Source organism: Bacillus sp. PPSBB_11 (assembly GCF_038023285.1).
GTDB classification, from domain to species: Bacteria; Bacillota; Bacilli; order Bacillales; family Bacillaceae; genus Bacillus; species Bacillus altitudinis.
Genome location: NZ_CP150633.1, coordinates 3,411,833 through 3,527,175, shown reverse-complemented (window position 1 = coordinate 3,527,175; position 115,343 = coordinate 3,411,833). Strand labels below are relative to the sequence as shown.

Annotated in this window: 126 protein-coding genes, 1 other RNA gene and 2 riboswitches (2 of these 129 running past the window's edge); of the genes, 111 read left to right on the top strand and 16 right to left on the bottom strand. The window is 40.7% G+C overall.

Annotated elements, in window-relative coordinates:
- Together V7L95_RS17285 and V7L95_RS17280 are read left to right on the top strand one after the other, a co-directional pair.
- Window positions 1-929, top strand: partial view of a hypothetical protein gene (locus V7L95_RS17285; protein ID WP_017367519.1) — the 3' portion only. The gene continues 178 nt to the left of window position 1, outside the view; 929 of the gene's 1,107 nt are visible here — the last part of the coding sequence; its start codon lies off the left edge, out of view; it ends in the stop codon at window positions 927-929.
- 297 nt (window positions 930-1,226) lie between these two features.
- Window positions 1,227-1,874 (top strand): M23 family metallopeptidase, encoded by a 648-nt coding sequence (locus tag V7L95_RS17280; protein WP_144626510.1) that lies wholly within the window; start codon window positions 1,227-1,229, stop codon window positions 1,872-1,874.
- Window positions 1,875-1,907: 33 nt separating this feature from the next.
- Here V7L95_RS17280 and serA read toward each other — a convergent pair whose 3' ends face one another.
- Window positions 1,908-3,482, bottom strand: coding sequence for a phosphoglycerate dehydrogenase (gene serA, locus V7L95_RS17275; protein WP_052321033.1), 1,575 nt, complete (start codon window positions 3,480-3,482; stop codon window positions 1,908-1,910).
- 287 nt (window positions 3,483-3,769) lie between these two features.
- Window positions 3,770-3,902, top strand: a riboswitch (FMN riboswitch).
- Window positions 3,903-4,051: 149 nt separating this feature from the next.
- Here serA and V7L95_RS17270 point away from each other — a divergent pair.
- Window positions 4,052-4,633: an ECF transporter S component gene (locus tag V7L95_RS17270; protein WP_008344490.1), complete on the top strand. Its 582-nt coding sequence runs from the start codon at window positions 4,052-4,054 to the stop codon at window positions 4,631-4,633.
- Between the two features lie 34 nt (window positions 4,634-4,667).
- Here V7L95_RS17270 and V7L95_RS17265 read toward each other — a convergent pair whose 3' ends face one another.
- Window positions 4,668-4,916, bottom strand: coding sequence for a ferredoxin (locus tag V7L95_RS17265; RefSeq protein ID WP_008344492.1), 249 nt, complete (start codon window positions 4,914-4,916; stop codon window positions 4,668-4,670).
- A gap of 268 nt (window positions 4,917-5,184) precedes the next feature.
- Between V7L95_RS17265 and V7L95_RS17260 the strand changes: the two genes are divergently transcribed.
- The 17 genes from V7L95_RS17260 to fni all read left to right on the top strand — a co-directional run bounded on the left by V7L95_RS17260 (window position 5,185) and on the right by fni (window position 21,224).
- Window positions 5,185-6,240: a helix-turn-helix domain-containing protein gene (locus tag V7L95_RS17260; protein ID WP_017359772.1), complete on the top strand. Its 1,056-nt coding sequence runs from the start codon at window positions 5,185-5,187 to the stop codon at window positions 6,238-6,240.
- Window positions 6,233-7,741 (top strand): ATP-dependent DNA helicase RecQ, encoded by a 1,509-nt coding sequence (locus V7L95_RS17255; RefSeq protein WP_008344495.1) that lies wholly within the window; start codon window positions 6,233-6,235, stop codon window positions 7,739-7,741. Before V7L95_RS17260 ends, V7L95_RS17255 begins: the two co-directional genes overlap by 8 nt.
- Entirely contained in the window at window positions 7,738-8,379 is a 642-nt protein-coding gene (locus tag V7L95_RS17250) for a CPBP family intramembrane glutamic endopeptidase (protein WP_008344498.1), read from the top strand. Before V7L95_RS17255 ends, V7L95_RS17250 begins: the two co-directional genes overlap by 4 nt.
- The gene (locus tag V7L95_RS17245; RefSeq protein WP_019744027.1) at window positions 8,324-9,088 is read left to right on the top strand and encodes a LysM peptidoglycan-binding domain-containing protein; all 765 of its coding nucleotides are present in this window, start codon (window positions 8,324-8,326) and stop codon (window positions 9,086-9,088) included. Before V7L95_RS17250 ends, V7L95_RS17245 begins: the two co-directional genes overlap by 56 nt.
- A gap of 64 nt (window positions 9,089-9,152) precedes the next feature.
- The gene (locus V7L95_RS17240) at window positions 9,153-9,605 is read left to right on the top strand and encodes a DUF2663 family protein (RefSeq protein ID WP_007500988.1); all 453 of its coding nucleotides are present in this window, start codon (window positions 9,153-9,155) and stop codon (window positions 9,603-9,605) included.
- A gap of 87 nt (window positions 9,606-9,692) precedes the next feature.
- A complete protein-coding gene (locus tag V7L95_RS17235; RefSeq protein ID WP_017367513.1) occupies window positions 9,693-10,481 on the top strand; it encodes a metallophosphoesterase in 789 nt (262 codons plus the stop codon).
- A gap of 164 nt (window positions 10,482-10,645) precedes the next feature.
- Window positions 10,646-11,224, top strand: coding sequence for a genetic competence negative regulator (locus V7L95_RS17230; protein WP_007500984.1), 579 nt, complete (start codon window positions 10,646-10,648; stop codon window positions 11,222-11,224).
- 196 nt (window positions 11,225-11,420) lie between these two features.
- Window positions 11,421-12,695, top strand: a complete 1,275-nt coding sequence (locus V7L95_RS17225) for a Glu/Leu/Phe/Val dehydrogenase (RefSeq protein WP_007500982.1) — start codon at window positions 11,421-11,423, stop codon at window positions 12,693-12,695.
- 124 nt (window positions 12,696-12,819) lie between these two features.
- Window positions 12,820-13,791 (top strand): YpdA family putative bacillithiol disulfide reductase, encoded by a 972-nt coding sequence (locus tag V7L95_RS17220; protein ID WP_035702895.1) that lies wholly within the window; start codon window positions 12,820-12,822, stop codon window positions 13,789-13,791.
- A 155-nt stretch (window positions 13,792-13,946) separates the two neighbouring features.
- Window positions 13,947-14,603: a glutamic-type intramembrane protease PrsW gene (gene prsW / locus V7L95_RS17215; RefSeq protein WP_008344507.1), complete on the top strand. Its 657-nt coding sequence runs from the start codon at window positions 13,947-13,949 to the stop codon at window positions 14,601-14,603.
- A gap of 132 nt (window positions 14,604-14,735) precedes the next feature.
- Complete coding sequence (gene sleB / locus V7L95_RS17210; RefSeq protein ID WP_045034327.1) at window positions 14,736-15,656, top strand: spore cortex-lytic enzyme; 921 nt, start codon at window positions 14,736-14,738, stop codon at window positions 15,654-15,656.
- A 16-nt stretch (window positions 15,657-15,672) separates the two neighbouring features.
- Window positions 15,673-17,022, top strand: a complete 1,350-nt coding sequence (gene ypeB / locus V7L95_RS17205; protein ID WP_135226728.1) for a germination protein YpeB — start codon at window positions 15,673-15,675, stop codon at window positions 17,020-17,022.
- Window positions 17,023-17,124: 102 nt separating this feature from the next.
- On the top strand, window positions 17,125-17,772 hold the full coding sequence (locus V7L95_RS17200; protein ID WP_007500975.1) for a flagellar brake domain-containing protein: 648 nt from the start codon (window positions 17,125-17,127) through the stop codon (window positions 17,770-17,772).
- A gap of 63 nt (window positions 17,773-17,835) precedes the next feature.
- The gene (locus V7L95_RS17195) at window positions 17,836-18,018 is read left to right on the top strand and encodes a YpfB family protein (protein WP_008344514.1); all 183 of its coding nucleotides are present in this window, start codon (window positions 17,836-17,838) and stop codon (window positions 18,016-18,018) included.
- Between the two features lie 71 nt (window positions 18,019-18,089).
- Window positions 18,090-18,767, top strand: a complete 678-nt coding sequence (gene cmk, locus V7L95_RS17190) for a (d)CMP kinase (RefSeq protein ID WP_017359766.1) — start codon at window positions 18,090-18,092, stop codon at window positions 18,765-18,767.
- A gap of 223 nt (window positions 18,768-18,990) precedes the next feature.
- Entirely contained in the window at window positions 18,991-20,142 is a 1,152-nt protein-coding gene (rpsA, locus tag V7L95_RS17185; RefSeq protein ID WP_008344519.1) for a 30S ribosomal protein S1, read from the top strand.
- Window positions 20,143-20,156: 14 nt separating this feature from the next.
- Entirely contained in the window at window positions 20,157-21,224 is a 1,068-nt protein-coding gene (gene fni / locus V7L95_RS17180; protein ID WP_046527082.1) for a type 2 isopentenyl-diphosphate Delta-isomerase, read from the top strand.
- A gap of 174 nt (window positions 21,225-21,398) precedes the next feature.
- Here fni and V7L95_RS17175 read toward each other — a convergent pair whose 3' ends face one another.
- Window positions 21,399-21,530 carry a YpzI family protein gene (locus V7L95_RS17175; protein ID WP_008344525.1) on the bottom strand — a complete coding sequence of 44 codons (132 nt, stop codon included), beginning with the start codon at window positions 21,528-21,530 and terminating at the stop codon, window positions 21,399-21,401.
- 178 nt (window positions 21,531-21,708) lie between these two features.
- On the opposite strand from V7L95_RS17175, the gene V7L95_RS17170 reads away from it, so the two are divergent.
- From V7L95_RS17170 to ypjB, 36 genes are all read left to right on the top strand, one after another.
- Window positions 21,709-22,251: a hypothetical protein gene (locus V7L95_RS17170; RefSeq protein WP_041091663.1), complete on the top strand. Its 543-nt coding sequence runs from the start codon at window positions 21,709-21,711 to the stop codon at window positions 22,249-22,251.
- Window positions 22,248-23,132 (top strand): YIEGIA family protein, encoded by an 885-nt coding sequence (locus tag V7L95_RS17165; protein WP_007500964.1) that lies wholly within the window; start codon window positions 22,248-22,250, stop codon window positions 23,130-23,132. The genes V7L95_RS17170 and V7L95_RS17165 overlap by 4 nt, the downstream gene beginning before the upstream one ends.
- Window positions 23,133-23,138: 6 nt before the next feature.
- Window positions 23,139-23,333, top strand: a complete 195-nt coding sequence (locus tag V7L95_RS17160) for a hypothetical protein (protein WP_008344527.1) — start codon at window positions 23,139-23,141, stop codon at window positions 23,331-23,333.
- A 159-nt stretch (window positions 23,334-23,492) separates the two neighbouring features.
- Window positions 23,493-24,803 (top strand): ribosome biogenesis GTPase Der, encoded by a 1,311-nt coding sequence (gene der, locus V7L95_RS17155; protein ID WP_008344528.1) that lies wholly within the window; start codon window positions 23,493-23,495, stop codon window positions 24,801-24,803.
- 14 nt (window positions 24,804-24,817) lie between these two features.
- Window positions 24,818-25,855 carry an NAD(P)H-dependent glycerol-3-phosphate dehydrogenase gene (locus tag V7L95_RS17150; protein WP_035702907.1) on the top strand — a complete coding sequence of 346 codons (1,038 nt, stop codon included), beginning with the start codon at window positions 24,818-24,820 and terminating at the stop codon, window positions 25,853-25,855.
- A 267-nt stretch (window positions 25,856-26,122) separates the two neighbouring features.
- Window positions 26,123-26,326, top strand: coding sequence for a DUF2768 domain-containing protein (locus tag V7L95_RS17145; RefSeq protein ID WP_008344530.1), 204 nt, complete (start codon window positions 26,123-26,125; stop codon window positions 26,324-26,326).
- Window positions 26,327-26,344: 18 nt separating this feature from the next.
- On the top strand, window positions 26,345-27,070 hold the full coding sequence (locus V7L95_RS17140; RefSeq protein ID WP_007500961.1) for a hypothetical protein: 726 nt from the start codon (window positions 26,345-26,347) through the stop codon (window positions 27,068-27,070).
- A 205-nt stretch (window positions 27,071-27,275) separates the two neighbouring features.
- Window positions 27,276-28,754: a stage IV sporulation protein A gene (gene spoIVA, locus V7L95_RS17135; RefSeq protein WP_008344534.1), complete on the top strand. Its 1,479-nt coding sequence runs from the start codon at window positions 27,276-27,278 to the stop codon at window positions 28,752-28,754.
- A 374-nt stretch (window positions 28,755-29,128) separates the two neighbouring features.
- Entirely contained in the window at window positions 29,129-29,407 is a 279-nt protein-coding gene (hbs, locus tag V7L95_RS17130) for a non-specific DNA-binding protein Hbs (protein ID WP_003215863.1), read from the top strand.
- Window positions 29,408-29,597: 190 nt separating this feature from the next.
- Window positions 29,598-30,167, top strand: a complete 570-nt coding sequence (folE, locus tag V7L95_RS17125; RefSeq protein WP_003215789.1) for a GTP cyclohydrolase I FolE — start codon at window positions 29,598-29,600, stop codon at window positions 30,165-30,167.
- Window positions 30,168-30,190: 23 nt separating this feature from the next.
- On the top strand, window positions 30,191-30,421 hold the full coding sequence (gene mtrB / locus V7L95_RS17120) for a trp RNA-binding attenuation protein MtrB (protein WP_008344541.1): 231 nt from the start codon (window positions 30,191-30,193) through the stop codon (window positions 30,419-30,421).
- A 115-nt stretch (window positions 30,422-30,536) separates the two neighbouring features.
- Window positions 30,537-31,304 carry a heptaprenyl diphosphate synthase component 1 gene (locus V7L95_RS17115; RefSeq protein WP_007500958.1) on the top strand — a complete coding sequence of 256 codons (768 nt, stop codon included), beginning with the start codon at window positions 30,537-30,539 and terminating at the stop codon, window positions 31,302-31,304.
- 3 nt (window positions 31,305-31,307) lie between these two features.
- On the top strand, window positions 31,308-32,012 hold the full coding sequence (locus V7L95_RS17110) for a demethylmenaquinone methyltransferase (RefSeq protein WP_007500957.1): 705 nt from the start codon (window positions 31,308-31,310) through the stop codon (window positions 32,010-32,012).
- Between the two features lie 24 nt (window positions 32,013-32,036).
- Complete coding sequence (gene hepT / locus V7L95_RS17105) at window positions 32,037-32,999, top strand: heptaprenyl diphosphate synthase component II (RefSeq protein ID WP_007500951.1); 963 nt, start codon at window positions 32,037-32,039, stop codon at window positions 32,997-32,999.
- Window positions 33,000-33,128: 129 nt separating this feature from the next.
- The gene (gene ndk / locus V7L95_RS17100; RefSeq protein WP_003216015.1) at window positions 33,129-33,575 is read left to right on the top strand and encodes a nucleoside-diphosphate kinase; all 447 of its coding nucleotides are present in this window, start codon (window positions 33,129-33,131) and stop codon (window positions 33,573-33,575) included.
- A 144-nt stretch (window positions 33,576-33,719) separates the two neighbouring features.
- Complete coding sequence (locus tag V7L95_RS17095; RefSeq protein ID WP_008344547.1) at window positions 33,720-34,496, top strand: protein-glutamate O-methyltransferase CheR; 777 nt, start codon at window positions 33,720-33,722, stop codon at window positions 34,494-34,496.
- A gap of 76 nt (window positions 34,497-34,572) precedes the next feature.
- A complete protein-coding gene (aroC, locus tag V7L95_RS17090) occupies window positions 34,573-35,745 on the top strand; it encodes a chorismate synthase (protein WP_035391655.1) in 1,173 nt (390 codons plus the stop codon).
- Window positions 35,745-36,836, top strand: a complete 1,092-nt coding sequence (gene aroB / locus V7L95_RS17085) for a 3-dehydroquinate synthase (RefSeq protein WP_017359757.1) — start codon at window positions 35,745-35,747, stop codon at window positions 36,834-36,836. The genes aroC and aroB overlap by 1 nt, the downstream gene beginning before the upstream one ends.
- Window positions 36,833-37,216 (top strand): chorismate mutase, encoded by a 384-nt coding sequence (gene aroH / locus V7L95_RS17080; RefSeq protein ID WP_008344549.1) that lies wholly within the window; start codon window positions 36,833-36,835, stop codon window positions 37,214-37,216. Before aroB ends, aroH begins: the two co-directional genes overlap by 4 nt.
- A 232-nt stretch (window positions 37,217-37,448) precedes the next feature.
- Entirely contained in the window at window positions 37,449-38,996 is a 1,548-nt protein-coding gene (gene trpE, locus V7L95_RS17075) for an anthranilate synthase component I (protein WP_017359756.1), read from the top strand.
- Window positions 38,968-39,990 (top strand): anthranilate phosphoribosyltransferase, encoded by a 1,023-nt coding sequence (gene trpD / locus V7L95_RS17070; protein ID WP_048003158.1) that lies wholly within the window; start codon window positions 38,968-38,970, stop codon window positions 39,988-39,990. Before trpE ends, trpD begins: the two co-directional genes overlap by 29 nt.
- Complete coding sequence (trpC, locus tag V7L95_RS17065) at window positions 39,983-40,735, top strand: indole-3-glycerol phosphate synthase TrpC (RefSeq protein WP_048003157.1); 753 nt, start codon at window positions 39,983-39,985, stop codon at window positions 40,733-40,735. The genes trpD and trpC overlap by 8 nt, the downstream gene beginning before the upstream one ends.
- Window positions 40,732-41,400, top strand: a complete 669-nt coding sequence (locus tag V7L95_RS17060; RefSeq protein WP_017359753.1) for a phosphoribosylanthranilate isomerase — start codon at window positions 40,732-40,734, stop codon at window positions 41,398-41,400. Before trpC ends, V7L95_RS17060 begins: the two co-directional genes overlap by 4 nt.
- Entirely contained in the window at window positions 41,381-42,580 is a 1,200-nt protein-coding gene (gene trpB / locus V7L95_RS17055; RefSeq protein WP_007500937.1) for a tryptophan synthase subunit beta, read from the top strand. The genes V7L95_RS17060 and trpB overlap by 20 nt, the downstream gene beginning before the upstream one ends.
- On the top strand, window positions 42,577-43,380 hold the full coding sequence (trpA, locus tag V7L95_RS17050) for a tryptophan synthase subunit alpha (RefSeq protein WP_017359752.1): 804 nt from the start codon (window positions 42,577-42,579) through the stop codon (window positions 43,378-43,380). Before trpB ends, trpA begins: the two co-directional genes overlap by 4 nt.
- Window positions 43,381-43,391: 11 nt before the next feature.
- Entirely contained in the window at window positions 43,392-44,489 is a 1,098-nt protein-coding gene (gene hisC, locus V7L95_RS17045; protein WP_017359751.1) for a histidinol-phosphate transaminase, read from the top strand.
- 115 nt (window positions 44,490-44,604) lie between these two features.
- Complete coding sequence (locus V7L95_RS17040; RefSeq protein ID WP_017359750.1) at window positions 44,605-45,720, top strand: prephenate dehydrogenase; 1,116 nt, start codon at window positions 44,605-44,607, stop codon at window positions 45,718-45,720.
- 10 nt (window positions 45,721-45,730) lie between these two features.
- Complete coding sequence (aroA, locus tag V7L95_RS17035; RefSeq protein WP_017359749.1) at window positions 45,731-47,017, top strand: 3-phosphoshikimate 1-carboxyvinyltransferase; 1,287 nt, start codon at window positions 45,731-45,733, stop codon at window positions 47,015-47,017.
- 289 nt (window positions 47,018-47,306) lie between these two features.
- Window positions 47,307-48,578 (top strand): tetratricopeptide repeat protein, encoded by a 1,272-nt coding sequence (locus V7L95_RS17030; RefSeq protein WP_035391664.1) that lies wholly within the window; start codon window positions 47,307-47,309, stop codon window positions 48,576-48,578.
- 75 nt (window positions 48,579-48,653) lie between these two features.
- Window positions 48,654-49,193 (top strand): ReoY family proteolytic degradation factor, encoded by a 540-nt coding sequence (locus V7L95_RS17025; RefSeq protein ID WP_008344562.1) that lies wholly within the window; start codon window positions 48,654-48,656, stop codon window positions 49,191-49,193.
- A gap of 61 nt (window positions 49,194-49,254) precedes the next feature.
- Window positions 49,255-49,701 carry a YpiF family protein gene (locus V7L95_RS17020; protein ID WP_007500913.1) on the top strand — a complete coding sequence of 149 codons (447 nt, stop codon included), beginning with the start codon at window positions 49,255-49,257 and terminating at the stop codon, window positions 49,699-49,701.
- 144 nt (window positions 49,702-49,845) lie between these two features.
- Window positions 49,846-50,352, top strand: coding sequence for a ubiquinol-cytochrome c reductase iron-sulfur subunit (locus tag V7L95_RS17015; protein WP_007500911.1), 507 nt, complete (start codon window positions 49,846-49,848; stop codon window positions 50,350-50,352).
- A 2-nt stretch (window positions 50,353-50,354) separates the two neighbouring features.
- Window positions 50,355-51,029 (top strand): menaquinol-cytochrome c reductase cytochrome b subunit, encoded by a 675-nt coding sequence (gene qcrB, locus V7L95_RS17010; RefSeq protein ID WP_003215804.1) that lies wholly within the window; start codon window positions 50,355-50,357, stop codon window positions 51,027-51,029.
- 41 nt (window positions 51,030-51,070) lie between these two features.
- Entirely contained in the window at window positions 51,071-51,838 is a 768-nt protein-coding gene (locus V7L95_RS17005) for a menaquinol-cytochrome c reductase cytochrome b/c subunit (RefSeq protein ID WP_008344567.1), read from the top strand.
- Between the two features lie 102 nt (window positions 51,839-51,940).
- The gene (locus V7L95_RS17000; protein WP_335372670.1) at window positions 51,941-52,534 is read left to right on the top strand and encodes a DUF1405 domain-containing protein; all 594 of its coding nucleotides are present in this window, start codon (window positions 51,941-51,943) and stop codon (window positions 52,532-52,534) included.
- A 65-nt stretch (window positions 52,535-52,599) separates the two neighbouring features.
- Window positions 52,600-53,406: a sporulation protein YpjB gene (gene ypjB, locus V7L95_RS16995; RefSeq protein WP_008344572.1), complete on the top strand. Its 807-nt coding sequence runs from the start codon at window positions 52,600-52,602 to the stop codon at window positions 53,404-53,406.
- A 30-nt stretch (window positions 53,407-53,436) separates the two neighbouring features.
- Here ypjB and V7L95_RS16990 read toward each other — a convergent pair whose 3' ends face one another.
- Window positions 53,437-54,309, bottom strand: coding sequence for a YitT family protein (locus V7L95_RS16990; RefSeq protein ID WP_003215598.1), 873 nt, complete (start codon window positions 54,307-54,309; stop codon window positions 53,437-53,439).
- Window positions 54,310-54,446: 137 nt separating this feature from the next.
- Here V7L95_RS16990 and V7L95_RS16985 point away from each other — a divergent pair, with 137 nt between their 5' ends.
- From V7L95_RS16985 to V7L95_RS16905, 17 genes are all read left to right on the top strand, one after another.
- Window positions 54,447-54,782, top strand: a complete 336-nt coding sequence (locus tag V7L95_RS16985; protein WP_008344575.1) for a nucleotide pyrophosphohydrolase — start codon at window positions 54,447-54,449, stop codon at window positions 54,780-54,782.
- Window positions 54,783-54,787: 5 nt separating this feature from the next.
- Window positions 54,788-55,591: a 4-hydroxy-tetrahydrodipicolinate reductase gene (gene dapB, locus V7L95_RS16980; RefSeq protein WP_017359745.1), complete on the top strand. Its 804-nt coding sequence runs from the start codon at window positions 54,788-54,790 to the stop codon at window positions 55,589-55,591.
- 17 nt (window positions 55,592-55,608) lie between these two features.
- Window positions 55,609-56,028: a methylglyoxal synthase gene (gene mgsA, locus V7L95_RS16975; protein ID WP_035702930.1), complete on the top strand. Its 420-nt coding sequence runs from the start codon at window positions 55,609-55,611 to the stop codon at window positions 56,026-56,028.
- Window positions 56,015-56,719 carry a bacillithiol biosynthesis deacetylase BshB1 gene (gene bshB1, locus V7L95_RS16970; protein WP_024718519.1) on the top strand — a complete coding sequence of 235 codons (705 nt, stop codon included), beginning with the start codon at window positions 56,015-56,017 and terminating at the stop codon, window positions 56,717-56,719. Before mgsA ends, bshB1 begins: the two co-directional genes overlap by 14 nt.
- 2 nt (window positions 56,720-56,721) lie before the next feature.
- Window positions 56,722-57,867 (top strand): N-acetyl-alpha-D-glucosaminyl L-malate synthase BshA, encoded by a 1,146-nt coding sequence (gene bshA, locus V7L95_RS16965; RefSeq protein ID WP_046527071.1) that lies wholly within the window; start codon window positions 56,722-56,724, stop codon window positions 57,865-57,867.
- The gene (locus V7L95_RS16960; RefSeq protein WP_017367495.1) at window positions 57,860-59,062 is read left to right on the top strand and encodes a CCA tRNA nucleotidyltransferase; all 1,203 of its coding nucleotides are present in this window, start codon (window positions 57,860-57,862) and stop codon (window positions 59,060-59,062) included. Before bshA ends, V7L95_RS16960 begins: the two co-directional genes overlap by 8 nt.
- Complete coding sequence (locus V7L95_RS16955; RefSeq protein ID WP_340967492.1) at window positions 59,035-60,018, top strand: biotin--[acetyl-CoA-carboxylase] ligase; 984 nt, start codon at window positions 59,035-59,037, stop codon at window positions 60,016-60,018. Before V7L95_RS16960 ends, V7L95_RS16955 begins: the two co-directional genes overlap by 28 nt.
- Window positions 60,019-60,217: 199 nt before the next feature.
- On the top strand, window positions 60,218-61,057 hold the full coding sequence (gene panB / locus V7L95_RS16950) for a 3-methyl-2-oxobutanoate hydroxymethyltransferase (protein ID WP_017367493.1): 840 nt from the start codon (window positions 60,218-60,220) through the stop codon (window positions 61,055-61,057).
- Entirely contained in the window at window positions 61,054-61,920 is an 867-nt protein-coding gene (gene panC / locus V7L95_RS16945) for a pantoate--beta-alanine ligase (protein ID WP_056704660.1), read from the top strand. The genes panB and panC overlap by 4 nt, the downstream gene beginning before the upstream one ends.
- Window positions 61,913-62,296, top strand: coding sequence for an aspartate 1-decarboxylase (gene panD / locus V7L95_RS16940; protein ID WP_113747231.1), 384 nt, complete (start codon window positions 61,913-61,915; stop codon window positions 62,294-62,296). The genes panC and panD overlap by 8 nt, the downstream gene beginning before the upstream one ends.
- Before the next feature lie 115 nt (window positions 62,297-62,411).
- The gene (dinG, locus tag V7L95_RS16935) at window positions 62,412-65,204 is read left to right on the top strand and encodes an ATP-dependent DNA helicase DinG (RefSeq protein ID WP_129548355.1); all 2,793 of its coding nucleotides are present in this window, start codon (window positions 62,412-62,414) and stop codon (window positions 65,202-65,204) included.
- A 132-nt stretch (window positions 65,205-65,336) separates the two neighbouring features.
- The gene (locus tag V7L95_RS16930; RefSeq protein WP_008344594.1) at window positions 65,337-65,507 is read left to right on the top strand and encodes a YpmA family protein; all 171 of its coding nucleotides are present in this window, start codon (window positions 65,337-65,339) and stop codon (window positions 65,505-65,507) included.
- A 12-nt stretch (window positions 65,508-65,519) separates the two neighbouring features.
- Window positions 65,520-66,005, top strand: coding sequence for a cell wall elongation/penicillin-binding protein regulator TseB (tseB, locus tag V7L95_RS16925; protein ID WP_035702939.1), 486 nt, complete (start codon window positions 65,520-65,522; stop codon window positions 66,003-66,005).
- 116 nt (window positions 66,006-66,121) lie between these two features.
- Window positions 66,122-67,414, top strand: coding sequence for an asparagine--tRNA ligase (asnS, locus tag V7L95_RS16920; protein WP_026050104.1), 1,293 nt, complete (start codon window positions 66,122-66,124; stop codon window positions 67,412-67,414).
- A 97-nt stretch (window positions 67,415-67,511) separates the two neighbouring features.
- Window positions 67,512-68,216, top strand: coding sequence for a DnaD domain-containing protein (locus V7L95_RS16915; RefSeq protein WP_017367489.1), 705 nt, complete (start codon window positions 67,512-67,514; stop codon window positions 68,214-68,216).
- 17 nt (window positions 68,217-68,233) lie between these two features.
- Window positions 68,234-68,896: an endonuclease III gene (nth, locus tag V7L95_RS16910; protein ID WP_008344602.1), complete on the top strand. Its 663-nt coding sequence runs from the start codon at window positions 68,234-68,236 to the stop codon at window positions 68,894-68,896.
- Window positions 68,893-69,402, top strand: a complete 510-nt coding sequence (locus V7L95_RS16905; RefSeq protein ID WP_017367488.1) for a YpoC family protein — start codon at window positions 68,893-68,895, stop codon at window positions 69,400-69,402. Before nth ends, V7L95_RS16905 begins: the two co-directional genes overlap by 4 nt.
- Window positions 69,403-69,437: 35 nt before the next feature.
- On the opposite strand, the gene V7L95_RS16900 is transcribed toward V7L95_RS16905, so the two are convergent.
- Both V7L95_RS16900 and recU read right to left on the bottom strand, forming a co-directional pair.
- On the bottom strand, window positions 69,438-72,128 hold the full coding sequence (locus V7L95_RS16900; protein ID WP_340967479.1) for a PBP1A family penicillin-binding protein: 2,691 nt from the start codon (window positions 72,126-72,128) through the stop codon (window positions 69,438-69,440).
- 19 nt (window positions 72,129-72,147) lie between these two features.
- Window positions 72,148-72,783, bottom strand: a complete 636-nt coding sequence (recU, locus tag V7L95_RS16895; RefSeq protein WP_017359733.1) for a Holliday junction resolvase RecU — start codon at window positions 72,781-72,783, stop codon at window positions 72,148-72,150.
- 46 nt (window positions 72,784-72,829) lie between these two features.
- Between recU and V7L95_RS16890 the strand changes: the two genes are divergently transcribed.
- Window positions 72,830-73,786, top strand: coding sequence for a DUF2515 domain-containing protein (locus tag V7L95_RS16890; RefSeq protein WP_136944852.1), 957 nt, complete (start codon window positions 72,830-72,832; stop codon window positions 73,784-73,786).
- Window positions 73,787-73,809: 23 nt separating this feature from the next.
- Here the strand turns inward: V7L95_RS16890 and sspM are convergent, their stop codons facing one another.
- On the bottom strand, window positions 73,810-73,914 hold the full coding sequence (sspM, locus tag V7L95_RS16885; RefSeq protein ID WP_017359731.1) for an acid-soluble spore protein SspM: 105 nt from the start codon (window positions 73,912-73,914) through the stop codon (window positions 73,810-73,812).
- Window positions 73,915-74,110: 196 nt separating this feature from the next.
- Here sspM and V7L95_RS16880 point away from each other — a divergent pair, with 196 nt between their 5' ends.
- The 3 genes from V7L95_RS16880 (at window position 74,111) to V7L95_RS16870 (ending at window position 75,335) form a co-directional block, all read left to right on the top strand.
- Window positions 74,111-74,344: a DUF5446 family protein gene (locus V7L95_RS16880; protein ID WP_224558417.1), complete on the top strand. Its 234-nt coding sequence runs from the start codon at window positions 74,111-74,113 to the stop codon at window positions 74,342-74,344.
- Window positions 74,345-74,402: 58 nt separating this feature from the next.
- Window positions 74,403-74,774, top strand: a complete 372-nt coding sequence (locus V7L95_RS16875) for a YppE family protein (RefSeq protein ID WP_017359730.1) — start codon at window positions 74,403-74,405, stop codon at window positions 74,772-74,774.
- 108 nt (window positions 74,775-74,882) lie between these two features.
- A complete protein-coding gene (locus tag V7L95_RS16870; RefSeq protein ID WP_017359729.1) occupies window positions 74,883-75,335 on the top strand; it encodes a YppG family protein in 453 nt (150 codons plus the stop codon).
- A 21-nt stretch (window positions 75,336-75,356) separates the two neighbouring features.
- Here V7L95_RS16870 and V7L95_RS16865 read toward each other — a convergent pair whose 3' ends face one another.
- Entirely contained in the window at window positions 75,357-75,776 is a 420-nt protein-coding gene (locus V7L95_RS16865) for an Hsp20/alpha crystallin family protein (RefSeq protein WP_340967473.1), read from the bottom strand.
- 168 nt (window positions 75,777-75,944) lie between these two features.
- On the opposite strand from V7L95_RS16865, the gene V7L95_RS16860 reads away from it, so the two are divergent.
- A complete protein-coding gene (locus V7L95_RS16860; RefSeq protein ID WP_265786119.1) occupies window positions 75,945-76,451 on the top strand; it encodes a PTS glucose transporter subunit IIA in 507 nt (168 codons plus the stop codon).
- Between the two features lie 51 nt (window positions 76,452-76,502).
- On the opposite strand, the gene V7L95_RS16855 is transcribed toward V7L95_RS16860, so the two are convergent.
- Window positions 76,503-77,621: an NADH-dependent flavin oxidoreductase gene (locus tag V7L95_RS16855; RefSeq protein ID WP_234823400.1), complete on the bottom strand. Its 1,119-nt coding sequence runs from the start codon at window positions 77,619-77,621 to the stop codon at window positions 76,503-76,505.
- A gap of 160 nt (window positions 77,622-77,781) precedes the next feature.
- Between V7L95_RS16855 and V7L95_RS16850 the strand changes: the two genes are divergently transcribed.
- The 12 genes from V7L95_RS16850 to pbuX all read left to right on the top strand — a co-directional run bounded on the left by V7L95_RS16850 (window position 77,782) and on the right by pbuX (window position 90,732).
- On the top strand, window positions 77,782-80,028 hold the full coding sequence (locus tag V7L95_RS16850; protein WP_108611129.1) for a DEAD/DEAH box helicase: 2,247 nt from the start codon (window positions 77,782-77,784) through the stop codon (window positions 80,026-80,028).
- 23 nt (window positions 80,029-80,051) lie between these two features.
- Complete coding sequence (locus tag V7L95_RS16845; protein ID WP_340969071.1) at window positions 80,052-81,299, top strand: ribonuclease H-like domain-containing protein; 1,248 nt, start codon at window positions 80,052-80,054, stop codon at window positions 81,297-81,299.
- Window positions 81,300-81,613: 314 nt separating this feature from the next.
- Window positions 81,614-81,850, top strand: a complete 237-nt coding sequence (gene cotD, locus V7L95_RS16840) for a spore coat protein CotD (protein ID WP_072368252.1) — start codon at window positions 81,614-81,616, stop codon at window positions 81,848-81,850.
- A 49-nt stretch (window positions 81,851-81,899) separates the two neighbouring features.
- A complete protein-coding gene (locus V7L95_RS16835; RefSeq protein WP_202394241.1) occupies window positions 81,900-82,442 on the top strand; it encodes a DUF1273 domain-containing protein in 543 nt (180 codons plus the stop codon).
- A 75-nt stretch (window positions 82,443-82,517) separates the two neighbouring features.
- Entirely contained in the window at window positions 82,518-82,823 is a 306-nt protein-coding gene (gpsB, locus tag V7L95_RS16830) for a cell division regulator GpsB (RefSeq protein ID WP_008344631.1), read from the top strand.
- 60 nt (window positions 82,824-82,883) lie between these two features.
- Window positions 82,884-83,265, top strand: an RNA gene (gene rnpB / locus V7L95_RS16825) — RNase P RNA component class B.
- A gap of 108 nt (window positions 83,266-83,373) precedes the next feature.
- A complete protein-coding gene (locus V7L95_RS16820; RefSeq protein WP_017359722.1) occupies window positions 83,374-84,528 on the top strand; it encodes a class I SAM-dependent RNA methyltransferase in 1,155 nt (384 codons plus the stop codon).
- Window positions 84,529-84,633: 105 nt separating this feature from the next.
- The gene (locus V7L95_RS16815) at window positions 84,634-84,831 is read left to right on the top strand and encodes a hypothetical protein (protein WP_017359721.1); all 198 of its coding nucleotides are present in this window, start codon (window positions 84,634-84,636) and stop codon (window positions 84,829-84,831) included.
- Window positions 84,832-84,906: 75 nt separating this feature from the next.
- Entirely contained in the window at window positions 84,907-86,844 is a 1,938-nt protein-coding gene (locus V7L95_RS16810) for an ATP-dependent DNA helicase (RefSeq protein WP_340967461.1), read from the top strand.
- Window positions 86,845-86,971: 127 nt separating this feature from the next.
- On the top strand, window positions 86,972-88,477 hold the full coding sequence (locus tag V7L95_RS16805) for a carboxypeptidase M32 (protein ID WP_017367481.1): 1,506 nt from the start codon (window positions 86,972-86,974) through the stop codon (window positions 88,475-88,477).
- 136 nt (window positions 88,478-88,613) lie between these two features.
- Window positions 88,614-88,713, top strand: a riboswitch (purine riboswitch).
- A 118-nt stretch (window positions 88,714-88,831) separates the two neighbouring features.
- Window positions 88,832-89,416 (top strand): xanthine phosphoribosyltransferase, encoded by a 585-nt coding sequence (xpt, locus tag V7L95_RS16800; protein WP_008346333.1) that lies wholly within the window; start codon window positions 88,832-88,834, stop codon window positions 89,414-89,416.
- On the top strand, window positions 89,413-90,732 hold the full coding sequence (gene pbuX, locus V7L95_RS16795) for a xanthine permease PbuX (RefSeq protein ID WP_340967457.1): 1,320 nt from the start codon (window positions 89,413-89,415) through the stop codon (window positions 90,730-90,732). The genes xpt and pbuX overlap by 4 nt, the downstream gene beginning before the upstream one ends.
- A gap of 65 nt (window positions 90,733-90,797) precedes the next feature.
- On the opposite strand, the gene V7L95_RS16790 is transcribed toward pbuX, so the two are convergent.
- Complete coding sequence (locus V7L95_RS16790) at window positions 90,798-91,652, bottom strand: polysaccharide deacetylase family protein (protein ID WP_340967455.1); 855 nt, start codon at window positions 91,650-91,652, stop codon at window positions 90,798-90,800.
- Window positions 91,653-92,258: 606 nt separating this feature from the next.
- On the opposite strand from V7L95_RS16790, the gene V7L95_RS16785 reads away from it, so the two are divergent.
- The 7 genes from V7L95_RS16785 to V7L95_RS16755 all read left to right on the top strand — a co-directional run bounded on the left by V7L95_RS16785 (window position 92,259) and on the right by V7L95_RS16755 (window position 100,055).
- On the top strand, window positions 92,259-92,765 hold the full coding sequence (locus tag V7L95_RS16785) for a GrpB family protein (RefSeq protein WP_340967453.1): 507 nt from the start codon (window positions 92,259-92,261) through the stop codon (window positions 92,763-92,765).
- 318 nt (window positions 92,766-93,083) lie between these two features.
- Complete coding sequence (locus V7L95_RS16780; protein WP_340967451.1) at window positions 93,084-94,181, top strand: 3-oxoacyl-[acyl-carrier-protein] synthase III C-terminal domain-containing protein; 1,098 nt, start codon at window positions 93,084-93,086, stop codon at window positions 94,179-94,181.
- A complete protein-coding gene (locus tag V7L95_RS16775) occupies window positions 94,181-94,690 on the top strand; it encodes an isoprenylcysteine carboxylmethyltransferase family protein (protein ID WP_017359716.1) in 510 nt (169 codons plus the stop codon). The genes V7L95_RS16780 and V7L95_RS16775 overlap by 1 nt, the downstream gene beginning before the upstream one ends.
- A gap of 64 nt (window positions 94,691-94,754) precedes the next feature.
- Window positions 94,755-94,862 (top strand): Fur-regulated basic protein FbpC, encoded by a 108-nt coding sequence (gene fbpC, locus V7L95_RS16770; RefSeq protein WP_306172627.1) that lies wholly within the window; start codon window positions 94,755-94,757, stop codon window positions 94,860-94,862.
- Between the two features lie 131 nt (window positions 94,863-94,993).
- Window positions 94,994-98,587 (top strand): dynamin family protein, encoded by a 3,594-nt coding sequence (locus V7L95_RS16765; protein WP_340967447.1) that lies wholly within the window; start codon window positions 94,994-94,996, stop codon window positions 98,585-98,587.
- Between the two features lie 41 nt (window positions 98,588-98,628).
- The gene (locus V7L95_RS16760; protein ID WP_008346351.1) at window positions 98,629-98,892 is read left to right on the top strand and encodes a YpbS family protein; all 264 of its coding nucleotides are present in this window, start codon (window positions 98,629-98,631) and stop codon (window positions 98,890-98,892) included.
- A gap of 275 nt (window positions 98,893-99,167) precedes the next feature.
- Window positions 99,168-100,055, top strand: coding sequence for a 5'-3' exonuclease (locus tag V7L95_RS16755; protein WP_046343814.1), 888 nt, complete (start codon window positions 99,168-99,170; stop codon window positions 100,053-100,055).
- A 40-nt stretch (window positions 100,056-100,095) separates the two neighbouring features.
- Here V7L95_RS16755 and V7L95_RS16750 read toward each other — a convergent pair whose 3' ends face one another.
- Genes V7L95_RS16750 through V7L95_RS16740 form a run of 3 tightly spaced genes read right to left on the bottom strand, consistent with a single transcriptional unit; the run spans window position 100,096 to window position 101,351 of the window.
- Window positions 100,096-100,221 (bottom strand): hypothetical protein, encoded by a 126-nt coding sequence (locus V7L95_RS16750; protein WP_008346357.1) that lies wholly within the window; start codon window positions 100,219-100,221, stop codon window positions 100,096-100,098.
- 43 nt (window positions 100,222-100,264) lie between these two features.
- Window positions 100,265-100,660: a reverse transcriptase-like protein gene (locus V7L95_RS16745; RefSeq protein WP_017359712.1), complete on the bottom strand. Its 396-nt coding sequence runs from the start codon at window positions 100,658-100,660 to the stop codon at window positions 100,265-100,267.
- A 1-nt stretch (window position 100,661) separates the two neighbouring features.
- Complete coding sequence (locus V7L95_RS16740; protein WP_007500834.1) at window positions 100,662-101,351, bottom strand: queuosine precursor transporter; 690 nt, start codon at window positions 101,349-101,351, stop codon at window positions 100,662-100,664.
- 94 nt (window positions 101,352-101,445) lie between these two features.
- On the opposite strand from V7L95_RS16740, the gene V7L95_RS16735 reads away from it, so the two are divergent.
- The 3 genes from V7L95_RS16735 to V7L95_RS16725 all read left to right on the top strand — a co-directional run bounded on the left by V7L95_RS16735 (window position 101,446) and on the right by V7L95_RS16725 (window position 102,655).
- Window positions 101,446-102,117: a ribonuclease H family protein gene (locus tag V7L95_RS16735; RefSeq protein WP_007500833.1), complete on the top strand. Its 672-nt coding sequence runs from the start codon at window positions 101,446-101,448 to the stop codon at window positions 102,115-102,117.
- 1 nt (window position 102,118) lies between these two features.
- A complete protein-coding gene (locus V7L95_RS16730; RefSeq protein WP_008346366.1) occupies window positions 102,119-102,301 on the top strand; it encodes a zinc-finger domain-containing protein in 183 nt (60 codons plus the stop codon).
- Between the two features lie 171 nt (window positions 102,302-102,472).
- A complete protein-coding gene (locus V7L95_RS16725; RefSeq protein WP_008346368.1) occupies window positions 102,473-102,655 on the top strand; it encodes a hypothetical protein in 183 nt (60 codons plus the stop codon).
- Window positions 102,656-102,706: 51 nt separating this feature from the next.
- On the opposite strand, the gene cspD is transcribed toward V7L95_RS16725, so the two are convergent.
- Window positions 102,707-102,907, bottom strand: coding sequence for a cold-shock protein CspD (gene cspD / locus V7L95_RS16720; protein ID WP_003215784.1), 201 nt, complete (start codon window positions 102,905-102,907; stop codon window positions 102,707-102,709).
- Between the two features lie 267 nt (window positions 102,908-103,174).
- On the opposite strand from cspD, the gene V7L95_RS16715 reads away from it, so the two are divergent.
- A complete protein-coding gene (locus V7L95_RS16715) occupies window positions 103,175-103,876 on the top strand; it encodes an AIM24 family protein (protein WP_007500832.1) in 702 nt (233 codons plus the stop codon).
- Between the two features lie 35 nt (window positions 103,877-103,911).
- Here V7L95_RS16715 and V7L95_RS16710 read toward each other — a convergent pair whose 3' ends face one another.
- Window positions 103,912-105,063 carry a diglucosyl diacylglycerol synthase gene (locus V7L95_RS16710; protein ID WP_007500831.1) on the bottom strand — a complete coding sequence of 384 codons (1,152 nt, stop codon included), beginning with the start codon at window positions 105,061-105,063 and terminating at the stop codon, window positions 103,912-103,914.
- Between the two features lie 228 nt (window positions 105,064-105,291).
- Complete coding sequence (gene metA, locus V7L95_RS16705; protein WP_008346374.1) at window positions 105,292-106,200, bottom strand: homoserine O-succinyltransferase; 909 nt, start codon at window positions 106,198-106,200, stop codon at window positions 105,292-105,294.
- A 138-nt stretch (window positions 106,201-106,338) separates the two neighbouring features.
- Here metA and V7L95_RS16700 point away from each other — a divergent pair, with 138 nt between their 5' ends.
- The 10 genes from V7L95_RS16700 to V7L95_RS16655 all read left to right on the top strand — a co-directional run.
- Entirely contained in the window at window positions 106,339-108,021 is a 1,683-nt protein-coding gene (locus V7L95_RS16700) for a formate--tetrahydrofolate ligase (RefSeq protein ID WP_099496572.1), read from the top strand.
- A 74-nt stretch (window positions 108,022-108,095) separates the two neighbouring features.
- Entirely contained in the window at window positions 108,096-108,578 is a 483-nt protein-coding gene (locus tag V7L95_RS16695) for a glutathione peroxidase (RefSeq protein ID WP_007500827.1), read from the top strand.
- Window positions 108,579-108,580: 2 nt separating this feature from the next.
- Window positions 108,581-109,204: an HD domain-containing protein gene (locus tag V7L95_RS16690; protein WP_340967433.1), complete on the top strand. Its 624-nt coding sequence runs from the start codon at window positions 108,581-108,583 to the stop codon at window positions 109,202-109,204.
- A 30-nt stretch (window positions 109,205-109,234) separates the two neighbouring features.
- Complete coding sequence (locus V7L95_RS16685; RefSeq protein WP_076822105.1) at window positions 109,235-110,374, top strand: conserved virulence factor C family protein; 1,140 nt, start codon at window positions 109,235-109,237, stop codon at window positions 110,372-110,374.
- A gap of 310 nt (window positions 110,375-110,684) precedes the next feature.
- Window positions 110,685-112,361, top strand: coding sequence for a dihydroxy-acid dehydratase (ilvD, locus tag V7L95_RS16680; protein WP_007500822.1), 1,677 nt, complete (start codon window positions 110,685-110,687; stop codon window positions 112,359-112,361).
- 81 nt (window positions 112,362-112,442) lie between these two features.
- Window positions 112,443-112,877, top strand: coding sequence for a BrxA/BrxB family bacilliredoxin (locus V7L95_RS16675; RefSeq protein WP_008346384.1), 435 nt, complete (start codon window positions 112,443-112,445; stop codon window positions 112,875-112,877).
- 65 nt (window positions 112,878-112,942) lie between these two features.
- On the top strand, window positions 112,943-113,740 hold the full coding sequence (locus tag V7L95_RS16670; protein ID WP_056704641.1) for a class I SAM-dependent methyltransferase: 798 nt from the start codon (window positions 112,943-112,945) through the stop codon (window positions 113,738-113,740).
- Between the two features lie 266 nt (window positions 113,741-114,006).
- Complete coding sequence (locus V7L95_RS16665; RefSeq protein WP_007500816.1) at window positions 114,007-114,624, top strand: YpjP family protein; 618 nt, start codon at window positions 114,007-114,009, stop codon at window positions 114,622-114,624.
- Window positions 114,625-114,642: 18 nt separating this feature from the next.
- Window positions 114,643-115,170, top strand: coding sequence for a phosphatidylglycerophosphatase A (locus tag V7L95_RS16660; protein WP_008346387.1), 528 nt, complete (start codon window positions 114,643-114,645; stop codon window positions 115,168-115,170).
- A gap of 113 nt (window positions 115,171-115,283) precedes the next feature.
- A protein-coding gene (locus tag V7L95_RS16655) for a thymidylate synthase (protein WP_008346390.1) crosses the window boundary here: on the top strand, window positions 115,284-115,343 show its 5' portion. The gene runs 735 nt beyond the window's last position; 60 of the gene's 795 nt are visible here — the first part of the coding sequence; it begins with the start codon at window positions 115,284-115,286; its stop codon lies off the right edge, out of view.

The window sequence follows — 115,343 nt, the reverse complement described above, 5'->3', positions numbered from 1 at the left end:
TATTTATGGCGTTTTTGATTTCTCCTCATTTATTTCAGCCGGCTGCTCAAGATATAAAGAAAGTGAAAATGGACTCGAGTGCTGAAAAAGGACAGGTGAATGCTACATTAGAGGCGGTAAAAAACACAAATGATCCTTCACATGTTGCTTACGCATCTGACAAAGAAAAGTATATGACGATTTCATACATAGATGAATCGACTTCTCAAGTTGTCCCAATCAGTATTCAAAAAGAAAATAAGCATGACGATGTGCAGGCGCTTCTTGATACATATGAAAAACTGGAGCTGCCTGAAATGACAAAACCCCTTCAAGCCTATATGGATATGGTGGATGTGAGTGAAAAAGGGGACACACTGATTTTTCAGCTGAAAAATGATTTGTCTCTTGATACATTAAAAGAAGCCAACCGTTTTAAAGACATGGTCAAAGAAACGTTAAAATGGAGCCAATATAAACAAGTACAGGTCAAGTCTGTCAATGGCTCGCACCTTCAATTAGGGACGAATGGCCGTCTTGGTACCATTTCAATTAATAAACAAACAAAGCATGCTTACTACGTTTTAGAAAATAAGAGCGGGACATTTTTGGTGCCGTCAAAAGATGATTATCCTTCTTATAAAGATGCGGTAGAGGCGATGAAGCGGGCGAATGATGCAGGACTCGATCCACTCATTAAAGAAGAGCCTATTCAAAAGGTGACATCAAAAGGAAAACATGCAACCATCACGTTTGGAGCATCAGCACAATTAACGGACTCAATTGATCATATTTTACTTATTGAAGGACTGCTGCTCACAGCGAAAGATTTCGGTTTTACAGATGTCACGATACAAAATGCAGGAACAGATCAAGTAGGCCCATATGAATTAAAAGAACCGCTAGAGGTACCGGCACTGCCAAACCCAGTTGTTATCAAAGAACGCTAAAGGACGCAACTTATTGCGTTCTCAGCGTGTAGACAAACCCTCGCATTCTTTGTCAGTCCTGCGCTCCGGTACTCACGAATGTCAAATTCGCTCTGCTCCGGTGCTCGTCCTTCCTAGACTGCAAAGGTTTTCTATCACGCTGAAAAGAAGACAAAGGGCTAAAATCAAGTTCATTTTAGCCCTTTGTCAACAATCTGAGGACGCAACTTATTGCGTTCTTTTTTCATGTATAGAAAAGGGCTTCCTTGAGGTATACTAAGCTGTCATGAAAAGAACTTCAAAGAAGGGAAGTCACTGATGAAAAGGTATTGCTACATATGTGCTAGCTGTTTCTTGTTCTTGGCCTTATCACCGTTTGCCCATGCAGAGAAAACAACCGAGTGGGTGGAACCAATCAAAGGTGAAGTCACTGATTTGTTTGGGACAAGAGGTGGTTCGCATAAGGGGTTAGACATTGCTGCACCAGAAGGAGAATCCATTTTTGCTGCAAGCGAAGGTGTGGTTACTCGTTCCTATGTATCTGCTACTTATGGAGAAGTTGTATTTATTCGGCATCCAAATGGATATGAAACCGTCTATGCGCATTTAAATGCGCGTTTTGTAAAGAATGGTGACCATGTACAAACAGGGCAGCCGATCGGCATCATAGGCAACACAGGCGCTTCTAGGGGCACTCATTTGCATTTTGAGGTGCACAGGGGGAATTGGTCAGTTAGTAAAGAAGATGCAGTAGATCCGCTCACAATCATTGCAAGAGATCGTTTCCAAGAGCCAGCCCTTCATGTAGATGGATATGAGAAACATACATATGTCATACAACGAGGGGACACGCTCTGGTCCATTGCTAAAGCACATCAAATGAACGTTGATCAATTGAAGAAAATCAATGCACTGACAAAGAATCTCATACGTACAGGTGAACGTTTAATCGTTTCAACAAAATAAACCTCATGCAAAAGCATGAGGTTTACCATTTTTTTATAGGTCAATCAGACGTACAGAAAGAATATCGCTCACTTTAGTTAACGTTTGGACAATTTCATCTTCAAGGTGCTTGTCAAAAGAAAGCATCATGATGGCTTCGCCGCCTTTTTCTTTACGGCCTACTTGCATTGTCGCAATGTTCACATCGTGGTCGCCTAAAATCTTTCCAACTTGACCGATCACACCAGGTGCGTCAGTATGCTGAATATAGACAAGGTGTCCATCTGGGTAAAAGTCAATATTGAAACCATTAATAGAAACGACACGTTCACCTAGATGCGGGATATACGTTGCTTTTAATGTAAAGGTGGAAAGGTCACCTTTGACTTCAATGGAAATGCTGTTCTCATAGCCAGATTCGCTTGAAGAAATTTTCTCGCTAAAGCTAATGCCACGTTCTTTTGCCACCATACCTGCATTGACTTCATTTACAGTCGAATCGACACGCTCTTTCAAAAAGCCAGAAAGCAGACTTTTTGTAATAAATGATGTTTCGAGTTTTGCGATAGATCCTTCATATGAAATGCTGACTTCTTTTACAGGTTCTCTCATCGATTGAGAAACAAGACGTCCAAGTTTTCCCGCAAATTGATGATAAGGCTGGATTTTTTTGAACTCGTCTTTTGTCATCGCTGGTAGATTAATAGATGACATAACCGGGAGTCCTTTTGCAAATTGAAGAACTTCTTCAGAGACTTGTGCCGCCACATTTAATTGTGCTTCTTTTGTAGATGCACCAAGATGCGGAGTGGCAATGACGTTTGGATGATCCACAAGTGGATTCTCAGTAGGTGGTTCTACTTCAAATACATCGAGTGCAGCCCCTGCGACATGACCATTTTCAAGTGCTTCAAGAAGGTCTCGTTCGTCAATGATGCCGCCGCGTGCACAGTTCACTAGACGAACACCTTTTTTCGTTTTTGCGATTGTTTCTTTATTGAGAAGTCCTCTAGTTTCTTTTGTTAAAGGTGTATGTACCGTAATAATATCTGATACTTTAAGCACTTCATCAAGTGATTTTGCATTAACACCAATTTTTTCGGCACGTTCTTTTGTGAGGAAAGGGTCAAATACGTTGACCGTCATGCCAAATGCTCTTGCACGCTGGGCGATTTCACTTCCAATTCTGCCTAAGCCAACAATCCCAAGAGATTTTCCGTAAAGCTCAGCACCGACATATGCGCCTCTGTTCCATTCTTTTGATTTCACAGAAATATTGGCTTGAGGAATATGACGCATGAGAGATGAGATCATCGCAAACGTATGCTCTGCCGTTGAAATCGTATTCCCATTTGGTGCATTGATGACAATCACACCGTGTTTTGTCGCTTCATCAATGTCAATGTTGTCGACTCCCACACCGGCACGGCCAACAATTTTTAATGAAGTCATTTTTTCATAAAGTTCTTTTGTCACTTTTGTGGCACTTCTGACAAGTAAGGCATCAAACGTGTGTAATTCATCTTCTGCTTCTGTTACATTTTTTTGAACAATTTCAACAAAATCTGATTCTAATAGTGGTAAAAGACCATCATTGCTCATCTTATCTGAGACTAATACTCGAAACATCGTAAGATTTCCTCCTAAAATAAACGTCATAAATATCTGATAATTTACCATATTCCTTTTCACTGTGTCAATCAAATTAAAGCAGTAAAGCGAAAAAGAAAACACGAACATTTTTTAGTGTCTTGATCAAGAATGGACACCTTTAAACAAAAGATAACCAATTTTTACGCATTTGTCATTATAAATTTTAGGTTTTTTACGATTTCTTAAAACTGATGAATTTGCTCAGGATTTTTATCTGTACAAATGCTCATATATCATATATAATGATGTCGAATTGAATAATGATCAATCTTCGGGGCAGGGTGTAATTCCCTACCGGCGGTGATGAGGCATAGTCTCTAAGCCCGCGAGCCTTTTTTGGCAGGATTCGGTGTGATTCCGAAGCCGACAGTATAGTCTGGATGGGAGAAGATGGAGGTTCGTAAACGTTGAAAACATGTCTGTTTATACGTTTATTTGTGTAGCCTAAATTTCCCGCTCCTGTGTATGTATTCAGAGCGGTTTTTTTGTGGCTAAAATTGAACAATCCTCTTTTCGAAAGATTTGATCGAAAAGGAGAGAGAATATTGAATCAAAGTAAAGTAAAACGTTTAGTTGTCATCAGCATGCTTAGCAGTATCGCATTTGTATTAATGTTATTGAATTTCCCTTTCCCTGGGCTTCCTGGGTATTTAAAAATTGATTTTAGTGACATTCCTGCGATTATTGCGATTTTAATTTATGGGCCAGGTGCTGGGATTGCTGTTGAAGCTTTAAAGAATCTACTGCACTACCTCATTCATGGTAGCATGTCCGGTGTTCCTGTGGATCAAGTAGCGAATTTTACAGCAGGTGTACTATTCATCTTACCGGTGGCTTTTATTTTTAAAAAGATTAAATCAGCAAGAGGGTTAGCGTGGTCCATGATTCTCGGAACATTACTCATGACAGTCATGATGAGCATCTTAAACTATTTCTTGTTCCTTCCTGCTTATACATGGTTTTTGAATGCACCCGTCCTGTCAGATCATGTGCTAAAGGCAACCATTACAGCAGGGATCTTGCCTTTTAACCTGATTAAAGGAATCATCATCACCATCGTCTTTAGTTTCATTTTTGTCAAAATGCGTCCATGGTTTGAAAATAAACGCCGACTTCAAAATAGTTAATATAAAAAAAGCCCCTTTTAAAGGGGCTTTTATCCTATTCATGCTTAAGTGGATCACCATCGAAAGTTTCGTCCGCAACTTTAATTGAGTCAGTTGGGCAACCTTCAAATGCATCAAGCATATCTTCTTCAAGTACTTCTGGAACTTCTACAGTCCCCTGATTGTCATCAAGCGTGACAAATGCAATGCCTTCATCATCATAATCATAAATGTCTGGAGCAGCTGCACCGCATGCGCCGCAAGCAATACATGTGTCTTTGTCTACAATTGTATATTTTGCCATGTTAAAAAAATACCTCCCAGATTGTTCGATGGAACAAATGGTTTAACCTTTTTAGTTTCACCGATAAAAAACCAATTTCCTCAAACCTTATTGTAATGATTTTAAATTCACATTTCAACTGTAAAGTGATTGAGAATGCTTATCACATAAGGGTTTGTTCATAACTTTCCCCCATTAATTGAGTTTAAACATTTCTTCTTCAATGAAATCTGTTAAAATAAAGGGAGAAAATATTCGAATTTTGTCAGGAAGACAGGTGCTTTGGTCAATGACGATTCATTACTTGGATGTCATGTTGATGGACAGCGTACATAAATTGAACGGCGAACGCTCCATTAGTGCTGTCTACCATCTTTTTAAAGGAAAAAAATCATCTCAAACGATACAGGATGCAAGTTTGTTTCAGCTCTCTAGCTACTTCGGCTGCTATCCAGCTTTTACGAGGGATCAGCTGAACCGCTCTGTAAAAAGGCTGCTAGAGCAGCACTTAATCAGCAGAAAGACAGAGGATACATTCATTGCCACAGATGAAGGAATAAGTATGCTAAGTCAGCGTTTTGCTGAAAAACCGATGCCAGTTTATTTTGATGGTGCCAAGTATCATGATAAAGCAAAGGTGTTATGGATGAGGCTGTCTTTACTTGTGCAGGTCCTTTCACATCATGCAGCGAGATCACAACACTATGTGCCGATTCAAAGAGATATATCGGTTCAAAACTGGACGAAATCCTTCTTCTCGCAATATCACCAGAAGAAAAAGCTTTCTGAAGATATCCATCATGAGCTTGAAACACTTCTGGCTCATTTAACTGATCAAGAGGCACTGCTTTTTGTTTATTCATTGACTTCCAATGAAAGAATCGGACGGACGTACCAGCAAATGGCGGAATGGATGAAAGAAGATGTATGGTATGTTTACTTGCTTTTTTGGAATGTGCTCCATTATTTTATTCAATGTGCGCAAAAAGGTGAGGCACCGATCATCCAGCGAATGATAGATGATCTTCAATTCAAACGTGTGCTGACCACCTCTACCCATAAAACGCTTGAGCTTGTACAAAAAGGGTTCAGTATTGATCAGATTGCTCATATTCGTTCATTAAAAAAAGCGACAATTGAAGATCATATTGTGGAGCTCTCGATACATGAGCCGAGCTTCTCGATCGAACCATATGTCAGCAGTGAAGCTCAAAAGGCGATACATGAGGTAGCCGGTCAGCTCCAAACCAACAAGATGAAGCTGATCAAAGAAAGTCTCGAGCATTCATTTACTTATTTTCAAATACGATTGGCATTGACAAGGATGGTGAAAGCAAGTGGATAAGCTTCATCAGACGCTGATGCGATACTTTGGTTATGATGCCTTCAAAACAGGTCAGGAGGACATTATTCGAAGTGTACTTCAACAAAAAGATACGGTTGCCATGCTTCCTACTGGTGGCGGGAAGTCACTTTGTTATCAAATTCCGGGCTATTTGACAGACGGGTTAGTGCTGATCATTTCACCTCTTTTATCACTCATGGAAGATCAAGTAGAACGCATGAAAATGCGCGGTGAAAAGCGAGTGGCTGCGCTTAACAGTACACTGTCCTTTCAGGAAAGAAGACATATTATTCGGCATTTGCCATCATATAAATTTTTATTTGTCGCACCTGAAGCGCTTATGTCAGAGGTATTGGTAGAGCAGCTCAAAGCGATGCATGTGGGTCTATTCGTTGTAGATGAAGCTCACTGTATATCGGAATGGGGACATGATTTCCGCCCGGAATACTCCAAGCTTGGAGAATGGAGAGAAGCGCTCGGCAATCCTGTCGCCTTAGCACTAACGGCAACTGCGACGAAACAAACCTTAAAAGATACTGTGCAAACGTTGCGGCTAGAGCATCCAGATGTTCATATTCATTCAGTCAACCGGCCGAATATTGCACTATTAAAAGAGGCGCATGAAACGAAAGAAGCAAAAGAGAAACGAGCACTTGAGCTTGTGGAAACCCTTCAAGGGCCTGGGCTGATTTATTGTCCGACCCGGCAAATGACAGAAGATATTTCACGTTTGGTGAAACAAAAAACGCATCAACGTGTAGAGTTTTATCATGGCGGAATGGAGTCAGGGGACCGCATGCTGATCCAGCAGCAATTTATCAGTGGTCAAATTGATCTCATTTGCTGTACAAGTGCTTTTGGAATGGGAATTGATAAAGCAAATATACGCTTTGTGATTCATATGAGTCCGCCTCAGTCAATTGAAGCATTTATGCAGGAAATTGGAAGAGCTGGACGGGACGGGAAAAATAGTGTGAGCGTTCTTTTATATACAGAAGAGGATGCGGATATTCAAAGTCATTTGATTCAAGCAGAAGGTTTTGATGATCCAGAAATTGATTTTTTCTTAGCCAGAGTATCACAAATGCCGATAAATGATGAAAAGAAATTACGTGAACAATTGATGGAAGCAGGGCTTCAGGAGACGCGTGCGCGAATGCTCTCGCATTATTACATGATGTACCAAACTGAACAGCCCCGTTTGCTCATGAAGAAGCTGAAAGAAAAGCTGCAGGATAGACAAACAGAGAAGCTAAAAAAAGTGTGGCAGTTTAAAGAGCATATCACTGGTCATCCCTGCTTTAGGCAATCTCTGTTATCATACTTTGATGAGCAGCTTGATCTAACGGAGGACGCTTCATTTGGGAACTGCTGCTCTTCATGCGGACTTGACCTATCAGATTACGAAAAAAAAGATCAACCATTGGAGCTGAATGAAATGAAACACTGGAAGACCGAGCTGGATCGTCTGTTTCACCTGACAAAAGAGGCGCAGCATTGATTGAACAACATCGCCGTATTATTGAAAAATTAACCGATCGACAAGTAGTAGAACAGTTGTATTTCACACAGCTGCTCATGCTGATTGTCTCTTTTTTACTAGGGATGTTTATGTTTGATCATTGGACTGATTTTACAGCCCTATGGCAGATCCGAGATATGCGTATCCTGACTTATGGAATTGGCGGCGCTTTGCTTGTGATTATTGTCGACGCTATTGTCATGAAGGTGTTTCCGGCTCATATGTATGATGATGGCGGATTAAATGAAAAAATGTTCAAAAACCGCAGCATCCCGCATATTGTTTGGTTAACGCTGCTCATTGCCTTTTCAGAAGAAATTTTATTTCGCGGGATCGTTCAGCAGCAATTTGGACTGGAGATTGCAAGCATTGTGTTTGCACTTCTTCACTTTCGCTACTTGTCAAAAATACTCTTGTTTATCCTTGTGGTTTCTATTAGTATTTTTTTAGGACTTTTATACGAGTGGACAGGGAATTTATTCGTTCCTGTCATGACACACTTTGTCATTGACTTAGTCTTTGCATGTCAAATTCGTTTTAAATATTGGGGGAGGGATGAACATGGAAGAAATGTCGAGAATGAAGAGAAAAAAGCAGCAGCTGACAAACATCCATGATGATGATGTAGAGGAAAATCTTGAAGAAGAAAAAGTGCATCCTTCAGATGACTCTCACTTTCCTACACGAGAAGATTTTCATGAATATAAAAAGCAGCGAACCAAAAAGGTGCGTAATCCATTGTTTACGACACTGGCTATTATCTTTCCTATTATTGTCGTCACGGTTTTCTTCCTGTTGATTTATTACACATCAAAGGAAATTAACGATAATAACAATCAAGGTGTATATATTGATAAAACATCGAGTGCTGACACAGATCCAGTCCCGTCAGCACTTGTTGAAACAAAAAATGATTCAAGCGCTGACAAAGCGGATGCATCTGATGACGAGAAGAAAAAGAAAGATGCTGATAAAGAAAAGCAGCGTTCAAAAGAAAAAGCAGAGCAAAAGAAAAAAGAACAAGCCGCTAAAGAGAAGGCTGAGCGTGAAAAGGCCGAAGCTGCAAAAAAGCGTGAGCAGCAGCAGCTCGCTCTTCAAAAACAGCAAGAAGAGAAAAAGCGAAAAGAAGCAGAAGAGAAGAAGAAGCAGGAAGAAAAGCCTGTTCGTGTCGTGCAGCATACTGTTGGACCAGAGGAAAACTTGTATCGAATTTCCATGAAGTATTATCAAAACCGATCAGGGGAAGAGAAAATTCGAGCTTACAATCATTTAAAAGGAAATAGCGTGTACAGCGGACAAGTATTGAATATCCCATTAGAAAATTAATATTTGACATGAATGAATCGAAAAGCACATACATATGTAGAAAAAAGGGACAAGGGTGTATGTGATGACATTGCACGCAATCAGCCGCTATATGGATCAGCCGACACAGAAAATGATTGAAACATTGATCAAAAGGAAGCGCAAATACGAGGGGTTTGCAAAACAATGCAAAAGGTGGCAATGGACAGCCCTTTTATCACTTGCGATTCTTCTGTTTTATTTTGTGATAACAGCTAATAGCGGGGGCTCCCTGCAGCCGGAAGCGATGATTGCCACATTGCTTGGCCATGAGGTGTTTCTGTTTTGGATCATGGCTGAAGTGTTTGCTTTTTACGCATCGTATTATTATAAGAAAAAAGAAGAAAAGGCTGAGGATGAATATCATAAGCTCAGATGTGAAATTATACAGAAAAGCACAGATTTATGGCCTCAATCAAATCAATGGAAAGAGCGCGAGGCCGTTTTCCACTTCATGCAGACGCAATATGATATCAATCTCTATTATGAAAGTAAATAAATGAGCAAAAGACGTTTAAACAGTTGAAACGTCTTTTTTCATTCAAGCGTCTTATAAAAGAAAGCTGATACAAGGGAGTCATTCATAATGAAATATGCCATCGGATTTACTGCTGCCATAGCGGCTGTGACAACAGGTGTGTGTGTAACAGCGAAAATGGTGAAAACGGCAAAACAAAACAACATCAAAAAGCATTACTTTACAATAGAAGGACTTCAGTCAGATCGACCTGCAGTCATTTTCTTTATTTCTGATACCCATCGCCGTCTAATTAGTGATACTTTATTAGCGGAAGTAAAAGAGCAGCAGCCTGATGTCATTATGATCGGCGGGGACTTAGCTGAAAAGGGAGTCCCTTATGCTAGAGTTGAAGAAAATGTGAAACGTTTAGCAAGGATTGCCCCGGTGTATTTTGTGTGGGGGAATAACGACCATGAGCTGCATCAGCAAAAACTCAAAGACATCCTCCATACCTATCAGGTGACGACATTGCAAAATGAGACGGCTGTGTGGAATTTTGAAGGACAGCCCATTAAAATAGGCGGAATCGATGATATCCGGCTTGAAAAAGCAGATTATGAAGCGATACGGCCGGAGTTTGTCAAAGAAGACGTGAATATCCTTTTATCACACAACCCAGATGTGCATCATTTGATGAGTGAAGAAGAGGGAATTGATCTTGTTTTGAGCGGTCATACCCATGGGGGTCAAATTCGTATTGGGAAATTTGGTCCGTATGAAAAAGGAAGAACAGGCCAAGTCAAAGGTGCTTTCTTTCTGATTAGTAATGGTTACGGAACAACAAAGATTCCGATGCGTCTTGGAGCAGAACCAGAAACCCATCTGATCTATTTAATGCCGCTAAAAACGCGCTAAGTTGATGCCCCATCAATATTTTCCATAAAAGTCACCGTAAGCATAGCTTCATGCTTGTCTTCCGTCTTGACACAGTGTAAACTGAATACAAAATTAAGAACCTATGACTCATCATCTCATATACTACAGTATGATGTGTGTTAGAAGAGGCAGGAGGGAACGTTATGCGGCTAGAGCGTCTGAATTATAATAAAATCAAAATTTTTCTCACACTAGATGATCTGACAGACCGAGGTCTTACGAAAGAAGACCTTTGGAAAGATTCGTTCAAAGTTCATCAGCTGTTTAAAGACATGATGAACGAAGCGAATCAGGAGCTCGGTTTTGAAGCGAATGGACCGATTGCTGTTGAAGTATTTTCTCTTCAGGCGCAGGGGATGGTCGTCATTGTGACAAAGAGTCAGCAGGAAGATGCTGATGATGAGTTTGATGAAGATTACATTGAGATGCAAGTCAAGCTCGACGAGAGCAAGCATGTGCTCTATCAATTTGCCTCGTTTGAAGATGTGATTCAACTGTCCCATAGTTTAAGTCGTATTGGACTTTTAGGGGGTACAGTTTACCACTATGAAGGTCAATATTTTCTCAGCCTAGATGATTTCGAAGAACTGTCTGCAGATACAGTCATTTCTATTTTAGCGGAGTTCGGTTCTCCGACGACATTAACCATTCACCGGTTAAAAGAATACGGAAAAGTGATCATGCAGGAAGATGCAGTGAAAACGATTCAACTGTATTTTTAATCACTTTTTTCTATTATATTTAATACTGTTGTGATGAAACAACAGTATTTTTTTATATCCATTTTTATATTTATAAACGCTGATATTTTATTTTGATAAAAAACGCTTTTTACCTTTGCTTTACCAGTACGAAGGTGTATACTATTGCTTGAAAGGGAGCAGTAGATCATGAAAGATTTCTAGGGGGTTTATTTTAATGGCAGCCGATCAAAACGCCGCTCATAACGCAGAAGATAAGCTAGATGTTTTAAAGTCAACTCAAACCGTCATACATAAAGCGCTTGATAAATTGGGCTATCCGCAAGAAGTGTATGAATTGCTGAAGGAGCCAATTCGCCTATTAACGGTCAAAATTCCAGTACGTATGGATGATGGATCGGTGAAAATTTTCACTGGTTATCGTGCGCAGCATAATGATGCTGTCGGTCCAACAAAAGGCGGAATTCGATTCCACCCGAACGTTACTGAAAAAGAAGTAAAAGCGCTTTCAATTTGGATGAGTTTAAAATGTGGTATTGTGGATCTTCCTTATGGCGGAGGAAAAGGCGGTATTATCTGTGATCCAAGAGAAATGTCATTTAGGGAGCTTGAAAAACTAAGCCGCGGCTATGTTCGCGCAATTAGCCAAATCGTTGGACCAACAAAAGATGTTCCAGCACCAGATGTGTTTACAAACTCTCAAATCATGGCATGGATGATGGATGAGTATTCTAGAATTGATGAATTTAACTCGCCAGGATTTATTACAGGAAAACCAATTGTTCTTGGAGGCTCACATGGACGTGATACTGCAACGGCAAAAGGTGTAACGATCTGTATCAAAGAAGCGGCGAAGAAAAAAGGAATTGACATCAATGGGGCTCGTGTTGTCGTTCAGGGATTCGGAAATGCAGGAAGTTACTTGGCTAAATTTATGTATGATGCCGGAGCGAAAATCGTAGGAATTTCAGATGCTTACGGCGGTTTGTATGATGAAGATGGTCTCGATATTGACTACTTGCTTGACCGACGTGACAGCTTTGGAACCGTCACTAAATTATTTAATGATACAATTACAAACCAAGAGCTGCTTGAGCTAGATTGTGATATCTTAGTACCTGCAGCCATTGAAAATCAAATTACAGAAGATAATGCGGCGAACATTAAAGCCAAAATTGTCGTAGAAGCAGCAAATGGACCAACGACATTGGAAGGGACAAAAATTCTTTCAGATCGTGGTGTACTGCTTGTTCCGGACGTACTTGCAAGTGCGGGTGGAGTGACTGTTTCTTACTTTGAATGGGTTCAGAATAACCAAGGGTTCTACTGGACAGAAGAAGAAGTAGAAACTCGTTTAGAAGATATGATGGTGAAATCATTTAATAATATTTATGAAATGGCGCAAAACCGCCGTATTGATATGCGACTAGCAGCATATATGGTCGGTGTACGTAAAATGGCTGAAGCTTCTCGATTCAGAGGCTGGATTTAAGCGACTTATTTGCATCGCGCCTTAAAATCTCCTATCCTTAAATAGGAGATTTTTTTATGGAATCATGCAAAGAATCAAACAGCCCAGCAATTGTTATTGCAGTGAAACGACAGGAGTGGAACAAATGAAACAAGAAAAAGCGATCATAATAGGAGGAGGCCCGTGCGGTCTATCAGCTGCCATTGCATTCAAGCAAATTGGGATTGATGCACTTGTGATTGAAAAGGGCAATGTGGTCAACAGTATTTATCATTACCCTACACACCAAACCTTCTTCAGTACAAGTGAAAAGCTTGAGATCGGTGACGTCGCTTTTATCACTGAAAATCGGAAACCCGTTCGTATTCAGGCGCTTTCCTATTACCGAGAGGTGGTCAGACGAAAAAGCCTTCGTGTGAATGCTTTTGAAAAGGTAAACGCTGTGACGAAAAAAGATGGCCGTTTTACGGTAAATACATCAAAAGACGTCTATACATGTGACTATGTTGTGATTGCGACTGGGTACTATGATCATCCTAACTATATGAATGTAAAAGGGGAAGACCTTCCTCATGTGTATCATTATTTCAAAGAAGGACACCCCTACTTTGATAAAGATGTGACGGTGATCGGCGGGAAGAACTCTAGTGTTGATGCTGCCCTGGAACTTGTGAAATGCGGAAGCAGGGTGACGGTTTTATATAGAGGAACTGAATATTCATCCAGCATCAAACCTTGGATTTTACCAGAGTTTGAAGCGCTTGTTCGAAATGGCACCATTCGAATGGAGTTCGGTGCAGAGGTGAAAGAAATAACAGAACAGGATATTGTCTTTACAAACCAGCAGGGCCAAACGGATCGAGTGAAAAGTGATTATGTGTTTGCGATGACAGGTTATCATCCTGATCATTCATTTTTAGAAAAAATGGGTGTAACAATCGATCCAGAATCAGGCCGCCCAGCATTTGATGAACAAACAATGGAAACAAATGTAGAAGGTATTTTTATTGCAGGGGTCATTGCAGCTGGTAACAACGCCAACGAAATTTTCATTGAAAATGGAAGATTTCATGGCGGGTTAATTGCAGAAGAAATCAACAAAAGAATCAACGGGTAAAAAAAGAACTGGGTCCTTCTAAGGGATTCAGTTCTTTTTTATGTAAATTGGGATTATATAGAAGATTATTTTTGGGAAAATGGGCTCGAGTCATATAAAAAAGGGGTGATTCGTGGTACGATAATAAAGGATAATGTAGGGAAAGAGGTCTGATTATGATCGCAATCATTTCAGCAGGTTTAGCTCCCGGCATCGCACTTTTAAGTTATTTTTATTTGAAAGATCAATACGACAATGAGCCGGTTCATATGGTCATCAGATCTTTTATGCTAGGTGTCATACTTGTGTTTCCAACCATGTTTATTCAGTATGTCCTCCAAGAGGAAAATATCGCTACGAATCCTATCGTGATTTCATTTGTGACATCGGGTTTTTTAGAAGAATCATTAAAGTGGTTTATTTTAATGGTCAGTGTCTATGCGCACGTACAGTTTGATGAACACTATGACGGGATTGTCTATGGAACAAGTGTCTCGCTTGGATTTGCGACACTTGAAAATATTCTGTACTTAGTGGGTCATGGGGTAGAGTACGCGTTTACACGTGCCTTGCTGCCTGTATCAAGCCACGCTTTATTTGGTGTGGTGATGGGATTTTATATAGGTAAAGCTCGCTTCTCTGATAAAAAAGAGCAGCGAAAATGGCTGATTCTCTCTTTAATACTTCCTATCCTTTTTCATGGCTTATATGATTTCATTCTTCTTGGCATGAAAAATTGGGGATATATTATGTTACCGTTCATGATTTTTTTATGGTGGTTTGGTCTGCGGAAAGCCAAAAAAGCCCGTGCGGTGAAGATGGTACAAATTTAAATTGGAAAACGTCCTATACGTCTTTAGGGCGTTTTTTGTCTTTTCCATCCAATTCCCTCCTGTGATGAATGTATAAAAATAGGGATCGGAAGAAACATATATTCAAACATCAAAAGTACAGGAGGATCAAATATGGACAAAGCTCGTTTCATGAAACAAATCGTCCTTATCTTCTCAATTGTTCTGCTCGCGTCTTCATTGATGACAGCTGAAAAAAGTGAAGCTTTCACGAATCAAGTGATTCAGCGAGGAGCTACAGGAGAAGATGTCGTCGAGCTCCAGGCAAGGCTCCAATACAATGGTTTTTACAATGGAAAAATAGACGGGGTGTATGGCTGGGGAACTTACTGGGCCGTGCGCAATTTTCAAAGCCAGTTTGGTGTAAAGAAAGTCGATGGACTCGTAGGGGAAAAAACAAAAAGCCTATTAGTTCAAAAGACGAAATACTATAAAGAGTTTGTGCAACAGCAGTTGCAAAAAGGGAATCAGTTTACGCATTATGGTGGGAAACCTCTTGATCAGCAAACAAAGGCTCCTGCGCAAAGAAACACGCAAAAAAAGACAGCACAAGGTGCAAAAGAGAATCAAAAAAGTCAAAGCGGAGGAAACAGCTCGTCTGGGAAGTCTGGAAACCAGTCAGGAAATGGTCAAGCAAATCAAACGCCGAAACAAACAGCAGCCAACATGCCAGGTGGTTTTTCAAGCAATGACATTCAGCTTCTTTCACAAGCTGTTTATAGTGAAGCGAGAGGTGAACCTTATGAAGGACAGGTAGCGATCGCAGCCGTCATCTTAAACCGTTTAAACAACCCGACCTTTCCAAACACGATTGCTGGTGTCATTTTTGAACCGCTTGCGTTTACTGCTGTAGCAGATGGACAATTTTATATGGCGCCAAATGAAACCGCTAAAAAGGCAGTATTTGATGCCATTAATGGCTGGGACCCATCTGAAAGCGCCGTTTATTACTTTAATCCTGATACAGCGACAAGCCCATGGATTTGGGGAAGACCACAAATTAAACGAATCGGGAAACATATTTTCTGTGAATAAAAAGAGGTGTAAATAAATGATCAGAGGAATATTGATTGCTATTTTAGGAATTGCTGTCATCTCAACAGGATACTGGGGCTATAAAGAGCATCAAGAAAAAGATGCAGTACTGCTTCATGCAGAGAACAACTATCAAAGAGCCTTCCATGATTTAACGTATCAAGTCGATCAGCTGCACGATAAACTTGGCGCAACACTTGCGATGAATAGCCAAACATCTATATCTCCAGCACTGGCAGATGTATGGAGAATGTCATCAGAAGCGCATAACAATGTCAGTCAGCTTCCGCTCACATTGATGCCTTTTAACAAAACAGAAGAGTTTCTAGCGAATGTCGGTGACTTTAGCTACAAATCGTCACTTAAATCTTTATCAGATGAACCATTAAACAAAGATACACACAAAACCATTACCACTTTATATGATCAAGCGGCAGATATTCAAAACGAACTTAGACAAGTGCAGCATCTCGTACTCAACAAAAATTTAAAATGGATGGATGTTGAAATGGCACTGGCTGATGGAGATCGAAAAAACGACAACACCATCATTGACGGATTAAAAACCGTTGAAAGAAATGCTGATGCGTTTGCAGATGTTGATCTTGGCCCTACAAATGTGTCAACTGAATCAGAAACGCAAGGCTACAATCACTTAAAAGGGCAAAAGATTTCAAAAAAAGAAGCGATCCGTATCGCCCAGCAATTTGCGCCTGACCATAACAAAGATTTTAAGGTGAGAAAAAGTGGGAGTAAAACGAACCGTGATGTCTACAGCCTATCAATGTCTGACCCAGACAATCGGGCAAACTTTTATTTAGACTTGACTGAAAAAGGCGGCCATCCTGTCTATCTTCTTCAGAACCGTGAAGTGAAAAAACAAAAAATCAGTTTAAATGATGCCTCAGAAAAAGCACTAAGTTTCTTAAAGAAGCATGGATTTGATACTGAATCATTTCATTTAGATGAGAGTGCGCAATTTGATAATATCGGCGTATTTACCTATGTCCCTTTACAGAATAACGTATTGCTTTATCCAGATAGCATTCGAATGAAAGTCGCTTTAGATGATGGAGAGGTTGTGGGATTCTCAGCGAAAGACTATTTAATGAATCACAGAAAACGTGACCTTAAAGCACCAAAAATTTCTCAAAAAGAAGCTGAAAAGACCTTAAATAAACATGTGAAGATCGAGGATACACATGTAGCTCTTGTTCAAAATGATATGTCAGAGGAAGTTCTCTGCTATGAGTTTTTAGGAACCATTAAAAACGACACGTACCGAATGTTCATTAATGCAGATACTGGAAAAGAAGAAAGAGTAGATAAACTAAAAAATGCAGAACCTATATATAAAGACCTATAGAAAAGGAAGCGAGGAAAAGGCGAATAAGCCTTTTCCTTTTGTTTTATACATGGTTTAATATAAGAGAGGATACGATTTCACAGATGAAAAGAGTGATGAGGAATGTTACAAATAGGGGATGCAATCACAATTGAGTATGTCAATGAGAACAAAGAAGTGAAAACTGCAAAATCGAAAGTTTTGGAAAATAATAACGATGATATTTGCATTAATTATCCAGCTGATAAAGAAACGGGGCGCACGATCTATTTAAATCAAGAAACAGAAATCACCGTCTTCTTTTTCGATGAAAATCAAATTCCATACAAATGTACAAGCAAAGTCATTGGGAAAAGAAAAGAAGATATCCCGATGATTGTCGTTTCGATTCCGCCAAAAGAAGAAATGATTCGGCTTCAACGAAGAGAATATCTTCGAGTGGATACGATGGTGAAAGCGTCCATTACGCAAAATGGTGAAGAAACCTTCGACACATTTATTGTCAATATGAGTGCTGGCGGTGTAGCAATTGCTGTTCCAGAAGGTGTCTCACTAAAAGAATATGGCGAGGTCGTCACAGAGTTTGAACTTTCACTTAAAGAACCAGTGAAAATTAAAGCGATTGCAGAAATGAATCGTGTTTATCAAGATGAACAGACCGGGAAAACAAGAGCGATCATGGAATTTACTGAAATCACAAACGACCACCAGCAGCACATCATGAAGTACTGCTTCCAGCAGCAGCTTCTAACACGTGTGAAAAAAGTATAAGAATAAAGGTTGTCAAAAGCTTCCATACTAGAGAGAAAGAATCTAGCGTTGGAGGCTTTTTGTATGAAAACAATGGAAAGATGGCTATTCAAAGCAGTGCTCATTCAGCTCATTCTGCTTTTGGCGGTTCAGGTCACCCTTCACCTGACGAAAGGAGAACTATTTTTGTCAAAAGTCGTACAATACGAGGGTGTGAATAACATGAGCATTGAAGATTGGATTGAGACATTTAAGCAAAAGGATTGATAGAAAATTCCCCCGTTTGAGCGGTGATCGTGTTACAATTCATAAGGGAGATTCAATCAAGGAGAGGTATTATGAAAAAGAAATTATCTATCGCAATTGACGGTCCTGCTGCAGCAGGAAAAAGCACTGTGGCAAAAATTGTCGCAGCGAAAAAATCATATATTTATATCGATACAGGTGCGATGTACCGCGCAATTACACTTGCAGCACTCAATCAAGGCGTAGACCTTGAAGACGAACAGGCACTTGATGCGTTATTGAAAAACACAGTCATTGAACTTGTGTCAACTGACGAAGGTCAAAAAGTACATTTAGACACGATCGATGTCACAGAAGACATCAGAACAGACCGCGTAAGCAATCAAGTCTCTGTTGTTGCAAAGCATCGAGCTGTCCGGGAAGAAATGGTCCGCAGGCAGCAAGAGCTGGGGAACCGAGGCGGTGTCGTCATGGATGGAAGAGACATTGGCACGCATGTTCTTCCAGATGCAGAAGTGAAAATTTTCTTGCTTGCGTCAGTAGAGGAAAGAGCAAAACGTCGTTTTGAAGAAAATCAGAAAAAAGGCTATGATGTCAATTACGATCAGCTGATCGAAGAGATTGCAAGACGTGACAAGCTTGATTCTGAGCGGGAGGTATCACCGCTGAAGAAAGCAGATGATGCCATTGAAATTGACACGACTTCCCTTTCTATTCAAGAGGTTGCAGGTAAAATTTTAGATGCAGCAGAGCGTGTAGAAAAACAGTAAGAAATTTTAGAAAACTTTTATAAGTTAGAGGTTTATCTCTTGACAAACAAGGTCTTTTATTAGAAGTTTATACTAATACTATTTTTATTGATCATTCAAGCAATTCTGTTGATTTGAATGTTTCTATAATACATATTCGGCTGGCAATCATCATGCTAAGGACACATATTCACCCAGTCGTTTTAACTAAGCTGTGTAGGTTTGGACCAAGGAGGTTATCGAAATGACAGAGGAAATGAATCAAATCGATGTTCAGGTACCAGAGGTTGGAGATGTAGTGAAAGGGATTGTTTCTAAAGTTGAGGACAAGCATGTCAATGTAGATATCGTCAATGTGAAACAACCTGGGATCATCCCAATCAGTGAATTATCAAGTCTTCACGTTGAAAAAGCATCAGATGTCGTGAAAGATGGCGACGAGTTAGAGCTTAAAGTAACAAAGGTCGAAGACGATGCTTTGATTTTATCGAAACGTGCTGTTGATGCAGACCGCGCTTGGGAAGACCTAGAGAAAAAGTTTGAAACAAAAGAAGTATTTGAAGCAGAAGTAAAAGACGTTGTCAAAGGTGGTCTAGTGGTCGACATTGGTGTTCGCGGATTTATTCCTGCGTCTCTTGTTGAGGCACACTATGTAGAAGACTTCACTGACTACAAAGGGAAAACACTCTCGCTTGTTGTGGTAGAGCTTGACCGCGAAAAAAACCGCGTGATTTTATCGCATCGTGCAGTCGTTGAGCAAGAACAATTAGACAAGAAGCAAGACTTCCTGCAAAAGCTTGCAGTAGGCAGTGTGATTGATGGAAAAGTGCAGCGCCTGACTGACTTTGGTGCATTTGTTGACATTGGCGGCATTGATGGATTAGTTCACATTTCTCAACTATCCCATGCGCATGTCGAAAAGCCATCTGACGTTGTTGAAGAAGGACAGGAAGTGAAAGTCAAAGTTCTTGCTGTTGACCGCGATAACGAACGTATCTCACTATCTATTAAAGAAACATTACCAGGACCTTGGAGCCAAATTGGTGAAAAGGTAAAACAAGGTGATGTTCTTGAAGGAACCGTTCAACGTCTTGTGAGCTTTGGAGCATTTGTTGAAATTCTGCCAGGTGTAGAAGGACTTGTGCATATTTCCCAAATTTCACACAAGCATATCGGTACTCCTCAAGAAGTCCTTGAAGAAGGGCAGACTGTGAAAGTGAAAGTGCTTGATGTCAATGAAGATGAAGAGCGCATTTCACTTAGCATTCGTGAATTAGAAGAGAATCCTGAAAAACAAATCGAAGAGGATTACCGTCAATATCAGGCGAAAGAAGAAAATACAAGCGGATTCCAGCTTGGTGACCTGATTGGTGATAAACTCAATAAACTAAAATAATTTGGTGATCAAAATTGACGCGAGCAGAAAGAAAGAAACAGCATATTGAGCATGCTTTGTCGACTGGCCAGCATGCAGCAACAGGTTTACAAGATGTTTCCTTCGTTCACGCCAGTTTACCAGATCTTGCGACATCACAAATTGATACTCATACGACAATTGGCGGACTGACTTTCGGTTCGCCAATTTTTATCAATGCAATGACTGGTGGAGGCGGAGAATCGACCTATGAGATTAATCGCTCTTTATCTATCGCAGCGAAGGAAACCAATATTCCAGTAGCAGTCGGTTCACAAATGGCTGCACTGAAAGATGCAGACGAACGTCGTACGTATGAAGTGGTTCGAAAGGTGAATCCAGATGGACTCGTTTTTGCCAATTTGGGCAGTGAGGCGACTATTCAGCAAGCACGGGATGCCGTTGACATGCTGGGGGCAAACATGCTCCAAATTCACTTAAACGTGATTCAAGAGATCGTCATGCCTGAAGGAGATCGTGATTTCAGAGGTGCTGTTGAGCGGATCTCAGCCATTGCTGAATCAATTGAGGTGCCTGTTGTCGTCAAAGAAGTTGGATTTGGGATGAGTAAGGAAACAGCAAAGAAATTATTTGATGCTGGAGTTGCTGCTGTTGATGTAGGTGGATTTGGGGGAACGAATTTTTCTAAAATCGAGAACCTGCGCCGTCAAAAAGCACTTCGCTATTTTGACCAGTGGGGAATTCCAACTGCAGCGAGTCTGGCTGAAGTACATACAGCCTTTCCAGATCAAACCGTCCTAGCTTCTGGAGGCATTCAAGATGCACTTGATGTGACAAAATCAATTGCTCTTGGTGCGTCTGCCGTTGGATTAGCCGGCTTTTTCTTAAAATCCCTGACGAGTGGAGGAGAAAAGGGCCTCATCTCTGATATCATTGATCTACAAGATGATGTGAAGATGTTGATGACAGTACTTGGCATGAAAACAATGGAGGAGCTAAGGCAAGCTCCGATTGTGCTTACAGGGGAAACAAGTCATTGGCTGAAAGAAAGAGGCGTGGATACTACGTACTATAGTTTAAGAAATAAGAAGACAAAGGACTAAATGAAATGTAGCCCTTTGTCTTCTTTTCAGCGTGAAAGAAAACTTTTTTGTCTATGAAAGACAGCTGCTTTTTGCGGAGCGAATTTGACATTCGTGAGCAGCAATGCGCAGGACTGACACTGAATGCGAGGGTTTGTCTGCACGCTGAGACATGTGGTAATCACATGTCTTTTTTTATTGATTTCTTTTGCGAGCGTCTTCCGGGCCTTCTAAAGTTGTTGCCCCTTTGTGATGAATGGATTGATCGCGGTCAGATTCAACTCTTCTTGACGCCTTTAGGCGTTTTTCCTGTCTATCCTTACCCATTATACATCCCTCCTCAACTATTAGGGTGTCACCTCTTGTTTATTTCATGCAAATCCCGCACCTTCTCATACGTTTAAAAACTGGAGATTTTCCCATAATGTAATTGAGGTGATGAGGGTTGGAGGCATTGTACTATTATTGGTCAATATGGTTCGTTTGGATTATGGTGACATTTATCATGGAGAAAAGCACGTGGCGCAATGTGCTGGGCGTATGTGTTCTCATTCATATTATATGCAGTCATGTCATGGTTTCTATTTTAGACATTAGGATCAATGCAGGATTTTTGATGACCTTTTTATATGCTTGCATGTCATTCGTGATCTTTCGCCCTGCTCATCGAATCATGCGAATCATGCAATTAGGTTCCATGGTCAGTGCGTATGCCTTTTTTATGATTTTTGCATTATATGATCCAGTTTGGTTCACGATAATAAAGGTGGACTGGGTTGTATTTGCCTTGCTGATCTTGATGTGTTTAACATATGGGCATCGGTTAACAGAACGGATCACTTTATGGATGATGGCTATATGTCTGGGGGAAGCCCTTTATGCGCTTACGATTCATCGCCTCACATCTTCCATTGTCATAGGAGATCTCTCGTTTCTTTCCATGGCTGTTCAAGGAGCTGTCTTTCTATTAGGTGTAGGTCAGCTTGAAAAACTCTTGAACACCCGTTCATCTAGAAAACCAGTAAAAGGGGCTGCAAAATCAACATGACGGATTACACGTTTCCTGTGATTATTGGCGTCATCTTTGGGATGGCGGCTAGGCTTTATATGCTAAGAACTGATTATCGGCAATATCCCACATATATTCATGGACAAGTGATTCACATTGCGCTAGGTTTTATCGCATCAGGCCTTGGTGCTATTATTATGCCTGCGCTGATACAGGAAGAATTCACTGCAATTACCTTCCTGACGCTTGCAGCCACGCAATTTCGTGATGTGCGTAATATGGAAAGAAATACATTGACCCAAATGGATTCGTATGAGCTTGTCTCACGAGGCAGTACATATATCGAAGGCATTGCGATCGCCTTTGAAAGTCGAAATTATATTGCCATTCTTACTGCCCTTATTACAACGACCGCCTGTATTTTCTTTTCGCTCGTTGTTGGGACCGTGGTCGGTATTCTTTGTTTTTTCATGGCAAAACTATTAATGTCAGGGAGCCAATTAAAGGATATCGTGAATATTCAAAAAGGGGAACTTCGTTTTGACGGCGCAGGACTTTACGTAAATGATATTTACATTATGAATATCGGGCTGCCTGAAAAGCAAAAATTGATTTTAGAGCATGGAATGGGGTTCATCTTGACTCCGAAGAATTTTAACTCGGCCACAACCATCGCAAACCTTGGGCAGCGGCAAGCCATCTTATTTGATTTATCCAACGTGCTTGGTGTATACCGAGATTCTGGTGAACCATCGCTTTGTCCGCTTGCAAAACGTGATCTGAATAATGGCACACTTGGCGTATTCATTTTACCGCAATGGCAGCGTGAAGATTTGGCTGTCCGTGTATTAGAAGAGGTGCCTATTTTAGAAAATGCCATTAGAATGCCGACAGATTTCATTAAAAAGAAAGTGAGGTAATAGGGCATGGCGAACACCATTGAACAATTTATATTGGCTGTGGCGACAACAAATAAAGAGCGGGTCATTGGCGGAACAGCCGTTTTTTTCTGTGAAAATAAAGAAGAGCTCGACATGTATGCCATGAATTTAGAGGCCATTTTAGATGGAATTGCACACGGCATTGGAGAAGATCTTTATTTGATTGTCAAACATTTTTAAGTTATTCATTGTGGTCTGATTAAAAATTGATATAATATATAAGTTGAACCCTTCATGTTTGAAGGGTTTATTTCATAAAACTGAATGAAAATTATAAATCCCGGTTGAAACATGATGATGAACATATTGAATCGCGGCTGGATTGAAAGGAAGGGTACTATGGGTAAACCTGTCGTAGCCATTGTTGGAAGGCCCAACGTTGGAAAATCTACAATTTTTAATCGAATCGCAGGCGAAAGAATATCGATTGTAGAAGACACACCTGGTGTAACAAGAGATCGAATCTATAGCTCTGCTGAATGGTTAAATTATGACTTTAATTTAATAGATACTGGTGGAATTGATATTGGAGATGAGCCGTTTTTGGCGCAAATTCGCCATCAGGCTGAAATCGCAATGGATGAAGCGGATGTTATTATCTTTATGGTCAATGGAAGAGATGGCGTCACATCTGCGGATGAAGAAGTCGCAAAAATTTTATATCGCACGAAAAAACCTGTCGTACTTGCTGTCAATAAATTGGACAACCCTGAAATGAGAAGCGACGTGTATGACTTTTATGCACTTGGATTTGGTGAACCGTATCCGATTTCTGGAACGCACGGACTCGGTCTAGGTGATCTGCTTGATGCTGTCGCAGAGCATTTCAAAAACTTACCAGATACACAGTATGATGAAGAAGTGGTACAGTTCTGCTTAATCGGCCGCCCAAATGTAGGGAAATCCTCTTTGGTGAATGCGATGCTCGGTGAAGAACGTGTCATTGTCAGCAACATCGCTGGTACAACAAGAGATGCTGTAGATACAATGTTTACGTACAACCAACGTGACTTTGTCATTGTCGACACAGCAGGTATGAGAAAAAAAGGGAAAGTATATGAAACAACAGAGAAATACAGTGTACTTCGAGCGTTAAAAGCCATTGATCGATCGGATGTTGTCGCTGTAGTTCTTGATGGTGAAGAAGGCATTATTGAACAGGATAAACGTATTGCCGGCTACGCACACGAAGCGGGTAAAGCCGTTGTGATCATTGTGAACAAGTGGGATGCTGTTGAAAAAGACGAGCGTACAATGAAGGAATTTGAGCAAAATATTCGCGAGCATTTTCAATTCCTTGATTATGCACCTGTCTTATTCATGTCTGCTCTTACGAAAAAGAGAATTCACACGTTAATGCCAACAATCATTACCGCTAGTGAAAATCATGCGATGCGCGTTCAAACGAACATTCTAAACGATATTATCATGGATGCCGTAGCAATGAACCCAACGCCGACCCATAACGGACAGCGTCTGAAAATTTACTATGCAACACAAGTGGCGATCAAACCGCCGTCCTTTGTTGTGTTTGTAAATGATCCAGAACTTATGCACTTTTCTTATGAGCGTTTCCTAGAAAACCGAATTCGAGATGCATTTGGTTTTGAAGGAACACCAATTAAAATATTTGCGAGAGCGAGAAAATAAAAAGGGTGAGCAGGATGAAGAAAATTTCAGTACTTGGAGCAGGGAGCTGGGGAACAGCTCTTGCGCTTGTATTAGCTGATAATCATCATGATGTACACATGTGGGGACATAGACAAGAATTAATTGATCAAATCAATGAGAAACATGAAAATCATGATTACTTGCCTAATGTTGCATTGCCAGCGTCTATTCAAGCGACAACAGATATGAAACAGGCACTAGAAGGGACAGATGCGATTATTGTCGCTGTGCCAACAAAGGCCATTCGAGAAGTATTGAAACAGGCAAATGAGTTCATTACGTCAAAGGTGCCATTTGTTCATGTCAGTAAAGGAATTGAACCAGATACACTTCTTAGAATTTCTCAAATGATTGAACAAGAAGTCCCGGAAGCGAAAAGAGAAGCAGTTGTTGTCCTGTCAGGACCAAGCCATGCTGAAGAAGTTGGCTTGCGTCATCCGACAACTGTTACTGTCTCGTCAGAACATATTGAAGCAGCTCAATTTGTTCAAGATTTGTTCATGAACAATCATTTTAGAGTGTACACCAACCCTGATGTGATTGGGGTGGAAATTGGCGGGGCGCTGAAAAACATCATCGCTCTTGCGGCAGGGATCACAGACGGACTCGGATATGGCGATAATGCGAAAGCAGCGCTCATCACAAGGGGTCTTGCTGAAATCGCCCGCCTCGGCACAAAAATGGGAGGAAACCCTCTTACGTTTGCCGGATTAACAGGTGTTGGAGATTTGATTGTCACATGTACAAGTGTTCATTCGCGTAACTGGCGCTGCGGGAATTTACTCGGTAAAGGATATAAGCTCGAAGAAGTGCTTGAAAAAATGGGGATGGTTGTCGAAGGCGTCCGCACAACAAAAGGCGCTTATCAGCTCTCCAAAGAATACAAGGTCAGCATGCCGATTACAGAGGCTCTTTACGGCGTCCTATTTGAAGGGAAAAAGGTAGACGATGCTGTAGAATCCTTAATGGCACGTGTGAAAACACATGAGATGGAAGACCTTGTGAACATGTTCGAAAACCAAACAAAATAATTGGAAGACTGAACTTAGGCGTGTAGAGGATGCAAGAAGGGGAAGACTTGCATAACATAACAATGAAGTTTGAATAGAGCTTTGCCTCTACAGAATGAGGAAAAATAGTCGACCTAATGACTGAAGCAGAGTCCCCCTCTTTGCTTCAGTTTTTTTATGCACTTTTTTCTGAATTGATTGGAAAAATGATTGATATTTTACTTAATTTTGGTTTAGAATGAAATATAAACGCTTACAATTCGTTTGTATTAAAGGGGGACAGGCACGATGAGTTTTGCTTTAATCAAGATGTGGTTTGCGCTTGGTTCAATGGGGCTCATGTTTTTAGCCGTTGTAACCATTTATCTGAGTAGGTTTAAGCTGAAGAGCCGGTTTCTGAAAATAACAGCCTCAACTGTCGCGTACAGCTTAATGCTCATATCAGGTATCATTGTGTTTTTAGTTGTATTTAGCGGACCAGTCAATGAATAAAGAAAAAGGAAGAATGTGATGATCAAAGCAAAAATCAGTGTCATGCTGTTAACACTTATTTTACTTACGGGGTGCCTCTATCCAGAGAATCGTAAAGCTGAAAACCGCGTGCCATATAAAGAGCAGCTGCAAAGTGTGCAGACCGCAATTGAAGATTTTCAAAAAGCGACAAATGGCCTTTTACCCATTGAAACAAAAGAAGGCGACACACCTATTTATCAGAAGTATGTCATTGACTTTAAGCGTCTGTCACCAAGATATTTACACGATGTACCGTCGACATCTTTTGAAGGCGGGGGCGAATATATCTATGTCCTCACAGACGTCGAACAAAATCCAACGGTGAAACTGCTTGATGTCAAAATGACACAAACGATCAGTGAATTACGTCTGAGGATCAAAATATATCAAGATGAACATACATATCCGCCATATGGCAAAGTAGTATCCAAAGATTTATATACGTTAAATGAAAAAAAACTAGGGTTAAAAGCACCGCCTACAGTGACGAGCCCTGTCACGGGGGAATCACTTCCATTACTGATTTCCTCAAATGGCGAAATCTATGTTGACTATCGCAGTGATTTTGCCCAGATTTTGAAAAATACGAAACAAAAGCTGAAACCAGGTGAAAATATTCAAGATGTCTATTGGCAGGAAACCCCGTTTGTACCAGCGTTTTCTGTTCCATATACGATCAACAAAAAAGGTGAGCCGGCTTTTTTAGAAAAAAAGACGTCATAAACAAGAATGAACCTTTCTCCTCTGCATATAAATGAGGAGAAAGGTTTTTTTATGGCTAAACATACTCTCAAAACAAAAAAGGTGTCATATTCAAATAGGACAACGTCATACACATATATTGTCCTGACACCTTTCAAGCACCGTTTGATTGAAGTATAGAGTATTTTATTTGAAAACGAGGATAGCAAGTCCGGGAGGGGATCACTTGGAAAAAGTCGATATTTTCAAGGATATCGCTGAACGAACAGGAGGCGATATATATTTAGGAGTCGTTGGAGCTGTTCGTACAGGGAAATCTACGTTTATTAAAAAGTTTATGGAGCTCGTGGTGCTCCCGAATATCAATAATGAGGCAGACCGTGCAAGAGCACAGGATGAATTGCCGCAAAGCGCAGCAGGAAAAACCATTATGACCACAGAACCAAAATTTGTGCCAAATCAAGCGGCATCCATTCACGTGAGCGACGGCCTGGATGTCAACATTAGGCTTGTCGATTGTGTAGGCTACACCGTGCCTGGTGCACGCGGGTATGAAGATGAAAATGGTCCGAGAATGATTAATACGCCGTGGTATGAAGAACCAATCCCGTTTCATGAAGCAGCGGAAATTGGTACACGCAAGGTCATTCAAGAGCATTCAACCATTGGTGTTGTGATTACAACAGATGGATCAATTGGGGAAATCCCAAGACATGACTATATTGAATCAGAAGAACGTGTCATTGACGAACTCAAAGAAGTTGGAAAGCCGTTTATTATGGTGATCAACTCTGTGAGACCTTATCACCCTGAAACAGAAGCACTGCGGCAGGAACTTAGTCAAAAATATGATATTCCTGTTCTCGCGATGAGTGTCGAAAGTATGAGAGAACAAGACGTTCTCAGTGTACTTCGTGAAGCATTATATGAATTCCCAGTGCTTGAGGTGAATGTGAACCTGCCAAGCTGGGTCATGGTACTAAAAGAAGATCATTGGCTAAGAGAGAGTTATCAGGATTCAGTGAAAGAAACCGTCAAGGATATTAAGAGATTAAGAGATGTTGACCGAGTGGTAGGTCAGTTCAGTGAATTCGATTTTATCGAAAGAGCGGGCTTAGCAGGCATTGAAATGGGTCAGGGGATCGCAGAAATTGATCTGTATGCGCCGGATGATCTATATGATCATATCCTAAAAGAAGTGGTTGGTGTGGAAATTAGGGGCAAAGATCACCTTCTTGAGCTCATGCAAGATTTTGCACATGCGAAAACGGAGTATGATCAAGTGTCTGACGCTTTAAAAATGGTGAAGCAGACTGGTTATGGAATTGCGGCACCAGCTTTGTCAGATATGAGTTTAGATGAGCCGGAAATCATTAGGCAAGGATCAAGATTCGGCGTCAGATTAAAAGCAGTCGCGCCATCTATTCATATGATTAAGGTAGATGTAGAAAGTGAGTTTGCGCCGATTATCGGAACAGAAAAACAAAGTGAAGAGCTCGTCCGATACTTAATGCAAGACTTTGAAGATGATCCGCTTTCGATCTGGAATTCCGATATATTTGGACGCTCACTCAGCTCGCTTGTCAGAGAAGGCATTCAAGCAAAACTCTCGCTGATGCCGGAAAATGCAAGGTATAAACTAAAGGAAACGCTTGAACGAATTATTAACGAAGGATCAGGCGGTCTGATCGCGATTATTCTATAGGATGTGAGACCTCTCATTGATGGGGGTCTTTTTTTGCGTGCGGGTGAAGTCATAAAAAGACAATTGTATAAAGATTAGTCAGATTCAGGCTGAAATTAGGAATATTCGTTCGCAAAAGTGCCCTTAATCCTTGACGAATAAGGATTCTTCCCTTTAAAATGCTTGATATGGTATTTCATATGTGTTAATCTACTTACAGAAAATCTTCACTTTGTTGGACAAACATTCCTTCAAAGAGAAGTTTTCTAATGAAAAGCCATGTATGACGCTTTCTAGACGCTCTTTTTTTCAAAAAAAGTGTATAGAAAGAAGATGAATTGTGAAGAAATGATAACAATCTATTGAATGCATATTTTTGGGAGGAGGTGAAAGGCATGAACAAGACAGAACTTATTAACGCGGTTGCTGAAGCAAGCGAGTTATCTAAAAAAGATGCGACAAAAGCAGTTGATTCTGTTTTTGATACAATTTTAGATGCACTTAAAAATGGTGACAAAATCCAACTTATTGGTTTTGGTAACTTTGAAGTACGTGAGCGTTCAGCTCGTAAAGGACGTAACCCACAAACTGGTGCAGAGATCGAAATCCCTGCAAGCAAAGTACCTGCTTTCAAACCAGGTAAAGCACTTAAAGACGCGGTGGCAGGTAAATAATCGTTATGTGTAATGATCCTATTGAAGGAGTTATACATATACAGTTTCACACTGGTCTAGAAAAGCCCCTTTGATAAGGGGCTTTTCCTTTTGAATCAAATGGTTTGTTTAGAACGCTCTCCTTTGCTTTTAGGATCTGAAGTGTGCTAGAATCTGAATGAAATGTAATCGCCTTTGGAGGATATAATACATGAGTGAAATAAATAAAGAATTAATCGAACACGCGGTACGCGATATATTAAAAGCGATTGGAGAAGATCCAGATCGTGAAGGACTTCTTGATACCCCAAAACGAGTAGCAAAAATGTATGAAGAAGTGTTCTCGGGATTAAATGAAGATCCAAAAGAACATTTTAAAACCATTTTTGGTGAAGATCATGAAGAACTCGTTCTTGTCAAAGATATTGCTTTTCATTCAATGTGTGAACACCATCTTGTGCCATTCTATGGCAAAGCCCATGTCGCTTATATTCCGCGCGGCGGAAAAGTAACGGGACTCAGCAAGCTGGCAAGAGCAGTAGAAGCCGTGGCAAAGCGCCCGCAGCTTCAGGAGCGCATTACATCAACGATTGCAGATAGTATGGTGGAAACTTTAAATCCACATGGTGTGATGATTGTCGTTGAAGCAGAGCATATGTGTATGACGATGCGCGGAGTGAAGAAGCCTGGCGCTAAAACAGTCACTTCAGCCGTACGCGGTACATTTGCAAATGATGCGGCAGCAAGAGCAGAAGTGCTTTCATTTATTAAAAACGACTAATCCATAGATGGAAGGTGAACAGATTGAGTGAAAATAAAGCATCTGATTTTGTGGTGATTAAAGCCATTGATAATGGTGTCAACGTGATCGGCTTAACTAGAGGTTCCGATACAAGATTTCACCATTCCGAAAAGCTCGATAAAGGTGAAGTCATTATCGCACAATTTACTGAGCACACATCAGCCATCAAAGTGCGGGGCGATGCTGTCATTCAAACAAGCTTCGGTGAAATTCAAAGCGAAGCAAAGAAATAACGCACGACTATGCACTTGATAGCATGAAAGTCAGGCCTGATATGGTATAATAAATCTCTATACAATGTAGAGAGCTACATATGAAACTGTAATTTTTGGGACAAGGGTGATATCTTTGCAAGACATCTACGGAATTTTATCTAATCTGAATATAAAATTAAACAAAAAGCTTTCTCATCCTTATTTGGCGAAGCATTTGCGTGCGCCGCTCATCGATGAAGATAAGCTCCTTCTTTTTCATGCAATGTTTGATGAAGCTCAAATCGATGCTGAGAAAAAAGAAAATTATATTTTAACGGCGATGCTTGTGCAAATTGCCCTTGATACCCATGACGAAGTCACAACTGCTGCAGCCATCAAACAAGACGAGTTCAAAAATCGTCAGTTGACCATCCTAGCAGGAGACTATTTCAGCGGTCTCTATTACTCTCTTCTCTCTGACATGAAAGATATTTACATGATCCGCACTCTCGCCACGGCGATCAAAGAGATTAATGAACATAAAATTAGACTATATGATCGATCCATTCAAGATGCAGCCCACTTTTATAAAAGTGTTGCTACAGTGGAATCTGCGCTATTCCAAAGAATTTCTGAGCACTTTCAATTGACGCATTGGAATGAAATTGCAAGTCGCTTCCTTGTTTATAAACGTTTTATGAAACAAGCAGAAGACGACAAACATTTAAAACTTTTTTTGAACGATAGCTATACGGACGCCTATACATGTTTTGACAACTTTGAGAATGAAGGCTATGAAAAGGCCAAACGATCAATCAAGGAGCATCTAGTTTCATCTCCGATCGTTCAAAAAGAGCTATTAAATCGCTTGGATCATATGAAAAATGAACCTGCGTACCATCAGAAAGTGGAAGAAGGGTAAGTCATGCAGCAATCAAAAGAACAGCGAGTACACGGTGTATTTGAAAAAATTTATAAAAACTATGACCAAATGAACTCTGTCATTAGCTTTAAACAGCATAAAAAATGGCGCGATAAAACAATGAAGCTCATGAATGTTCAAAAAGGAGCCAAAGCACTAGATGTATGCTGCGGAACTGCCGATTGGACGATTGCGCTTGCAGACGCTGTTGGAGAAACAGGCGAGGTCAAAGGTCTTGACTTCAGTAAAAATATGCTGAGTGTTGGCGAAACGAAGGTGAAAACAGGCGGCTACAATCAAATTGAGCTGCTCCACGGCAATGCAATGGAGCTTCCTTTTGAGGACAACTCATTTGATTATGTCACAATCGGTTTTGGCCTTCGAAATGTCCCTGATTATTTAACAGTGCTAAAGGAAATGACACGAGTGGTAAAACCCGGTGGAATGGTTGTCTGCCTTGAAACATCACAGCCTGAGATGATTGGGTTTAAACAAGGGTATTATGTCTATTTCAAATACATCATGCCGCTCTTTGGCAAACTGTTTGCCAAAAGCTATCAGGAGTATTCATGGCTTCAAGAATCAGCCAAAACGTTCCCTGGCATGAAAGAACTGGCGTCTCTTTTTGAAGAGGCCGGTCTATCTGATGTCTCGTATCATCCATTTACAGGCGGTGTAGCAGCAACACATATCGGAAAGAAGCTTTGAATAAACGATATTTGGGTGAAAATAATGAAACTAAAAGCAATGATTTCTTTTCTAAATCATGATATCGATATAATTGAAAAAGAGCTTGAACAAACCGTTCGCTCTGATTATGCATTATTAAGTGAAGCCGGTCTTCATTTGCTGCAAGCGGGCGGAAAACGAATCCGCCCCGTTTTTGTTCTCCTTTCAGGCATGTTTGGTGACTATGATATTAATAAAATTAAATATGTAGCCGTAGCGCTTGAATTAATTCATATGGCATCACTTGTCCATGACGATGTCATTGATGATGCAGAACTGAGAAGAGGAAAACCGACGATTAAAGCAAAATGGGACAACAGAATTGCGATGTACACGGGGGATTACTTATTTGCAAGGTCACTCGAGTACATGACGAAAATCAATCACCCAATGGCACATGAAATTTTGTCAAAAATGGTCGTCGAGCTCTGTCTTGGGGAAATAGAACAAGTCAAAGATAAATACAACATGGACCAAAACCTTCGTACATATTTAAGAAGAATTAAGCGAAAAACAGCCTTGCTTATTGCAGGCAGCTGCCAATTAGGTGCGATTGCAGCTGGAACAGATGAAAAAACACATAAAGCCCTTTACTGGTTTGGGTACTATGTTGGTATGTCGTACCAAATCATTGATGATGTCCTTGATTTTACATCAACTGAAGAAGAATTAGGCAAGCCTGTTGGTGGGGACCTTTTACAAGGAAATGTCACTCTTCCTGTTTTATATGCGCTTCAGAACCCGACGTTAGAAGGTCAGTTGAAGCTGATCAATAGTGAAACGACGGAAAAGCAGCTGAAACCTGTGATTGAACATCTCAAACAAACAGATGCGATCGACCGTTCCATTCGAGTGAGTGAAATGTACTTGAAAAAAGCATTTGAACAGCTCGATCAACTTCCGCGTGGGCGGGCTAAATCTTCATTAGCGTCGATTGCAAAATATATTGGTAAACGAAAATTCTGATCAACGTTTCGTTGATTGGTTTTTTTGTGAAATTTTTTGTCAAAAATTGATTATTATAAAAAAAAATGATACGATCACTTTGTAACAATGTAAGCCTATACATACATAACGACGGGGTGGAAAACGTATATGGACAAAACATTTCTTATGGTCAAACCTGATGGTGTGGAAAGACAATTAATCGGTGAAATTGTGTCAAGATTCGAAAAAAAGGGGCTTCAGCTTGTTGGAGCAAAGCTCATGAGCATTCCAAAAGAAGTAGCAGAAACACATTACGGAGAGCATAAAGAAAAACCATTTTTCGGTGAATTGGTTGACTTTATTACGTCAGGACCTGTATTTGCGATGGTATGGCAAGGTGAACAAGTCGTAGACGTAACAAGGCAGATAATTGGAAAGACAAATCCGAAGGAAGCGCTTCCGGGAACAATAAGAGGCGACTATGGATTAACTGTTGGCAAAAACATTATCCATGGCTCAGACTCACCAGAAAGTGCCGAAAGAGAAATCAACCTGTTCTTCAAACAAGAAGAACTGACAAACTGGGATCAAACGATCTCAAGCTGGATTTATTAATGTTCAAGCCAAAGTGTTCATCAAACGATCACTTTGGCTTTTTTATATTGAGATTTCTATACGAATTTTCGCATGAGATGATACAAATTTATGATAAAAACAGCTATACTAGGACAAAGATAGATGAGACAGGAGAGGACATTGATGGATCAGTATCAAGTATTTGTTGGAAAATGGAAAAAACTAACTGGGGTAGATCTGAATTTATATAAAGAAGCACAAATGAAACGAAGATTAACATCTCTTTATGATAAAAAAGGATATAAAGATTTTGAGGCATTTGCGTCTGCTCTTGAAAAGGACAAAGCACTATTAGATGAAACGATGGATCGAATGACGATCAATGTGTCAGAATTTTACCGAAACTATCAGCGCTGGGAAGTACTTGATCAAAAAATCCTGCCGCTGCTTTCAAAAAACAGCGGCACCCTAAAAATATGGAGTGCAGCTTGCTCAACTGGAGAAGAGCCGTATACACTCTCAATGCTGCTATCAAGCCATCCGCTTGTGAAAGACTTCCAAATTATTGCAACGGATATTGATGATAAAGTCCTGCAATCCGCGCAAAAAGGAAGATATCATGAACGATCTTTGCAAGAGGTGCCAGATCAAATCAAGCAAAAATATTTCACCAAAGAAGATTCTTCATTTTACACGGTGAAGGATGAGATTCGAAAGCACATTCAATTTAAGAAACACAACCTTTTAGCGGATCCATATGAAAAACAGCTGGATCTCATCGTGTGCCGAAATGTCCTCATCTACTTTACAGAAGAGGCGAAAGAAGAAATTTACTTAAAAATGAGCAGCAGTTTAAAGCAAAACGGCGTATTATTTGTTGGTTCTACAGAACAAATTTTTCACCCAGAAAAGTTTGGACTAACCTCTGCTGATACTTTCTTTTATCAAAAGAAGGGGTAGTAGCTGACTTTTTAGTAGGAAGTGTGTTATTATAGTTTTACTTAAAAGCGTTAATGCGATGAAGGGAGAATAAGTCATGAGGTACTTAACAGCAGGTGAATCACATGGTCCACAACTGACCACAATTATTGAAGGAGTTCCAGCGGGACTTTACATAGAGCAGGATGACATCAATTATGAACTGGCTAGAAGACAAAAAGGTCATGGCCGCGGAAGAAGAATGCAGATTGAAAAAGACCAAGCGAAAGTGTTAAGTGGAGTCCGCCACGGGAAAACATTAGGTTCTCCTATTGCACTTGTTGTTGAAAATAATGATTGGAAGCACTGGACAAAGGTCATGGGTGCAGAGCCAATTACTGAAGAAGAAGAGAGTGAAATGAAGCGTCAAATCTCTCGTCCAAGACCAGGGCATGCGGATTTAAATGGTGCGATTAAATATGGTCACCGTGATATGAGAAACGTATTAGAGCGCTCATCAGCACGCGAGACAACGGTTCGTGTAGCAGCAGGTGCAGTAGCGAAACAAATTTTGGCTCACCTTGGAATCAAAGTGGCTGGTCACGTCCTTGAAATTGGTGGAGTAAAAGCTTCCCATACCACTTATGAATCTATTGAAGATTTGCAAAAAGTAACAGAAGAATCACCTGTTCGCTGCTATGACAGTGAAGCTGGTCAAAAAATGATGGATGCCATTGACGAAGCGAAGCAAAACGGCGATTCAATTGGTGGTATTGTCGAAGTCATCGTTGAAGGGATGCCAGTTGGAGTCGGCAGCTATGTGCACTATGACCGCAAACTGGATAGCAAGCTTGCAGGTGCAGTACTGAGTATCAACGCTTTTAAAGGTGTTGAATTTGGTATTGGCTTTGAGGCAGCTTCTAAAAGTGGCAGTGAAGTTCATGATGAAATCATCTGGGATGAAGAAAAAGGCTATACGAGAAAAACAAACCGCTTAGGTGGTCTTGAAGGCGGAATGTCAACTGGCATGCCGATTGTCGTAAGAGGGGTTATGAAACCAATCCCAACCTTATACAAACCATTGCAAAGCGTGGATATTGAGACAAAAGAACCTTTCTCTGCAAGTATTGAGCGTTCTGACAGCTGTGCTGTACCAGCCGCAAGTGTTGTGGCAGAAGCAGTCGTTGCATGGGAAATCGCCAATGCAGTGGTTGAGCAGTTTGGTCTTGATCAAATTGACCGCATTAAAGAAAATGTGGACAAAATGCGCCAGCTTCAGAGGGAGTTTTAATGAAAACACTGGAAGTGAAGACGTCTTCAGCTACTTATCCTGTATATATCGGTGATGGGATTAGACAAAATATCGTAGACTTGATTACTTCCACTGGGCGATCCTACACGAAGCTCTTTATCGTGACAGATTCAGCCGTCGATGCCCTTTATGGAGATGAAATGGTTCAATTACTGAAACAGAAATGGTCTGTACAAAAAATAGTGGTGCCAAACGGAGAACAATCAAAATCTTTTGCGCAGTTTGAGCAGATTCATACGAAAGCCATCCAATTTCAACTCGACCGCTCCTCATGCATCATTGCATTAGGAGGCGGGGTGATTGGAGACTTGGCTGGCTTTGCTGCTGCCACTTATATGAGAGGCATTGATTTTATTCAAGTACCGACCACGCTGCTTGCACATGATAGTGCAGTCGGCGGAAAAACCGGAATCAATCATCCGCTCGGCAAAAATTTAATTGGTGCGTTTCATCAACCGGCTGCTGTCATTTATGATACAAGTATGCTAGAGACACTCTCACCAATAGAGCTGAGATCAGGCTTTGCTGAGGTGATAAAACATGCACTGATTTCAAGTGAAGTCTTTTTATCAGAACTGATGTCCATTCGTTCGTTGACAGAATTATCAAAGGATGAACTGGCACATATGCTTTATCAAGGGATTCAAGTGAAAGCATCCATTGTTCAAGAAGATGAAAAAGAACAAGGTGTGCGGGCATACTTGAATTTAGGTCATACACTAGGGCATGCCATTGAAGCGGAGTATGGATACGGTGCGATCACGCATGGAGACGCCATTGCAATTGGCATGCAGTTTGCTTTATATGTCAGTGAAAAAGAGCAAGGACTCAGCCTAGATCGTGAGAAACTTAAAGTGTGGATGAAAGAACTAGGGTTCCCAGTACAAGTCACACAAACGATTTCAACCAAAACATTTGTCGATCGCATGATTGGTGATAAGAAGGCAAGAGGCGGGAGTGTTCAATTTGTTTTGCTAAAACAAGTTGGAGACGTCACCCTGCAATCTTTCACAAAAGATGAGCTGTATCACTGGCTCGAAGAATGGAAACGGGAGGAGGGCTGTCTATGATGTTTCGCGGGATACGCGGGGCTACAACTGTGACAGAAGATACAGAAACAGAAGTGTTAACCAAAACGAAGCAGCTGCTAGAAGCGATCATTTCAAAAAACCAAGTAGATCCAGAGCGTGTCGTGCAGATCTTGATTTCAGCTACACAAGATATTCACTCTGTTTTTCCAGCAAAAGCACTCAGGCAGTTTGAAGGATGGACCTATGTGCCTGTCACTTGTATGCAAGAGCTTGACATTGATGGAGGTCTAAAGAAGTGTATTCGCGTTTTAATGACCGTTCAGACAGATGTCAAGCAGGAAGACATCCAGCATGTATACTTGGAAGAGGCTGTCACGCTTCGGCCTGATTTACAGTTGACAAAAAACAAGGAATTATAATACGATATGAACAGCCGAAGTTTACACACAGGTGTGAACGGCATTGCAAGCTTAGAGAAGATGAGAATGAGACTAGGGTAGTTGAGATGAGTAGAGTTGAGCAGAGATACGATACTTCTATTTAATCATACTGCCTAAAAGAGCGAAGCCTCTTTTAGGCTTATTTCGTATACTCAAACAAATCCTCAAGATGTCCCCTCATTCTCCTTAATTCCATTTAAGGAGTGTGCTTATGAAATCCCAATCAAACCTTACCCAATTTTTAAGAGACAGTCAGTTTTACAAAACCATCCCGATTGTTGAAACCATTACAGTTGATACGCTCTCACCCATTCAAATTGTTGAGAAACTGAAACAGGATATTGTGTATTTGCTAGAAAGCAAAGACGAATCTTCTAGCTGGTCGAGATATTCCTTTATCGGATTACATCCTTTTTTAACATTACATGACGAGCAAGACCATTATATTGCTCGTGACGCTGCAGGAAAGTCAGTGATGCAAAAAGCGGAGCTGAAAGAGTTGCTTGACTGGATGAAAGAGCAATATCAAATCAAGACACCTGAAATTGATATCCCATTTACTGGCGGAGCCGTAGGGTACTTAAGTTACGACCTCATTCCCAACATTGAGCCGTCTGTCAAGCCGCATCCGAATGCATCAACAACAGATAATTGCACATTATTTGTTTGCCAAACAATGATCGCATTTGATCATGAAACAAACCAAGTTCATTTTATTCAGTACACGCAGCTGAACGGTCATGAAACAGACGAAGAAAAAATTCTGGTTTATCGAGAAAATCAAAAGCAGCTTGAACTGATGGTACAGCAGCTTCATACAAAAATTGATATGAAAGAACTGATTATCTCAGGGAATATGAATGAACCCCCTTCGTTTGAACAGGTGACGTCTACCTATGAAAAAGCAAAATTTTTAAAGGATGTCGAAAAAATCAAGGAGTATATTCGAGCGGGTGATATCTTCCAGGGTGTACTTTCTCAACGTTTTGACATTCCAGTGACAGTGAGCTCATTTGAATTATATCGTGTGCTTCGGATCGTCAATCCATCACCGTATATGTATTTTATGAAATTAAAAGATCGAGACTTAGTGGGAAGCTCGCCAGAACGATTAATCCATGCGAAAAACGGTCACTTAGAAATCCATCCAATTGCTGGTACAAGAAAACGAGGAATGACAAAAGAAGAAGATGATGCACTAGCAAGAGAGTTGCTCGATGATGAAAAAGAAAAAGCAGAACATTACATGCTAGTGGATCTGGCTCGAAATGATGTGGGGCGTGTGGCAGAGTATGGCAGTGTGTCTGTCCCAACTTTTACAAAAGTCGTGAACTTTTCGCACGTCATGCACATTATTTCTATTGTGACAGGGAAGCTGAAGCAGGATACACATCCAGTAGATGCACTTATGTCCGCTTTTCCAGCAGGCACATTGACAGGCGCCCCAAAAATTAGGGCGATGCAATTATTAAACGAAATGGAGCCTGAGCCAAGAGAGACGTATGGCGGCTGTATTGCCTATATTGGTTTCGACGGCAATATCGATTCCTGTATTACCATTCGCACAATGAGCGTCAAACATCAGACTGCTTCAATACAAGCAGGTGCCGGCATTGTCGCTGATTCCGTTCCAGAAAACGAATGGGAAGAGACATGTAATAAGGCAGGAGCACTTCTAAAAGCCATTCAGCTTGCTGAACATATTTTCTCAGAAAAGGAGAGTGTGCCAAATGAATCAACGACTATCAGCTCTTGTTAATGGAGGAAAACTATCAGAAGAAGAAGCGAATGGCCTGATGCATGATATGATGAGCGGCTCGTTAACAGATGCTGAAGTCGCTGCTAGTCTATCTATTTTAGCGCATCGAGGAGAAACCGCCGAAGAAATGACAGGCTTCGTGAAAGCCATGAGGCAGCATGCAGCACCAGTGGAAAGGTCACTTGATGTCGTTGATACGTGCGGGACAGGAGGCGACGGTTTATCAACATTTAATATATCAACAGCCGCTGCCATCGTTGCTTCGGCTGCTGGGGCGAAAATCGCCAAGCACGGAAATCGTTCCGTCTCCTCTAAAAGCGGGAGTGCTGACGTGCTAGAATGTCTTGGTATTCAAATTCAATCCACACCTGAAGAAACAAGACGGCAAATACAGCAGAAAAACATGGGCTTTTTATTTGCACCGCTCTATCATTCTTCTATGAAACAAGTAGCCGCCGTACGCAAGCAGCTCGGATTTCGGACGGTATTTAACTTATTAGGACCGCTTTGCCATCCGATGCAGGCCAAAAAGCAAATCATTGGTGTGTATGCAAAGGAAAAGGCAAAGCTCATGGCGAAAGCTCTTGCTCCTTTAGAGCCAGAACATGTCCTGTTTGTTTGCGGAGATGATGGGCTGGATGAATTAACCATTACAGCAAATTCATACATCATTGAACTCAAAAAAGGTGTCATGACAGAATATACGTTAAACCCAGAAGACTTCGGACTTGAAAAAGGGCATTTATCAGACATTCAGGTCCAATCACCAGAAGAAAGCGCCAAATTGATTCAGAATATATTGAATTATCAAGCGGGTGGAGCACCGCTTCATATTACAGCGCTTAATGCTGGGGCCGCATTATATGTGGCAGGAAAAGCAGAGAGTCTGATGGCAGGGACAATGAAAGCATTAGAAACGATCAAAAACGGATCAGCTAAAGAACAATTAGCCCGTCTAAAACAAAAAACGAAAGAGGAAGAGATCTATGCTTAATCAAATTATCGCCCGTAAAAAAGAACATGTGCAAACCTTGCAATTACCTGAGGAAGGACATTATGAAAGACAATCATTTAAAGAAGCCCTTATGAATCCTCACCGCTCGATCGGACTGATTGCTGAGGTGAAAAAAGCGTCTCCTTCCAAAGGCATCATTCAGCCTCATTTTGATCCTTTACAGACAGCAAAAGCATACGAAGCATCAAATGCAGATTGTTTATCTGTCTTAACGGATGAACCGTTTTTCCAAGGGAAAAACGAATATTTGTCTCTTATTAAAGAACACATCACACGTCCTATTTTAAGAAAAGATTTCATTATTGACTCTATACAAGTAGAAGAATCGAAACGGATAGGGGCAGATGCCATTTTATTAATTGGAGAGGTGCTTGAGCCGCAAAAGCTGTATGAGCTCTATACAGAAGCGAAAGAAAAAGGAATGGATGTCCTCGTTGAAGTACATGCAGCACATACACTAGAAAAGATTTTACACCTATTCACTCCTGAGATCATCGGTGTGAACAACCGGAATCTCAATACGTTTACAACAACTGTTGAACAAACAAAAGAGATCGCGCCACTTGTTCCAAAAGACGTATTACTAGTAAGTGAAAGTGGCATAAAGACATTTGATGATCTGACCTTTGTGAAACAGCACGGAGCAAACGCCGTTCTTGTTGGTGAATCTTTAATGAGGGAACGATCACAGGAGAAAGCCGTTCAGGCATTGTTCGGAGAATGAAGAAAATTAAGCCTTACTTAAAATATTGCGGTGCTGTCTCACAAGAGGATGTCGCATGCATCTCGCAATCTCAAGCGGATGCCATCGGTTTTATTTTTGCGCCGAGTAAAAGACGAGTTGATCCAGATCAAGTGAAACACTGGCTGTCACAAGTAAAATGCAAAAAAGAGATAGTGGGGGTATTTGTGAATGAAAAAACACCAAAAGTGTGCGAGATCACAAACAACCTCCCCTTAGATATTGTGCAGCTTCATGGCGATGAGACGCCAGAAGTTGCAAATGACATTAAACAGCATACGAAGGCGCTCGTTTGGAAAGTGTTCCATCACGAGCCCGATGTAAACGACACACTTGAACATATGACGGCATTCGCTCCAAGTGTCGACGGTTTTCTCATTGATGCGAAAGTAAAAGGAATGAGAGGCGGTTCTGGAACAGCTTTTGCATGGGAGGCGGTGCCTTCATATGTTCAGCATGCAAAACAACTGGGAAAAACTTGCGCCATTGCTGGCGGGATCACGCCAGACACCATAATAGATCTGCTTGCTTTTGGTCCAGACGTCATAGACCTTTCAAGCGGTATAGAAGAAAACGGGAAGAAAAGCAGTACAAAGATGAAAGCGCTCGAAGAAAGGATGTTGAACCATGTACGCATATCCAAATGAGATTGGCAGATATGGAGAATTTGGAGGGAAATTCGTTCCTGAAACGCTCATGCAGCCACTAGAAGAGATCGAACAAGCTTTTCGTGAATTAAAAGAAGACCCTGCTTTTCAAAAGGAATATATATCGCTTTTGAAAAACTATTCAGGCAGACCAACCGCACTCACATATGCTGATCAATTATCGGCATATCTCGGCGGTGCTAAAATCTATTTAAAAAGAGAAGATTTAAACCATACAGGCGCTCATAAAATTAACAATGCGCTTGGGCAGGCACTGCTAGCGAAAAAAATGGGGAAATCAAATATTATCGCCGAAACAGGAGCAGGTCAGCACGGTGTAGCTGCTGCAACAGTGGCGGCAAAATTCGGTTTATCCTGCACTGTATTTATGGGAAAAGAAGATGTGGAAAGACAATCACTCAATGTGTTCCGAATGAAACTACTCGGCGCTGAAGTCATACCTGTTACTAGCGGGAACGGAACATTAAAGGATGCAACCAATGAAGCCATCCGCTATTGGGTCCAGCATTGCAGTGACCACTTTTATATGATTGGCTCAGTCGTTGGACCTCATCCGTATCCTCAAATCGTCAGTGAATTTCAGCGGATGATCGGAGATGAGGCAAAAGCACAGATACTTGAAAAGGAAGGGCAGCTTCCTCATAAAGTCGTTGCCTGTGTTGGCGGCGGAAGCAATGCGATAGGAATGTACCGGGCGTTCTTAGATGAAGAGGTCGATATCATTGGTGTAGAAGCTGCTGGGAAAGGAATCGACACTCCGCTTCATGCAGCAACCATCACGAAAGGGACAAAAGGTGTCATACATGGATCTTTGACATACTTGATCCAAGACGAATTTGGTCAAATTATTGAGCCTTATTCGATTTCAGCTGGATTAGACTATCCGGGGATTGGGCCAGAGCATGCGTATTTGCATGCGAGCGGCCGGGTTCAATATGTGAGTGCGACAGATCAAGAAGCACTAGATGCGTTAAAGCTGCTCACAGAAAAAGAAGGAATCCTGCCAGCGATCGAATCTGCACATGCTTTAGCAAAAGCGTTTGAAATGAGCCAGAACATGAGTGAAGACGACATTGTTCTTGTCTGTTTGTCAGGCAGAGGAGATAAGGACGTGCATACATTAATGAATGTGCTTGAAAGTGAGGGTGAAACAAAATGATCACATTTCAATTAGAGCAAGGTCAGAAATTATTTATTCCATTTATTACAGCGGGTGATCCATCAGAAGAGATCACCATTGATTTAGCCCTCGCGCTTCAAGCAGCAGGGGCACATGCGATTGAACTAGGTGTTCCGTATTCCGATCCGTTAGCGGACGGCCCCGTCATTCAAAGAGCTTCTAAAAGAGCACTTCATCATGGTATGAATATCGTAAAAGCGATAGAATTAGCAGGAAAGATGAAAAAAAACGGCGTAAAAATTCCTGTAATTCTATTTACGTATTATAATCCTGTGTTACAATTAGACACAGAATACTTTTTCGCTTTACTGCGCAAAAATCATATTTCGGGACTCTTAACACCCGACTTGCCTTTTGAAGAGAGCAGCGAGCTACAGAAGAACTGTCAAGCACACGACATTTCATATATATCACTCGTTGCACCAACAAGCAAGGAACGATTAGAAAAAATTGTAGAGCAGGCAGAAGGTTTTGTGTATTGTGTTTCATCTCTCGGCGTCACAGGTGTCAGACAATCTTTCGACGCATCGATTACAGATTTTATTCAACAAGTGAAACAGTTGAGTCAAATACCAGTTGCTGTAGGTTTTGGTATTTCAACAAGAGAACAAGTAGACTCAATGAATAAAATGAGTGATGGTGTCGTTGTCGGCAGTGCGCTTGTCAAAAAAATTGAAGAGCTTCAAGAACAATTAGTAGCAAGTGATACACGCCAAGAGGCTTTAAGAGAATTTGAAACATATGCAAAAACATTTAGTCCCCTCTATTCATTCAAATGAGGTGAAACATTTTGCAAATCAAAGATCAATTAAAACAGCTAAAACCGTATCAACCTGGGAAACCAATTGAAGAGGTCAAAAAAGAATATCAATTAGACAAAATTGTGAAATTGGCTTCAAATGAAAACCCTTTTGGATGTTCCACACATGCAAGAGAGGCTATACAAGCTGAACTTGAACATTTAGCGATTTATCCAGACGGATACAGCGCAAGTTTAAGAACGGAACTGGCTGAGTTTCTTCAAGTAAATGAAAAACAATTAATATTCGGGAATGGCTCAGATGAACTTGTGCAAATTATTGCTAGGGCATTCCTTGATCAACATACAAATACGGTGATCCCATCTCCGTCATTCCCGCAATACCGTCACAATGCAGTAATTGAGCATGCAGAGATTAGAGAAGTACCACTTCTAAATGGTGGAGCTCATGATCTAAAGGGAATGCTGGATGCGATGGATGACAACACAAAAGTCGTTTGGGTGTGTAACCCGAACAATCCGACAGGAAATCATTTGTCAGAATCTGAGCTAGTATCGTTCTTAGATCAAGTGCCTGCTCATGTGCTTGTCGTTCTAGATGAAGCATATTTTGAATATGTCCGCGCAGAAGACTTTCCGAACAGTTTATCTCTATTAAAAGCCTATCAAAATGTCATTGTATTGCGCACATTCTCTAAAGCATATGGACTTGCGGCACTTCGAGTAGGTTATGGGGTTGCTTCAGAGGAATTGATTACCGCCATTGAACCTGCGAGAGAGCCATTTAATACAAGTCGTATCGCTCAGGCAGCTGCACGTGCAGCCATTAAAGATCAAGACTTCATTCAATCGTGCAGACAAAAAAATGAAGCAGGTCTTAAACAATATCAAGAATTTGCAGACCGTTTTGGATTATTTATCTATCCATCTCAAACAAACTTTGTGCTGATTGATTTTAAAAGAGATGCAGATGAGCTGTTCAATGCACTTTTGAAAAAGGGCTATATCGTTCGATCTGGTCAAGCTCTCGGATTCCCAACTTCTTTACGTATTACTGTTGGAACAAAGGAGCAAAATGAAGAAATCCTAACTACACTTGCCGATTTATTACAAGGCATTCGTGCGTAGCATAACAATGAAGTCATATCCTGTTTATGGGATATGGCTTTCGTTGTAACTCATCCAATATACATATAAGCTAGAAACAGCTTGTTTAATTTTCGCGAAAAATCAGGTGATGAACATGAATGAAGCAAACGAAACCATATTAATCGCTGGGCTCGGTTTAATTGGTGGTTCTATTGCACTGTCGATTAAAAAAGAATTTCCACATAAAAAAATTGTAGGCTATGATGTCTCTAAAGAACAAATGATTGCTGCAACAAAACTAGGGATCATCGACGCGACTGCCGAGTCCTTTATGGAAGGCTTAAATGAAGCAGCAACGATTATTTTGGCAACGCCAGTACAACAAACCGTCAAAATGTTAAGTGATATTGCAGCATCTGGAATTGAAAGAGAGCTCACGATTACGGATGTAGGGAGCACAAAGCAAAAGGTCGTTCACTTTGCTGAAAAAACGTTGCCTGATCATTACCAATTTATTGGCGGGCATCCGATGGCAGGGTCTCATAAATCAGGTGTCATTGCAGCGAAAGACTTTTTATTTGAAAATGCATTCTACATTTTAACGCCAGCAAAGGTAACAAGTCGTCAGGCTGTTGACCGTTTGAAGGATCTGCTGAAGGGAACCAATGCTCATTTCATTGAAATGACACCCGAAGAACATGATGCTGTGACAAGTGTGATTAGTCACTTTCCACATATCGTCGCTGCCAGTCTTGTGCATCAAGCGCATCATTTTGAAGAAGAATTTCCTCTTGTAAAACGGTTTGCTGCTGGAGGCTTTCGAGATATTACCCGTATTGCATCAAGTAATCCTGCAATGTGGCGCGATATCCTTTTGCACAATAAAAACAAGATTTTAGACCGATTTCATGAATGGAAAAAAGAGATTGACCGCATTGAATCCTTTGTGCAACAAGAAGATGCTGAGGGGTTATTCTCTTATTTCCAAGAGGCCAAGGAATATCGCGACGGCCTGCCTCTGAGGAAAAAAGGAGCTATCCCTGCTTTTTATGATCTTTATGTCGATGTGCCGGATCATCCTGGTGTTATTTCGGAAATTACAGGATATCTAGCAAATGAAAACATCAGTATTACAAATATCCGTATTATTGAAACGCGAGAAGACATTAACGGGATTTTACGCATTAGTTTTCAAACAGATGACGATCGAAAGCGGGCAGAACTCTGTATAAAAAATAGAGCAAATTACGATACATTTTATGCTGATTGAGGTGAGGAAGATGAAAATTCATAAAAGTGCTCCTATGAATGGAGAAATTCATATTCCAGGAGATAAATCCATTTCTCATAGATCTGTGATGTTTGGCGCTATTGCTGACGGTACTACAGTAGTAAAAAACTTTCTTCCTGGCGCTGATTGTTTAAGCACGATTGATTGTTTTAGAAAAATGGGTGTCGACATCGAACAAAAAGGTACAGATGTTGTCATTCATGGTAAGGGACTAAAAGGACTTAAAGAGCCGAGTGATATTCTCGATGTCGGTAACTCTGGCACGACTATTCGTTTAATGATGGGAATCTTGGCTGGCTGTGAGTTCCACAGTACGCTGATCGGAGACGAAAGTATTGCCAAAAGACCGATGAAACGGGTAACAGGTCCGCTAAGACAATTAGGAGCCAAGATAGATGGCAGAGCAAGTGGCGAGTATACACCGCTTTCTATACGTGGGGGCAATTTAAAAGCTATCTCTTATGAGTCTCCGGTTGCAAGTGCGCAAATTAAATCGGCTGTCCTTTTAGCTGGACTGCAGGCAGAAGGAACAACGACGTTAACTGAACCGCATAAATCAAGAGACCATACCGAAAGAATGTTATCAATGTTTGGTGTCTCGCTACATGAAGATGCACAAAGTGTTTCAATTGAAGGTGGACAAACGTTAAAAGCAACAGATGTATTTGTCCCTGGAGATATTTCTTCAGCTGCATTTTTCTTAGTGGCTGGATCTATCGTTCCAAACAGCCGGATTGTATTGAGAAATGTCGGTTTGAACAAAACGAGAACTGGTATTATAGATGTGCTAAAACAAATGGGTGCAGACCTCGACATTCAAGAAGTGGATGCTAAAGGCGGAGAACCGTACGGTGATTTAACGATCTCTACCTCTTCATTAAAAGGGATCGACATTTCAGGTGATATGATCTCTAGACTGATCGACGAAATTCCTATTATTGCGCTCCTAGCTACTCAAGCAGAAGGAACAACGATCATTAAAGATGCCGCTGAATTAAAAGTGAAAGAAACCAATCGTATTGATACAGTCGTTTCAGAACTTAAAAAACTAGGTGCTCATATTGAAGCAACAGATGATGGAATGAAGATTCATGGTAAAACGAGCCTTAAAGGCGGCGCAGTCGTCTCAAGCTACGGAGATCATCGAATTGGTATGATGTTAGGAATTGCGGCATGTATAACAGAGCAAGCAATCGAGATTGAAGATACAGATGCAGTACGTGTATCTTACCCAAATTTCTTTGAACACATTGAATACTTAACGCAAACAGTCTGAGGATTTCCTCAGGCTTTTTCTTTCCTTTTGCATATTTGAAAGAACTATAGCATAGCTTGTCTCAAGGTGAAACCTTGAAAAAGAGCATTTTGCTGATTCAAAAACAATTTTTTAGTGTATTCGGTTTACAAATCGTCAGTTTAGTAAAGTATTGATTGAAAAAGAGTCTTCAAAACACAAAAATGGCTTCATGTTAAAAGAGCAACATATTTGCTGGATATGCAGCTGTCGATTATGATATGAAGTAACAACAGTTTAGGTTTTTGGAAACAGAAAGGAACGGTTTGATTTGAATAGTTCATTACAAGAAGCCATAAAATTAGTTGAGGCGGGTGAGACTGAAAAGGGACTCCAAACACTTGCTCAAGCAGAGAAGCATCTTCATGATGAAGAAAAAGCGCAGGCAGCTCAGTTATATTATGACTGGGGAGATATTGATAAAGCGCGGAATCTCATTAGTGATTTACATGATTTATATCCAGAAGAAACAGGATTAACCTGTTTTTATGCAGAGTTGTTAATAGACTCTGATGAAGAAGAGAAGGCAATAGCAGTTCTTGAAACGATTCCTGAAGATGACGATGCGTTTCCAGAGAGTTTATTGTTAATGGCAGATTTGTATCAAATGCAAGGACTATTTGAAGTCAGTGAACAAAAGCTTTTAAAAGCGAAAGAGTTACTACCTCATGAAGCCGTCATTGATTTTGCTTTAGGGGAATTGTATTTTTCTCAAGGTCTTTCAAAGAAAGCAGCCGACTATTTCTACAAAGTGGCCGATCAACAAAATGAAATTGGCGGTGTCAATGTATATCAGCGGCTCGCTGAATCATTAAGCACAGCTGGAGAATTTGAAGATGCCCTTGAATGGTATGAAAAGGCTGTAAAGGATCAAGTGGATCCAAATACACTTTTTGGCTACGGATTTACAGCGATGAGGGCTGGCAGAACGAAAACGGCTATTCAGCAGCTCTCTGAACTAAAAGATATTGATCCTTCGTATTCGTCACTTTATATGCCTTTAGCCAAAAGCTATGAGGAAGAAGGACTATATCATGAAGCTTTAGAGATAGTAAAAGAAGGAATTAAAGTGGATGAGTATAACAAAGAGTTATATTTATATGGGGCAAAGATTGATTTGAAAAATGGCCATTCGGAAGATGCGAAAAAATTGCTTCAAGAAGCACTTGCTCTTGATCCAGGATATATTGAAGCGGTTCAAACGCTGCTTGCGATCTATTTAAATGAAGAGCTGTTTGATGAAATTCTGGATGTGATTAAAGAGGTTAAAAGCTTTGGGGAAGAAGATCCAAAATGGAATTGGTATGCTGCTTCTGCTTCTGTCGGACGAGAAGAATACGATGAAGCCGCTGAGTATTTCAAACTTGCTCTGCCTGATTTTGATGAGGAACGTGACTTTTTATATGAATATGCTTCGTTCCTTTTAGAAGAAGGCAGACAAAAAGAAGCCTTGCCGTTATTACGAAAAGTTCTTCAGAAAGATGGCACCAATGAAGAAATTGAAGAAACGATTTTAAGAATTGAAGACGAAATTTCCTTATAGTTTGCAGGAATGAAGAACTGGTTTGTTGAATAATTCATGTATAGCAATTTAATTTACGATAGAGGAGGGAATAACATGCAGACCCCTGTTTCTGTCAATGAAAAGAAGGAATTTATCCGGTGGTTCTTAAACCATTATCAGTTAAAGCGAAGAGAGTGTGTTTGGATATTAAATTATTTAATGAGTCACGACTCTTTGATGGAAAAGGTTCATTTTGTAGAGCAAGCAGAATTTTGCCCAAGGGGAATTATTATGTCAACACACTGTGTGGATGAAGTTCCCTTTAGATTTTATAAAGAAAATATCATGACGACAGATGCAGAAAAATCATTTCATGATATTCGTTTGAATAAACAGCAAGATTTGTTTATTCAATTGAATTTCCGATCTGCATATCGTTCGCCGGAATATGCCGCTGTACTTGAAACAAATCCTCATATTCCTAAAGATCTATATGAAAATGAAAAAGATAAAGATCTTGCTGAGAAAGTGCTAGAGCATTCTATCGCTACTTTCCAAAAAGAACGGCTGATGAAAGAAATCGATGAAGCGCTTGACCGTCATGATCAAGAAACATTTAATAAGTTAGCAAAAGAATTAAGCCTATTATCATAAACCAAGCCAATAAGCCTTGCCCTATACAGGCAGGGCTTATGTGATGAAAGAGGGGAACTAGATGAAGTTTCAGGCGGAGGACGCGGATCTCTTTTTACAATCTAAAGATTACATTGATACCGCTATCATTCCATTAGTTGGGATAGATGCAAGCCATATCAAACAAACCGTGTCTTTAGGTGAGTTTACAATGCTTGTGGCAGAGGATCTTGAAAGGCAACTGAAAGGCAGAGTGTTTCTTTTTCCTCCACATACATATTTAGAAGTAAATCATCGTAAGCAAGAAGACATACTTGCAGTAAAACAATCATTGCAAGAACATTTTCAGCATGTTGTGTTTATCACATCTGATAACAAATGGAAAGAACAGCTAGAAGTGAGCGAATCGGCATTTATATTGCAGTCTGTTCCGCTTGAGCATTTAAAGGTCAATTTAAAGCAAAAAGTCATTCAAGACAGTGTAGAACAAATTTTGAACTTTTTGTTACAAAAATGGAACCCTTCATAAAAACCCTTACATTTGCATTGTACATAGCTTTTTAGGCTGTTGACCTTGTGAATAGATTGATATATTATGAGGGTGTCCTAGTTTTATGAAATTTTTTCTAATTCAGTTATAAAGTAGCTGACGACCTGAGGGGGGGAGAAAAAAATGAGCGAGAAGAGACATGGAGTGTCCAGGCGTCAATTTTTGAATTACACGTTGACCGGCGTGGGGGGATTTATGGCCGCTGGAATGCTCATGCCTATGGTTCGCTTTGCGCTTGACCCTGTGCTAAAAGGAACAGAGGATCAGGATATGGTTCAAGTTGTCAGTGTAGATGAACTGACAAAAGAACCGAAGCGCTTTGACTTTAAAATTGATCAAGTAGATGCATGGTATGAGTCAAAGGAATCTAGGTCTGCATGGGTGTACAAAGAAGGGGATGAAATTGTCGCTTTATCGCCAATCTGTAAACATTTGGGATGTACAGTGAACTGGAACAGTGATCCGAAAAATCCAAACAAATTTTTCTGCCCTTGCCATTATGGGCTGTACGACAAGGATGGTACAAACGTACCCGGAACTCCACCGCTTGCACCGCTTGATCATTATAAGCAGCAAGTGAAGGACGGATACCTCTATCTTGGAAAAGCTGTGCCGAAAGGGGAAGGGTAACGATGCTTAACAAGATTTACGATTGGGTAGATGAGCGGCTGGACATCACACCGATATGGAGAGACATTGCGGATCATGAAGTGCCTGAGCACGTCAATCCAGCACATCATTTCTCTGCTTTTGTGTATTGTTTTGGCGGTTTAACGTTTTTTGTGACGGTCATTCAAGTCCTTTCGGGCATGTTTTTAACGATGTATTATGTACCGGATATTAAAAATGCATGGGAATCTGTCTATTATTTGCAAAATGAAGTGGCATTTGGACAGATTGTAAGAGGGATGCACCACTGGGGTGCGAGTCTAGTCATTGTTATGATGTTTTTACATACGCTGAGGGTCTTTTTCCAAGGGGCGTATAAAAAGCCTAGAGAGCTAAACTGGATTGTCGGTGTGCTCATTTTCTTTGTGATGCTTGGACTTGGTTTTACAGGATATCTTTTACCGTGGGATATGAAGGCGCTATTTGCGACGAAGGTTGGTCTTCAAATTGCAGAGGCGACACCTTTCATTGGGAAAGAGATTAAAACGTTGCTTGCAGGTCATCCTGACATTGTAGGTGCACAAACGCTGACGAGATTTTTCGCTATCCATGTCTTTTTCTTGCCAGCGGCATTATTTGGGCTGATGGCTGCCCACTTTATTATGATTCGTAAGCAAGGAATTTCTGGACCGCTGTAAAATTTTGCGTTTGATGAATGTTCAATGAGGAGGGGATGACTTTGCATAGGGGAAAAGGGATGAAGTTTGTCGGAGATTCCAGAATACCGGCAGAAAGAAAACCTAACATACCTAAAGACTATTCCGAATATCCGGGAAAAACCGAAGCCTTTTGGCCGAACTTTCTTTTAAAGGAATGGCTTGTAGGTGCTGTTTTTTTAATTGGATTTCTTGTCCTAACTGTTGTTCATGCACCTCCGCTTGAGCGGATGGCTGATCCGACAGATACGGGCTATATTCCGCTGCCAGACTGGTATTTCCTATTTTTGTACCAGTTGTTAAAATATGAGTTTGCTGCAGGGAGCTATACGGTAGTTGGCGCAATGATTATGCCTGGAATTGCGTTTGGTGCTCTTTTACTCGCACCATTTCTTGATTCTGGTCCTGAACGCAGGCCATATCGAAGACCAATTGCAGTTGGGATGATGATTCTTGCAGTTGGTGCAGCAACCTATTTAACATGGGAATCTGTTGCTACTCATGACTGGGAAGCAGCTGCGAAGCAAGGTGAAATCAAGAAAGAAGCAGAGATTGATACCTCAGCTGAAGAGTATAAAATCTATCAAGAGCAGACATGTATCTCCTGTCACGGAGATAATATGCAAGGCGGGGCAGCTGGACCGTCACTTGTTGACAATGGTTTAGCACCAGAGGAAATTGCGAAAATCGCTGTAGAAGGTAAAGGCAACATGCCTAAGGGCATTTTTAAAGGCAGCGATGAAGAACTTGAAAAGCTCTCGAAATATTTATCTGAGGTCAAATCTAAATAATTCAGTTGTTTAAATGCAAGTACAAGGATATACTCAAAAGGAGAAAAAAGCTGGCGCTGTCAGCTTTTTTCTGATTTTAACAGATCGTGAGTGAAGAGAAATATGAGATGGATTCAATATTTGCTAGCCACACGCTACATGCTTGTGCTGGTGCTCATTGTCAACTTTCTTGGTACTGTGTACGGCTACTACTGGTATATCCCGCAGCTCGTTGAGACGCCGGCTATCTTTTTACCTTTTGTTCCAGACAGTCCGACGGCAAGCTTTTTCTTTTTATTTGTATTACTAGCCTTTCTAATGAAACGCCATGCTCCTTATTTTGAAGCACTGGCCCTTGTCACCTTGATCAAATATGGATTATGGGCTGTAGGGATGAATCTTTTCGTGCTCGTTTCTGTTGATGATTTTCCTTGGGAAGGATATATGCTAATTGGTTCGCACTTTGCGATGGCGGTACAGGCTGTGTTATTTGCGCCGTATTATCGTTTTCAAATGCGTCATTTGGTTGTAGCAGGCATATGGATTTTACATAATGATGTGATTGATTATGTATTTGGAATGATGCCGCGTTATTCTATGCTTTCTGCCTATTCAAATGAGATCGGCTACGTGACGTTTTGGTTAAGTATGGCCGTTCTTCTTGTTTCGTATTATCTTGTCATCTCGAAAAAATCGGTCAAGCTTGAACTCCCTTAACAATGTTGGTCTAACCTTGTCCTTTTCTTCATACGCTGTATGGAGAAAGGCTAGGAGGGACTTGCATGAAACGAAAGTCAATCGCGATGATTCTATTATTATTTCTTGTCTTGCATCCAGCTGCTGCAAAAGGTGAGGAAACAACAGCTGCTAAAGCGCTGCAAGAATTAACGGAACTATCAGATTCAATCTTTCAATTAACGAGACAAGCTAAATATGATGAGGCATTACAAGTTGCATTGTATGCTGAAAAGACATTTAAAGCTGAGAATTGGCGCGGAACTTTGACGAATACGCAGGTTCGGCAAATTACACTTGGCTATCAAGATATCATTAAAGGACTCCCGCAGGAAGACTTAAATGAGCGCGAAAAACTTCGGTATGCCTCTCAGTTTAGAATGCTTCTCGATGCGATACAATCAAATTCAGAACCTCTTTGGGGATCTCTCGAGAAGCCGATTATGGGGTCTTTTCCGACATTAAAGAAAGAAGTAAAAGATCCAGAATCGACGACGTTCTATGAAACTTGGAATGAGCTGGTTTCATTGTATGATATGATTTATCCGAGTTTAACCATTGATATCTCGCCTGAAAAGCTGCAAACGATTAAGCAGCACATGGAAGTAATTGAACAAGGTGAATTTTTAAAAGCATCGAGTGGGACAAAGCTTGAGCGTCTCACGAAACTCGAAGAGGATTTATCAAGTGTGTTTGCGAACGTTGATCAAGATGAAGCGGATCCATCGCTTTTATGGGTCATTTTAACAACAGGAAGTATGATTTTACTCACTTTAACGTATGTTGGGTTTAGGAAATACCGTGCTGAAAAAGAAAAAAAGCAAAAGAGACAAGCCGATTATCCAAAGTCATAAAAAAAGAAGCACCGTTATCGGGCTTCTTTTTTAATGGGGATTGAGCGGCTTTTTATGTTCATCTAATGTGAAGCCTTCACCAAGTACGTCATGCACGTCACTCACTGATACAAAGGCATGAGGATCGACGGAAGTTACGACGCTCTTGAGGTGGACAAGCTCATTTTTTGGAACGACGCAGTAAAGGACGTTGCGTTCCTGTTTCGTATAGGAGCCGACACCCTTTAAAATGGTCACTCCACGCTCCATTTCCTCTGTGATTTTCTTTTGAATGATGTCATCCTTTTCAGAAATAATCATCGCTCCTTTGGCAGCGTAAGCGCCTTCTTGCATGAAGTCGATGACTTTTGCAGCAACAAATACGGCAACAAGTGTATACATGGCTTCTTTGTAATTTAAATAGGTGAGAGAGATGGTAATGACGCACGCGTCGAAGATAAACATCGTTCTTCCCATTGCGACTTGATAATGTTTGTTGATCAATCTTGCAATAATGTCAACGCCGCCTGTTGTCCCGCCGAATTTAAAGATGATTCCGAGGCCTGTTCCGATAAACACACCTGCAAAAAGTGCGGCTAAGGCTAAATCGTGCTGAAGAGGCATATGTATTTGAAAGCGCTGGAAGATGGCTAGAAAGACAGAAAGACTGACGGTTCCGACAATTGTATATGTAAACATGGTTCTTCCAAGCATTTTCCAGCCGATAAAAAAGATCGGAATGTTTAACACAAGGTTTGAAATAGATGGATCAATGTGAAATAGAAAATATAAAAGCAGTGTGATACCTGTAAATCCGCCTTCCGCCAAGTTGTTCTGCATATTAAAATGAACAAGGCCGAAAGAAAAAATCGCAGATCCTATTAAAATAAATACGATATTTTTAAGACGAATTTCTTTTAGCAAAAGATCACTCCTTTTTTTGCTTAGACAGCGATAATATTATATGGTATGGAAGAGAAACAAGCAAACTGAGTTTTAAACATTTGTCAAATATTTATGATTTCGCTAACATGTAAGAGATGGATAGGAGGATGAGCTTCATGACGAATGAAAAAACGCTGCGTCACGTGCAGCAAGAAGTAGATGATTACATAGGACAATTTAAAGAAGGCTATTTCAGCCCGCTTGCCATGATGGCCCGTCTGACAGAAGAATTAGGTGAGCTGGCAAGAGAGGTCAACCATTACTATGGAGAAAAGCCGAAAAAAACAACGGAAACAGAAAAAAGCATGGAAGAAGAAATTGGCGATGTGCTGTTTGTGTTAACATGCCTTGCCAATTCACTCAATATATCACTTGAAGAAGCCCATGATCGTGTGATGCATAAATTCAATACAAGAGACAAAGACCGCTGGACGAAAAAAGAAGGGAAGTAGAGAAGATGACGAATCAAACCATCAAAGTCGTAATCGCTGGAGCAAGAGGAAGAATGGGGATAGAGGCTGTCAAGCTGGCAGAAGAAACAAGCCATTTTGAACTGGTAGCAGCACTTGATCACACACATGAGGGGAAAAAGCTATCTGATGTGCTTCATACAACATCTGATGCGCCCATTTATACGGATATTGACGTGTGTCTTTCAGAAACAGCACCGGATGTATTAATTGATTTGACGACCCCAGAAATCGGGAAAGTACATACAAAAAAAGCCCTTGAACATGGCGTACGTCCAGTCGTAGGCACAACAGGTTTTTCAGAAGACGACCTAAAAGAACTTCAGCAATTAACAGAAGAAAAAGGGATAGGCTGTATTATTGCGCCTAACTTTGCTGTTGGTGCTGTTTTAATGATGAAGTTTGCCAAAATGGCAGCAAATTATTTTCCTGATGTTGAAATCATTGAGCTTCATCATGATAAAAAATTGGACGCTCCGAGCGGTACAGGACTAAAAACAGCTGAAATGATCGCAGAAGTAAGAGAAAGCAAAAAGCAGGGGCACCCTGAAGAAAAAGAACTAATCGAAGGTGCACGAGGAGCAGATTATGATGGCATCCGCCTTCACAGCGTAAGACTTCCAGGCATGATTGCACATCAAGAAGTGCTGTTTGGAATGGACGGACAGACGCTCACGATCCGTCATGATTCTTATAACCGTGCATCATTTATGTCAGGTGTGAAGCTTTCTGTTGAACAGGTGATGCATATTGATCAACTCGTCTATGGCTTAGAAAATATTATCGACTAATAAGGAGTGGACCCCTGATGAACATTGCTTTAATCGCTCACGATAAGAAAAAAAGTGACATGATTCAATTCGCCATTGCGTATCGAGATCTTTTGGCAGATCATACACTTTATGCAACAGGAACCACAGGTTTAAGAGTGAAAGAAGCGACTGGGCTGCCCATTCATCGTTTCCAATCAGGACCACTTGGAGGAGATCAGCAGATCGGTGCTATGATTGCTGATAATGCAATGGATCTTGTGCTCTTTTTTAGAGACCCTCTCACTGCACAGCCGCATGAACCGGATGTATCTGCACTCATCCGGCTTTGCGATGTGTATGCCATCCCATTAGCAACCAATATGGGGACTGCTGAAATTTTAGTCAGGAATTTAAATAAAGGTACGTTTGATTTTCGAGATGTAGCAAAAAACGGAGGAACGCATGAAACCACTTGATATCCTTGCATTCGGTGCCCATAGCGATGATGTAGAGATCGGTATGGGTGGAACGATTGCAAAATACGTAAAAAAAGGGGCACGTGTTGGGATTTGTGACTTGACTCAGGCTGAATTATCTTCAAACGGAACGGTTGAAAGCCGAAAAGAAGAGGCCAGAGCAGCCGCTGCCATTTTAGGCGTCACGACTCGAATCCAGCTCACGTTGCCAGATAGAGGACTTTATCTGAATGACGAAGCGATGAAAGAAATTGCAGGTGTCATCCGAACATACAAACCGAGACTTATTTTTGCCCCGCACCACCAAGATCGACATCCTGATCATGGTCATGCGGGTTCACTTGTAGAAGAGGCCGCTTTTTCTGCAGGTATACATAAATTTGAAGATTCATACAAGCAGCCAGCGCATAAAATAAGCCAGATGTATTATTACATGATTAATGGCCACCATCGTCCAGATTTTGTGATCGATATCTCAGACGAGATGAAGCAAAAAATTGATAGCTTACATGCGTATAAAAGCCAATTTGTCAAAACAGAGAGTTCAGTGGAGACACCGCTTGTAAATGGTTATATCGATTTTGTCAAAATGAGAGAGTCGATGTATGGAAGGGAAGTCAATAAACCTTTTGCAGAAGGGTTTCTGACAAAGAAGCCACTTTTGATGGACGATGACTTACTTGGGGGGTAATTATGAAAAAATTGAAGATCGGAATCACTTGTTATCCGAGTGTTGGCGGTTCGGGCATTATTGCCACAGAGCTTGGAAAACGTTTAGCTGAAAAAGGGCACGATGTTCATTTCATTACCTCAAGTATTCCGTTTAGACTCAATAAAGTGTATCCGAATATTTATTTTCATGAGGTGGATGTCAATCAATATGCTGTGTTTCAATATCCGCCTTATGACCTTGCACTGGCAAGTAAACTCGCAGAAGTGGCAAAACGAGAGAAGCTTGATATTATTCATGCGCATTATGCGGTCCCTCACGCCGTCTGTGCGTTCTTAGCTAAGCAAATGACTGGACAGTCTGTCAAAGTCGTCACCACGCTTCACGGGACGGATATTACGGTTTTAGGCTATGACCCATCTTTAAAGGAAGTCATCCGGTTTGCGATCGAATCATCTGACCGCGTAACGGCTGTATCACATTCATTAGCTGCGCAGACATACGATCTGATTAAACCGAATAAAAAAATTGATACGATCCATAATTTCGTCGATGAGCGCGTATATTTGCGTGAAGATCACGAAGTGCTGAAGACGCATTATGGTCTTCTGCAGGATGAGAAGGTCGTCATCCATGTATCAAATTTCCGTAAAGTGAAGCGGGTGCATGACGTGATCCATGTGTTTAAACAGATTTCTGAACAGGTGAATGCAAAACTGCTACTGATTGGGGACGGACCTGAAAAATCGGTTGTTTGCGAGCTTGTGAAAAAGCTTGGATTAACGGACCGCGTGTTATTTTTAGGAAAGCAAGAGAAAGTGGAGGAGCTCTATTCGATTAGTGATTTGAAGCTGCTGCTTTCTGAGAAAGAGAGTTTTGGTCTTGTACTACTTGAAGCAATGGCATGCGGAGTACCTTGTATAGGAACAGACGTTGGAGGAATTCCAGAGGTGATTGCACATGGAGAGACAGGATTCCTTGTTCCGCTTGGTGATGTAGATGGAGCAGCAAAACATGCCATCACTATTCTGAAAGACAATGCGCTCCATCAGCAAATATCGATGGCAGCCCAGTCTAGTGTGGAAGCCAATTTCTCTTCTGACAAAATTGTGAGAGAGTATGAAGAGCTTTACTTAGAATTGATCGAAGGTGATGTTGAAGATGAATGAACCATTCACACATGCGATCCCTATTTTACATACACTGCACGAACATGGGTATCAAGCTTATTTTGTCGGCGGTGCGGTGAGAGATGTCCTTTTAGGCAGGGAAGTTGGGGATATCGATATTGCGACAGATGCCACACCTGATGTGGTGGAGTCTTTATTTGATAAAACAGTAGATGTCGGCAAAGAGCATGGCACTGTTATTGTTTTACTTGACGGGGTCAGCTATGAGGTCACTACGTTTCGGACTGAATCAGAATATGAAGACTTTCGCCGGCCTAAAGAAGTGGCGTTTATTTCATCACTAAAAGAAGATCTTTTAAGAAGAGATTTAACGATCAATGCAGTAGCCATGGATATTCATGGTGACATCATTGACCATGTAGGCGGCAAGCGGGATATTAAGCGAAGACGGATTCAAACGGTTGGAGATCCTGCGTGCCGCTTTCAAGAAGACGCGCTTCGGATGATGAGAGCGGTGCGGTTTTTAAGCCAGCTCGGGTTTGAGCTTTCTAAAGAGACGGAAGAAGCAATGAAAAAAGATAAACATCTGCTTGCCAACATCTCTGTTGAACGCAAAAAAATCGAAATGGAAAAACTTTTAAAAGGCCGCTACTGTGAGCAAGCCATCAAGGTGCTCATCTCCACCAAATTGTATGAAGAATTGCCCGGCCTCAAAAAGGATCAGCTGAATGAAACGTTCCAAGCTTTCCCGTATTATTTATTGGATGGGTTAGATGAGGTGTGGGGAGCCTTTATCCATTTACTTGGTCTAGATGAGGCGGAGGCGGTGTCCTTTTTAAAAGAATGGAAGTTATCAACGAAACTTTTAAAAGAAGCCGTTGCTATTAGCAAATATGTTGATTGTGACTGGGATGCGGAAAAAATGTTTGAAGCTGGTGAACATGTCCTGCTTTCTAGTATGAAAATCACGCAGCTCAAACATGAGCGTCGCATTTTCTTTGATGAGCTGGAGGCGGCGAAACGTTCATATGATGCGCTGCCGATTAAACAGCTTCAAGACCTTGCAGTGTCAGGAAAAGATTTGATGGCCTTTCGGCAAAAGCCAGCTGGTAAATGGATTGCAGAAGAGCTTGCTTCTGTGAAAAAAGCCGTTTTGCAAAACCAGCTTGAAAACCGAAAAGAAGCCATAGAGGAGTGGCTCATAGCGTGCGATCAGCGATTAGAAAACGATTAATTGAACTATTTACAGCATCTGAGCAAGATTTTGTCTCAAGCCAGCAAATATGTGATGAGCTTGGCTGCTCCCGAACGGCAGTATGGAAGCATATAGAGGATTTGCGAAAAGAGGGATATGAGGTCGAGGCGGTCAGAAGAAAAGGATACCGGCTGCTTCGTAAACCGGACAAAATTAGTGAAGACGAAATTCTGTTTGGTTTGGAAACAGAGCTGTTTGGCAGGCATATTTATTTTCAAGAAGAAGTCGCCTCAACTCAGCTCATTGCCCATGACCTCGTCAATAAAGGAGCCCCGCACGGCTCGCTTGTTGTCAGTGATCATCAGACAAACGGAAAAGGACGCCTTCAAAGAACGTGGCACTCACCAAATGGGACAGGCATATGGATGAGTTTGATTCTCCGGCCAGAAATACCGCTGCACAAAGCGCCGCAAATGACGCTTTTAGCATCTGTCGCGATCGCTGAAGCCATAGCGCAGCAAACGGGTCTCAGTCCATCGATCAAATGGCCAAACGATATTTTGCTAAACGGAAAAAAGGTCGTTGGTATTTTGACTGAATTAAAAGCAGAAGCTGACCAAGTTCACGCAGTCATTATTGGTCCAGGCATTAACGTGAATCAGACGGCTAATGATTTTCCTGAAGAATTAAAGGATGTTGCGACGAGTTTGCAAATGGAACTGGGTGAAAAGGTAGACAGAGCGGCATTGATTCAAACCATCATGTCCACCTTTGAAAAAAGGTATGATGAATATATGACTTATGGTTTTGCTCCGATCAAACAATTATGGGAATCGTATGCGATGACCATTGGAAAGCGTATCATCGCACGCACCGTCAATGTACAATATGCTGGAACGGCGCTTGGGATTAATGATGAAGGCGTTCTTTTACTCGAAACGGAAGGCGGAATCCAAAACATCTACTCCGCTGACATTGAGATCAAGTCAACTTAAGTGGAACACCCGGCACATTTTTGATATACTTCGTGTGGGCAGTATCTGAAAAAGAACTGTACCTGTTAGGAAGAAAAATTCGATAAATTTCTGCCTTGATCCTAAGGGACTTGGACAGAGGGATGATTCGTCTGCACATGAGAGATAAAAGCGTGTGAGATCAGACAAGCCATCTCCTCTCCAGAATGAGGAGGAACAAATGAAGACAAAGTTAGATTTTTTCAAAATGAAAGAACAAAACGAACCTATTGTGATGCTGACAGCATACGACTATCCAGCTGCAAAGCAAGCGGAAAAAGCGGAAGTCGACATGATCTTAGTTGGTGACTCTCTTGGGATGGTTGTCCTTGGACTTGATTCCACAGTGCAAGTGACGATGGATGATATGATTCATCACACAAAAGCAGTCAAAAGAGGCGCAAAAGACACATTTGTTGTGACGGATATGCCATTTATGTCTTATCATTATTCATTAGAAGAAACGATGAAAAATGCAGCACGCATTATGCAAGAAAGCGGTGCTGATGCCTTAAAGCTTGAAGGTGGAGACGGAGTATTTGAATCCATCCAAGCACTTACAAGAGGCGGTATTCCTGTTGTAAGCCATTTAGGGCTCACCCCCCAATCAGTTGGTGTCCTTGGCGGCTATAAAGTGCAAGGAAAAGACAAAGAGAGTGCACAGAAATTGATTGAAGATAGTCTGAAATGTGAGGAAGCAGGCGCCATCGCCCTTGTGTTAGAGTGTGTACCTGGTGAACTGACAAAACGGATTACTGACATGCTAAAGATTCCTGTGATCGGAATTGGGGCAGGGGCTGAAGCAGATGGACAAGTTCTTGTTTACCATGATGTGGTAGGGTACGGTGTGTCTAGAACACCTAAATTTGTGAAACAATACGCGCAAATCGATGCTGTATTAGAAGAAGCGCTCATACAATATACAAAAGAAGTAAAAGCACGCACATTCCCAGAGGATGCTCATACCTTTCATATGAAAGAAGAAGTCCTTGATGGTTTATATGGGGGGACTAAGGAATGAAGGTTGTCTCCCATATTCATGAACTAAAAAAAATGATCAAGCAGCATCAAAAGAAGCAGCATTCCATTGGATTTGTCCCTACAATGGGTTTCCTCCATGAAGGACATCTGACGCTTGCAAAAGAAGCAAGAGATCAAAATGACATCGTAGTGATGAGCATCTTTGTTAATCCATTGCAATTTGGACCGAATGAAGACTTTGAATCCTATCCAAGAGATATGGAAAGAGACCAGCGTCTTGCCGAAGAAGCTGGAGTAGATATATTATTTACACCTGAAGTGAAGGAAATGTACAAAGATGAGCCGTCGATTACGATGACTGTTCAAAAGCGTACAGACGTCTTATGCGGGAAGAAACGCCCAGGACACTTCGACGGCGTTGTCACGGTGCTGACAAAGCTGTTTCACCTTGTCGCACCAACCAATGTATACTTTGGTCTAAAGGATGCACAGCAAGTCGCTGTTATCGATGCGATGATCAAGGATTTCTTTTTTGATCTTCACCTTGTGTCTGTTCCTACTGTTCGAGAAGAAGACGGTTTAGCGAAAAGTTCAAGAAACGTGTATTTGTCTGAAACAGAAAGGCAAGAAGCACCTGCTTTATACCGGGCATTAAAAAAAGGACAGACAGCTGTAGAAAAGGGTGAACATGATGTAAATCGTATTTATCAATTAGTGGAAGAGGAGATTCTTCAAACGAGTGGAGAAATCGATTATATTGACATTTACTCCTACCCAGAGCTTGAACCCCTTCAGCACTTAACGGGCCAAGTGATCATTGCCATTGCTGTGAAGTTCTCCCGGGCAAGACTGATTGATAATGTGATTTTCCATGTTCCTGAAAGCGGTGAAAAGCATGTATAGAACTTTTATGACCTCGAAACTTCATAAAGCGACAGTGACTGAAGCAAACTTACACTATGTAGGCAGTATTACGATCGACGAAGATTTGCTTGATGCGGCAGGCATGATGGCAAATGAGAAAGTGCAAATTGTCAATAATCACAATGGTGCTAGACTTGAAACATATATCATCCCTGGAGAAAGAAAGAGCGGTGTCATTTGTTTAAATGGTGCGGCAGCAAGATTGGTTCAGCCAGGAGATGAAGTCATTATTATCGCTTATGGGCTGTTGTCAGAGGAAGAAGCGAAATCGCACACACCTAAAGTGGTCGTGTTAAATAAACAAAATCAAATTGAACAAATGATTGGGCAAGAGCCTGCGAGAACGATTTTATAACGCATGCTCACATGGAAACAGAACAGTTTTATCATAAGGAAGCTGTTCTGTTTCAGCTATATTGCCCAGAGTGTGTTTCACTATGAGTGGAACGAGGAATTGAGGTGTCCATTTTATGACCGATCAAAGGTTTGTTGTCGTTGATATTGAAACCACCGGGAATTCACCAAAAAAAGGTGATAAAATCATTCAAATTGCTGCGGTGGTCATTGAAAATGGACAAATTGTCGAACGGTATTCAAAGTATGTGAACCCAGGGAAAACGATTCCTGGATTTATTGAACAGCTGACAGGTATTAAACAGCACATGGTTGATGACGCGGTGTTTTTTGAGGACATTGCCCAAGAGGTGTATGATCTCATACAGGGCGCTTATTTTGTTGCGCACAATGTTCATTTTGATTTGAACTTTTTAAACGATGAACTAAAAGCATGCGGGAAAAATGAGCTGGATGTGCTAGCGATTGATACGGTTGAAATTTCTAGAATTCTTTATCCTGAGCTTGAAGGTTATAAGCTAACTGAATTAAGCGAAGAGCTCATGCTTCCACATGACCACCCGCACAGGGCGGATAGTGATGCGGAAGTTACTGCCATGTTATTTTTAACCTTATTACATCAATTAAGGAATACACCGCCAAATGTGTTAAAACAGCTGCGCAGATTATCCTCTTATCTTCTAAGTGATATAGGACTTTTAATTAAGCAGCTTGAAACCAATCACACGAGTCAGGATGATTCGCTTGTAGAAGTAGGATCTTTTGCTGTGAAAGATGTGACCAATCCTATCACTGAATCGACATATGCAGTAGGTGCTGACGACGAGCAGCTGTTCGAGGAGATAAAAGAGAAACTTCCTCAAACATTAGAAGGCTATGAAGTAAGAGAAGGCCAGCTCACGATGATGAACAAAGTAAGAGATGCGTTCCATGAAAGAGCTTATGCGTTAATTGAAGCGGCGCCAGGAATCGGGAAAACACTCGCTTATCTTATACCAGCTGCTTTAGAAGCAAAGAAATCAGGAAAACCTGTCATTATCAGTACATATTCTATTTTACTACAGCAGCAAATGCTTCAGCGCGATGTTCCGCTACTCAAGCAATTGCTCCCATTTGAGCCAGCCGCCAGTGTGTTTAAAGGGCGGGCACATTATATTTGTTTAGATAAGTTTGAGCATGTCCTGCATGAGGAAGATGATAACTATGATGTTGTCTTAACAAAAGCGCAAATTTTAATGTGGCTCCTTGTCACTGAAACAGGTGATTTGTCTGAACTGAATTTACCGTCAGGAGCTGCAAATATAAAAGACCGTATCTCTTGTGTACACATGCCATTTACATCGAAAAAACGCCGTTTTAAAGAACATTGTTTTTATGAACGGGCTAAACGAAAGGCTCAAACCGCTGACTTAATTTTGACGAATCACCGTCTGCTTTTATCCCAAACGGAAGGAGCCTCTATCTTTCAGGATGCAGACGTCTATGTGATTGATGAGGCCCACCAATTTGAAAAAACAGCCAATGAAACGCTAGGTGACAGTGCGTCTTATATCCAGCTTCATGCGAAATTAACGCAGCTTGGCTCTTTGCATGGCGGGCTGCTTAAGAAATTGAAAAAGAGATTTCATGGGGCAGGTTTATCAACTGACACCTTTATTGAAATGGACGAGTATCTTCAGCAGCTGCAGATGGAAAGTGACGCATTTTTTAGTACCGTACATTCTTTTGTCAAAAGGACAAAACCAAAAGCGGACATCAATCGTCTCATTCATAGAGTCCGTCATCATTCAAAACATGCTCAGTGGGTCCGAATTAAAGAATCAGCGAGTAAGCTTTGTTCATTATTGATTGCTTGTGAGAAACTGTATGAGCAGCAAAAAAATGAGTTGCTTCACAAAAGTGATCAGTTCATAGAGCAGTTTGCATTTGAAGCAGAAGAATACGATCAAGTGATGTCATTTATGCAGACATTCTGCAGTACGCTGTACCGGTTTATCTTTGAACCAAACAATGATGAAACCGTTTGGATTGAGATTGATGCAAAGGGTGCCAAGAATGCTGTCTTTATGCACGCGCAACCGCTAGATACAGGGGAGTTGCTAGCTGATCGGTTCTTCATGAACAAAAAAAGCGTCGTCCTCACATCAGGGACGCTTACCATCAATCAACGCTTTGATTATTGCTTGGAACGATTTGGCCTGCAAGATTTTTACCCGCACCTTGTCCAAATTGATTCACCTTTTGAACTTGAAAAACAGCTTAAGGTCGTTGTACCGGCTGACATGCCGCCGATCACAAACCGTGATGAACGCGAATATGTGAAGCAAGCTGCAACATATATTAAGATCATGGAAAAGCAGGATCAAGCGAAAATATTGGTGTTATTTAATTCACATGAGATGTTAAAAGCAGTGTATGAAGAGTTGAAATCAGAAGGTATGCAATCGGCCTTGTTTGCTCAAGGTTTGACAGGCGGAAGCCCTGTAAAATTGACAAAAATGTTCAAATTGGCGAAGCAGGCCATCTTGCTAGGAACAGGGAGTTTCTGGGAAGGTGTGGATTTTCCTGGCTCAGAGCTAACGACCGTCATTATGGCAAGGCTTCCTTTCCGACCGCCTGATTCACCGCTCATTGAAGCAAAATGTGAAGCGGCAAAAAAACAGGGGAAGAATCCGTTTAAAGCCGTCGCTCTCCCGGAAGCTGTGTTAACTTTTAAGCAAGGAGCAGGCCGCTTGCTGCGTTCGGAAAAAGACATCGGAACATTGCTGATTTTAGACCGCCGAGTGAAAACCGCTTCGTATGGAAAACTATTTTTAGAATCACTTCATCATGCGCCAGTTCACGAGATGTCCAAAGAGTCGCTTGAGGCGTATATAGAAAAGCTTAACAACGAAAAGCCGCTGTCATAAGCGGCCTTTCACTGGTGTGGGTTTGGAGTTAATTTATCGTAACGGCTTTTTATGTTCCGTTGTAAAAATAGTATCGGTTCTCACATTGAAAAGTATGACTAACAATATTTACGTACCGAGGAGGAATTAGAAGTGGAAAGTAAAATAGAGGTACTTTCAACTGTTCAAATTAAGCATTCAGAAGACCTATACAAAATCGTCGATTTGCTGAACAGAACGCTTAAAAGGGAAGATCTTATGTTTGGATTAGCATTAGATCAAGAAGATCAAAATCAAGCGATATTTACCATATATCGCACATAGGGGAAGCTTGACATGAAAAAAATAGTTTGGATTATTTCATCCGTTGCTGCGCTCGTTTTACTCATTGGCATCATTAGCTTTTCGTGGATTTATCAAATGGCCATGGGACAAAAAGAAGAAGGTCATGAGTCAGCGATTGAACGAGCAAAAAAGCAAGCATCATTAGCACAAGTAGAGCAAGTGGATACCTTTGTTGGGAAAGAAAAGCAATTTATTGTGGAAGGTAAAAACAAACAAAATGAAGCGATCTATGTGTGGGTACCTGCCAGCAAAAAAGAAAAAGTCATTGCTAAAAAAGCAAAAGAAGGCATTACTTCAAACCAAGCAGTACAAGCCGTTCAAAAGGAGAACACCATTTCTAAGCTGAAAAATGTTCAATTAGCAAGAGAAGGTGACGTCCTCCTTTGGGAAGTAACGTACTTAAATGAGAACAGCCAATATAGTTTCAGCTATGTTGATTTTACGACAGGACGAGTGGAAAAAAATTTAACACCGTAGTTTCTTCTGTCTTGCGTTGACCATGCTGATTTAGAACGGTTATAATAAAATGTATGAAAAAAGAATCACACCTATTTAACAAGGTGAGTTTCTTTCTGGCTTTGGAGGGAAATATGTTGAAAACAACTATTAATCAAGTGTTCAAACACGTCGATGAAGAAGTAACAATCGGCGCATGGATTGCCAATAAACGTTCAAGCGGGAAAATTGCATTCTTGCAGCTTCGCGACGGGACAGGCTTTATTCAAGGAGTCGTTGTAAAAGCAGAGGTGGAAGAGGAAGTCTTTAAGCTTGCGAAATCAGTGACACAAGAGACATCGGTCTATGTCACAGGACAAGTAACAAAAGACGAACGTTCACCACTTGGTTTTGAATTACAAGTGAAATCCATTGAAGTGATTCACGAAGCAACAGATTACCCAATTACACCAAAAGAACATGGAACAGAATTCTTAATGGATCACCGTCATTTATGGCTGCGTTCTAAAAAACAGCATGCCATTATGAAAATCCGTAATGAAATTATTCGTTCTACATATGAGTTTTTCCATCAAGAAGGCTTCGTGAAAGTGGATCCGCCAATCTTAACAGGAAGTGCTCCTGAAGGAACAACAGAGCTGTTTGCTACTAAATATTTTGATGAAGATGCATACCTTTCTCAAAGTGGACAGCTTTACATGGAAGCTGCTGCGATGGCACTCGGAAAAGTATTCTCATTCGGTCCAACATTTAGAGCTGAAAAATCGAAAACGAAACGTCATTTAATCGAGTTCTGGATGATCGAGCCTGAGATGGCATTTGTTGAATTTAATGAGAACCTTGAGTACCAAGAAAATTATGTGTCTCACGTTGTTCAAAGTGTACTTGAAAATTGTAAAGTAGAACTGCACACACTTGGCCGTGATACAGCAAAATTAGAAAACATCAAAGCACCATTCCCGCGCATCACATATGATGAAGCGATTAAATTCTTGCAGGATAAAGGATTTGATGACATTGAATGGGGAGATGACTTCGGTGCGCCGCACGAAACAGCGATCGCCGAAAGCTATGATAAACCAGTCTTTATCACTCATTACCCAACCTCATTAAAACCATTTTATATGCAGCCTGCACCAGACCGTGATGATGTCGTCCTTTGTGCAGATTTAATTGCGCCAGAAGGCTATGGAGAGATTATCGGCGGTTCTGAACGTGTTCACGATTTAGATCTGCTTGAAGCAAGGTTAAAAGAACATGGGTTAGATCAAGAAACGTACAAATGGTACACAGAATTAAGACAGTATGGTTCTGTACCACATTCAGGTTTTGGTCTTGGACTTGAACGAACAGTTGCTTGGATTAGCGGAGCGCCGCATGTGCGTGAAACAATTCCATTCCCAAGATTATTAAACCGTTTATATCCTTAAGACGTGAAAGCCTCCAACATATGGAGGCTTTTTCAAACGTCTTAAGGACAGCACGTATGAGAAAACGTGATATACTGAAAGTGAAGAGGTGTATCCGATGAAAAGGCAGCAATTTATAGAAATGCAGAAAATGGGTTCGACCAGTTTACCTAATTTGCTGATTGCTCATTATGAGCAGTTAGGACTGAATGAATCACAAATGATGGTCATGTTAAAGATTAAAATGAATGAAGAACAAGGCGTCTTTTTTCAGACATTTGAAGAGCTTTCACATGGTATGACCATTTCGGCCGAAGAATGTGCTTATATGGTGCAGTATTTGATTCAAAAAGGGTTTATTTCGATCCAGCCGTTTGAAGACAGGTCTGGTATTCAGCATGACCGGTACTCGGTAGAACCCTTATGGGGTGTGCTGTATGACTTTTTAGAAGCAAAACAGGCGAAAGACGTACAAAAAAATCATGTGCAGGCTGAAAAGTCTTTATATGCGCTATTTGAAGATGAGTTTGGCAGACCACTTTCTCCTCTTGAAGGGGAAACACTCTCGATCTGGATGGACCAAGACCATCATGATGCTGAGATGATTCGTCTTGCTCTAAGAGAAGCCGTTTTATCAGGAAAATTAAATTTCCGCTATATCGATCGAATTTTATTTGAGTGGAAAAAGAAAGGGCTGAAAACAGCGGAAGAAGCGAAAGAGCATAGCCAGCATTTCCGTTCGCAGCAAAAAGCCCCACCTTCAAAAGAAGAAACATCTTCTTATAAACGACAAGTTCCTTTTTATAATTGGCTGGAACAATAACCAATAAAGGAGAAGGCATGTTATCAAAAAAACAAATCAATGAATGTTTAGATATTATAGGAGATATGTTTCCAGAGGCTGAGTGTGAGCTTGTTCATTCCAATCCATTTGAACTAGTGATTGCTGTCGCACTCTCAGCACAATGTACAGATGTTCTAGTGAACAAAGTGACCAAACATCTATTTCAAAAATATAAAACACCAGAAGACTATTTAAGTGTGCCGCTTGAAGAGTTGCAGCAGGATATTCGTTCGATCGGTCTTTATCGTAATAAGGCAAAAAACATTCAAAAATTAAGCCAAATGCTGATTGAAGATTATGGCGGTGAAGTGCCAAGAGATCGAGATGAGCTAATCAAGCTCCCAGGGGTTGGACGGAAAACAGCAAATGTCGTTGTGTCTGTCGCTTTTGGAATTCCCGCCATTGCAGTAGATACACATGTCGAGCGTGTCAGCAAACGACTTGGGATTTGCCGCTGGAAGGATTCTGTTCTTGAGGTAGAGCAAACCTTAATGAAGAAGGTGCCAAAAGAGGATTGGTCCGTGACCCATCATCGTCTCATCTTTTTCGGCAGATATCACTGTAAGGCGCAGCGGCCACAGTGTGAATCTTGTCCACTTCTTGATATGTGCAGAGAAGGGCAGAAGAGGCTGAAAAAAGGGCTGGTGAAGCTGGCATGAGCGGAGTAGCTGTTTTCACCTCATATGTCGAAAAGCTAAAAGAGAAAAAGGTAGAGATCAGCGGCGAAAAAAAGGATATATTAAGAACCAATCCACTCGCATTTGATCTATCTTCAGAACCTTTACTAGATGAGCAACCGTGGCAGAAAACGGAAGAATTTGTTCCTTTAATGTTTGATCTGTGGAATGAATTAAAAGACAACATGCTTCCTCGCTTTCAAACGAGAAAATCTCGGTGTGAAGAGGATGATATGCTGCAAGGCATTGTCAGTATGATTGCAATGTTTTACTGGATCAAAGGAGAGAAGCTTCAAACCATTGATTGGGAGGAAATTAAACAACAGACGTTTCCAGTAGCCCCCATTAACTGGACAGAACGATTAGAGTTTATTTTGCTTAAACCTACCCAATATCATTGCTTTATTCAATTGGACGAGTTATACACAGAGCTCAAAAAGCAGTATGGAAAATACGAAGCACTCAGAAAGTTAAAACAAAATCGTTAAAAAAGCACTTGCCACATAGGGCAAGTGCTTTTTTGTTACTCGTCTTCTTTGCGAGAAGTAGAATTTGACTGAGTATTTGAGCTTTGAGAATTGGCTTTCTCGTCGTCTTTCTTTTTATCTTTATTGGCATCACTCTGTGAGTTGCTGTTCCCATTTGAACTGTCTGAGCCATCACTTGAACCGCCATTGCCGTTTTCGGTATTTCCGCCTTGATCTTGATCTTTTTTATCATCAGGCTTCTGCTCATCAGTGCCTTGGTTTTGATTATCATCTGTTTGATCTGTCTGTTCATCATCAGGTTGCTGTGGCTCTTCTTCTTCTTTGTTCTCATCATCTGCTTTTTCTTCCTCTTCTTCGTCATCTTTAATGGTGAGGAAGGTAGAAGCAGCTTTACTTGTGACATCGTCTACAGTCGCTGTCACTTGGAATTTATAGGTGGATCCTGGCTTTACATCAGAGATGACGGCTTCTTTAGAAGAGCTGTTTTGAATGTCTTTATAGCCGCCATCATCGATCGCTTGCTTCACATTAAATGTTGCATCTGCATCGTCATCATAACCCCAAGTGAGTGTAATCGATTTTTTCTCTTCATCATACACCGCTTTTAAGTCAGATGGTTTGTCAGCTTCTTTCTTTTCATATGTGTCAGAAACTTTTGTTGGGACAGTTCCTTTGACGAAGTATTCCGTTGTCTTCTTATCACTTGGTGTGTTTGGTCCAGCTAACTTCGCTGGATCTGATCCTTTTTCAACCGTTGCTTCAACGACACTGTCTGGCTTTTCAAATGAGCCGCTTCCATCATCAATTTGAGAAATTAATTTCTGGAAGACCACTTTGGCAACACGCTGCTCATAATCCGTGAGCCACATTTTGCCGTCTGCATCTTTTGAGTTGCCGATTCCGGTCCACACAGCTGCTGTGTATTGCGGTGTGTAACCGACAAACCATGAATCTTTCGCACCGCCAGAAGGGATGTTGTATTTATTAATATCATCTTGTGTAAAGTTGGTTGTACCTGTTTTACCAGCTACTTGAACATTCGGTACTTGTGCGAGTGTACCTGTTCCAGATTGTACAGCAGTTTTCAGCATATCTGTGATCATAAATGCAGTGTAATCACTCATGGCTGCTTTAGAGTCTGGCGTTAAGTCAAGCTTCGTTCCGTCATTAAATTCAACAGACGTTACGGCATGCGGTTCATTATAGTATCCGTTGTTACCGAATGCACTAAATGCACCAGCCATTTTAAGTGAAGAGACACCTTCGTCAAATCCGCCGATTGAGTAAGACTCAGGAATGTCAGAAGGTAAGTCCAGACCTAAGTTATTGGCGAATTGAACAGCATTATCTGTACCAGCTTCTTGGAAAGCTTTTAAAGCAGGGATGTTTCGTGATTGTGCCAAAGCACTTCTCATCGACATTTTCCCTAAGTGTCTTCTGTCAAAGTTGTTAATTGGTGTACCGTTAGAGTACGTATAAGGCGCATCATCAATTTGCTGATATGTTGACCATTTTTTGTTTTCAATAACAGGGCCGTAATCTAAAATTGGTTTGATTGTAGATCCCGGCTGGCGTTTTGCATCAGTGGCATAGTTAAAGCCGCCGGCTGGTACATCACGTCCACCGCCAATGGCACGAATTTCACCATTTTTTGTATCTAGCAGGGTGACTCCAGCTTGCATACCTTTCGTAAATCCGGCTGAATCCCCATTGATGATGTCATCCAGATGATCCTGTGCTTTTCGATCAAGAGAAGTATAGATTTTTAATCCATCTGTTGATACATCTACTTTGGCTTTTTTCTGTACTTCTTCCATGACTTCTTCAATATAAGCAGAGTACTTACTTGAGTTTTGACTCTTATATTTATCAGCTGAAACAACGGTTTTGCTGACAGGTGTTGCTTTTGCTTCCTCATAATCTTTTTCTGAAATATAGCCTTGTTTTTTCATTAGGCCTAAAACGATATTACGGCGTTTTTCCGCTGCCTCTGGATGTTTCACAGGGTTATAGGCAGAAGGACTTTGCGGCATACCCGCAAGTGTAGCAGCCTGTGCTACAGTTAGTTTATTTAAATCTGTCACTCCGAAAAATTGTTCAGCCGCTTTCCCAACCCCATAAGCATAAGGAGAGAAGAAAATACGGTTTAAATACATTTCTAAAATTTCATCTTTAGAGTATTTTTGCTCAAGCTGAATCGAGAGCCACACTTCCTGAACTTTACGTTTTAACGTCTTTTGATTGTTAAGCAGGGAGTTCTTCACAACCTGCTGTGTAATCGTACTTCCACCTTCTGCTCCAAAACCGTCCTCGACGTTTGCGACAAGAGCACCGCCAATACGGATAGGATCAATCCCGTGGTGTTTATAAAAACGTGCATCCTCAGTGGCAATAAACGCATCTTTTACCACGTCGGGTATATCTTTAATTGAGACATACGTTCTTTTTTCCGCCCCGACTTCTGCAAAGACTTTTTTGTCTTTATCGTAAAGTTTTGAAGAATACGGCGTTTTTAGCTTGCTATCATCAATAGAAGGAGCGCTTGATGCAAAAACGGCAAAAGTTGTGATTCCGGCTACTAAACAAAGAAGACCGATCACGAGTAAAGATAAAAATATTTTTTTAAATAGACCTGCTTTCTTTTTGCCTTTTTTGTTCTTTTGCTTCTTATTGTTTTCTTGACTTGCTTTACGTCGCTGTTCACGACTTGTAAATTGATCAGACATCACATCTCAACCTTTCGTGTTAAACCTTTTTCGAACGTAAATGTTGCTTGCTGTCATCCGAAAAATGAAGTGTCTCCACTACTTTAATATAATCAATTCTTGGCGAATATCCAAGTGTCATGAGGTGACCTGCTTCCATTAATTCATCTTTGCTAATGGATTTTCGGCCGTTTTGCTGCTGCCGCTCCCAAAAGAAGAAGAGGTCAGTAGCGGACAAATAATAAACGGAACCAAATGCGGATATAATAACAAAACAAATACCGCCTTGCTTTTCAACCTGTTTCATATGCTCAATTTGATGGTCGTGGAAATTTTTGAGTGGAAACGAGGTGGTGCTTTTGGTTTCCTTTGCTTCAAAATCGATATAACGCCCTTTGTATACCCCGTTGTAGTCTGTTGTGGAGGATTGTTTAAAATAGGCTTCTTTAATGACAGCAGCGCTTCTTTTTGGATAATCCACATTGACAATTTGAACAGGGGTAGGCTTTTTATGAATGACTGCGATCCCGTTGACCAAATAGTACTGGTTCGTTTCATTTAAGTCAGCTTCAAGCGTCATCCCGCGGTTACTATAAGATGATTCGCCGCTGATTCTTTTTTTTGTCCCAATTTGTTGAATGGGCTGATACGATTTTCCGTTAGGATACCGAATCATCAAGTTTCAGCCTCCTTTTAATGCATTTTGTATTGGAGAGATCACCATGTTGTCACAACAAGAGCACATGATTACCCAGCATATTTTACATGAAACGAAAGCGAAAAATAAGGACAATCTGACAAGGACAAATGCGTACAAGCGCTTTTATGACCGTCATCCAGAGATGAAATGGTCTCTGCTTGCTTCTTTTGTCTCCAGAAATGCTGGATGGTCGATGACAGATTTAAAAGGCGAGCTCTTCCATCCGGGTTTAACGGATCAGCAAGGGCGTCTGTTCTTTACAGCGTATGAAAGAGCGAATTGGCTGATCTTTTCAGATGCTTACCCGCAGCTTCTCTTGTATGAATGGTCAAAAAGGTGCCGCAAACCTTTATTTCATCTGCTGCCCCATTTCGGTGTGTCACGTTTTATGAACGCTGAATGGGAACGATTTTGGCAAAAGCGTGACACAGAGCGATTGCTGCATGCACTCATCATAAATGAACAATATACTATACAATCTCCTATTATACAAAATCCTCTCCTGAAAAAGAATGTTTTTCACTCGATTCAATATCTTTTCAGCGAGTGGGCACATTTTCAAACCGTCGTTTTTCCGACAGTAGACGGGCATTTGTACGGCTTAACCATACGAAAGTTTTCCCAAGTAAAAGAGCGCATTACGTTAGGGAAAAAACTAGCAAAACTATTGTTTCGAGCCGATTTGTTTTCGGATTTTTATCATTTTTTGCATACCGTGCCGCATACGGGATCTCGATTTGATTTTGAACCGTTTTTAGGGATTGCGCGAAGGTCAAGCCCTTTCCTCAGAACGGTGTATCCAGTCATGACACATTCATTAGACGATCGAAGGGAAGATTGGTTTCAAAAGAAATTGAGTCCATCCTTGTTTGAAGCAGAGCGTTTACCAAAACAAATTGAGCTGACCGACTGGTATTTTCATAAAAAAAGGCAGCTTCGTTTTCTTTTCTCATTAGAACACTATTTTTTGCATAAATAAAAAGCAGGGGGTACCTGCTTTTTTTACGTGGATGGACGGTTAGGGCCGCCGAGCTTTTTATCAAGCTGATCTGTACTGTTTTCTTTCCCTTTTGTTTTTTGCTCTTTTGGTGCTTGCTGCTTTTTCATGACATCTACCTCCTTTGTCCTTAGAATTTACACAATCGGACGCGATCATACAAAGAAGGACAAGCACGTGTCGAAATGGAAGAAATTGCGCTTATCTTCACTTAGATTGGCGATTTAGTTCTAGTTTTGTCATGTATGAAGGAGGGAGCAAAAGAAAAGAGAATGTAACGAGAGATGATAAAGGAGGAATCTGATGATGAGCGAATTTGTATCAAAAGAATCCATTATGCAGTTGTTAGAGGAAATTGAGCGAAAGATTGATGCGGTGGAAGAAGAACTGTCTTTAGCTGTCAAAAAAACAAAAAACGCTGCCGTAGAGGAGCAAGAACAAATCATTGACCGTCTTGAATCTGAAGTGAAGGAATGTGAATTGAAAATTCATGCAGCAGAGTATAAGCTGCAGGCAAGACCCGCATATCACGCCGGATAGCTTTTCTATTTGAGCAATAAGTAAACGTTTGATAGGATGGTTCATAGAGGTGAACACTTTGGATAATCAAACATTACTTAAACATACACAAGAGTTGATCACGTGGATCGAAGAAGCATACGAGCAGTACCTAAAGGGAAAGGCAGAAGAGGAATACCCAGTTTATGATTTTTACAACGATATTCAACCGGCCGTTGTCAAATTTGATCAGCAAATGGAAGAGTGGCTTACTGCTGCTACCTCATTTATTCATCAGGCCAAACCTAGATACTTACATCAAGAACAGCTTGAAGCCGTCCAAGAAAATGGAAAAGAGGTTGTGCTGCAATCTTATTTTGGCAAACAGCATGCACCTCGTGTGAAAAATTTAGTTGAGTCAGTGATTTATACACTGAACCTTTTAATAGAAGAAATCAACAAACGCAGCTGATGAAACAGCCTGCGTTTTTCTTATGGCTGCTGTAGGCACATCTTCTGCTTCCTGAACATAATATATCATTGACTTCAATATGTTTTCAGAGCGAGAGGAGCGAGATACATGTTCCCTTATTCAAACCAGCCATCTTATGAAATGAATCAATTTCAGCAACGGCCTTTTCCGTATCCAGATATGCAGCAGCCTCCGCAGCCTCCAGAATATTTCATGCCCCCATATCAAGGTGAAATGAACCAGCCGCCGTCTGCAGGCTATCAGCCGCCTTTTGGATATCAGGAAAACTTCCAGCCTTATCAGCCGCAGCCTGAAGCAATGAATCAGCCGCAAATGCAGCCGCCCGGCATGATGCCTATGCAGCAGCCTATGAATCCTTATCCTTTGCCAAGGCCGCAAAAACAGCAATCATCTCAATTTAAAAGTGTGCTGTCACAATTTAAAAAAACGAATGGGCAATACGATTTTAATAAAATGTTTGATACTGCTGGACAAATGATGAGTACAATGAATCAAGTGGGCTCATTGGCGAAAGGATTTACTAGTATTTTTAAAGCATAGCAAAACCCAATAGATATACATCTATTGGGTTATTTGTTTTGGCGCAGTCACACGAAGTGATTGATCTTTCCAAACGCTCTTCATATTGGTTTCATCTATTTTTGCAGGCATTAAAATGGTTTTGGTAAAGCTCGAATAGGAGGAAGTCGTGTCTGTTTTGATTTTTTCCTGTACCGATAAGTGTAAATATTGCGCTTTCACTTCTAGTGCGATATCACCTTCGACAAAATGGTCTGGAAATCGAATCTCAATGTATACATATTGATCATCTTCTGTCACATCGGTTGTAATGGATGCAAGTGAATGGCTCGTGGTCATCAGCGCCTCTGCACTATTTAAAATGTCGTGAAACGGCGATGATGCAAAAAATTGTTCAATCGCTTCATATAGAATGTCTTCATTTGCTAACAACTCGTGTTTATTTTCACTTTCATGTTTCATTTGAATCACCTCTCATCTACAGCCTATGCAAAAGGGGCTCAGGCGGTTATCAATTGATGAGAGGAAAAAATTATGATTAAATAGTGTTGAATGAAGCAAGGTGTATGGGCGTGAAGGTTTATACGCTGAATAGATCTAGAAGCAAAGCTTGAAGGGAGCAAATGAACATTGCTGAAAAAATTATTCGGTTTCGGAAAAAACCAAGATGATGTAAAGGAAGAAGTCATTTATTCTCCAGTTGATGGAGAGTTAATGGATATGACCGATGTACCAGATCCCGTTTTTTCTCAAAAGATGATGGGAGACGGCGTAGCTGTAAAACCAAAAAACGGCACCATTGTGTCACCAGTAGATGGTGAAATTATTCAACTCTTCCATACAAAACATGCAATTGGGATTCGAACACTCTCAGGGCTTGAGCTTCTGATTCATATCGGACTTGAAACGGTTGGATTAAATGGTGAAGGCTTTGAAGCACACATAAAAGAAGGGGATAAAGTGAAAGCAGGTGATCCTCTCATTACGTGTGATTTATTGCTGATTGAGGAAAAAGCGGCAAGCACAGTGACACCAATTGTCATCATGAATGGTGATTTAGTAGAACATCTTGACAAAGAACCTAAGGGCTCTGTAGAAAAGCAGACGTCCAAGCTTTTTACAGTAAAAATGAAATAATCCAAAAAAAAACTACCCTGAGTTGATAGGGTAGTTTTTTGATTGAGGACATTAATCCTCCATTGGAACCCAGCCTTTACTTGCTTCCATGACAGTCCATAAACCCTCTGGAATCATGTACTTGTCTTTTTGACTGCGTTTAATGACGGTTTCAATCTCGTTTTCTCTGCCTTCTTTAATCTTTACTGCCCAATCGGGATCAACAATGACTTCTCTTGCAACAGCGATGAGTGGAATCCCTTGATTGTATGCATTAAGTGCATCTTCAGCTGTAATGACGCTGCCGACGCCGATGAGTGGAAGCGTGTCACCACAGCGCTCTTTTAATAACTCCATCCGCGTCTTACTTGTATCAGCACCACGTCTTGCTTTAGCGTCAATCTCCATTAAAGAAATATGCAAGTAATCAAGGTTTTTTGTCTTAAGTACGTCCACTAAAGTAAATGTTTCTGTCATGGTTAAACCAGGTGTTTCTGGTTCTTCAGGTGATAATCGATACCCAAAGATAAATGGTTTTGTTACATGCTCTTTGATTGCTTCTTTCACCGCATCTACAACTGCAATTGGAAATGCGAGACGTTTTTCTTCGCTTCCGCCCCATTGATCTGTACGCTGATTACTATGCGGTGAGTAGAATTGCTGTAATAAATATCCGTTCGCTCCATGGATTTCGATCCCATCAAATCCTGCTTGGATTGCGCGCCTTGCTGCTTCTTTAAATGAGTCGATGATGTGAGGAATTTCTTCTTCTGTCAAAGCTCTCGCAATTTGTTTTCCATCTTTAAATACATCACTTGGCGCAACGACATCACCGTTTGGGACTAAATGAGGGAGAGCCTGAGAGCCGCCATGATGAATTTGCATAATGGCTTTTGTTCCTTTCGCTTGAATCGCAGAAGCAAGCTTTTGAAGGCCAGGTATATCTTCATCCCTTGCAATAGAAGGCTGTCCTTCAAACGCCTTACCATCTGGCGTTACGTTTGCACATGCGGTGATGACCATGCCCATTTCGCTTGATCTAACGGTAATAAAATCAATTTCTTCCTTTGAGATCGTGCCATCTTCATGAGAACCGAAGTGTGTCATTGGTGCAACGACTAAACGGCCATCAATAGAGGCACCCCCTGGGAATGTAAAAGGTTCAAATAAAGGCTTAAATTCGTTTTTCAATCTGATCATCTTCTTCCTTGATAAAATCATTTCACTATAGAAGTGTAATAGATATTGTTACAACACATCAAAATATTTGCTCACAAGCGGTGCATCAAAAAATTGCCGCCTAGTCATGCAAACAAATATTCGGTACACTAGAATGAGAGGTGGATACCAGATGAAGAAGAAAACAATGAACGAACTCATAGAAGATTTAAAAAAAGACGAACAGGTCGAGCATTGGCATGAAATTGAAGCGAAGCCTGCACTGACTTCTCCAATTCCTGAAAGAGTCAATGACAGGCTCAAAGTGGCGCTTGAAAAAAGAGGTGTGAGCGAACTGTACATTCATCAAAAGGAAGCCTTTGAACGTGTGATGGATGGTGAGAATGTGGTGACTGTGACACCTACAGCTTCAGGTAAAACGCTTTGCTACAATCTGCCAGTTCTTCAGTCGATCGCAGAAGATCAGACAAGCCGCTCCCTCTATTTATTTCCAACAAAAGCACTTGCGCAAGATCAAAAAAGTGAATTAAACGAAATCATTCATGAGATGGATGTTCCAATTCACAGTGAAACCTATGACGGGGACACCTCCCCAGCGATTCGCCAGCGCGTCAGACAGGCAGGACATATTGTCATCACAAATCCAGATATGCTGCATTCAGCAATTTTGCCTCACCATACGAAATGGGTCAGTTTATTTGAGAACTTAAAGTATATTGTCATTGATGAACTTCATACATACCGAGGCGTGTTTGGCAGTCATGTCGCCAATGTCATTCGCAGACTAAAGCGAATTTGTGCATTTTACGGAAGTGACCCGACCTTTATTTGTACATCAGCGACTATTGCGAATCCGAAAGAGCTTGCAGAGCAGCTGACCGGAAGCAAGGTGCATCTCATTGAACGAAACGGAGCACCTAGCGGTAAAAAGAATTTTGTCTTTTACAACCCGCCAGTCGTCAATAAGCCATTAAATATTAGACAAAGTGCGGCCACTGTTGTGAATCAGCTCGCTAAAACATTTTTAAAAGAAAAAATTCAAACGATTGTTTTTGCTAGAAGTAGGGTAAGAGTTGAAGTCATCCTAAGTCATATTCAAGAACTAGTGAAAAAAGAAATTGGTCCTAAATCGATTCGTGGTTATCGCGGGGGCTATTTGCCGAAAGAGCGGCGCATGATTGAAAAAGGCTTAAGGGAAGGAGACATTCTCGGTGTTGTCAGCACAAACGCACTAGAATTAGGAGTAGATATTGGACAGCTAAAAGTCTGTATCATGACCGGATATCCTGGCAGTGTAGCGAGTACGTGGCAGCAGGCAGGACGAGCTGGAAGGCGTCATGAGGAAGCACTCATTATCATGGTCGCAAGCTCATCGCCACTTGACCAATATATTGTCAGACACCCTGAATACTTCTTTAACAGACCACCTGAATCGGCAAGAATCAATCCTGAGAACCTTATCATCCTAGTCGATCATCTAAAATGTGCGTCCTACGAGCTACCGTTTCGAGAAGATGAACAGTTTGGCGGTATGGAAGTAGAAGAAATTTTGCGATACTTACATGAAGAAGGGGTTCTTCATTTCAGCGGGAACCGTTATTATTGGTCAGATCAATCGTTCCCGGCTCATGGCATCAGTCTGAGATCTGCAAGTCAGGAAAATGTCGTCATTGTCGATCAATCCGATGTAGCGAACGTTCGAATTATTGGGGAGATGGATCGATTCAGTGCGATGACCTTACTTCATGATGAAGCGATTTATTTACATGAAGGGGTTCAGTATCAAGTGGAAAAGCTAGATTATGAGCATCTTAAGGCTTATGTGAAACAAGTCGATGTAGAATATTATACTGATGCGAATTTAGCAGTTCAGCTCAAGGTGCTTGAAATTGATCAAACAACAGAGAAAGAGGCGGTATCTGTTCACTACGGTGATGTGACCGTCAATGCAATGCCGACCATTTTCAAAAAAATTCGATTATCAACCGGGGAAAATATCGGTTCCGGCCCAATTCACTTACCTGAAGAAGAGATTCATACGAGTGCTGCTTGGTTTGAATTACATGAAGCAGAGCGGACATTTGAAGAAAAAACACTTGAACAGCTCTTGCTCGGTATTGCCAATGTTCTTCAGCATATTGTTCCGGCGTTTGTCATGTGTGACCGTTCAGACATTCATGTCATTTCTCAAATAAAGGCAGCCCATACCGGGAAACCGACCGTATTTTTATATGATCATTACCCAGGTGGAATCGGTTTAAGTAAAGAGGTCCAGGCTCGCTTTGATGAAATTGCCCGTGCAGCCACTCAGCTGATTGAGCGATGCAGCTGCGAGAACGGCTGTCCATCTTGTATTGGCATGGAAATGAAAGAGATCGATGGAAAAAGCAGGATCATTCAATTGATGGCAGGATTTTAAGGGAAGGTGGAATAGACGTACTCATGTCATTAAAAGGAAAATTAAACAGAATGAAAAAACACCTGTCGCACAATCAGTCAGATGAAAAGCGTGGGGCAGTAAAAGAGGGGAAAACGCACACTGTGACGGCTGAAACCATTCCATTTCTAAAAGAGTGGGGGGAATTAGGTGCAGCTCCTTACTACTTTGAAGACTCTTTCTGCCTTATTCGGGAAGTGACCTATCCACTTGACCATCAGCATGGACGATATTCATTTGCAGAACTGCCGGAGATGGTGAGTGCATGGAACAAAAGTGAGATTCAGCATTCTCTTTCTGCAAAAGGCTACAAGCCTCACGAGCTATTTTTCTTCGATACAGAAACAACAGGACTGTCTGGCGGAACGGGAAATATGATTTTTCTGCTTGGGCATGCGAGAGTTTATTCAGATAAAGTAGTGGTAAAACAACATCTGCTCACGAATCCAGGAAATGAAGCGGCACTTTACAAAAGCTTTCTTAGTGAGGTGGATGTCGAATCACTTGTGACATATAATGGAAAATCATTTGACTGGCCTCAAGTCAAAACGAGGCATACATTATTACGCGATCAAATACCTGCTTTACCTGAATTTGGTCATTTTGACCTTCTGCATGGGTCAAGGAGATTGTGGAAACATAAATATGAGCGTATGGCTCTTTCGGTTGTAGAAAAAGAGGAACTGCACGTCAATCGAGAGGGAGATACACCGGGGTTCCTCGCACCAATGATCTATTTTCACTTTTTAAAGGAACAAAACCCGAAACTGATTGAAGGAATTTTGACTCACAATGAACTTGATGTCTTATCGTTAATCAGTCTCTACATTCATTTGTCTAAAAAAATCTTATCCAAAGATGCGGTGAAGGAAGACGATGAGAAATATGCATTAGCTAAATGGCATCTTGCTCACCGAGATGTGCAGGAAGCAACAAAGCACCTGCAAGAATTAACGGGAGCAGCGTTTGAGCATGCGGATCAAGCAGCTTATGATCTATCATTACAGTACAAGCGATTAAAACAATGGGATGAAGCGGCATGCATATGGAGGCGTCTATTTGAATCAAGTGATGTTCATGTAAGATTAAAAGCGGGTGTAGAGCTAGCAAAGTATGAAGAACACCGTCAAAAAGATCCAAAAGCAGCCCTTTCCATTACCCAAACATTGTTATCACAACCGTCTTTAAGTGAACGAGACATTGTGGAACTTGACAAGCGAGAAAAGCGGCTCTTAAGAAAAGCTGGGCAATGAAATTATTGCCTGGGAAAGCGCAAAAAATGACAACGTTCGGCTCTCGGCCGAAAATAAAAATTGTTTAGCACTTTTATTGTAGAAAAGTCACGAATCCTGTAAAATAACGTTAGATATTGAATGAGGAGCGTAGAGCATGTATAAGGGTCTTTTCTACTTGTTTTTTCTTGTTGTCATATTGGTCGCTTTTGTTTTTTCAAACTATAAAGATGTTTTTCTTGCAAACTTTTAAAATAGGTTAATGCATTAGTACATGTACACCTCTTGATTCATACATTGTTAATGTAAGAAAATCAAGGAGAGGGGAATGCTACATGTACCATCATCATCATTGCAATCCAAATGTTACACAGCCAATTGTACATCCAACGAATCACTGCTGTACGCATAGTGAGTCAACTACAATTGTGCCGCACATCCACCCGCAGCATGTAACAAATGTTCATCACCAAAATTTCCAACATGTTCACTACTTCCCGCATACGTTTTCTCAGGTGGACCCGGCAACACATCAACACTTTAACTGCGGTGGACCTTGCTGTAACAGATAAAGTGAAATGGGACTTCTATAAGTCCCTTTTTTTAAAAGCAGGTGAAAAAATGAAAATTATTGCTGTCACAGGGTACAAGCCATTTGAGCTTGGGATCTTCAAACAAGACGAGCCTGCACTTCAATACATAAAAGCGGAACTTCGGAAAAGGCTGACGGCACTCATTGAAGACGGGCTGGAATGGGTGCTCATTTCAGGTCAGTTAGGGGCAGAAATATGGACAGCTGAAGTGGTCTTTGAGCTTCAAGAGGAGTTTCCAGATTTAAAACTTGCTGTCATTACACCATTTTATGAACAGGAAGAGCGCTGGAATGAACAAAATAAAGAGCTGTATGAAGGCGTTCTTGCACAAGCTGATTTTGTAGAAAGTGTCACGCATAGACCGTATGAAAGTCCGGCACAATTTAAACAAAAGAACCGCTTTTTTATTGAAAAAACGGACGGCCTTCTCGTCTTATATGATCCCGAGCACGAAGGCTCGCCAAAATATATGATCAAAGAAGCTGAAACCTATACCGACTACCCAATAATGTATATCACAATGGATGATTTAAGAGCACAGGTTGAGGCGGAAGATCCGTTTTTTGACTAAAAGCAAGAGAAAATTTGACAACGTCACGTATTTCTGAAAAAATATACTATGAATTCACGATATGAGGTGAAAAAGATGCTTGCTGATAAAGTAAAGCTTTCTGCGAAAGAAATTTTAGAAAAAGAATTTAAAACAGGTGTCCGAGGGTATAAACAAGAAGAAGTCGATAAATTTCTAGATATGGTCATTAAAGACTATGAGACATTCCATCAAGAAATTGAAAAACTCCAACAAGAAAACCTTCACTTGTCAAAACAGCTTGAAGAAGCGGTTGAGCAAGGGAAAAGACAGCCTGCACAGTCCAATACAACAAACTTTGATATTTTAAAAAGACTATCTAATCTTGAGAAACACGTTTTCGGTAGCAAACTTTATGATTGAGTAATACCAAAAAAGCTTGTGTCAGATGACATTGTCGTTTATAATAACGCATGTTGATTAACGTTCGGGTAATCGCTGTAATGCTTTGACATTGCAGAGGAAAGTCCATGCTCGCACGGTGCTGAGATGCCCGTAGTGTTCGTGCCTGGCGAAAAAATAAGCCAGGGCAGCCTGGGAAAGGCTGACGGCAGGAAAAATGCCTACGTCCTTTTAGGATATGGCAAAGTATCCTTGAAAGTGCCACAGTGACGAAGTCTCACTAGAAATGGTGAGAGTGGAACGCGGTAAACCCCTCGAGCGAGAAACCCAAACTTGGTAGGGGAACTTTCTCAAAGGAACCAAACGGAGAGAAGGACAGAGAATTCTGTAGATAGATGATTACCACCTGAGTACGAGGCTTTTGCCGTTTGTAGTACGATGGAACAAAACATGGCTTACAGAACGTTATATCCGTTATCATAAACATGATGAAATCAAAGCTCTCCTATTTCTACATATGGAGAGCTTTTATCTTGATTAAGAAAAGAACGAGAAAACAGGTGATAAACAAATGAAAACCTATACACTCATCGCAACAGCGCCAATGGGAATTGAAGCGATTGTTGCAAAAGAAGTAAGAGACCTCGGGTATGAGTGCACTGTAGATAACGGAAAAGTTATTTTTCAAGGAGATGCGCTTGCCATCTGCCGTGCGAATCTATGGCTGCGTACAGCAGACCGAATCAAGGTCCAAGTTGCTGAATTTTCGGCTAGAACATTTGACGAGCTTTTTGAGCAGACAAAAGCCATTGACTGGGCTGCTTTTTTACCGAAAAATAGCACATTCCCTGTCATTGGTAAATCTGTTAAATCTCAGCTTGCCAGTGTGCCGGATTGTCAGCGCATCGTCAAAAAGGCTATCGCGCAAAAACTTAGATCGTCTTACAACATACAGTCTGAATGGCTAGAAGAGACAGGCCCTGAATACAAAATCGAGGTAGCGCTTTTAAAAGATAAAGTATTGCTGACGCTTGATACGTCTGGTGTGGGTCTTCATAAACGCGGATACCGTGCAGATCAAGGGGGCGCGCCGATTAAAGAAACCCTTGCAGCGGCGCTTGTCTTATTAACGAACTGGACACCTGACCGTCCGTTTGTCGATCCTTTTTGCGGATCAGGAACAATTGCTATTGAAGCAGCGATGATTGGACAAAACATTGCCCCTGGATTTAACCGTGAGTTCGCATCTGAATCATGGGAATGGATCGGTGAGGACGTTTGGAACAAAGCACGCCTTGAAGTAGAAGAAAAGGCGAATTATGATCAGCCGCTTCACATTATCGCGAGCGATATCGATCATCGTATGGTAGAGATTGCGAAACTGAACGCAGAAGAAGCTGGACTTAGTGAACTGATTCAATTTAAGCAAATGCAAGTGAAGGACTTTCAAACAAAAGAAGAGTATGGTGTGATTGTCGGAAATCCGCCTTACGGTGAACGTCTCAGCGATAAGCCAGCTGTGGAAAAAATGTATCAAGGCATGGGCGAAGCATTGAAAAATCTAGATACGTGGTCCATTTACATTTTAACGTCACATGAAAAATTCGAAGAGTGTTTCGGAAGAAAAGCGACGAAAAAGAGAAAACTGTTTAATGGATTTATTAAAACAGACTATTATCAATACTGGGGAAAACGCCGACCTAGAAGAGAAACAACTGAATCGTAACAAATGTCCACACCACGAGAAGGTGTGGATTTTTTATGCTAAAAAGGTATAAGTCGTCACGGGACGGAATAAACTGAACTTGATTTTAAAAAAAGAGGTGTCTTCATGATTCATTATGATCAATTTCAGTTAATTCAAAAAGCACTCGCTTCAACAGCCCGAGAAATAGAAGGGATTGAAACAGGACAATCTGCTAAACTTACGGCAGCCATCGAGAACTTAGCAATGGCTCAAAACTACATAGACCATTCAGAGCACGCATTTTTAATGAAGGAAAGCTACCAACATCGCCTGCGCTCTTAAAAAAAGATTGTCATACCCCAGCATAAATGGTACTATTGAATGTCTGAATGATTCAAAAGTTGGGGGTTGAAGCAGGTGACAGCGTCTCGTTTGCCTTTTTCATTAACAAAAGAACATAATTTTTACGAAGAACTGGGCAACTGGATTGGTGATGTGTTTTATGACATTTTGCCAGAAAAGGGCTTTGATCTTCGAGATGAACAAATATTCATGGCTTTTCAGTTAGAAAGAGCCTTTAAAGAAAAAAGTGTGATGTTTGCCGAAGCTGGGGTAGGCACAGGCAAAACAATCGTTTATCTTTTATTTGCGGTCACATATGCAAGATATACAGGGAAACCTGCGATCATTGCATGTGCAGATGAAACGTTAATTGAACAGCTGGTCAAACAAGAAGGTGATATCTATAAAATTGCCAATCACCTTGATATTCAAATAGATGCGAGATTAAGTAAATCGCATGATCAATATTTGTGCTTAAAGAAACTAGAGAAAACGATGCAACGTGAAGATGATGAGAAGTGGCTCGACATTTATGAATCGCTTCCTTCATTTGTTCATGAATCTCATGGGATGCAGACATTTTATCCGTACGGTGATCGAAAAGAGTATCCAGAATTAACAAATGATGAGTGGTCAAGAATTGGTTATGACTCTTTTCAGGACTGCTTAACGTGCGACATGCGGCACCGCTGTGGCTTGAATTTATCAAGAGACCATTACCGAAAAGCCACAGACCTCATCATTTGCTCTCATGACTTTTACATGGAGCATGTATGGACAAAGGAGTCACGTAAACGTGAAGGACAGCTGCCGCTCCTTCCTGAGCATAGCTCTGTTGTATTTGACGAAGGACATCTTCTTGAATTTGCAGCACAAAAAGCGCTAACATACCGAGTGAAGCAATCAACACTAGAGACGTTTTTGGAACGTCTTTTGCAAAATGATATTCGTGAAGAGTTTGCAGAACTTGTTGAAGATGCACTTGCAACAAACGATCAGTTCTTTTACCTCTTAAAAACGAATGCCAAAGAAATCAAAGGATCACACCGTCTTGAAATTGGTCGTGTAGATGAGGTGAAGCGTTCAGCAAGTGAATTATGTGATTTGCTTGAGAAGATTGGAGAAGCGCTCGTATTTGAATCAGAGATGTACACAATTGATCAATATGAATTGTCTGTTGTGGAAGAGTACATTGAACAGATGGCGTATTCTCTGTCGCTTTATCAGAAAAATGCCATTAGCTGGCTGGAGAAGCAAGAATTAGATACAACCTTTGTCGTCATGCCAAAAACGGTAGCAGAAGTGCTTGGTGAAAAGGTATTTTCGCAAAAAATCCCTTATATTTTCTCATCTGCTACGTTGTCTGAAAACCAATCATTTGATTATTTAGCTGAAAGCCTTGGGATCAAAGATTACTTATCTATGAGTGTGGCTTCGCCGTATGATTATGAGGAGCAAATGCAAATGTATTTCCACGGAATTCAGCAGCCAATGACAGAGTCAGATGTAAAAGGTCAGCACGTGCTGGCTCAGGTAAAAGAAAATTGCGGTCGATCTCTTATTTTATTCCCTTCATTTGATGAACTGCATGTATTTAGAAAGCAGCTCGATGCATCAAATGAATCACTGCCTTTCCATGTGTATTTTGAAGGAGACGAGGAGATCAGTACCATTGTTCAAAAGTTCCAAGCGGATGAAACATCTGTGTTATGTTCCGTTCACTTGTGGGAAGGGCTGGATATTCCAGGACAGTCTCTAACAAATGTGGTTATTTGGGGACTTCCATATCCACCGCATGACCCAGTATTTGAAGCAAAACGGAATGAAGCGAAAGATGCATTTACTGAAGTGGACCTTCCATACATGCTGCTTCGTCTAAGGCAGGGCATTGGGAGACTGATTCGGACAAGCCAAGATGCTGGCAGCATTCATATTTACTTTGGCAGTCAGAAAGATATTGAGCTACAAAGTAAAATTGAATCCGTTCTGCCAGTAAAGCCAGTGATCTCTTAATGATAGAAAACCATTCAATAAGAGGAGGATACGATCAGCGTATCCTCCTTTTTCATTGACAAAAGAACATTTATTGAAGTAGCCTTGAAACGTACATACATATTTTATTGATTGGGGGAACGAACGCATGAGTCTTGAATCAAAAGAGAAAGCGTTTTATCAATTACTAGGAAAAATCGCCCATTATACAGAGGCGCTTCATTTACTTTATTGGGACTCTCGAACACAAGCGCCTAAAAAAAGCGCTGATTTCAGAGCAGAAACCATCGGTCAATTATCCAGCGATATCTTTAATATGAAGACTTCTGATGAAATGAGAGATCTTCTTGATGCATTAAATAAAGAGAAAGAAAAGCTGTCAAAAGACACGCAGAAGGCACTCGAATTATCGCAAAAAGAATATGATGAAAACAGCAAAATTCCAAAAGAAGAATTTAAAGAATACTCCATTCTACAATCAAAAGCAGAACATGTTTGGGTAGAAGCAAGGGAGAAATCAGATTTTTCACTCTTTGCACCCTATTTAAAACAGCTGATTGATTTTAACAAGCGTTTCATTCAATACTGGGGCGTGAAAAAAACACCATATGATGTGCTTCTCAATAATTATGAGCCGGATATGACGGTTGAACAACTCGATCAAAAATTCGGTGCACTTCGAGACGCCATCGTTCCTCTCGTGAAAAAAATTGAAGCTTCGCCAAATAAACCGGATACTTCGTTTTTATCGAAAAGCTTCCCGATCGACAAACAAAAAGAGCTGAGTCTCTTTTTCTTAAAAGAGTTAGGGTATGATTTTGACGCAGGACGACTTGATACAACGGTTCATCCTTTTGCTGTGACATTAAGCAGAGGGGATGTACGTGTGACGACGCGTTATGATGAGCACGATTTTCGCATGGCGATCTTTGGTACCATTCACGAATGCGGCCACGCCATTTATGAACAAAATATTGATGAGGCACTGAGCGGAACGCTCTTATGTGACGGCACATCAATGGGTATTCATGAATCACAGTCTCTTTTCTTCGAGAACTTTATCGGTAGACATGAAGATTTCTGGAAAACGTATTATCAAAAGCTGCAAGAGGCATCTCCTGAACAATTTAAAGATGTCACTTTAGAAGAATTTGTGCATGCGGTGAATGAATCGAAGCCGACTTACATTCGAATTGAAGCAGATGAACTCACGTATCCGCTTCACATTATTATTCGCTATGAAATTGAAAAAGCCATTTTCAATGAAGAAGTAGCCGTTGAAGATCTGCCAGCGTTATGGAATGAAAAATACCAAGCATATCTTGGCATTACGCCGCCTAACGATGCGCTTGGTATTTTGCAGGATGTTCACTGGTCTGATGGTAGTTTTGGTTATTTCCCTTCATATGCACTTGGTTATATGTATGCGGCGCAATTAAAGCAGCAAATGATCAAAGATTTACCGAATTTTGATGAACTGATTCAAAATGGGTCTTTTGCACCGATAAAAGAATGGCTAACTGAACATGTCCATCAGCATGGAAAACGGAAAAAGCCATCTGAAATCATTCAAGACGCAACTGGTGAAGAATTAAATGTTCAATACTTAATTGATTATTTAACAGATAAGTACACGAAACTATATTTATCATAAATGAAAGGCACCCTTTAATCAAAAGGGTGCTTTTTTGCTGGTTGAATATTCTAAAAACGAACGTTTAAAGCTTAATGATTATTTAAGTTCGGTATTTTTCTAGAAAAGTGCTTTCCAAGCGTCTGAAATCTTGTTATAATTTGAACACTATAACACTCATATAATCGCGTGATAATGGCACGCAAGTTTCTACCGGACACCGATACCGTCCGACTATGAGTGAGCAAAATGAAACAGCTTTTGTATGAGCTGAAGATCCCGTGGATCGTTTTCGCATTGCTTGCTCCTTAATGGACAGCAATGCTTTTTTTATGCAAAAAAATGAAAGTTGCTAATATGCTGGGAGGAAGAATGATGGAATTGTTACGTCAAAAGATCGAGAACGAAGGAATCGTTCTGTCAAATCAAGTGCTAAAGGTAGATGCTTTTTTAAATCATCAAATTGACCCTGTGTTAATGCATGAGATCGGTCAAGAGTTTGCTAGATTATTTAAGCATGATGGAATTACTAAAATTATCACAATCGAATCTTCTGGTATTGCACCTGCTGTCATGGCTGGACTTGCCCTTCATGTGCCAGTTGTTTTTGCCCGAAAGCGGCAATCACTGACTTTAACGGATAACCTTTTGACAGCAAGTGTGTATTCTTTTACCAAAAAAGTAGAAAGTACGATTGCTGTCTCTAACACGCACCTTAGTGAGGATGATTGTGTGTTAATTATCGACGACTTTTTAGCAAATGGAGAAGCCGCTAAGGGACTAGCTGCCATCGCAAAGCAAGCGAAAGCAAAAGTAGCTGGTTTTGGAATTGTTATCGAGAAATCATTCCAGCCTGGAAGAAAAGAACTTGTGCAAATGGGCTATAGAGTCGAGTCACTCGCACGTATCGAATCGCTCGAGGAAGGAAAAGTCACGTTTGTACGCGAGGTACAATCATGAGTGCCGCTAAAAAAGCCAAAACCCTTTCGCTAGGGATACAGCATGTACTGGCGATGTATGCAGGTGCGGTTCTTGTCCCGCTCATTGTAGGAGATGCGCTTGGGCTCACGCCAGCCCAGCTGACGTACTTAATTTCGGCGGATATTTTCATGTGCGGTGCCGCCACACTGCTTCAAGTATGGAAAAACCGCTTTTTTGGCATCGGTTTGCCTGTTGTACTAGGCTGTACATTTACTGCGGTATCTCCTATGATTGCGATTGGCTCTAAATATGGAATTTCGTCTATATATGGAAGTATTATCGCCGCAGGGTGTATTGTCATTGCTCTTTCATTTTTCTTTGGGAAGCTTGTGAAATTCTTCCCGCCCGTTGTCACAGGTTCCGTCGTCACGATCATTGGAATTACCTTAATTCCGGTCGCCATGAACAATATGGCAGGTGGTGAAGGAAGTGCAGACTATGGTTCTTTTGAGAATCTTGGACTTGCTTTTCTTGTATTGTTTATCATTGTCCTTCTCTATCGATTTACAAAGGGATTCATGAAAGCTATTGCCATCTTAATCGGCATTCTACTCGGGACAGCAGTTGCTGCTTTCTTAGGGGAGGTGGAGACAGCAGAAGTGGCGAATGCACAAGTTTTCCGCATCATTGAGCCTTTTTACTTTGGGGTGCCTACTTTTGAATTTGCACCAATCATGACAATGACATTAGTTGCCATTGTGTCATTAGTCGAATCAACGGGTGTATACTTTGCGCTCGGAGATTTAACGAATCGTTCATTAAAAGAGAAGGATTTAGCAAAGGGATATCGTGCAGAGGGAATTGCCGTCTTATTAGGCGGTATCTTCAACGCTTTTCCATACACAGCCTACTCCCAAAACGTTGGATTGATCCAATTAACAGGTGTGAAGAAAAATCAGGTCATTGTGGTGACAGGTGTATTATTAATGGTATTTGGCCTTTTTCCTAAAATCGCGGCATTTACAACGATTATTCCAAAATCCGTTCTAGGCGGTGCAATGGTCGCCATGTTTGGGATGGTCATTGCGTACGGGATTAAAATGCTCTCACGCGTCGATTTTGCCAAACAGGAAAACTTACTCATTGTCGCATGCTCAGTTGGCATCGGGCTCGGAGTAACGGTTGTGCCGCAAATGTTTGAGCATTTGCCAGAATCGATTAAATTGTTAACAAGTAACGGAATTGTCGCCGGAAGCTTTACCGCTATTTTGCTTCATATTATTTATCACATGATTCCTTTTAAAAAAGAAACAGAGAAGGAGCTAATGGAAGAACCTAAGCAATCTGTTATGTAATCACTTCTCTTTGGAGAGCTGAAAGCCCGCATCCTTTGGATACGGGCTTATTGTGATTAGCGCTATTAATGTTGTACCGGCGGCATTGTTTCGTTAATGACTGCAAATGTATAGCCCCTTGCTTTTAGTTGTGTAATCAGGCTATCTAAATAGTTCGTGGTAGAGGGTTGATCATGCATTAAAATCACTTTTGGTTCCCATGGTTTATTTTTCTCAAACATTTGCAGTTGATTCAATACCTCTTGAACATATTGTGAGTTTTTATATCTCCAGTCAAGGCTATCAATCGTCCAATCCCAGTAAATAAAGCCATATTGGTTTAAGCGTACTTTTTGATCATATGTTAAATTTGGAACACTGCCATAAGGTGTTCTCACAAGACGGGTGTAAACGCCTGTAACAGAAGCAAGAATGAGCTGAGCTTCTCTCATTTCATTTGCGGGAGACTCACTGTTTTGATAAAAGCGGTTTATATCATGCGTCATGCCATGAAGCCCTAATTGATGTCCTTCTTGATAAAGTCTTTTCACAGCTGCTGGGTGAGCTTGGATTTGCGGTCCAAGCATGAAGAATGTCGCCTTCACTTGATGTGCTTTTAAGACATTTAACAGCTGATTTGATGTAGCAGAAGGGCCATCATCAAATGTTAAAAAGATCGTTTTATTCGTTGTCTGTTGGTTTGGATTGGTCTTAAATTGTTGATCCAATGTTTTTGTAGAATGATCTTTTGCTTTCAGACTGATACTTGTGTCTCGGAAGTCACTGCTAGTAACAATTTTTGCTTGCTCATTTGTCGCCTGCAAATGGGTTTTAGACATATCCCAGATAAAAAAGAGAAACAGTGTAAGAAGCACTAAACCAATTATCTTCGAGAGAAATATCGTGTTGTAGGGTGTTTGTTTTTTGGACACCTTTTTCATGACAATCACTCCAATCAATTAAATTTTGTGCCGAATCATGTAGTAGATTCTGTCTTTTTTCACTGTTTTTCATGGTGCTCATATTGATTAAGTATACAGGAAAAAAACACCTTTTTATATATAATCATCAAATAAATTAGCATTTTATGGTTATTTATTTGTGTTGATCAGAAAAAAGGTGATCCATCCATGTTTAAATGAAATAATTCTGAATATGATCGAAACGTTGATATTTATACGCTAAGATAGCAACAGATTTAACCATTAATGCGAAGTGAAAGTAGATTCCGTATGAAAGTGTTGTAAAATGACGATTTCATTGAAAAAAAGGATGCTCATGTGGATATTGGAGATAGAGGCTATCAATCGCGAAATACATAGAGAAAAGCTCTTACCGTACAAAATGTTGAAGGGATGTTTGTTCTTTAGATATAAAACTAAGATGAGAGTGAATTGTTAAGAATCGTATTGAATGACATCAACCAAGAAATAGATCTAAACGAATAGGATGATTATTGAAATCTGTCTGCTCTCTCCATATGGGACTTATGATAAAGTTGGTTTATTAACATTCTCCAAATGGGTGTTAAAAGGTGGGATAAGTAAATGTTAGGATTACCAAGAGGGGAAGTTTTTTTAGTACCTTGGTCTATGGAGTGGAAAAACGAATATGAAAAAGAAAAGCGCCAGATAATAGCTGATATTGGTCAATACACAATCAATGTACATCATATTGGAAGTACGGCAGTAAAAGGTTTAAGCGCTAAGCCAATTATTGATATTGCAATTGAAATAGAACATTTTTTTGATGGAGAAAAATGTGTAATAGCGTTGGAAGGACTCGGTTACTCATATAAAGGAACAAACGTATTACCTGAAAGACACTACTTTAATAAAGGAGAACCACGAACACATCAAATCCATATGTACCAAAGACATAATAAGTATTTACTTGAACAGTTAAATTTCAGAGATTACTTGAGAAATAATGAGCAAGCTAGAAGTGAGTACCAACAGCTTAAACTTAAATTATCAAGATTACATGGAAATGACAAACACAAATACGCTCATGAAAAAACTGATTTTATTAAGTCAATCCTTGAAAAGGTTTAGGTGAGGGTTTGCTATTTAGATGTTCATAAGAGAGGTCATTCACAGAGGAACTCCCAATTAACGGAGTTCTTTTTTTTCATTAAATCACCATTATTTTTGAACATAAATTGCATAAAAAAAAGCAGGTTCGCTTGGCTTGGAACGAACCTGTGAAGGAGGAAAACTACATCATGTTTTCACCTATATTATCCAATATTTATCAATTGTCGTCAAGACAAAAAGTTAGACGGAGGAAAATATTTTGACTGAATTGTGTCGTTTTGGCATGTATATCCTTTTTTTGATTGGGGATATTAACCGAAAAAAGAGGTGAAACCGATGGCATACATTCTTTCAGTTGGAACAAGTCTGCCAAAACATCATGTGGATCAGCAAGCAGCTGCTCAATTTGCAAGGTCTCAATTTAAACGATCGTTTAAAGATATTGATCGGCTATTAAAAGCTTTTAATAATGGCGAAATAGAGAGTAGGCAGTTTGTACAGCCTATTGATTGGTATCAAGAACATCACTCTTTTGAAGAGAAAAATAATCTCTATATTGAAAAAGCATTGGCACATGCGAAAGAAGCCGTTTTTCACTGTCTTCATGAAACAGCGTTCCTTACAAAGCCAGTTCCTTTTGATGAGATTGATGCTTTGTTTTTCATCTCCAGTACAGGGTTATCAACACCAAGTCTTGATGCAAAGCTGATGAATGTTCTTCCATTTTCTCCTTATACGAAACGAGTGCCAATTTGGGGGTTAGGATGCGGGGGCGGGGCGGCAGGCTTATCTCGAGCTTATGAATACATCAGGGCGTATCCAGAAGCGAAAGTGCTCGTTGTTGCCTGCGAGCTTTGCAGCCTCACTTTTCAGCCGCAAGATCAATCAAAAAGCAATTTAATTGGAACCTCGCTGTTCGGTGATGGGACTGCGGCCGTTCTTTTAACTGGAGAAAAGGCTGCCTTTAAGTATACGCGGTTAAAAACAGTACCTAAAGTGCTTGGCACGCAGTCAGTGACCATGAAAGATTCTGAGGATGTGATGGGATGGGATTTTACCGCCGACGGATTTCGGGTCATCTTCTCACGTGACATTCCGTCCATCATTTCTGGATGGTTAAAAGAGCAAGTGGATCAATTTTTACATCAGCTAGGGTTTTCAACAGAGGATGTATCCGTTTTTCTTGCTCACCCTGGAGGAAAAAAAGTGATTGATGCCTATCTTGAAAGCTTATCTTTACAAGAGCATCAGCTATTTTCTTCAAAAGAGGTTCTGAAACAGCATGGGAATATGTCCTCTGCCACCGTTTTATATGTGATAAAGCATTTTCTTGAACATCAGTCACTAGATGCAGGACAGGTGGGGCTTTGCGGAGCACTTGGTCCAGGCTTTTCGTCAGAATTATTGCTCATGAAATGGAAGGGGCTTTCGTGATGATTTTCTGGATAGTGATTGGCATTTTCATTTGTCAGCGCCTCATTGAAGTGCTTGTGGCGAAAAGAAATGAAAAGAAGGTGAAGGCGATCGGAGCGATTGAATTTGGTGCAAGCCATTATCCTTATATGGTCGCTATGCATGCAGCTTTTTTCCTCTCGCTTATTGGAGAGACATGGTTGCTGCATCGTCAACCGTCTCGTTTTTTCCTATTGCTGCTTGTGTTTCTGCTTGCTACCCAGGTGATTCGGTACTGGGCACTATGTTCACTTGGGACGTATTGGAATACAAAAATCTTAGTCGTTCCAAATGCGATGATTGTGAAAAAGGGGCCGTATCGCTGGTTAAAGCACCCTAACTATGTGGTGGTGGCGATTGAACTGATGTTCATTCCGCTGCTATTTAACGCATTTATTACTGCCATTTTGTTTACGTGTTTAAATGGATGGATGATGATGGTCAGAATACAAACAGAAGAAAAAGCACTGAATCAGTATTTACTAAATTAATATTGAAAATCATTATCAATTGTGCTACACTTTCATTAATGATAAACATTCTCAATCATGAAGGATGGACGGTGATCACATGACAATGATTTTCTTACTCGGTACGGTCTGTGTATACAGTTTATTGATTGGCTTCGTATTAAAAGGTGTTTCAAAAAAATCTGCTTCCTGATTGCAGTCCATTGCGACTGATCGGGCAGCAGATTTTTTTATTTCCTCAGATGAGAAGAAAAATCTCTTTATTTTGTGTAAAATGGTACACATACATAACTGACTTTTCTAAAAACAAAGGGGTTTATCGTCATGAAAGACTTGTCTATTCGAGATTCGCTCGTTCAAACTACAGGTGCTTTATATCAAAGCCTTCTGAAAAGGGATGATCACGAGCGCGCAGCCAAACTTGCATCTATTATGAAAAAGGAAGCTGAAGAAGAAATATATATCGCATTTACCGGCCACTATTCTGCTGGTAAGTCATCACTAGTGAATCATCTTCTTCATGATCACATCCTGCCCACAAGCCCAATTCCAACGAGTGCAAACTTGGTTGTTGTCAGGAAAGGGGTCAGTGAAGTTCAGCTCCATACGTCTGATGGACGTTTTGCAAAAATGAGCGGTTCTTATGATAAAGAAGCGGTGCAGCGTTTTTGTAAAGATGGGGAACAAATTGAGATGGTGGAAATTAGTGGTGATTATAGTGGACTTGAAGAAAAAGTGGCACTCATTGATACGCCGGGAATTGATTCAACGGATCATGCGCACTTTTTATCCGTTGCTTCTATTCTTCATCAAGCGGATGCTCTTTTTTATGTCGTTCATTATAACCATGTCCATTCTGAAGAAAACATTCGCTTCATTCGCTCGATTAAGGAGAAAGTGCCCAATCTTTATTTCATCGTCAATCAAGTGGATCGGCATGATGAACAAGAGACAACTTTTGAAAACTACAAAAAACAAGTCGTTGAGATGCTTTTAAAAGAAGGCATTGAAGAAGAACATCTATATTTTACTTCTGTGACGGATGAGGCACACCCAAAAAACGAAATGATCCGTTTAGTGAAGAAACTACAAGAATTACAAACCATGCCTAAAGCATCACTTCGAGCCTATACAGAGCAGAAAATCGAACATGTTTTAAAAGAACATATAGACTCGTTAAAAGAAGAACTGCATGAAGAGGACCTTGACGCGCAGCTTCAAGAAAAAAGGAATGAAGTGAAAGAACTAGAAGAGAAACGCCGATTTATTGAAAATGGTGCAAAGCAGGTAGAAGATGAAGTGTCTTCTGAAGTAGAGAACATCTTAAAAAATGCAAACCTCACGCCATTTAAGATGCGAGAGCTTGCAAGTGACTATATCGAATCGAAAGCACCTGGCTTTAAAGTGGGTTTACTTTTTGCCAAAAATAAAACCGAGCAGGAAAAGGAAAAGCGGGCAAATGATTTCTTAGCAGATGTAAAAAAGAGAATGAAAGCGGAAGTTGACTGGCACATTGCAGAGCTCCTTAAGAAAGCAATAAAACAGCATCAGCTTGGGGAAGCGTTATTAGACAAAGCCATGGCATTTGAGACACCTATTGAAGAATCCTTGCTTGAAAAGGTCATTCACCAAGGGGCAACTTTTTCTAACGAATATGTTCTTCAATATGCGAAAGATGCTGGTGAAGCATTGAAAAGACAGGCGAAACAGCAAGCGCTTCAATTGATTGAACAGATGATTGAAACCTTGAAAGACCAGCTCCGGAATGAACAAGAGAAGCAAGAGGAAAAATGGAAACAAGCGAAACAAGAGCTTCAGAGCCTTGAGGGGTACAACGAAAAAAATGAAAAAATAAGACTAGATATTCAGCATATATGGGATATTTGGCAAAACGGAACGGATGAACATATCCCGGGTGACTGGTTTTATGCGAAAAAGCAATGGATGCAGCACGACCAGCTGGAGAAGAATCACGCATCAATTCATGCTGAAGAGAGCGATCTAGCTGCTGACCGGACAGAGCGCAATCATTACCGTCAATCGCAGCATTTAACGACAGCACAATCGATTGCACAATTTAAAGAGCTTTCCCGCATTTTATCGCCTTTAGATATTCTAAAGTCTCAAAGAGATTCCTTTGAAAAACGAACAGAACGGCTACAGGCAAAAGAATTTACACTCGCATTATTTGGCGCTTTTAGTTCTGGAAAATCTTCTTTTGCCAATGCGCTTGTTGGACGGAAGGTGTTACCATCATCTCCTACGCCAACAACTGCAACAATTAACAAACTGACACGACCTACGGAAGATCATCCTCATGAAAGTGTCAAAGTGGTGTTTAAAACCAAGCAGGACATTCTAGAGGAACTCGATCAGATTCTTGGATTTTCGATCTCAACAGAAAAAGGAGATTCGTTTAAGGCAAAGCTGGAAAGAGTGCTGAAAAAACGGCAGCTCGAACAGGATCACCGAATCATTGTAGAACATTTTCTACAAGCCTATGCCAAGTTTCATGATGACATTGACAACCAAACCAATTTACATGTCACACTTCAAGAATTAAAGCCTTATGTAGCGGAAGAATCTGTTTCTTGTGTGGTGAAGGAAGTGACGGTGTATTTAAGTACACCTCTGACAGATAAAGGGCTGACGATTGTCGATACACCAGGTGCAAGCAGTATGAATAAGCGTCATACAGAAATCGCCTTCCAGTATATGAAGGATGCAGACGCCCTTCTTTATTTAACGTATTATCAGCATTCTTTCTCAAAAGCTGATCGCTCATTTTTACGGAAGCTTGGACTCGTAAAAGATTCCTTTAGCATGGATAAAATGTTCTTTATCATCAATGCAGCTGATTTGGCTAAGGATCAAGCAGAGCTTGAAACCGTATTTGACTATGTACGAAGCGAGCTCACAAAAGAAGGCATCCGCAATCCAAACCTGCATCATGTGTCTAGTAAGGAAGAGATCGAAGGGAAAGAGCCGACATCTTATAATCAATATGCAACACTGAGAAAACAGCTCGACTATTTTATTGAGGAAGAATTAACGAAAGATGCCATTGAACTTTTGCATTTTGAAGCTAGTACATTATGTACAACGGTCGATAGACTACGTGCGACCTTGCATCAATCAAAAGATGAGAAAGAAGCTGAAAAGAAAAACATCAAGACATCCTATGAAGCCATTCTCGAAAAAATGCAAGATGTGAAACGGTCTAAGCTAGTGACCGAAAGCGTAAAAAAAGACGTGCATGAACAGCTCTATCATATTGTACAGCGGCTTTCATTATTTGCGAATGATCTGTTAAAGTCGGCCTTTTATCCTGGCATATCTCAAGGGAACTTTGGTCAGCAGTTAAAAAAGGCACTTGAGAAAGCGTTAAAGGAGTATGAATTTGAATTTGTGCAGGAGCTCAAGGCGCTTGATATCCGAATGGAATCGTTTATCCACCATTATTTCCAAGAGGAGTGGGAAAAAGGGATGCAGGCTGCATGTGCGGAAGATCCTTACTTTTCTCTCAGCCTGTCAGCCCCTGAGGAGAAAAACGGTGAGCTAAAACAAATTGAAGTCGAAGCAGAGATTGCACCATTTGAGCCGCTTTTAAAGAAACAAAAATCAGCGAAAGCCTTTTTTGAGCAAAATGAAAAGGCTACGTTTATTGAAGCCATTCGAGATGTTCTACATCAAATGACAACACGTTGGGCAGATAACGAAAAAGAAGAGTTGCTGAGCAGATATGAAAAGCTAGTGAAGACCTATACGGAAAGGTACGAACAAGATGCTCTACAACAGCTCAATGAGCAAAAACAGACATTTATGACGAGCCTTACAACAGATGCTGAAAAACAGGCGATCATTGAACAAGTTTATGAACAAACAAATGAATGGAAGAACCAGTTGAAAACGATATGATTCATGATAGACTATATAAAAAAGAAAGCAGCTGATAGACGATGACGAGCGTACACGAAGAAATTTCTGCACATTCACAGAAACAACATGCCCATATCCAATCTTTTCTTGCACTTGAACAAAAAAGAGAGCAGGCGATTGAATCGGCTGTGAAAAAATGTGAACACAATGAACCATTTTCAACAGATGAGATCAATGCCATTACGTCTAAAATGAATGAGCTTGCCCGAGGCGGAATTGTTCCGCTTCGTAAACATGTCACGATTGAGATGGTGGAGGAATACACCCAGCGTAAACAGAAGTAAAGAGTAACTTTCTCATTTTTGGTCATCTTAACAAATGAACCAGAAAGGGGAATGATCATGGCAAAAAAGCAAAACGTAAAGCAGCAGGAGGAGCGCATGCCGAAGGAAAAAGACATGCCATCCTACGCAGAAGCGGAAACGAAAAAAATGCAATATGGTAAAAAGTAATCGGGCTGCCTCTTCTTTATCAAAAAGAAGAAGGCGCCTTTTTTATGTTCGTTTCGATGTTCTATGATAGAATAGGAGTATTGTTTATAAAAAGGGAGTTTAGATGAATGAATAAACACGTATTACTTGTAGATGGAATGGCACTTCTTTTTAGGTCGTTTTATGCGACGGCTGTCCATCGCAATTTTATGATAAATGATCGTGGTGTGCCGACAAATGGAGTGAATGGTTATTTGAAGCATTTGTTAACAGCTGTCCAAACATTTGAGCCGACTCATATCGTATGCTGCTGGGATATGGGGAGCCAGACATACCGGAACGAATTGTTTCAAGATTATAAAGCCAATCGAGGCGAGGCGCCTGTTGAGCTTATCCCGCAGTTTGATTTAGCAAAAGAGGCGACAGAAGAACTGGGGATCATGAACATTGGTGTGAAAGGTTTTGAAGCAGATGATTGTATTGGAACGCTTGCATCAATCTATCAAAACGAAGCACATGTGACTGTCTTAACAGGAGATAAAGATTTGCTGCAGATCTTGAATGAACAAGTGACCGTGGCTTTAATGCAAAAAGGCATCGGGAATTATAAGCATTATACAAAAGCCCTTTTTGAAGAGGAAATGGGCATTTCTCCAAAGGCGCTGATTGATATGAAAGCGCTGATGGGTGATACTAGCGATAATTACCCTGGTGTAAAAGGAATCGGCGAAAAAACAGCATTGAAATTTATTCAAACGTATGAAACGATTGATCGACTGTTAGAAAATGTTCATGCATTAACGGCAGCTCAGCAAAAGAAAATGCAAGCAGGTTTAGAAGATCTGAAGCTTTCTCGTATACTGGCAGAAATTAAATGTGATGTACCACTCAGCTGTCCGATTGATCAAACAAAAATGAACATCAATCCAGAGCGGGCAGCGGCAATGCTTTGCTTGCATCAAATTAAAGGGATCGAACCAATGGTTAACCGCTTAAGTCAATTAGGAATCAGTTAAGGTTGTTCTTACGCAGAAAAGAAACAAAGGGCTACATGTATTAGCCCTTTGTGTTGCTTTTTTTCGCCTTATTTTCTAATTGCGATATTGGCTGTTTATCTTTTGTCTGCGCATCACCTTGAGGAGTCGTTCCGTTTGTGACACGGCCTCTGTTCTCTTTATCCAATTCGTATCACCTCACACATTAGCATAACCAAAAGAAAAGCGATTCATCCTTTTGAAAGGTGAATCGCTTTTCTAGCGAGCTGATCAGCCACTTGATTTTCCTTGCTCGGAATCCACTTAATGAAAAATAAATCAAATTCGCTTTGAAGCTGCAGCATTTCTTCGATAAAATGACGAAAAGATGGATTTTTAGCAAAGCCTGCATTGGCTGCACGATCCACTACTTGTGAATCTGTGCGGAATGAAACGGTCCGTAATCCTTTTTCTACGCATATTTTCATGCCTTCAATGAGCGCAGAAAACTCTGCTTCATGATTGCTCATGATGCCAAGAGGAATGGAGAAAGACTCAGCTTTTCCGTCATATTTCAAGAAAATGCCGATGCCAGATGGACCTGGGTTTCCGGCACTAGCACCGTCAATATATATTTCAGCTGGCAATTTATTTCCCCCTTTCATCAATCGGAACCATTTTTTTCGCCGCATAGGCATAAGGTGTGCCAATGGCAGCGACGATAAATTTAATCACATAAGTCGTGATGAAAATTTCGATCCATATATGGAATGGGTAGGTCCCAAGAAAGGCAATGGTTGTGAAAACGAGTGTATCAAGTAGCTGGCTAATCATTGTACTCCCCGCATTTCGCAGCCAGAGCGCACCATCTGAAGGAAATATCCGGCGAATAAACGAATATACATAAACATCTAACATTTGACTGATGATATAAGCAGCAAGACTACCAAGAGCAACCCTTGGCATAAAGCCAAATATCGTTTCTAATGATGATTGTGAAATGTCAGATGGAGCGGGATGGAAAAGCAAAGCCTCCTGCATGACAACAGTTAATGTTAAAAGGGTGGCAAAGCCAATCCAGACAGCTTTTTTCGCTTCGGTTTGTCCATATTTTTCATTGAGGACGTCCGTTGCAAAGAACACACTGCCGTATAAAATGTTGCCAAGTGTTGCCGTTAAGCCAAATAATTCAACGGTTTTGACCACTTGTAAATTGGCAGCAACTGTTGCAAAACCAATCCAGACGAAAAGCCCCATCTTGCCAAATCCTTTATAAAATAGAAGAACAATGATAAAATTAATGATCGCAAATAAGATCCAAATACCTTCATTAAACAAGTGACATGAACTTCCTTTCTAAATGTAAAATGTAACTTTTTGATTATAGCATAACGAACGTTTACCTTAAAAGTATGGGAAGGCGATGTGATCAATGAAACTAAGAGCGCACTATACAATGAAAGTGAAATCGATTGGGTCCATTGCTTTTTTCCAAGAAGATTGGATGGAGCTCAAAGAGGCCTTGCTTTTAGCAAAACATATAGACAAAAAAGAACCGCAGTCACTTCTATCATTTGAAGATGAAAAGGGTGCGATGTGGTCGACGAAAGAACTTGAAAAGCTAAACGAAGAACTTAGGCTTGAACCCGATCAGCTTCAGGTCTATTTTGATGCGAGTTTTCGCAAAGAAACAGGTGATGCTGGGCTTGGAATTGTCGTGTATTATCAGCTCGGACAGGATGCATACCGGTTAAGGAAGAATCAGCCTTTTCAGAGCACCACGAACAATGAGGCAGAGTATGCGGCTTTATTTGAAGCGGTAAAAGCTTTAAAAGAACTGGGAGCCAGCAGAAACTCTGTTACGATTAGAGGAGATTCTCTTGTTGTGATGAATCAGCTCAAAGGGGAATGGCCTTGTTATGATGATATACATAACAAATGGCTCGACCGAATTGAGGCTGCGATCAAAGAGCTGAAGCTCACGCCAACATATGAAGTCATCGATCGTAAACAAAATGCAGAAGCAGATCAGCTTGCCAGACAGATACTTGCAGACGTCCCTATCGAAAGTAAGTTGAAATTAGAAGCAGACGGAGCTGAATAAAGTGGATAAAAAAACAGCAGTAAAAGAATTAACAGATCTTCAAGACACGTATTGTTCAGATTGTTTGATTAAGAAGCACTTTCGTAAAGAATTTGGTAAAAAATACGCGCACTCCTTTTGTATTCAGCAATGCACGGTAGGAGAGAAGATCAAACAATACGGGAATGAATTACTAAAAAAATAAGCGTACACTCCGGTTTTCCCCTAGATGTATCATACGCTCACGAAAAAAAACGAATAGAATGTGTAAAAAAAGAACATATTCTGAAAAATGAGCCGATATAACTATAGAAAGTTTTGGTTGAGTTACTTTTTGACTAAGTGACGGATAATAGAGGAAAAGGGGAAGGCCGGCATGGATAATAAGGATTTTGAAACGGTATTACATCGGACATTTCAAGAGGTGTACAGTGATCTAGAGCAACTGGTAGATGTTGCAAAGAAGGGAAGACCTTTTCTCGAAAAAGATATCTCTGAAATTGAACAAAGATTAAAGCAAAATATTTTAGCGATTGAAATTCAGCTGAAAATCAAATAAGAGAGGCATACGCCTCTCTTTATTTTGTCGTTTCATCATTGATTGAGTTGATTAGATTTTTGTTACGTTTGCAGCTTGAGGTCCACGATTACCTTCAACGATTTCAAAAGAAACTTCTTGTCCTTCTTCTAGAGATTTGTAACCGTCACCTTCGATAGCTGTGAAGTGAACGAATACATCGTCTCCGCCTTCAACTTCAATGAAGCCGAAACCTTTTTCATTATTGAACCATTTTACTTTACCGTTTTGCATATTGCTTTTTCCTCCTAGTACTGTAGCACACCTTTTGGCATACTAAAAAAAATTTTTCATCACCTAACGACTTAAGAAGTTGTTAAATGATGGTTCCACTATACACCATCAAAAGTAAAGCGTCAAGCGGGCAAGCCAAATTTTGAGCAGAATGTTTGATTTTTTTGTTTTTTTAGTGAATGACATTTATCTATAAAACGTCCTAATCTCATGAAACCTAACGTATAACTTGTCCGTATATAGTAAAAATACAGAAAGAGGTGCGTCATGAATCGTTACACAATTGAGGAGTTTGTTCAGAATACGCAGCAAGAAGACAAAGGGGAAGGGGTCTTTGAACTTGAAACACCAAGATTGTTAGAAATTAATTTAACGGATACCATTTGGGCAAAAACAGGCTCCATGGTTTCATATCGCGGGAAAATAAAGTTTGAACGTGAAGGTGTGTTTGAACACGGTGTGTCAAAGATGTTCAAAAAAATGTTATCAGGAGAAGGAACTTCTTTGATGAAGGCCACAGGTGATGGGAAATTATATGTAGCAGACCAAGGGAAAAAAATTTCGATTCTTCGATTGGCTCAAGGGGAGTCTATTTTCGTTAATGGAAACGACTTGCTCGCATTTGAACCGTCTGTTCGGTGGGATATTAAATTAATGAAAAAGGTGTCTGGCATGCTTGCAGGCGGATTATTTAATGTCAAACTTGAAGGACCAGGTCTTGTGGCAATCACAAGTCATTACGAACCGCTGACGCTGATTGTTCAGCCAGGTGATTCTGTTTATACAGATCCGAATGCGACGGTCGCATGGTCAGGAGATTTGCAGACTGAATTTGTGACAGATGTATCGTTCAAAACGTTTATTGGCAGGGGAAGCGGAGAGTCCATTCAAATGAAGTTTAGCGGAAGTGGCTTTGTTGTTGTTCAGCCGTTTGAAGAAGTATATACAACGAATGGAAATCAAGGTTAAAAGAAAAAAGGTGTCCGTCAATGACGGACACCTTTTTATGATAATGCTTGAGCATACGATTTGTTGCTCATGATCAGATCTGATTGTTCGACGATATCTTCTAAAATGGTTTGAGAAGACTGTTTTAAGTGTAATTTTTTGATGTTTTGTTTCATGGATTCTAATTTTTCTTCGTCTTGAAGCAAGTTGGTGACAGATTCTAAAATGTCTTCGTGTCTGTTGATGACAATGGCAGCGCCATAATCTTCAAAGAAAAGAGCATTTTCTTTTTCTTGTCCTGGAACAGGTTTGTAAAGAATAACTGGGACACCAATTGCTGTTGCTTCTGTTAATGTAATCCCGCCCGGTTTTGTAATCATACAGTCCGTTACTCTGAACAATTCATCAATTTGTTCCACATATCCAAGCGCCTTCAATTGATTTGGGTGTGCTTGTTCAAGTTCGCTAAGCGATTGCTTCAGCGCTGCATTCTTACCGCACACAACAACAATTTGTACTTCACTGTCAAGAAGTAGTGCTTCACACAGTTCCTTCACATTTTTTAGTACACCATGGGCACCCGCCATAATGAGAAGGACTTTTTTGTCTGATGATAATCCATATTTTTTATAGATGATCGATTTAGGCACGTCTACTTCAAATTGTGGTCTAATCGGAATGCCTGTTACCTTGACATCGCTTGGATGTGTGCCGATTTCTACTAGCTTTTGTTTCACATAATCGGTTGCAACATAGTATCGGTCAATGTTTTCATGTACCCAAATTTTATGAAGACAAAAGTCTGTCATCACATTAAATGTTGGAATGACTTTACCTGTTTTGTTTCGGTATTCAGGTACAACAATCATCGGGAATGTAATGATGATGATATCCGGATTGTGTAATTGAATTAATTCATCAAGACGCTTATTTCCCATCTTTAAATAAATGTTAAATTTGCGTTTATTGTAAATTTTATCTACACCGTAATAAAACAAGCGATAAAATTGTTTCCCAATGGAGAAGCTCTTTAAATATAAATATTGAGTCACTTCAGACACAATGGGATTTGATTCTTGATACAAATTAGAAACTATCACATGTTCAAACCCTTGGGATTTGCATTCATCATACAGTGTTTTTGCAACCTGCATATGTCCATTTCCATAATTTGCGGTCAAGATTAATATTTTTTTATTGGTATTCAAGAATATTCACCTCAAATGTAATCAACAACAACAAAACTTCGTACGAAAACTATAAATCTCATAGGTCTACATATACATAAAGATAACATATAAACAGCGAGAGCATATCATTCGTTACGAAAGAATTAAACTAATTTTAAAAAACAAACAGACTAAATTGATAATGGAAGACAGAGCCATTTGTATTTTAACACATTTTAAGCATTTATCATCAGACTACAGTCTATTTTATTCCCACACATATGGTGTTTCTTGATAAACATAGTAATTAAGCCAATTCATAAACAGCAAAGTAGCATGGGCTTTCCAGCGGTTCACTGGAACTAATGTGTCTCCATCTTCTATGAAATAGTGGACGGGTTTTTTGACTGTATCATGTTTCAACAAATCTCTTTCATATTCCTGCTTCAATGTATCTGTATCGTATTCAGGATGTCCAGTTAAAAATACTTGTTTATCATCATCTGAAACAATTAAACAAACACCAGCTTCCTCAGACGTGCTCAATACTTTTAGATTCGGCGTGTTTTTTAATTGTTCTGTATTAATATCTGTATGCCTAGAATGTGGGACATAGTATACTTCATCGAAACCTCTTACTAATCTTTCTTTTTTCTCTTTGACAAGATGCTCAAAAACACCGAATTTTTTCTCTGGAAGCTTGATTTTTTCAATGCCATAATGATGATAAAGACCAGCCTGTGCCCCCCAGCATATATGGAGAGTAGACGTCACATTCGTTTTACTCCAGTCCAAAATGTCCTGCAGTTCTTTCCAATAGGAAACTTCTTCGAAAGCTAAATGCTCAATTGGTGCACCTGTAATGATCATGCCATCAAATTTTTTATGGCGAATCGAGTCAAAGGTCGTATAAAATTCATCTAGATGCTCTCTCGATGTATTCTTCGGTGTATGTGTACTTGGAATCAAAAATGTAAAATACACTTGCAAAGGAGAATTTCCGAGCATTCTCAGCAGCTGCGTTTCAGTTTGTATTTTTTTTGGCATTAAATTTAAGATCACGATATTCAAAGGACGGATATCTTGTTTGAATGCCCTTGTCTCATCCATGACGAAAATATTTTCGCTCTCTAGTATTTGTTTTGCCGGCAGATGAACTGGTATGTTAATAGGCAACTCGCCACCCCCTGAACCAAAGCTAATTTCACTTCATTATAGGAACTTTCTGGCGATATTTCAATGTTTCAATTATGTTACAATGAAAAATAGAGCAAAAAAGAAAGCTGTTTCTGTCAAAAAAGGAGGCCATTAATCATGATCACAAAGCATTTATCAGATATTGACATTGCCCAAAAGGCAAAGCTGAGACCCATTCAAGACATCGCAGCAAAATTACAAATACATGACGAAGAATTAGAATGCTATGGTTTCACAAAAGCGAAAATATCTTTGACTATTTTTGACCGTTTAAAGGAACAAAAAGAAGGAAATGTGATTCTTGTGACTTCGATCAACCCAACGCCAGCAGGTGAGGGGAAGTCCACCGTAACAGTTGGCCTCGGTCAAGCCTTCGAGAAAATTGGGAAAAAAGCGATTATTGCCATGCGTGAACCTTCACTAGGTCCCACAATGGGTATTAAAGGCGGTGCAGCTGGCGGCGGATATTCACAGGTGTTGCCTATGGAAGAAATCAATCTTCATTTCACAGGGGATTTTCATGCGATTACATCTGCACATAACGCTTTAGCTGCTTTTATTGATAATCATATCCATCACGGAAATGAGCTTGGGATCGACGCACGCCGAATTGTATGGAAACGAGTGTTAGATTTAAACGATCGTGCTCTAAGACAAGTGGTCGTAGGACTTGGCGGTCAATTAAATGGGTACCCTAGAGAAGATGGATTTGATATTACGGTTGCATCCGAAATGATGGCCATCCTCTGTTTAGCAGACGACTTAAACGATCTAAAAAAACGTCTTTCTTCTATTGTTGTTGCCTACAATCAAGAAGGTGAACCGGTCACAGTTGGAAATCTAGGATATGAAGGCGTATTGACCTTGCTTTTAAAAGATGCGCTGAAACCAAACCTTGTTCAAACGATTGAAGGAACTCCAGCCCTTGTTCATGGTGGTCCTTTTGCCAATATTGCACATGGATGCAATAGTTTAATTGCCACAAAAATGGCGGCAAAACTAGCAGATTACGTCGTAACAGAAGCGGGATTTGGTGCAGACCTCGGCGCGGAAAAATTTCTTCACATCAAAACAAGAGCCGGTGATTTTAAACCAGGCGCTGTTGTCATTGTAGCAACTGTCAGGGCGCTAAAAATGCATGGCGGAATGCAGAAAACAGAGCTCAAGGAAGCAAATGCACAGGCTGTATTAGAAGGTATACATAATTTAGAGAAGCATATTGAAACAGTGCAAGCCTTCGGTCTACCATATATCGTTGCAGTGAACCGTTTTATTACCGATACAAAAGAAGAAATTCAAGCAATAGAAAACTGGTGCGAAACGAATGGACATCCAGTCAAAGCGGTCAATGTATGGGAAGAAGGGGGAGCTGGCGGCGTAGCACTTGCCGAAGAGCTCACGACACTCATTGAAAAGAATGAAAACAGCTTTTCTTATTTATATGAGGAGCAAGATTCCATTGAAGAAAAGTTGTCAAAAGTCGCCAAAGTGGTTTATGGTGCAGACGGCGTCAACCTTACATCAAAAGCAAGAAAGCAGCTAGCTGCAATTGAGAAAAATGGCTGGGCCCATTTGCCGGTTTGTATGGCAAAAACGCAATATTCACTATCGGATGATCCGGCTTTAATCGGCAGACCAAAAGGCTTCACCGTTACGATTCGAGAGTTAAAACCATCTGTAGGAGCAGGTTTTATCGTTGCACTAACAGGAAGCATTCTGACCATGCCAGGTCTCCCTAAAAAACCTGCGGCACTTGAGATGGATTTATTAGAAGACGGCAGTGTGACTGGACTCTTTTAGCAGAAAGCATAAAAAGCGATTTTCTAAAAGAAGCATGTTACGATAGGAAAAAGTGAATCCTAGGAGGCTATGAGATGTCAATTTATGATATTCAGGTCAAGACCATTAACGGTCAGGAAAAATCAATGGCAGATTACAAAGGGAAAGTACTGATCATCGTGAACACAGCGAGCAAATGTGGACTGACCCCTCAATTTAAACAATTACAAGAGTTATACGATCAATATCATGAAAAGGGCCTTGAAATTTTAGGATTTCCGTGCAATCAATTTATGAATCAAGAGCCAGAAGGGGAAGAAGCAATTCAAGAATTCTGTTCGTTAAACTATGGTGTGACCTTCCCGATGTTTGCAAAAGTAGATGTCAATGGTGACAATGCGCATCCGCTTTTCAAATACTTAACGAGTCATGCGAAAGGTGTGCTTGGTACAAAAACGGTGAAATGGAATTTTACAAAATTTATCGTTGACCAAAACGGAGAAGTGACTGAACGATTTTCTCCTAAAACACCACCGAAAGAATTAGAAAGCTCCATTATCGCTCTTTTGGAGAAATAAGCATGAATTTGAGTAAGCAGCAAGAACAATTGGAGGCAGCTGCCTCCTTTGTTTCAAAACAGCTAAAGAATGAACCGACTGGACACGATGAAGCTCATATCAATCGTGTGCGCCAGCTTGCCGTCCATATTGCACAACAGGAGGGCGGGTCGCTTTTTGTCATTGAAATGGCAGCGATTATCCATGATGTCATTGATGACAAGCTGTCTAGTGAATGGAAGCTTTCACCGCATGATCTCAAGCAGCAGCTCCTTTTGTGGGAAGTGGACACGCAAGATATTCGCTATATCATGGATATCATTACAACGATGTCTTTTCGTCACCGGCATATGCAGCATAAGCCAGTGACATTAGAAGGGACCATTGTTCAAGATGCAGATCGGCTAGATGCGATAGGTGCAACTGGGATTGCAAGGGTGTTTACATATGCAGGTGCAAAAGGGGAGCCTCACTATACAGAGGGTGCTCACCAAGGCACAGTACTTTTGCATATGCAAGAAAAGCTGCTTCAATTAAAAGACTTGATGAACACACGTGCTGGAAAGCAGCTGGCTCATGAGCGGCATGAGTTTATGTGTCTATTTATTAAGACATGGAAAGAAGAATGCGGCCTTACAGATGAGTAGGGTCTTTATGTGTGTAAGGAGGATGTATAGATGAAAATAACTGCCATAGAACCAACGCCAAGCCCGAATACAATGAAAGTCATTTTGACAGAAGCGCTTGCAGGCGGTAAAAGCAATAACTACAAAAAAGATCAAAAAGACGAAGCGCCAGAGATGATCAAGCGCATTTTAACCATTGAAGGTGTAAAAGGTGTTTACCATGTAGCCGATTTCTTAGCGGTTGAGCGCAATGCGAAATTTGACTGGCAAGGTATTTTACAGCAAGTCAGAGAAGCCTTTGGACAAGAAACAGAAGGTCTTCAGGGAGAATCGCAGTCAGGTGATGACACATTTGGAGAAGTCAAAGTGTTTGTTCAAATGTTTAATGGGATTCCGATGCAGGTGAAGCTGACAGACGGTGAAAGAGAAGAACGATTTGGAATGCCTGAACGTTTCCAGGCAGCGATTTTAAAGCTAAGAAGCAGTTCAGATAATGTTGTATTTGAACGTGTGTGGAAAGAACATGGCGTACGTTTTGGAGAATTTGCTGATATTGGTCAAGAAGTCACAGAAGAGCTGCAAGCTGCATATGACGACGAGCGTTTATCCCGTTTAACAGAGGCAGTGAAAGAAGGTCAAGAGGCTGTAGATAAACAAGTGAACCGAAAAGCATATGATGTGACAGAAGAGATGCTGGGCGATGAAGATTGGAAGAAACGTTTTGCTCATTTAGAGCAAATGCAGCCAGAGAAAAAAGATATACCTGTTTTAATGAAAGCGATGGAGGACCCAAAAACATCGATTCGCAGACAAGCTGTTGTGAATGCTGGCATGATTGAAGATCCAGACATTTTGCCTATTTTGTATAAAGGGCTTGAAGATAAAACAGTGACGGTTAGAAGAACTGCTGGAGATTGTATTTCAGATCTTGGTGATTCTAGTGCGATTGAAGCGATGATCCAAGCCTTAAAGGACCCAAGTAAGCTTGTCCGCTGGCGTGCGGCCATGTTCCTTTATGAAGAAGGTGACGAAACAGCACTAGAAGCTTTAAAAGAAGCGGAGCAGGACCCTGAATTTGAAGTCAGTCTTCAAGTGAAAATGGCCATCGAACGAATTGAGCACGGAGAAGAAGCAAAAGGCTCTGTGTGGAAGCAAATGACAGAAAGTAGAAAAAATGCATCAGAATCATAAGAAAGACGAGCAGGCTGCCAATAAAAGGCAGCTTGTTTTCTGAAAATGGCTTTTTTATTGGCAGAAAAATTTTTTTAGAAAAATTATTTTGAATATTGTTGAAATATGAGAAAAAACTCTATATAGTAGTACCAATATAGAATATTGGAGGTCAGATTTTATGACACAATCCTTGCTGAGCACTTGCTTCAGCAGAGAAATCAGTCACTATCTATTATAGGTGGCTAAATAAACAGAAAATTTGTAAAATAAAATGAACTCAAAATCATACAGTCAACAAGACTAGTAGTATAGGAGGCTTTTTAAACAGATGGCAGAACTTCGCAGTAATATGATTAAACAAGGAATTGACAGAGCACCTCACCGAAGCTTACTAAGAGCAGCTGGGGTAAAAGATGAGGATTTTGGCAAGCCGTTTATTGCCGTATGTAATTCCTATATTGATATTGTCCCAGGGCATGTCCATCTTCAGGAATTCGGAAAAATTGTGAAAGAAGCCATTCGTGAAGCTGGCGGTGTTCCATTTGAATTTAATACAATCGGTGTAGATGATGGTATTGCGATGGGGCATATTGGGATGAGATATTCATTGCCAAGCCGTGAAATCATTGCTGATTCAGTAGAGACCGTGGTGTCTGCACACTGGTTTGATGGCATGGTTTGTATTCCTAACTGTGATAAAATCACGCCAGGTATGATGATGGCTGCCATGCGTGTGAATATCCCAACTGTATTTGTCAGTGGTGGACCGATGGAAGCTGGGAGAACAAGTGATGGCAGAAAAATTTCTCTTTCTTCTGTCTTTGAAGGCGTAGGCGCATACCAATCAGGGAAAATTAATGAAGAGGAATTAAATGAATTAGAGCAATTTGGCTGTCCAACATGCGGATCTTGCTCTGGTATGTTTACAGCCAACTCAATGAACTGTCTAGCAGAGGCGCTTGGGATTGCTCTTCCTGGAAATGGAACCATTCTGGCGACTTCACCAGAACGAAGAGAATTTGCGAAGAAGTCAGCAAAACAATTGATGGAGCTAATCAAAAAAGACATTAAACCACGTGATATTGTCACGGAAAAAGCGATTGATAACGCATTTGCTTTAGATATGGCACTTGGTGGTTCAACCAATACAGTTCTTCATACATTGGCGATTGCAAACGAAGCAGGCGTTGAATATTCACTTGAGCGTATCAATGAAGTCGCAGAACGTGTGCCGCATTTATCGAAACTTGCTCCAGCTTCAGATGTATATATTGAAGATTTACATGAAGCTGGCGGAGTGACCGCTGCACTAAATGAATTGTCCAAAAAAGAGGGGGCTCTTCATTTAGATACCATGACCGTCACAGCGAAAACGTTAGGCGAGAACATTGCAGGTCATGAAGTAAAAGATTATAACGTCATTTATCCAATTGACAAGCCATTTACTGAAAAGGGCGGCTTAGCCGTTTTATTTGGAAACCTTGCGCCAGATGGAGCAATCATTAAAACAGGCGGTGTACAAGACGGCATCACACGTCATGAAGGACCTGCGATCGTATTTGAATCCCAAGAGGAAGCACTTGAAGGAATTATTAATCGAAAAGTAGAAGCAGGACATGTTGTCATTATTCGTTATGAGGGACCTAAAGGCGGTCCAGGTATGCCTGAAATGCTAGCACCAACTTCACAAATTGTTGGAATGGGACTTGGTCCAAAGGTTGCTTTAATTACAGACGGACGATTCTCCGGTGCTTCTCGCGGATTGTCTATTGGACACGTTTCTCCAGAGGCAGCAGAAGGCGGCCCGCTTGCCTTTGTTGAAAATGGTGATCATGTCGTTGTTGATATCGAAAAACGCATTTTAAGCGTAGATGTCCCGGAAGAAGAATGGGAAAAAAGAAAAGCAAACTGGAAAGGCTTTGAGCCAAAAGTAAAAACAGGTTACCTTGCCAGATACTCAAAACTTGTGACATCAGCCAATACAGGCGGAATCATGAAAATTTAATGTGAAATTGATCATTTGAAAATTGGCTCTCTCTATAGTATCCTTTATTCACAACATAAGGATTATAGAGGGGGCTTTTTTATGTCAATGGCATATGAAGAATATATGCGTCAGCTCGTCGTACCAATGCGCCAAGAACTGACAAGTGCAGGGTTTCAAGAATTGACGACTGAAGAAGAAGTAGAAAAAACGATGCAGGAAGCAGAAGGAACAACATTTGTTGTCGTCAATTCCGTATGCGGATGTGCTGCCGGTTTAGCACGCCCTGCTGCTACTCAAGCTGTCATGAAAGCAGAAAAAGCACCAGATCGAATGGTGACGGTCTTTGCTGGTCAGGACCGGGAAGCAACGGCTAAAATGAGAGAATACTTCACAGGTGAGGAGCCATCTTCTCCATCTATGGCACTTTTAAAAGGAAATGAACTCGTTCATTTTATCCCGCGTGACGAAATTGAAGGTCATGAAATGGAAGATATTATGAAGAACGTCTTATCTGCATTTGAAAAACATTGCTAATACAAATGTTGAAATGTCCTGTGATCCATCAGGGCATTTTTTCTTGATTATGATGGAGGAACGTCATGCTCATTACAACAAGCTTTAGAGCAAATGAACAAACAATTGAAACGGCAAAGGCCCTTGCAAAGGACTTGCATGGTGAGTATATCGAGCGGCGCAAACAATCTGTCAAACAGCTTGCGATCAAGCGGGGGGATGTACTCGTTGTTGGGAAAGAACGATTTGAATGGTATCAGCCAAATGGTGAAAAGTTCTTTTTCCATCCAAGCTCAGCGATGTTTAGGGTGAAGCGGGTCCTTCGTGGTGAAAAAGATCCATTAATAGAAGCAGCACAATTAAAGCCGGGCGATTCCTTTTTAGATTGTACGCTTGGGTTAGGATCAGATGCGATTACCGCAAGCTGCGCTACAGGCGCCAATGGAAAAGTGACCGGTATTGAAAAAAATCCGGTGACGGCATTGCTTGTTCGAGAAGGACTCAGCACATGGGAAACGGGTGTGAGAGAGGCAGACGAAGCGATGAAACGGATATCTGTCATCAGCGGGGATAGTATTGAGCAGTTAAAGAAGCTCCCTGATCGATCCTATGATATCGTCTATTTCGACCCAATGTTTGAAGAAACCATACAAGAGTCTGCTAGTATGATGCCGCTTCGTCATGCAGCTGAGCATCATTTTGACCATGAAACCGCTGTGAAAGAAGCAATGAGAGTGGCTAGAAAAAGAGTGGTTTTAAAAGATCATTGGAAAAGCACACGATTTACCACTGATTCCTATCAATTTCAGGTGATCAAACGTAAAACCGCCCAATTCCATTACGGATATATCTCAATAGAAGAAGACAAATCAACAAAACTTTAATCACTCTTAACAATTAAAAAAGCCCTATTTCAGGGCTTTTAATCGGTGATCTCCATATAGACAAAATAAAATAACGTCAGCAAGGAAGCTGTGATGAAAAACCCTTCAAGCATATCCATTCCTCCCAAATTTTAGTCGTCGTTACTGTCATTGTAAACGTTTTATCATGAAAAAGAAAGTCTCAACTCAATGACCAAATTGAATGACTGAAAATTCATTATATGCTAGAATAGCAGTATGATAACTTATGGAAGGAATTAGATATCATGAAAATGTGGATGAGAAAAACGCTTGTTGCACTCTTTACGATTGCGACTTTTGGTTTAATCTCTCCTCCATCGGCTTTGATGACAGACAAGCCATCTGAACTTTCTTCATCTGATAAAGCACCTTATACAGCAGTTTATGATACATCAGATGATACGCGCAGCTGGGAATTATCGCAAGAAGACAACAAAGAGCGGGTAGACCCCTTTGAGCAATATAAGCAAGAGGTTCTATCAAGTGCAGAAAACCAATCCTTTCTCAAATTTGGTCGTAAAATCACACCTGTCATTGAGGACGAGTATAGAGAAGAGATTCAACCAAAAATTGAACAAGTGTTAACCGACTTTTTAACAAATTTCAAAGATGACGAAAAATTTCAAGATGTTGTTTTAACTGATCAACCTTCAAGCGGAAATGGGGAAAAAATCTTCCACATTTATAATAGAAAGACTGGAGAAGATTTGCTTCGTTTTCATGTCAGGAGAGATCAGCCGCCTCACAGCGGATATTGGTTTAATTTTCACTACCATACAGCAGAAGATGGATTCCAGACGCATCATGAACTCGGTAATATTTACTGGGATAAAAACACCCCGCCGAGCTGGATGAGCCACTAGAAGGAGATGTCATGCCAATTGAAAAAGTATACAATGAACGAAATGGTTCGCATTACAAAACAGATGTTAAACGAGCGTGGAGTGAAAATAGAAGATATTGCACACATTGTGCTGAAACTCCAAGAGAAATACAACCCAAATCTTCCACTTAGTGTCTGCATTGAAAATGTTGAAAAAGTGCTGAATAAAAGGGAAATTGTCCACGCAGTTTTGACAGGACTTGCGCTTGATCAGCTGGCAGAAAAAAAGCTTTTGCCAGAACCTTTGCAGCATTTAGTTGAAACAGATGAACCGCTATATGGAATTGATGAGATTATTCCGCTTTCCATTGTCAATGTATATGGATCAATCGGTTTGACCAACTTCGGTTATCTAGACAAAGAGAAATTTGGTATTATTAGAGAATTAGATGAAGGTCGTCCTGGTGAAGTACACACCTTCCTTGATGACCTTGTCGCTGCGCTTGCCGCCGCCGCCGCAAGTCGCATAGCTCACTCTCACCAAGATATTAAGGACGAAGAGCAGGATCGAGTGAATCAAGCATAAAAAGAAAAACATGTCTGCTCATCTTGCAGACATGTTTTTTTGGTTTCAATTGGTTTCAACAAAAGCAGAAATAAGGTAAACTACAACAAGAACATAAATAAAGGATGAAAAAAATGAAACAATACAAAGAGTTATGCCGTCATGTATTACAGCACGGGGATGAAAAAGGTGAC

Bases quoted from the DNA above. Each gene is read 5' to 3' on its own strand.
- aroA (WP_017359749.1), top strand. From the start codon at position 45,731: ATGAAAATTCATAAAAGTGCTCCTATGAATGGAGAAATTCATATTCCA.
- ypjB (WP_008344572.1), top strand. From the start codon at position 52,600: ATGAAACGAAAGTCAATCGCGATGATTCTATTATTATTTCTTGTCTTG.
- folE (WP_003215789.1), top strand. From the start codon at position 29,598: ATGAGTGAAATAAATAAAGAATTAATCGAACACGCGGTACGCGATATA.
- V7L95_RS16865 (WP_340967473.1), bottom strand. From the start codon at position 75,776: ATGAAACATGAAAGTGAAAATAAACACGAGTTGTTAGCAAATGAAGAC.
- V7L95_RS16890 (WP_136944852.1), top strand. From the start codon at position 72,830: ATGTTGTCACAACAAGAGCACATGATTACCCAGCATATTTTACATGAA.
- ndk (WP_003216015.1), top strand. From the start codon at position 33,129: ATGGACAAAACATTTCTTATGGTCAAACCTGATGGTGTGGAAAGACAA.
- serA (WP_052321033.1), bottom strand. From the start codon at position 3,482: ATGTTTCGAGTATTAGTCTCAGATAAGATGAGCAATGATGGTCTTTTA.
- V7L95_RS17265 (WP_008344492.1), bottom strand. From the start codon at position 4,916: ATGGCAAAATATACAATTGTAGACAAAGACACATGTATTGCTTGCGGC.
- recU (WP_017359733.1), bottom strand. From the start codon at position 72,783: ATGATTCGGTATCCTAACGGAAAATCGTATCAGCCCATTCAACAAATT.
- cmk (WP_017359766.1), top strand. From the start codon at position 18,090: ATGAAAAAGAAATTATCTATCGCAATTGACGGTCCTGCTGCAGCAGGA.
- V7L95_RS16835 (WP_202394241.1), top strand. From the start codon at position 81,900: ATGAAAATTATTGCTGTCACAGGGTACAAGCCATTTGAGCTTGGGATC.
- aroC (WP_035391655.1), top strand. From the start codon at position 34,573: ATGAGGTACTTAACAGCAGGTGAATCACATGGTCCACAACTGACCACA.
- V7L95_RS16820 (WP_017359722.1), top strand. From the start codon at position 83,374: ATGAAAACCTATACACTCATCGCAACAGCGCCAATGGGAATTGAAGCG.
- V7L95_RS16690 (WP_340967433.1), top strand. From the start codon at position 108,581: ATGAATTTGAGTAAGCAGCAAGAACAATTGGAGGCAGCTGCCTCCTTT.
- trpA (WP_017359752.1), top strand. From the start codon at position 42,577: ATGATCACATTTCAATTAGAGCAAGGTCAGAAATTATTTATTCCATTT.
- V7L95_RS16670 (WP_056704641.1), top strand. From the start codon at position 112,943: ATGCTCATTACAACAAGCTTTAGAGCAAATGAACAAACAATTGAAACG.
- cspD (WP_003215784.1), bottom strand. From the start codon at position 102,907: ATGCAAAACGGTAAAGTAAAATGGTTCAATAATGAAAAAGGTTTCGGC.
- mgsA (WP_035702930.1), top strand. From the start codon at position 55,609: ATGAACATTGCTTTAATCGCTCACGATAAGAAAAAAAGTGACATGATT.
- V7L95_RS17175 (WP_008344525.1), bottom strand. From the start codon at position 21,530: ATGGGTAAGGATAGACAGGAAAAACGCCTAAAGGCGTCAAGAAGAGTT.
- dinG (WP_129548355.1), top strand. From the start codon at position 62,412: ATGACCGATCAAAGGTTTGTTGTCGTTGATATTGAAACCACCGGGAAT.
- bshA (WP_046527071.1), top strand. From the start codon at position 56,722: ATGAAAAAATTGAAGATCGGAATCACTTGTTATCCGAGTGTTGGCGGT.
- V7L95_RS16765 (WP_340967447.1), top strand. From the start codon at position 94,994: ATGAAAGACTTGTCTATTCGAGATTCGCTCGTTCAAACTACAGGTGCT.
- V7L95_RS16700 (WP_099496572.1), top strand. From the start codon at position 106,339: ATGATCACAAAGCATTTATCAGATATTGACATTGCCCAAAAGGCAAAG.
- V7L95_RS16790 (WP_340967455.1), bottom strand. From the start codon at position 91,652: ATGAAAAAGGTGTCCAAAAAACAAACACCCTACAACACGATATTTCTC.
- V7L95_RS17280 (WP_144626510.1), top strand. From the start codon at position 1,227: ATGAAAAGGTATTGCTACATATGTGCTAGCTGTTTCTTGTTCTTGGCC.
- V7L95_RS17225 (WP_007500982.1), top strand. From the start codon at position 11,421: ATGGCAGCCGATCAAAACGCCGCTCATAACGCAGAAGATAAGCTAGAT.
- panB (WP_017367493.1), top strand. From the start codon at position 60,218: ATGAAGACAAAGTTAGATTTTTTCAAAATGAAAGAACAAAACGAACCT.
- V7L95_RS16900 (WP_340967479.1), bottom strand. From the start codon at position 72,128: ATGTCTGATCAATTTACAAGTCGTGAACAGCGACGTAAAGCAAGTCAA.
- V7L95_RS16715 (WP_007500832.1), top strand. From the start codon at position 103,175: ATGAATCGTTACACAATTGAGGAGTTTGTTCAGAATACGCAGCAAGAA.
- V7L95_RS17260 (WP_017359772.1), top strand. From the start codon at position 5,185: ATGACGATTCATTACTTGGATGTCATGTTGATGGACAGCGTACATAAA.
- V7L95_RS17245 (WP_019744027.1), top strand. From the start codon at position 8,324: ATGGAAGAAATGTCGAGAATGAAGAGAAAAAAGCAGCAGCTGACAAAC.
- prsW (WP_008344507.1), top strand. From the start codon at position 13,947: ATGATCGCAATCATTTCAGCAGGTTTAGCTCCCGGCATCGCACTTTTA.
- V7L95_RS16760 (WP_008346351.1), top strand. From the start codon at position 98,629: ATGACGAGCGTACACGAAGAAATTTCTGCACATTCACAGAAACAACAT.
- hepT (WP_007500951.1), top strand. From the start codon at position 32,037: ATGAAACTAAAAGCAATGATTTCTTTTCTAAATCATGATATCGATATA.
- V7L95_RS17025 (WP_008344562.1), top strand. From the start codon at position 48,654: ATGCAGACCCCTGTTTCTGTCAATGAAAAGAAGGAATTTATCCGGTGG.
- V7L95_RS16725 (WP_008346368.1), top strand. From the start codon at position 102,473: ATGGATAATAAGGATTTTGAAACGGTATTACATCGGACATTTCAAGAG.
- V7L95_RS17140 (WP_007500961.1), top strand. From the start codon at position 26,345: ATGATCAAAGCAAAAATCAGTGTCATGCTGTTAACACTTATTTTACTT.
- panC (WP_056704660.1), top strand. From the start codon at position 61,054: ATGAAGGTTGTCTCCCATATTCATGAACTAAAAAAAATGATCAAGCAG.
- V7L95_RS16845 (WP_340969071.1), top strand. From the start codon at position 80,052: ATGTCATTAAAAGGAAAATTAAACAGAATGAAAAAACACCTGTCGCAC.
- trpE (WP_017359756.1), top strand. From the start codon at position 37,449: ATGAAATCCCAATCAAACCTTACCCAATTTTTAAGAGACAGTCAGTTT.
- fbpC (WP_306172627.1), top strand. From the start codon at position 94,755: ATGGACGGTGATCACATGACAATGATTTTCTTACTCGGTACGGTCTGT.
- aroB (WP_017359757.1), top strand. From the start codon at position 35,745: ATGAAAACACTGGAAGTGAAGACGTCTTCAGCTACTTATCCTGTATAT.
- V7L95_RS17150 (WP_035702907.1), top strand. From the start codon at position 24,818: ATGAAGAAAATTTCAGTACTTGGAGCAGGGAGCTGGGGAACAGCTCTT.
- der (WP_008344528.1), top strand. From the start codon at position 23,493: ATGGGTAAACCTGTCGTAGCCATTGTTGGAAGGCCCAACGTTGGAAAA.
- gpsB (WP_008344631.1), top strand. From the start codon at position 82,518: ATGCTTGCTGATAAAGTAAAGCTTTCTGCGAAAGAAATTTTAGAAAAA.
- bshB1 (WP_024718519.1), top strand. From the start codon at position 56,015: ATGAAACCACTTGATATCCTTGCATTCGGTGCCCATAGCGATGATGTA.
- V7L95_RS16695 (WP_007500827.1), top strand. From the start codon at position 108,096: ATGTCAATTTATGATATTCAGGTCAAGACCATTAACGGTCAGGAAAAA.
- V7L95_RS16905 (WP_017367488.1), top strand. From the start codon at position 68,893: ATGAGCGGAGTAGCTGTTTTCACCTCATATGTCGAAAAGCTAAAAGAG.
- trpC (WP_048003157.1), top strand. From the start codon at position 39,983: ATGCTTAATCAAATTATCGCCCGTAAAAAAGAACATGTGCAAACCTTG.
- V7L95_RS16815 (WP_017359721.1), top strand. From the start codon at position 84,634: ATGATTCATTATGATCAATTTCAGTTAATTCAAAAAGCACTCGCTTCA.
- V7L95_RS17145 (WP_008344530.1), top strand. From the start codon at position 26,123: ATGAGTTTTGCTTTAATCAAGATGTGGTTTGCGCTTGGTTCAATGGGG.
- rpsA (WP_008344519.1), top strand. From the start codon at position 18,991: ATGACAGAGGAAATGAATCAAATCGATGTTCAGGTACCAGAGGTTGGA.
- V7L95_RS16915 (WP_017367489.1), top strand. From the start codon at position 67,512: ATGAAAAGGCAGCAATTTATAGAAATGCAGAAAATGGGTTCGACCAGT.
- V7L95_RS17170 (WP_041091663.1), top strand. From the start codon at position 21,709: ATGGAGAAAAGCACGTGGCGCAATGTGCTGGGCGTATGTGTTCTCATT.
- V7L95_RS16775 (WP_017359716.1), top strand. From the start codon at position 94,181: ATGATTTTCTGGATAGTGATTGGCATTTTCATTTGTCAGCGCCTCATT.
- V7L95_RS16985 (WP_008344575.1), top strand. From the start codon at position 54,447: ATGACGAATGAAAAAACGCTGCGTCACGTGCAGCAAGAAGTAGATGAT.
- tseB (WP_035702939.1), top strand. From the start codon at position 65,520: ATGAAAAAAATAGTTTGGATTATTTCATCCGTTGCTGCGCTCGTTTTA.
- V7L95_RS17060 (WP_017359753.1), top strand. From the start codon at position 40,732: ATGAAGAAAATTAAGCCTTACTTAAAATATTGCGGTGCTGTCTCACAA.
- nth (WP_008344602.1), top strand. From the start codon at position 68,234: ATGTTATCAAAAAAACAAATCAATGAATGTTTAGATATTATAGGAGAT.
- V7L95_RS16780 (WP_340967451.1), top strand. From the start codon at position 93,084: ATGGCATACATTCTTTCAGTTGGAACAAGTCTGCCAAAACATCATGTG.
- V7L95_RS16685 (WP_076822105.1), top strand. From the start codon at position 109,235: ATGAAAATAACTGCCATAGAACCAACGCCAAGCCCGAATACAATGAAA.
- trpB (WP_007500937.1), top strand. From the start codon at position 41,381: ATGTACGCATATCCAAATGAGATTGGCAGATATGGAGAATTTGGAGGG.
- V7L95_RS16675 (WP_008346384.1), top strand. From the start codon at position 112,443: ATGTCAATGGCATATGAAGAATATATGCGTCAGCTCGTCGTACCAATG.
- pbuX (WP_340967457.1), top strand. From the start codon at position 89,413: ATGAGTGCCGCTAAAAAAGCCAAAACCCTTTCGCTAGGGATACAGCAT.
- qcrB (WP_003215804.1), top strand. From the start codon at position 50,355: ATGCTTAACAAGATTTACGATTGGGTAGATGAGCGGCTGGACATCACA.
- sleB (WP_045034327.1), top strand. From the start codon at position 14,736: ATGGACAAAGCTCGTTTCATGAAACAAATCGTCCTTATCTTCTCAATT.
- V7L95_RS17165 (WP_007500964.1), top strand. From the start codon at position 22,248: ATGACGGATTACACGTTTCCTGTGATTATTGGCGTCATCTTTGGGATG.
- dapB (WP_017359745.1), top strand. From the start codon at position 54,788: ATGACGAATCAAACCATCAAAGTCGTAATCGCTGGAGCAAGAGGAAGA.
- V7L95_RS17110 (WP_007500957.1), top strand. From the start codon at position 31,308: ATGCAGCAATCAAAAGAACAGCGAGTACACGGTGTATTTGAAAAAATT.
- V7L95_RS17095 (WP_008344547.1), top strand. From the start codon at position 33,720: ATGGATCAGTATCAAGTATTTGTTGGAAAATGGAAAAAACTAACTGGG.
- V7L95_RS17220 (WP_035702895.1), top strand. From the start codon at position 12,820: ATGAAACAAGAAAAAGCGATCATAATAGGAGGAGGCCCGTGCGGTCTA.
- cotD (WP_072368252.1), top strand. From the start codon at position 81,614: ATGTACCATCATCATCATTGCAATCCAAATGTTACACAGCCAATTGTA.
- V7L95_RS16735 (WP_007500833.1), top strand. From the start codon at position 101,446: ATGAAACTAAGAGCGCACTATACAATGAAAGTGAAATCGATTGGGTCC.
- panD (WP_113747231.1), top strand. From the start codon at position 61,913: ATGTATAGAACTTTTATGACCTCGAAACTTCATAAAGCGACAGTGACT.
- trpD (WP_048003158.1), top strand. From the start codon at position 38,968: ATGAATCAACGACTATCAGCTCTTGTTAATGGAGGAAAACTATCAGAA.
- V7L95_RS16850 (WP_108611129.1), top strand. From the start codon at position 77,782: ATGAAGAAGAAAACAATGAACGAACTCATAGAAGATTTAAAAAAAGAC.
- sspM (WP_017359731.1), bottom strand. From the start codon at position 73,914: ATGAAAAAGCAGCAAGCACCAAAAGAGCAAAAAACAAAAGGGAAAGAA.
- aroH (WP_008344549.1), top strand. From the start codon at position 36,833: ATGATGTTTCGCGGGATACGCGGGGCTACAACTGTGACAGAAGATACA.
- V7L95_RS16870 (WP_017359729.1), top strand. From the start codon at position 74,883: ATGTTCCCTTATTCAAACCAGCCATCTTATGAAATGAATCAATTTCAG.
- hbs (WP_003215863.1), top strand. From the start codon at position 29,129: ATGAACAAGACAGAACTTATTAACGCGGTTGCTGAAGCAAGCGAGTTA.
- V7L95_RS17040 (WP_017359750.1), top strand. From the start codon at position 44,605: ATGAATGAAGCAAACGAAACCATATTAATCGCTGGGCTCGGTTTAATT.
- V7L95_RS17240 (WP_007500988.1), top strand. From the start codon at position 9,153: ATGACATTGCACGCAATCAGCCGCTATATGGATCAGCCGACACAGAAA.
- V7L95_RS17235 (WP_017367513.1), top strand. From the start codon at position 9,693: ATGAAATATGCCATCGGATTTACTGCTGCCATAGCGGCTGTGACAACA.
- V7L95_RS16960 (WP_017367495.1), top strand. From the start codon at position 57,860: ATGAATGAACCATTCACACATGCGATCCCTATTTTACATACACTGCAC.
- V7L95_RS17020 (WP_007500913.1), top strand. From the start codon at position 49,255: ATGAAGTTTCAGGCGGAGGACGCGGATCTCTTTTTACAATCTAAAGAT.
- V7L95_RS16805 (WP_017367481.1), top strand. From the start codon at position 86,972: ATGAGTCTTGAATCAAAAGAGAAAGCGTTTTATCAATTACTAGGAAAA.
- V7L95_RS17000 (WP_335372670.1), top strand. From the start codon at position 51,941: ATGAGATGGATTCAATATTTGCTAGCCACACGCTACATGCTTGTGCTG.
- V7L95_RS16880 (WP_224558417.1), top strand. From the start codon at position 74,111: ATGAGCGAATTTGTATCAAAAGAATCCATTATGCAGTTGTTAGAGGAA.
- xpt (WP_008346333.1), top strand. From the start codon at position 88,832: ATGGAATTGTTACGTCAAAAGATCGAGAACGAAGGAATCGTTCTGTCA.
- V7L95_RS16755 (WP_046343814.1), top strand. From the start codon at position 99,168: ATGAATAAACACGTATTACTTGTAGATGGAATGGCACTTCTTTTTAGG.
- ilvD (WP_007500822.1), top strand. From the start codon at position 110,685: ATGGCAGAACTTCGCAGTAATATGATTAAACAAGGAATTGACAGAGCA.
- ypeB (WP_135226728.1), top strand. From the start codon at position 15,673: ATGATCAGAGGAATATTGATTGCTATTTTAGGAATTGCTGTCATCTCA.
- V7L95_RS16785 (WP_340967453.1), top strand. From the start codon at position 92,259: ATGTTAGGATTACCAAGAGGGGAAGTTTTTTTAGTACCTTGGTCTATG.
- V7L95_RS17195 (WP_008344514.1), top strand. From the start codon at position 17,836: ATGAAAACAATGGAAAGATGGCTATTCAAAGCAGTGCTCATTCAGCTC.
- V7L95_RS17200 (WP_007500975.1), top strand. From the start codon at position 17,125: ATGTTACAAATAGGGGATGCAATCACAATTGAGTATGTCAATGAGAAC.
- V7L95_RS16665 (WP_007500816.1), top strand. From the start codon at position 114,007: ATGAAAATGTGGATGAGAAAAACGCTTGTTGCACTCTTTACGATTGCG.
- V7L95_RS17015 (WP_007500911.1), top strand. From the start codon at position 49,846: ATGAGCGAGAAGAGACATGGAGTGTCCAGGCGTCAATTTTTGAATTAC.
- V7L95_RS17160 (WP_008344527.1), top strand. From the start codon at position 23,139: ATGGCGAACACCATTGAACAATTTATATTGGCTGTGGCGACAACAAAT.
- V7L95_RS17230 (WP_007500984.1), top strand. From the start codon at position 10,646: ATGCGGCTAGAGCGTCTGAATTATAATAAAATCAAAATTTTTCTCACA.